Raw genomic sequence first — 108,811 nt, forward strand, 5'->3', positions numbered from 1 at the left:
TAGCCGGCCGAACCGCTGTGGGGCGCCTGGAAGCGTTCGGCGTGCTCGGCCGCCCACTGGGCGAACGTGCGCGCCGGGCGGCCGGTCACCTTCTGGACGGTGTCGACGACGGTCGTGGAGTCGTCGCTGGGCGTGGAGTACCAGCCGATGACATATTCGGCGTCCGCCCGGGGCACACCGGTGGCCATCAGCCTGTCGAGGGCCTGTTCGTGCGTGATCGGCACGAAGGCGATGTCGCGGCGGACTTCCCGGGACAGGATGGCGATCCGTTCACGCGGGGTCAGCGATTCGGGCCCGGTGAGGTTGTAGGCACGCCCCGCATGGCCGTCGTCGAGCAGTGCGACCGCCGCCACCGCCGCTATGTCGGCCTCGTGGACGAGCGCGCTGGGAAAGTCGTACGGCTCGCGGACGATCCCCTCGTCCCGAATCGATTCGACCCAGTTCAACGTGTTGCACATGAACTCTTGTGGTTCGAGGCGCGTCCATTCCACGCCCGACTCCGCCACGGCCTGCTCGACCGGGCCCACACCACCACCCCACACCACAGTGATGCGCCGTACACCCGCACCGACCGCCCGCCGCACCAACTCGGGCCCGACCTCGGCGAGCCCCGCCGTCACAGTGATGTGCAAACGGCTGATGCCGTCGAGAGCAGCGTCCAGCTTCTCCGGGGCGGTGTGCGTGCCGACCACCAGCTCCACCCCGGCCGGAAGCCTTTCCGCGGCGCCGGCCGGGTTCCGCGTCAGCGCTCGAACGCGCTCTCCTCTGCGGACCAATTCCGCCACTACATGCCGACCCGTGTTCCCGGTGGCACCCGTAACCAATGTCGTCACAGCCGAGTTCCTTTCGTCGCTGACGACCCTAGAAGCTCAACCGCACTTGAGATCAAGAAACCCGCCCGGGCCACCGGTGTGCCCGCAGGCCCGTCGACCGGCTGCTGTTGTACGCCAGGGGGAACCGTCTTCACCGAGAAGTCCTTGTTGCACTGCGCCCCTTCAGGCAGCCACGGTCTCCCGCCCACCGTTTCGCTTCACCCGCCTCACGAACAACCGCTTCAGTCTGCTTCGCACCGAGGAGTCCCTGGTCACGGAGTTCCTCCTGGTATCCCCCATCTCACCGTTTATCGTTTGTTGAATCTCCTTTCACCGGTGCAGGACATGCTCGTGGGAGACGTTGCACCTCAATCCCTCGTCTCCGTCCCGCAGAAAGGACCGTCATGACATCCACGAGCACCAAGCGTCCTTCGGTAGCCCACCGTCTCACCGCTCTCGCGGCATCCGCGGTCGTCGCCACGGCCGGCCTGCTGTTCGCCGGCGGCACGGCGCACGCAGACATCAACCCCGAGCACACGGAAATCTGGAACGACGAACCCCTCTACGCGGACTGGCACCTGGACAACGGCCCCGCCAGGCTCATCATGCAGAAGGACGGCAACCTCGTCGTCTACGTCAACGGCAGCGCTCGCTGGGCCAGCAACACGGTCGGCTGCGGCCAGAAGGCCGTGATGCAGACGGACGGGAACCTCGTGGTCTACGCGCAGGACGGGCGCGCCTGCTGGGCCAGTGGGACCCAGCGGGGCGATCGCCCCTACCCGGTGAAGCTCTTCCTGGACTCCACCGGCACCCTGCTCATCTACGGTGACAACGGCAGACGGTGCCACAGCACGGCCCCGTACAGCATGCCCCTGCCCTGTGACGTCCTCTGGAAGTCCTGACGTCCTCCCTCCCGGCCCGACCCCCCGTCACCTATCCCCCGTCACCCGTCACCCGGTCGATCATGCTCGCCAGCGACCAGTGCGGCCGGGCGGCGAGCCGTGCCGCCGTCGTGCGCAGCAGCGCCGGGTGGTGCCGGCAGGCCTCGGCCAGGGCCCGTGCGGCGTCCGGTTCGTCCTCGACGCGTGAGGGGCCGAGGACGCGGGCGAGCAGGCCGAGCGCGTCGTCCGGGGAGAGGGCGCCCAGGGCCAGCAGCCGGGCGCCGGGCAGGAGCCCGGTGAGTGCCCGGCCGGTGACCAGGGCCCCGCACCCTTGGTGCCGGGGAACCAGCGGGCGGATGCCGTCGAGGTCCTGCACGTCGTCCAGTACGACCATGACCCGGCGACCGTCGAGCGCCGCCTGGTAGGCCGCAGCCATGGCCGTCTCCGCCTCGGGCAAATTGTCCTCGGGAATGTTGTCCTCGGGCACGTCCCCGCCGAGCGCCCGGATGAAGGCGGCGAGGACCCGGCCGGGACTCACCGGCGACGCGTGCGAACCGGTCAGGGCGGCGTAGAGCTGACCGTCGGGGTAGGCGTCGCGCAAACGGTGCGCGACGTGGACGGCGAGGGCGGACTTCCCGGTCCCGGCCGCTCCGTGGACGACCACCGGCCGCCCGGTGGCCCGGCCGCCGGGCGCCAGCGTTTCCAGGAGCAGGCCGGCTTCGGTGGTCCGCCCGGTGAAGTCACCGGTGTCGGGCGGCAGGTGGCACGGGCGGACGAGGCCGCGGGGCGGCCCGGACCGGGCAGGTCCGGCGGGGCGGCCGAGGATCTCCTGGTGCGCCCGCTCCAGTTCGGGCGCGGGATCGAGGCCGAGTTCCCCGGCCCGGTCCCGGGCCCGGTCGAGGACGGCGCAGGCCTCGTCACGCCGGCCGCTGCGGAAGAGAGCGAGGACGAGCAAGGACAGCACCTGCCCGGAGGGGTCCGGGGCGTCCGCCAGAGCGGCTATCTCCGGCAGCACCTCCGCGTGCCGGCCGCGGGCCACGTCGATGGAAAGCCGTGCCTCCAGGGCTGCCGTGCGGCTGACCGCCAGTCGCTGCCGGATCCGTCCGGCGAGCGGGCCGGGCACCCCCTCCAGAGCAGTCCCGTACCACAGGTCCAACCCTTGGGTCAGGAGTGTATGGGCACCGTCCGGATCGCCGTTCCTGCGGGCCGCCGCGGCCGCCCGCACCGCGTCGTCGAAGCGGTGCATGTCGACGGCCGCGTCCTCGACCGACAGCCGGTACCCCTCACCGGCCTGGAGCAGGACCGCACCGCCACCGGCACCGGCAGCGCCACCGGCACTGGCCGGCGAGAAGGCCGGCATCTGACGGATGCGGTAGACGTGCGTGGCCAGGATCCGCTTCGGGCGGGCCGGCCAGTGCTCGTCGTCCTCTCCCCATACGGCGTGCAGGAGCTGGGTGGCCGTCAGTGGCCTGCCTCTGGCCGCCAGCAGCGCCGCGAGGACGGCCTGCTGCTGGGGCCGCCCGGCAGGGGCCTCGGTGCCGTCCCGTCGTACGCGCAGCGGTCCCAGTGTCTGAAATCGAACCGTCACTTTTCGCCCCAAGCCGACCGTGTCACCACGGCAATCCGGACAACCGACATCCCATCACACATACGCGCTTACGCACTGACACACCTGCGTACCTACGCACTCCCTATGGAACTTAGCCCGTGAGAGAGGAAGCAAGCCATGGAGACGCACGGGAATTCCCCTGCGGGGCGTCGGCCCTCCGATGCAGTGGCACCGGCATTCCGCTTCTCTCTGCTGGGCCCGGTCCGGGCCTGGCGTGACGACGTGGAGATCCGCCTGGGCAGACCCCAGCAGTGCGAGGTGCTCGCCATCCTGCTCGGCGCCGCGCGGCGGACGGTGTCGCTGCCTCTGATCGCGGAGGGCGTCTGGGACGAGGCGGACCGGCCGTCCAGACCGGACCAGTCCGTCCGCACCCATGTGTACCGGTTGCGCGGGGTGCTGGGGCACTCCCCCGAGATGCCGCTGCTCATGACCGTCGGCGACGGCTACGCGTTGCGCGTGCCGGCCGGCGCCGTGGACACCTGGGCGTTCGAGCAGGCGGAGGCGGAGGCCAAGCGCATCCGGGCCTCGGGAGGCACGGCCGAGCAGGCGCGGGACACCCTGACGAAGGCGCTCGAACTGTGGTCGGCCGAGCCGCTGGCCGGCCTCCACGGCCCGCACGCCCGGGCGGAGCGGGACCGTCTCGACACCGTCCGGCAGTCGCTGCTGGAGGCCCGCCTGGAGCTCGATGCGCAGATCGGGGACCGGCCGGACCTGCACGCCGAGGCGGGCGACCTGGTCATCGAGTACCCGGCCAGCCAGCGGCTGCGCGGCGTCCAGATGCTCGCGCTCTACCAGGCGGGCCGGCAGGCCGAGGCGCTGAGCGCCTACGAGGACACCCGGAGGTTCCTGGACGACCGGCTGGCCCACCTCCCGCCGTCCGAGCGCAGACCGTGCGCGGAACTGCGGGAGCTGCACCAGCGCATCCTGCGCGCGGAACCCATGCCCGGGGCCGGCGCACCGGCCCACCCGGCCCTCACCGCGGACGGCGTCCCCGACGCCCACCGGCTGCCTGCCGGAATCGACGACTTCACCGGGCGGGGCGAGGCCGTCGGCACCCTCACCGGCATGCTCACGGACCCCGGCACACGAGCCATCGTGGTCTCCGCCGTCAACGGCGTCCCGGGCGTGGGCAAGACCGCCCTCGCCGTCCACGCGGCGCGACAGGTCACGGAACGCTTCCCGGACGGATGCCTGTACGCGGATCTGCGCGCCGCCGACCACGAGCCCCTGACTGCGCAAGCGGTCCTGGCGTCGTTCCTGCGCATCCTCGGCACGGCCGACGGCGCGATCCCCGCCGACGGCGACGAGCGCCTCGCCCTCTACCGCTCGCTGATGGCGGAACGCCGGTTCCTGGTGCTGCTCGACAACGCCGCCTCCGACGACCAGGTACAACCGCTGGTGCCCGGGTCGGGGGCCAGCGCCGTCCTGGTGACCAGCCGCGCCCGGCTGACCGGACTGACCGGGGCGCAGCACCTGCGGCTCGACGTGATGCCTCCCGGGGAAGCGCTGGAGCTGCTGGGCCGCATCGTGGGTGAGCGCCGCTGCGCGGCCGAGCCCGAGGCGGCCGCGGCCGTGGTGACGGCGTGCGGCCGGCTTCCGCTGGCCATCCGGGTCGTCGCCTCACGCCTGGCCGCGGAGCCGGGTACGCCCCTCTCGGGCATGGTGCGCCGACTGGCCGACGAACACCGCAGGCTGAGCGAGCTGTCCACCGGCGAACTCGCCGTCGAAGCCACCTTCGAGCTCTCGTACTCCAAGCTGTCGCCCGAACAGGGCCGTGCCTTCCGGCTGTTGTCGGCCGTGGAGGCGCCGGACCTCGGCCTGCACTGCGCCGCGGCGCTCCTCGGCCGGGACCCGCAGACCACCGAGGACCTCCTCGAGTCCCTGGTCGACCTCAATCTCGTGGAGTCCCGGCGGATGGGCCGGTACCACTTCCACGACCTGGTGCGGGTCTTCGCACGGGCCAGGAACGCCCGTGACGGTTCCCCCGCCGAGACGTCCGGGGCCTTCGCCCGGCTGCTGGACTTCTGCCTGGCCACCGCACGTGCCGCGGACGCGACCTCGCACTCCGTCGACCCCACGGAGCGCCGGCTCATCGACGTGCCGGTGACCGCGACCGGCCTCCGCTTCCGCGACGCGCAGGCGGCGACCGACTGGATGCACGAGGAGATACCCGTCCAGCAGGCGCTGATCGACCGCGCCTGTGCGGACGAGTCCCTGCCGCTGGCCCAGGCAACCGACCTCGTGGACAAGCTGAACAACGTGCTGCCCGGCACCGCCCACCAGACCGGTGTGATCGCCCAGGCCGGGCGCGTCGCCGCGGTGGCAGCGGCGCGCGGCGACCGGACGTCCGAAGCCCTCGCCCGCTACGTGTGCGGCAACGCCCTGTGGCACACGAACGCCTTCGCCGAAGCCGAATCCGAGCTACGCCGCTCGATCGCGCTGTGCGACGACACGAGCGAGACGGGGGACGCGGGCGACACAGGCGAAACAGGTGATACAGGCGATACGAGCGATACGGGCAACGCGCGGTTGCGCGGCTGGGCCCACCTCACGCTGTGCGCCGGCGCGCGTGTCCGCGGCCGGACCGACGAGGCGGTCGAGCACGGCGAGGCCGCCGTACGGCTCTTCCGTTCCTCGCGCGCCGGGACAGCCGAGGGCACCGCACTGGGCGAGCTGGCCTTCAACTACGCCCGGCAGGAGCGGCTCGCCGAGGCACGCACCGCAGCCGAGCAGGGCGCGCGCCTGGTGGGCCGGGAGCCGTCGGTGTCCAAGGCGATCGGCCTGTACTACCTGGCCCGCGTGCTGCGACTGTGCGACGACGTGGACGAGGCGCTCCACCGCGCCCAAGAGGCGCTGGAGCTGTTCCGTTCCCTCAACGTGCCGGCTTTCCAAGCAGCCACCGGCGCCCTGATCGCCGACCTCCACGTCCAGGCCGGCCGGCACCGTCTGGCGGCGGAAGTCGCCGATACCTTCCTGCCCGTGGCCCGAACGACGAGCGGCATACTCGAGGCGAGCCTGCTGCGGGCCCTCGCCCGCGGCCTGGACCACCTCGGCCAGCGCGCCAGGGCCCGCACCTGCCTCGAAGCCGCGCTCGGGCTGTTCGAACAGCATCAGGCGCACGCGGACGCCGGCCAGACGCGCGCGCTCCTCACGGATCTCCGGTGAGGACGGGCACGCCCGGGGCTCGGCACATCACAAAACGGGATGCGGCGGTCAGCCGACGAAGTCCTGTGCCCACCAGTAGGTGCCGTTCCCGTCGATCGTCACGCCGACGCCGGTGTACTTGTGCTGGTCGTTCAGGATGTTCTGCTCGTGCAGCGGCTCCTTGATCCAGGCGTCGACCACCGACCGGGCGTCCTTCCAGAACCCGCGGGCGCCCGCAGCGTTCTCGGCGACCTCGCTGAACGGGCGCGAGTAGCCGTACTTGCGGAGCGAGCCCATCAGGTCGAGGTAGTGGCCCTGCTGCTGCCGCCGGGCCTGCTCGTCGGCCTCGTCCTGGGCGGCGCGCTCGACGACCGGGTCGTACTGGAGCCGCGCCTTGCCGTGCTGCGCGCGGTAGTCGTTGACGAGGTCGAAGACCTGGCGCTGCAGCGACTTGGAGTCCGGGTTCGGGTTCGGGTTCCCGCCGCCGCTGCCGGAGAACTTCCAGACCTGGGACGCGGTGTAGTTGCAGGTGTAGATCTGGACCGGGGTGCCGTCGTCGGTGTTGCCGCCGCGCACGTCCAGGCACTTGTTGGACTGCGGGTTGATCAGGACGTCACCCTGGTAGCGCACCCACTTCTGGGCACCCGAGCCGTTGCAGTCCCACAGCTGGACGGGGGTCCCGTCGGCGGTGCCGCTGGACGCGACGTCCAGGCACTTGCCGAACGCGGTCATCGTGGCACCGATCTCACCGGGCTGCTCGACGTACATCCACTGCTGGGACTCCGTGCCGTTGCAGCCGTAGAGCTGGACCGGGGTGCCGCTGTCACGGACACCACCGCGGACGTCCAGACACTTGCCGGCAAGCCCGACGACCGGACCGGCCTGCGCGGCCGCCTGCGCCGGTGCCGGCAGGGCGGTGAGGCCGACCGCGGCCAGGGCAAGGGCACCCCATATGTGGGACGTCTTGAGCAACTTGATGGGCGACTTCTTGGTCGACGTCTGCATGGGTACCGTTTCCTCATTCCTCAAGTGACCCCGGGACGCGGTGCGCCCGGGGTGTTTACTGGGGTGTTTACTTCGGGGAGGCTAGGAACCGGCGATCAACAAACGGTCGACGCCCTGAAGCGGGCGACGTCGCCGGCTGTGGTGACGGTGGAGCGGCTCACTGGCATGGGAGTCATTCCGCAGGCTGACGTGCGTTCCCCCCTGCAGGGGAAAGGGGAGCCCTGCCGCAGGCCGACGACCGTTCACCGCAGATCGTCAAGACTGACGGGCATGACGACGACCAGGCCCGAGCCCTGCGTGACATCTCCGCAAGGCACAGAGCGTCCCGTCCCGAGATGGGCGGACATCACCGCGCACGCGATCCCGCTTCTGCTGCTGCCACAGTGCCTGTGGCGCCTGCCCTACGCCTTCGACTTCAACATGGGGATGATCGATCCGAACGCACCGGAGTGGGTGTGGTGGGCCGTCCCGTACGTGTTCGGACTCAGCATCGTCTCGGAGGCATTGGGGCTGCTCTCCTTCGGCCTGGTGCGAGGATGGGGCGAGGCGGTGCCCCGCCGGCTGCCGGTCATCGGAGGGAAGCGCATTCCGCCCTTCGCAGCCATCGTCCCCGCCGCGCTCGGCGGCCTGGGCGCGACTGCCTTCTGGGCACCCACGCTGCTGCACTGGCTCCACGTCCCCGGCTTCGACGGACTGGGGTTCTCCAACATCTGGTGGGAGATCCTGGCGAAGGTCTGCATCACCCCAGGCGTGTTGTGGGGCCCTCTCCTGCTGGCACTGACCTACGCCTACTACGTACGCCGCTGTCGCCCCTCGCGCTGACCGAACGTCGGAGCTTCCACATTCCACTGGTGTTCGCAAAAGGGTGGCATCGCGAGCCGGCCCGTCAGCCGCATTCCCCAAGGCTCAGCAGTAGAGGTTGTCGCCCGGAGCCACACCCAGTATCTGGGCGAACCGCTGGTAGCTGTTCACCCGGCTCTGCACCTGGGCGGGGTTGCGGCCGTCACACTCCACGGCGCCGTTGATGCTGCGGATGGTCTGCCCGAATCCACGGCTGTTGACCATCGCGTCGTGCGGCGTCATGGTGCCGGGGCCGCGCTGGGTGTTCCAGTACCACAGGGCGGTCTTCCAGGAGACGGCCGCGTCGGTCTGGACGAGCGACGGATTGTTCAGCAGGTTGATTCCGAGGGCGTCGCCCGCCGCCTTGTAGTTGAAGTTCCAGCTGAGCTGGAGCGGACCGCGGCCGTAATAGGCGGCCTGACCGGCCGGGCAGCCGTAGGGCTGATTCCGGTCGCAGTAGTGGGGGTAGTTGGCGGTGTTCTGCTCCACGATGTGGACCAGACCCCCGGTCTCGTGGTCGACGTTGGCCAGGAAGGCCGCGGCCTCCTGCCGCTTGACCTGGTCACTGCCGGTGCCGGCGAATCCCGGGTACGCGGCCAGCGCCGAGATCAGCCCGTTGTACGTGTAGAAGGAGTTCCGGCCCGGGAACATCTGCTGGAACTGTGTCTCCGTCACGGGGAACTTTCCGTTCCCCGGGTTCCCGCCGCCCTGACAGGTGTACGGGTCCCAGTACCACGTGCTGATGAGCGGGTCGTAGCCGGGATTGTCGTGCTCGGCGATGTAGTACTTCCCGTCCGTGTACCGGACGACCGTGTTCGCCGGATACCAGGTACCCGCCGTCCAGTTGGGCGCGTTGTCGCACGGACCGGCGGCACTCGCCGTGCCGGACGGCACGACGAGGATCGCACCGACCAGAGCCAGTACGGACAGCAGCAAGGTGACGAAGCGGTTTGTTCTCACGGCGGCTCCCACAGGGTCGGATCGCGGAGGTGACACTCGCTTGCTCAAAGCGCGACGGGCCGGCGGTAGGCGCTGCGGCCGTCGCCCTTGCGCAGTGAATAACTCTTCAACTTCGTTGTCAACGGCATGCATCATGGGCGGCCAAACCAGGTGCATTTGGCACCCGGTTCCGGACAACTGCCGCTGCAGGGACTTGCGTCGGCGTCGTCCTGCATGGCATTCATGGACCGAAAGCCGGACACGCGCCGAAGAAATGCCGCTGTCCTTGGACTTCCCTTGGACTTCCCTTGCACTTCCCTGGGACTTCTCTGGGACTTCTCTGGGACTTCCTGACCGGCGAGTCGTGACGGCTCTGTCATGCCGGTTTCCGGGGTGCACGCTCCACGCGTCCGTGGAGTACATCCGCCCACCATTACCCCTGAACGAGGAGAGAACCATGCGTGGAAGCAGAGCTGCGCGCTCCGCCGCCGTCGTTCTGGCCGCCGCGGCCACTGGAATTGCCGTCGCCGCGGGACCGGCGGCCGCCGACGTTCCGATCGGCCAGTCGATGAACGGCAAGATGACCTACTACACCGACCAGGGATTCGGCGCCTGCGGGACGGCCATCGACGCGAACTCCCAGGACCTGGTCGCAGTCTCGCCCGCGTGGTGGACCTCCGCCAACCCCAACAACGACCCTCTCTGTAAGGGCATATCGATCGAGGTCAGCTACAACGGCAAGACCATCAGGGTTCCGGTCAGGGACAAGTGCCTCTCCTGCGACCGCACCCACATCGACCTCGGCCGGCCGGCCTTCCAGAAGCTGGCGCCGCTCGACCGGGGCGTGGTCAACGGCATCACCTGGAAGTTCGTGCGCTGAACCCGGGCCTGTTGCCCTCCTTGCTGAGCCCCATGCCCGTTGAGCGCCGTGCCTGTTGAGCCCCGTGCCCCGCTGAGCTCCGTGCCCTGCTGAACCCGTGTCCCGCGGATCCGACCGTCACGGGGCACGGCCACGGAGGACGCGAGTCAGAGCCAGCCGCGCCGAGCCGCCTGGACGCCTGCCTGGAAGCGGGTCGTGGCGCCCAGCCGGGTCAGCAGTGCCGAGACCCGGCGCACGACGGTGCGGCGGCCCAGGCCCAGGCGCCTGGCGATCGCGTCGTCCGTGGCACCGCTGGCCATGAGTGTGAGGATCTGCCGGTCGCGGGTGTCGAGCTGCGGGCCGATGCCCGCCGCCGACACCGGAACGGCCAGCTTCCACAGGGACTCGAACACCTTGGACAGCGTCTGGAACAGGCCGGAAGGGCGGACGAGGAGGGAGACGAGACCCGGGTGGTCGTCGGCGACGACGGTGACCACCGCGAGGTCGGCGTCACGGATGGCGAGTTTGATGGGCGGGTCGTCCAGGGCCCGCGCCTGCTCGCCGGCGTCGATCATGCGCGCCATGTTGGGCCCCGCGACCGGGTCGGCGAACGCGGTGCCGTGGTAGATGGTGCGGTAGACGACTCCGGCGGCCATGCGCTCGCGCTGGATCGCCTCCTGCTCCAGGTAGTGGTCGGGCGTCCCGGAGTACGGCGGGACGTCGATGACCCGCAGCTCCTGGCGTGCTGCCAGCTGCAGCTGCCGGCTGATCATGAGCAGGCGCACGGGGTCCTCGACGACCTCCAGAGCACCGTAGTGACCGGCTTCCCGCCGGGCGAAGCGGTAGAGCTGCTCCAGCTCCGTACCCGCCCGGCGCAGGGTCGCCCGCAGCGCCGCGTCGCGCTGCAGCAGCACCTCGACGACCTGCGTGGGCGGCAACGCCTCCCAGAGAGCCTCCCCGGCAGCGGAGCCCGTCGCCATGACGATGTTCTCGGTGGCGAGTTCCTCCAGCACCGCGGTGACGGCCGACTCGCTCAGACCGGACCGGGCCGCCAGCCGCCCCAGGGGCTCGCCCGGATGACCGACCAGGGACCGGTAGACCCGTCCGCGGTCGGAGGCCGGGTCCAACACGTCGTGCACGACTCTCCCCTCGCCGTACTCGAACGCCGGGCATCCCGACCACCGAACCTTACAGCGGGAGTGGCACACCTGCGCCAGTGGCCCAAGTAGGCCGCCTTCTCGTATGGCGCGGGGCCGGTCGCTGCGATGAGATTCCCGATGTCCGGCCGAACCACTGTTCCCCGACACCCGGCCCACCGCGAGGACTCCGATGAGATCAGTCCTGCCCTCTTCCTTCCTGCCTTCCCGGCTCCTGCCGTCCCGGCCTTCCCGGCTCCTGCCTTCCCGGCTCCTGCCGTCCCGGCCTTCCTTCCTCCGCCTTCCGCTGCCGCGCGTGCGGAGAGCGGCGGATGCCATGGCCGCCGCCGTCGCCGCAGTTGCCGTCGCGGTTCTCGTTCTGGTGGGCCTGCCGCTGCCCGCCGCCCACGCCGCCGAGGCCCCGGCCCCGCCCCCGATGCACGACGGCTTCGGCCTCACCCTGACGGGCCCGGTCACCGGCACGGCCACCAACTTCGTCGTCACGGTGACCACACCCCAGGTCGCCGGGGAGCACCGCATCCGCATCCTGCTGCCGCGCGACTACACGACCGAGACCACCCGCCGTTACCCGGTCCTGTACTTCCTGCACGGCGCCTCCGACGACCCCGGCAACCCGAACCTGGCCTACCCCGCCCTCACCGCCGCCCAGTCGATGATCACCGTCATCCCCGACGGCGGCCGCCGCGGCTGGTACGCCGACTGGCGCGACCAGGACACCGCCGCCGGCGCCCAGAACTGGGAGACCTTCCACATCAGCCAGGTCATCCCCTTCATCGACGCCAACCTCCGCACTCTCACCGGCAAGCAGCACCGCGCCGTCGCCGGCCTGTCCATGGGCGGCTTCGGCGCCCTCCACTACGCCCAGCGCCACCCGGGCCTCTTCAGCCAGGTCGCCTCGCTCTCCGGCGCCACCGACCTCTCCGCCAACCACCTCGTCATGCGCGGAGCCGTCGTCGCCACCCTCACCAACGTCGGTACCGCGCTGTGCGGTTCCAGCGGCCCCAATTGCTCCCTCGACTTCGGGCCCACGGTCTCCAGCGACGCGATCTTCGGTTCCCCGTACCCGATCCTCAACGCCGACCGGCTCTGGAACGAGGCCGACCCGTCCTCCCACATGGACCGTCTGGAGGGCATGGGCGTCGCGCTCTACACCGGTGACGGCAAGGGCAACCCCGCCGAACCGGAGTTCTGGGTCAGGTCGGCGGCGCAGCACGCCAAGGACGGTCTGGACCGGCTCGGCCACCCGTACCACTACGTCGACTACGGCAACGGCTCCGGCTGGGGCGAAGCATGCGACGGCGGCCACAACTACGGCTGCTGGGCGCAGGACCTCGTCGACTACGTACCGCGCCTGGAAGCGGCCTTCGCCTCGGCCGCCTGACCCGCCCGCACGGCCACCCCGGATCCTCGGATCCCCGGAATCCCGGAATCCTCCGGACTCCCTGGAACCCTTCGAAGGGAAAGACGATGTCCCTCGGGAAATGGTCACCACGTACGAGATGGTCACGACGTACGAGATGGTCACGACGTACGAGAACGAGCGTGCTCGGCGCGCTCGGGCTGATGGCCGCGCTGCTCGCGACGGCACCGCCCGCCAGTGCCGACGTGCCGGCGTTCGAGCTGCGTCCGCTGGTCCCGGCCGGCGCGGACTACGAGCAGCGTCTCAGGGCCGAGGTCGAGTACTGGACCCTGGACAAGATGGCCGCCGCCGGCCTCAACCACGAGGACCGGGACGCGTCCCCGCCGCCGGGAGGCTGGGACGACCTCAGCAAACCGTGGCCGCGGAAGGCCGGGCTGATCTCCCGCACCGCCGGCAAGATCTTCATGGAGACCAAGGACCTGGACAACGGTGCCGTCGCCCGGACCTCGTGCTCCGGCAACGTGGTGACCAGTGCCAACGAAAGCACCGTACTCACCGCTGCGCACTGTGTGCGCATCCACACCCCCTTCGGTCTGGGATGGGGGAACACGGTCGTCACCAACATGGTCTTCGTACCGGGGTTCAACGGAGCGAACCTGCCGCGCGGCACCACCAGCACCGCACTTCCCGGCAAGGACATCGCGCCGTACGGGGTCTGGGGCGTGACGCGCGAGTTCTTCACCAAGACCTGGAGTGAGAGCGCCGACTGGCTGCTCGGGCACGACATGGCCGCGATCCTGGTGGACAACCCCGACGAACCGCGGCCGATCGCCCAGGTCACCGGCGCACAGCAGATCGCCTTCGACCAGCCTCAGCGCCAACAGCACCATGTGTTCGGCTACCCCACCATCAACGAGCGCAACTACTACCGTCCCGGCAACGTCTCCTCCGGCCTCCAGCGCACCTTCGACGGCCGCTCCCTGATGGTGGCGCAGGGCACCTCGTGGGCCGACCCGGTCTACTACAGCGACGTGATGCGCGGCGCGCTGTCGCCGGGGACCAGCGGCGGCCCCCTGCTGGCCGGCTTCGACCCCGCCACCGGCGAGGGCGTCCAGGTCGGAGTGTTCTCCCGCTACGACGATCCGGGGCAGATCATCGGCATCGTCGGCTGGCTGCAGGGGCCCAACATGAGCTCCACCCACCTGGGTGCCGAGGAGCGGGCCGTCTACGACTTCGCCCAGTCCGCCGACCCGGCGGGCGGCCCGTCGGCGGCCGGCGCGCGCACGGCCTCCGCGGGCAGCTCCTCCACGGGCACGTCCTCCGCGCACAAGACCGCGCCCGCAGGCGCCGCGCCCCGCGGCACGAAGGGGTGACGGTGGGCGAGAGGAACCGCCGGGACCGCCGGAGCCCGGGTCGTGAGGACGCCGTGCACCGGAACTACGCCGATGCAATCCGCCGGCAGGCCGCCGACCGCTCCACCCGTACCCGCGCGGCGGTGACGTTCGTACACGACTTCGACACCGCCGACGGCCGCACGTCCCTCACGTACGGGCAACTGGACCTCCGAGCGCGGTCGATCGCGGCCGCGCTCCTCCAGAGGTGCACTCCGGGCGATCGCGCGCTGCTGCTCCACCCCGAGGGTCCGGAGTGCGTCGTGGCCTTCCTCGGATGCCTGTACGCGGGTGTCATCGCGGTTCCCTCGCCTCTGCCCGGCCGGTTCCGGCCGCAGCAGCGGCGTGTCACCGCCATCGCCGCCGATGCGGGGACCGCCATCGTGCTCACCAGCACCGCGAGCCTGCCGGAGGTCACCGCGTGGGCGGAGAGCCTGGACGGGGAGGGCCCGGAGAGCCCAGGTGGCTGCGGCATCCTCCTCACCGACGGCCTCGGCGCTGTGCCCCCCGACGCGGCCGGAGCGCTGGTGGACACGGAGCCGACCCCAGCCCCAGCCCCAGCCGCGGCCCCGGCTCCGGCTCTCGACCACGACACCGTCGCCCTGCTGCAGTACACCTCGGGATCCACCGGCGACCCCAAGGGTGTCGTCGTCACCCATGGCAACCTCCTGCACAACGCCGACAGCATCCGGCGCGCGTTCGGCGTCGACCGCACCACGGTCTTCGGCTCGTGGATCCCGCACTACCACGACATGGGGCTCCTGGGCATGATCCTGCCCGCGCTCGCCCTGGGCGCGTCCTCCGTGACGATGGGCCCCACCGGATTCCTCAAGCGGCCCCACCGGTGGCTGCGCATGATGGACGAGTTCGGCGCCACCGTCTCCGCGGCCCCGGACTTCGCCTACGAGTTGTGCACCCGCAGGGTCACCGACGAGCAACTGGCCGGACTCGACCTGTCCCGCTGGCGCATCGCCTGCAACGGATCCGAGCCGGTACGGCCCGCCACCCTCACCGACTTCGCCAAGCGCTTCGCCCCGGCCGGGCTGCGGGCCGACGTCTTCAAGCCCAGTTACGGCCTGGCCGAGGCCACGGTCTTCGTCAGCACCCCCGTCGGCCGGGATCCGGTCGTGCGCCGCTTCGACGAGGCACGCCTGGCCGACGGCGCCCTCGTCCCCGCCGCCGGCACCGGCGCAGGGCAGGCGCGTGAGACGCCCGGCGCCGGGGCCTCCACCACCGAGCTCGTCTCCTGCGGCTACCCCGCCGACTTCGAGGTCACCATCGTCGACCCCGCCACCCGGCGGCCGGTGCCCGACGGGACGGTCGGTGAGATCTGGCTGCGCGGCGACAGCGTCGCCCGCGGCTACTGGAACGCCCCGGAGGCCACCGACCGGGTCTTCCGCGCGACGCTCGCGGAACCTGTGGCCGGTGCCGGTGGACCCGCCGCCGACTCCGCCCCCTCCCCCGGCCCCGGGCACCGCTCGGAGAGGACGGACCAGGCGAACGGACCGGACCGGGCGGACCGCCATCTGCGCACCGGGGACCTCGGCGCCGTACTCGACGGCGAACTCTTCGTCACCGGCCGCATCAAGGAGATGATCATCCTGCGCGGCCGCAACCTCTACCCGCAGGACATCGAGTACGAGGTCCGCGACCGGCACGCCCCGCTCCAGGGTCTCTGCGGCGCAGCCTTCACCGTGCCCGTCGGCGATGCCGGGAGCCCGGGCGGTCGCCGCGAGGACGAGGCCCTCGTCCTCGTGCACGAGATCCGGGGCCGTCACGAGCGCGCGGACCTCGAACGGCTGGCCGCCTCGGTCAGGAACACCGTCTTCCAGGGCTTCGGGGCGTACCTGGGCGGCCTGGTGCTCGTCCGCCGGGGCACCGTCCCGCGCACCACCAGCGGGAAGATCCAGCGGCTGCGCACCCGCGAACTGCTGTGCTCCGGGGAGCTCCGGCCCGTGCACACCGCCCTCGGCCCGGCCCTGGCACGCGCCGTGCCGCTGAGCGCGGAGGACCCGACCGACCGGGTCGGCAGCAGGGCCGGCACGCTGCCGGCGGAGGTACGCCGTGCCCCATGACGACTCAGCCTCCTACGGCGTCGCAACCGCCTACGGCCTCGCGACCACCTACGACTCCGTGATCGCCCTCGACGCCTTCCTGGACCGGCCCTGGGCCGGCGAGACCCCGTTCGCCCGGGCCGCGCTCTCCGCCCTCGACCGCCGGGAGGAATTCCCCGCCACCGCCTGCGCCGCCCTCGACTCCTTCGGCCTGTGCTCCTTCTACGTGGACGTCCGCCACAGCGGTCGCATGCGCGACATGGCCGAGCTGGTCCAGCTGCAGCGCACCGTGGCGCGCCGCGACCTGACCGTCGCCGTCGCCCACGGCAAGACGTTCCTGGGCGCCGCACCCGTATGGGTCGCGGGGGCACAGGAGCAGGCGGCCCGGCTCGCCCGGGCCGTCCGCAGCGGCGCCGTCGTCTCCTGGGCCCTCACCGAACGCGACCACGGCAGCGACCTGCTCGCCGGGGAGGTGACGGCCCGCCCCTGCGAGGGCGGGTGGCGGATCGACGGCGAGAAGTGGCTCATCAACAACGCGACCCGCGGCCGGTACCTGTGCGTCCTCGCCCGCACGGCCGACGCGGGCGGCCCCCGTGGCTTCAGCCTGTTCCTGGTCGACAAGACCCGGCTGGCGCCCGGCTCGTACCGCACCCTGCCGAAGGTGCGCACCCACGGCATCCGGGGCGCGGACATCAGCGGCATCGCCTTCGACGGGGCGGTCGTCCCCGGCGCCGCGCTCGTCGGCGAGCCCGGTGCCGGTGTCGAGACGGTCCTCACGTCCCTTCAGCTCACCCGCACCCTGTGCACCTCCCTGTCGCTCGGCGCCCTCGACCACGGCCTGGACATCGCCGTCCGCTACGCCCGCGGCCGCGTCCTGTACGGGCGTACGCTCGCCGAGCTGCCGCGCGTCCGCCGCATCCTGGGGCGGGCCGCCGCCGGCCTGGCCGTCGCGGAGTCGGTGGTGGACGTCGCGGCCCGCAGCATCCACACGCTCCCGTCGGAGCTGAGCGTCGTCTCCGCCGTCACCAAGGCCCTCGTCCCGGGTCTCGTGCAGGACAGCCTGGACTCGCTCGCCGAACTTCTGGGTGTGCGCGGTTTCCTGAGCGAGTCATACGCGGACGGAGCGTTCGCCAAGCTGGAGCGGGACCACCGCATCGTGGCGGTCTTCGACGGCAGCACCGCCGTCAACCGCAATCTGCTCGTCGACCACTTCCCCGCCCTGTCCCGGGCCTGGCGCAAGGGGACGGCCGACCGGGACGCCGTGGCCCGGACGGTGCCGGGTGCCCCCGTCCTTCCCTTCGACCCGGCGCGGCTGAGGATGCTGTCGACCCGCGGCTGCAGCCTCGTCCAGCTGCTCCCCGAGGCCGCCGGGCGACTGAGGCACGCCGCCGGGGAGGGCCTGGTGCCGTGGGAGGCGTCCCGCGCGGCCGACGAGCTCGTTGCCTTCGCCGACGCCCTCCACACCCGCCTCGGCGAGCAGAAGCGCGCTCCCCGTAACGTTCCGCAGGCCGCCTTCGACCTCGCCGAGCAGTACGAACTGTGCTTCGCCGGAGCGGCCCTGATCCACCTGTACCTGGCCGGTGCCGGCACGCCGCAGGACGTCCTGCGGCTGTCCGCGGGGCTGGCTCTCGTCCTCAACCGCCTCGGCCATTCCCTCGGTGAGGACCGCGCCGATGCCTTCGACCGCCTGGCCGAGCGGCTGCTGTGCGAGCGGCAGCAGCAGCCGCTGCAGGCCGACGGCGCCCCCCGGTCGGCAGCCCTCCAGTCGGGAGCCACGTGGCCGGAGGGTACCCGGCCGGAATCCACCGGCACGCCACCGGCTGCCGGTGGCACTCCACCGGCCCCGCCGCGCCGCGGGCCCGTACGAAGGGGCGTCTCGTGACCTCGACTCCCGCGGCGGCCGCCCGGACGGACCGGGCGCACGCGCTCGACCGGGTCCTCGGCGACCCCGCCGACCCCGGCAACCCCCTCGGCTTCGCCGCCGTGCTCGCGGCCGACGAACGCGGCGAGATGCTCGCGGAGGGCGAGGAGGCCCTGGAGGCGTTCGGTCTCAACGAGGAGTTCGTGCCCGCAGCGTTCGGCGGCCGCCTCACCCGCCTCGACCGGCTCGTCGACGTCATGCGCACCGTCTACCGGCGCGACCCGTGCCTGGGTCTCGGCTACGGCGCCAGCTCCTTCATCGCCGGCGTCAACATCTGGACCGCGGGCGGCGACGACCAGTGCCGGGCGGCCGCGGCCCTGCTGCGGGACGGCGGGCGCATCGCCGTCGCCTATCACGAGCTGGCCCACGGCAACGACATGGCAGGCACCGAGTTCAGCGCCCTGCCGCGCGGCGACGGAACGACGCTCCTCCTCAACGGGCGCAAGGAGGTCGTCACCAACCTCCGGCGCGCCGAAGCGGTGGTGGTCTTCGCCCGTACCTCGACCGCGCGCGGCAGCCGCAGCCACTCCCAGGTCTACGTCGACAAGTCCCGGCTGCCCGCCCGGCGCGTCACCTACCTGCCGCGCTACCGCACCACCGGCATGCGGGGCGTCCAGCTCGGCGGCATCGAGTTCCGCGACTGCCCGGTGCCCGCGCACGCCGTCCTCGGCGGTGAGGGGCTGGGCCTGGAGACGGCCCTGCGCTCGTTCCAGGTGACGCGCACCACCCTCGCGGCCATGTCCACGGCGGTCGTCGAGACGGCGCTGGACGTCACCCTGCGACACGTCCGCAACCGCCGTCTCTACGGCAGGACCGCCGCCGACCTGCCCCACGTGCGCTCCGTCCTCACCGGGGCCTTCGCCGACCTGCTCACCGCGGACTGCTTCGCCACCGTCACCACCCGGGCGCTGCAGCTGCTGCCCGCCGAGACCGCCGTCCACGCCCAAGCGGTGAAGTACTTCGTGTCCAAAGCGCTCATGGACGCCGTGAACAGGCTCTCCTCCGTCCTCGGCGCCCATTTCTACCTCCGCGAGGGCCCCGGAGCGATCTTCCAGAAGCTGCTGCGCGACCTGCAGCCGGTCGGGTTCGGGCATGCGGCGCGCGCCGCATGCCAGGTGTCGCTCCTGCCTCAGCTCCCCCTGCTGGCCCGCCGCTCCTGGCTCCGCGACGACGCCGCGGCCGCTCCCGCCGGGCTGTTCCGGCCGGGGGCGGAGCTGCCGCCCATGGACTTCCGCGCCCTGTCCCTCACCGCCGGCGGACGGGAGAGCCTGAGCACCTCGCTGGCCAGGGGGCTCGCCGCCATGCCCGACGGCGACGGCCCCGCCCACCGCGCGCTCGCGGAGCACGGAGAGCACTTCACCGCCGAGCTCGCCGCACTCGCCGGGGAGTGCGCGGAGCTCCGGCCCGGCGAACTGTCCGTCATGGCACGGTCGTCCAGCTACGACCTCACGACGCGCTACGTGAACGTGCTCGTCGCCGCGGCCTGCTTCGAGACGTGGCGCGAGGCGCGGCTCGGCCGCGCGGCGGGTGACGCGGGCGTCATCGACTCCGCTCTCGCGGAGGACTGTCGCCAGGCCCCCGCACCTGCGGGCTCCGGTCTCGCGGACCCCGTCTGGGCAGCCGCGGCGCTGCACCGGCTCCGCGCCCCTCTCGGCGCCGCGGCCCCCACGCTGCCGCCGTACCTGGAGGACGCCTTGTGGGAACGGCTGCTGCACCGGCACGAGCACGCGCTCGGCTACGGGCTGCTCCCGCGGACCCCGCGCACGGCCACCGCCTGACACCTGACACGGGCGGCCGGCCCGCACGGCACCCCGGTGTCCCGCACGGCACCCCCGCCCCTCGCTGAAACCCGTGGAAAAGGAGAGAACATGGCTGATCCGACGGCCGAGCACGACAGGGACGACAGAGGCGACAGAGACGCCCTCCGGGACTGGCTCCTCGGCCTGGTCGCCGAGCACGTGCAGCTGCCCCGCGAGGACATCGCGTCGCACGTCCCGCTCAGCGACTACGGCCTGGACTCCGTCTACGCCCTGTCCGTCGCGGCGGAGATAGAGGACCGCTTCGGCATCGACGTCGACCCCACCATGATGTGGGACAACCCGACGATCGACGCGCTCGTCGAGGCCGTCTCCAAGGAACTCGCCCAGGGCACGTGACCGGAACCCCGCCCGTGACACCACCGAGTGGAGGGGACACGTGTCCGACCACCGTCATCGTCAACGCCATCGCCATCGCCCAGGTCACCTCGGCCCCACCGTCGCCCAGACCGGCATCTGGGCCGCACAGCAAAAGGCGCCGGACGACCCGCTCTACAACTGCGCCGTCGCCATCGCCCTCGACGGGACGCTCGACCACGACGCCCTGCGCCGCTCCGTGGCGCGGGCGGTCGCCGAGGCCGACACCCTGCGGACGCGCTTCCACGCCACAGGTGACGGCGTCGGACTCACCGTGGAACCCGCAGGTGAGACCGGCGAAGCGGCAGAGGAAGCTGGGAGGAGCGGCCTGCTCGGCGTCATCGACCTCTCCGGCCACGCGCAACCGGAGGCCGCGGCCGAGCAACTGATGGACGAGGACCTCCGCACCGCGACCGACCTGGCGACCGAAGCTCCCTGCACGCACGTCCTGTTCGTCCTCGGTCCCCGGCGCAGCCTCCTCTACTTCCGGTACCACCACATCGCCCTGGACGGCTTCGGCCAGTACCTCCACTGCCGGCGCCTCGCCGAGCTGTACACCGCCTACGAGAGCGGGCGCGATCCGGCGCCGTCCACCGCCGCCCCGCTGGCAAGGCTGCTCGACGAGACGGCCGCCTACCTCTCCTCGCCGGACCGCGCCGCGGACGCCGCGTTCTGGCGGGACGAGTTCGCCGCACCGCCCGAGGGCACCCCACTGACCGGGCGCGCCGCGTCCTCCGGCCGCACCGTGGGCAGCACCGCACTGCTCGCTCCCGAACAGCTCAGCACGCTGCTCGGCACGGTCGGTGCGGGCGTCGGCCGCTGGTCCGCCACGATCGTCGCCGCCACCGCGGCGTACACGCACCGCCTCACCGGCCACCCCGGGGTCATCACCAGCCTGCCCATGGCGGCGCGACACTCGCGGGCCGCCCTCGCCACGCCCGCGATGCTGGCCAACGTGCTGCCGCTCCGGCTGCCCGTAGGCCCCGCGACGACCTTCGCCCGGCTCGTGGAGGAGGCCGGTACGAAGATCCGGCACATCATCCGGCACCAGCGCTACCCGACCGCGTACCTCCGCGCCGACCTCGGCCTGCCCGCCGGCTCGGCAGCCCTCGTCGGTCCCGAGGTCAACGTCATGGCCTTCGGTCGGGAGTTCCGCTTCGGGTCGTGCACGACCACTCCCCGGCAACTGCCCGCCGGCCTCATCCCCGACCTGGCCCTGAAGGTCTACCGCGCCCCGGCCGACCGGGGCGGGCCCATGGGCGCCGGTCCGCAGCCGGACAGCATGAAGATCGAATTTCTCGGCAACGCCACGCTCTATACCGAGGACGACATCGCCGGCCACCAGGAGCGGTTCCTTGCCTTCCTGGAAGGCGCGGCCGCCTGTCCGGACCGGCCCCTCTCCCGCGTTCCGATGCCGGGGAGCAGCCGGTGACCGCAGAGGGGAACGCCATGGGCAGTCCTGGTCGTGCTCGTCGGGGTCGAGACGGATCTTGCTGATCTCCTTGGCTGCGAGCCGACCGCCGTCGAAACAGAACCCGACCTTCGCTACCGCCCACTCTCCGAGCCCCTGCCAGAACACTGCCAGATGCCCCGGGCGGCCGGCACCGAGCAGCGCAGCTGCAGCGGACGGTTGTCTGCGTCGGTGAATCCGGTCGGTGGCCCGCCAGCGTAGTGCCGTCGGGGAGGCTGGTGGCGTCGATTCAGCCTGTCGGGTGAAGGGAGCGGCCACTACTCGGCCACCGGGTGCCGACCGCCCGGTCTGCGTGCGTCAGAAGACGGGCGGCCTGCCCGCGAGGATCAGCCGTGCGTCCCTGAAATGGCGACGATCGCGTCACCGCTCCGGGGTGCAGTGGTCAAGCGGTCGGCGCGTCGGCCCGGGCCCGGCTACCGCTTGCACAGCTTCATCGGCCATACTGCCCGCCGTGGAGCACCGTATAGGCCAGAACACCCCGCCCGTGCACGCCGCCGGAACCGACCCGGCGTTCGTCCCCGGCCTGACCCCGCCGCGCCCTGCCGAGGCAAAGGAGGGTACGGCGGTACCAGCGGACGCAGTAGTGGATGCAGCAGCAGACGCTGCAGCGGATGTCGGCGCTGCTTCAGAACCGGAAACGGAAACGGAGACGGAGGTGGAAACGGAGACGGCTGCCGCCGATCAGGAACCGCGACCGGTGGTCGACGGCCCGGTCTTCGAGGTGTCCGACCGACGCAGTTCGATCACCGTCGACGGCACCGGCGTCATATTCCGGCTGGACGACGAGACGGCCGAGTTCGACTGGCCGGAGATCGGCGCGGTGGAGACGAACACCCCCCGGTTCGGCCGCCGGCTCTCCGTCAGCGTGTACACCACCAGCCGCCGCAGCTACGACGTTCACATCGAGGCACCGAGCCGGAGCCTCCTCAAGCAGTGGGTGACGGACCTGGACACAGCACTCGACTCCTACTTCGAAGACACCAAGACCACCGACTGAGCAACAGCCACCGGCCCTCACCGGTCTGCGGCGGCACGCGCGCGCGACACCGCAGACCGGAATCGACGGCGTCGGCAATCGACCTGGCGGCCGCAGCCGGAGGCCGCGACTGGCTGCACTGATGTCCCCTCGGGCGACCTTGTGATCCAGAATGATGGGATGGTCACGCTTGAGACTCCCCGTTTGATCCTGCGTCGCTGGCACGAGGACGACGTGGCGCCCATGGCTGCCGTCAACGCCGACCCCGAGGTCATGCGGTGGATCCGTGACGGCAGCGTCCGTGACGAACGGCAGACTCGCGGCGGGATCCGGGCATGGGAGAGCGAGTGGGAGTCACAGGGCTTCGGCCTGTTCGCCGTGGAGATCCGGTCCACTGGCGAGCTGGCCGGGTTCACCGGCCTGTCGGTGCCCCACTTCTTGCCGGAGGTACTGCCGGCGGTTGAGGTCGGCTGGCGGCTGGGACGTTCCCACTGGGGGCAGGGTTTGGCCACCGAGGCCGCTGTGGCCGCCGTACGGTTCGGGTTCGAAGAGCGAGGGCTGGAGCGGATCGTCAGCATCGCTCAAGTGGGCAACGACGCCTCCGAACGGATCATGACCAAACTGGGGATGCGTCCGGTCCGTGAGACGGTCAATCCCACCTGCGGGCGGCGAGTGCGGGTGTTCGAGTTGTCGTCGGACCAGTACCTTCGACGCACGCCCTAGAACTCCCATGTCGCGTGGCTGAGCATCACGCTGCAAGGGCCGTACGCCCGTCTACGAAGCAGCGGTCACACTCGGCGGTCCCTAGAACCCGAAGCGCCATCGCTGGTCGTAGTTGCCGTGGCAGTCCCAGATGACGAGCCGGGTGCCGTTCGCCGTGCTGCCGTTGTTCGCCAGCCCCACGCACTTGTTGGCGCCGGCCTGGCTCCGCACGCTGTTGTCGCTGTAGACGGCCCATCGCTGGTCAGGGTTTCCGTGGCAGTCCCAGACGACCAGCCGGGTGCCGTTCGCCGTGCTGCCGTTGTTCGCCAGCCCCACGCACTTGCTGGCGGCGGCCAGGCTCTGGATCAGCCCTGCCGGGGCGCTGGGAGCCCACTGCTGGTCGGGGTGGCCGTGACAGTCCCAGACGACGAGCTCGGTGCCGTTCGCGGTGCTCCCGTTGTTGGCGAGCCCGACGCACTTCTCGAAGCCGGCGAGGCTGCGCCACAGAGGGACCGCGGCCGACGTGTCGTGGCCATGTGCCGTACCGGTCGCCAGGCCCATGGCGGCGAATACTGCCGCGGCGATCAGGGCGGGGATACGGACGGGTCTCATCTCGACCTCCTGGTGTCGTGACGGGCCAGGGCCATGGCCAGGGCTCAGGCCCTGGGCCCGCACCATTCCCCACCCGGTCCGGCCCGGCCGTCAAGACACCGGTACGACTTGGGCAGATTCGGTCCCTCGGCCCCGGCCGGCTCCCGTCACCCCAGCCGGCAGGCGTCGAGTTCGTGCTGCCATGCGGGGGTGACGAACACCTGGGGGTACGACCGGGCGCAGGTGGCCGGCTCGTCCGCGTAGCAGTGCCCGCAGCTGAGGTCGCAGGCCCGCATCAGATGGGCTCCCGTGGGAGCTGTGGAAGACCCTGGTCTCGGCGGCGAGGCCGGGCGGAGCGCTGCCCGGGCCCGGGCCCCGGCTCCGGGCCCCGGCTCCGGGTCCCGCTCCGGATCCGCTTCCGGCGCCGGTTCCGGCGCCGGTTCCGGAGGGCGGCGGCCGATCTGCAGGAGGACGCTCACGATCCCTCCTCCACTTCGGCCCGCACGGAGCGGGCCCATGCCAGGAGCAGGTCGTACTGGCGGCGCGTCACGTGCCCTTCGATGTCACCTCTTCGGTGTCACCTCCTGGGATTCGGCCAGCAGCCTCAGGGCCTGTTGCTTGAGTTCGGGGTCGGCCTTCGCGGCGTTGCCGGCGTCGAAGGGCGGGTGCGGGTCGTACTCGACGGCCAGTTGTATCGCCTTCGCCGTGCTGTCCCCGGCGATCAGGGACGCCAGGTAGAGCGCCATGTCCAGTCCCGCCGATACTCCGGCAGCCGTGATGATCTTTCCGGAGCGGACATAGCGTTCGGGCAGGTAGGTGACGTCGTAATGGGTCCGGAGATAGTCGGCGGAGGCCCAGTAGGTTGTCGCCTGCCGGCCGTCGAGCAGCCCTGCTGCCGCGAGGACGAGCGAGCCGGTGCACACAGAGGTCGTCCACTGACTGTGCCGGTCGATCCTGCGAATCCAGCGCAGCAGTTCCTGGTTCTCCATCGCCGCGACCGTCCCGCGGTTGCCCGCTCCGGGAACGAGCAGAACGTCGAGGTGGTCGATGTCGGCGATACACCGGTCGGCCATGACGGCTACGTCTCGGGTGTCGGTGAGGACCGGCCCTCGCCGCTGGGCGATCATCGTGACGGTGGCGCCCGGCAACCGGGAAAGGATCTCTGCGGGGCCGGTCGGATCCAGCAAGCTGTAGCCGTCGTACAACAGGATGCCGATATCCAGGGCCGTGCTTGCTGTGCCGGCTGTGCCGACTGTCGGCGTGAGCGGCGCGGCCTGGGCCGCCTGCGCGGTTCCGGTTCCGGTTCCGGTGCCTGCCGCACCCACCGTGGCGAGCGCGGCTGTGCCCACGGCCCCGCGCAGCAGGTGCCTGCGTGTCGTCATATGGCTCATGGCAGGGAAGCCTTGTGCCCCGAGGCGACGCGCGCTTGCGGCATGTCCGGCATCTTGCGAATCATGTCCCCGCCCAGCCCATAGTGGTCCAAGAAGGCCTGGCGCAGCGTCTGCGGCGACTTGAACCCGCAGCGCCGGGCTATGGCGGCCAGGGGCAGGCGGCTCGATCGCACCAGATGCGCGGCCGCCTCCGTGCGGGCCTCGCGTACCGCCCGGGCCGGTGTCGTACCGAGGTGCTCGGTGAACAGCCGCGTCAGGTGCCGGGTGCTCACACCTGCCCGGGCTGCCAGCGCGCCCGGGGTCAGGTCCTCGGCCAGATGCGCGGCGATATAGCCGGCGAGGTCCCGCACCAACCGGTCGCCGGGCGGCGGTGCAGCCAGGAACATGCTGATCTGAGCCTGGTCAGCGGGCCGGTGGAGATACGAGACGAGCTCCCGGGCCACCGCACGGGCCAGCGTCGGCCCGTGATCGTCCTCGATCAGCGAGAGCGTGAGATCGAGCGCGCTCGTGACCCCGGCCGCGGTGTAGACGTTCCCGTCACGGATGTAGAGGGGCCCCACGTCCACGGCCACGTCAGGCTGCCGGGCGGCGAGCTGCTCACCGTACCCCCAGTGCGTCGTGACCCGCCGGTGGTCCACCAGCCCCGCCGCGGCCAGCACGTACGTTCCGGTGCATACGGAGGCGACGCGACGGCTGCGCTCGGCGAGCCGCCGGACCTGTGCCAGCAACCGCTCGTCCGCCGACGCCTCCTCGAAGCCCACGCCACCGACGACGATCAGCGTGTCCAGCCGCCCCGTCACCGTCTCCAGGCCACGCCCGGCCCCCAGTACGATGCCCGCCGAACTGCGGGCCGCGCGACGCCCCAGTGTGCCCAGCTCTATGGCATACGGCGGGCTTGCTCCATACCGGTTGGCGATGTCCAATGCGCCGCTGGGGCAGGCGATGTCGAGAATCTGCGCGTCGTCGTAGGCAACGATGAGGATGCGCCGCTGATCGTCCATGGCGCCCATCCCACCACGCACCTGGAACGGTCCCGGTCTCGCGCTCAGCCACCGCGGAAGCTGGAGGCGGCGTCCTGAGCCGCCTTGAAACCGCCGGCCCGCCCCCGCAGTCAGGTGCGGCCGGGGGCCGCGCGGTACAAGGAGGCCGGTGTACGGCCGATCAGGGTGCGGGAGGTGCGCGTCAGATGGGCCTGGTCCGCGAAGCCCGCGGCGGCTGCTGCCGCGGCTGCCGACGTGCCGGGCATAACGCCGACCGCGGCCCGTAGGCGTCCCCATTGCCGTAGCCGGGCCAAGGGGATGCCCACGGACTCACGGACCAGGGCGTGCAGCCGTGACGGTGACAGCCCGACAGCGGCAGCCAGTTCGGTCAGGGAACTGCCGGGGCCGGGACGCATGGCCACGCGCAGGGCCTGGTCCACTCTGGGGTCGAGGCGGGGTGCAGCCCCGGTCACGGCAAAGAGTTCGGCGCAGGCCGCGCCCAGGTCGGGGGCCGTTGCGAGTCCGTCGGTCCCGGCCACTCCGAGTGCAGCAAGCAGACGGCGTACCGTTCCGGCGTCGAGCCGCAGGATCCCCGTGTCCGCGCGGATGAGCCATGGATCGACGAACAGGGCGGCGTACGCGGACGTCACCGCGCAGGTGTGGGCGAGCTGGGGCGGTACGACCAGACCGGCCGCTGCGAGCGGTGGGCGGCAGTCCCGCTCGACCCGGGGCGTAGCCGCCGATCGGCAGCACCACTTTCCACGCCGGGTGGTCATGACGGCCGACACCGAAGGCACCCGACTCGGCGAACAACGCCGCTTCAGGGCCGGTTGCGAAGACGAAGCGGCGATCGTTTTGTTCAAGCGTCCATGCGCGAGGTGAAGCGATCATCGCGCCATGCACGTTGCCGCTGCCGTCGCCCTGGCGGTGTTCCTCATGACCGGGGGTCTCCTGCACTGGGTGTTTCCCGGGTACTTCCGTTCCCTGGACTCCTCGGCTGCATAGTCTGGGCGGTCACGGTGGCGCTCGCGCCGGCCTGACACGAGCCCCACTGCTTCGCACCCGGCCCCGTTGCTCAACCCGCTCGTTCTCAGAACCAGTGCAGGCAGTGCGGAAAGCGCTCAGCACAGAAGAGGGCGTCAGCGAGGGCGGCCGCGCCCGGGCGGTGGGCCCGGATGTGTCCGGCGCGCACGAGCGTGCTCGGGGCGGTGCCGCCGAGGTAGACCGAGCCCAGGTCGCTCGCGTCCAGGGACAGGTCGGGCTCCCGGTCCGTCGGGACGCAGTCGGCCTTGCCGTCCCGGACGGTCAGCAGGTAGCGGCCGTGCTCGCCGAGGAAGGGGTCCTCGACGTCGAGGACGAGATCGCCGTCCGTGAACCAGCCGCGCGCGGTCAGTGCACGCGGGACGTCCAGCAGCCGCACCCAGAGCCAGTCGGTGTCGCCGCTCACCTCTCCGGCGCGGAAGTCCGCGAGCTGCCAGCGCAACGGGTGCCCGGGCGGGACGTGCTTGAACACGACCTGAGAGACCAGGTCGTGTCCGAGGACGAACCGGGCCAGGGCCGTGAAGACGGCGTCGTCGGTGGTGATGGTCTCGTCGACGGTCAAGGTCCCGGGGTCGCCGATCGAGTAGCTGGCGTACCCGTCCGGGACGCCGTCGGCGTCACGGTGCACGGCGATGTAGCGCGGCGCCGGCGAGATCGGGGGCTGCCCGGCACGCAAGGCCCACCAGCGGTGCGGCCGGGACAGCGCGCCCGGCTGCACGCGGCGGTACCGGTCGTAGACCTCTTCCAGGATCTCTCCGCACTCGGCACGCCGCAGCACCTCGACCGAGCCGTTGTCCGGGCCGGTCGCCGAGGCGCCGGCCGCTCCGCGTGCCCGGGGAACGGCGAGGGCGGCCTGGCGGCGCGGCACCGTCAGCTGCGCCGTGTAGGTCGCCGGTCCGTAGCCGAACCTGCCGTAGATCGTGGCTTCAGAGGCCAGCAGCACGGAGAGGAACTCCCCGCGTGCCCGCAATTCGGCGAGCTGATGCCGCATCATCGCGCTGAGCACGCCTTGGCGCCGGTGCGAGGGCAGGACGCCGACGGCGGTCACCCCGGCCGCCGGGACGAGGACCTCTCCGGGCAGGGTGAGCTCGAAGGAGTGCGCGGCGGCGGTGCCGACGGGCCGCCCGTCCGCCGTCGAGGCGAGCAGGCAGCGGTCCGTTTCGAGCGCTGACCACCAGGCCCCGCCGCCGTCCTCGGCCGGGGTTTCCGGGAAGCGTCCGAACGCGGCATGGAGCGTGTCGACGAAGACGTCGAAGTCCTCATCGGTCGTGGAACGAATCTGCATTGCCGCCGCTGCCTCTCGCAAGGACGGCACCACGACTTGTGGTGCCTGGCCACAGTGCAGCGTTGCTCCACGGCCGGCGCAAGCGGATTACGACCCGGCGGAGGACGGCTGGTCGCAGCACGGATTCGCTACTGATACCGCGCCGGCACCGTAGCTCGCACATGGCGGCTTGCGCGTGACGGATCGCAGGTGGCAGCTCGCAGGTAGCGGCTCGCACGTGGCGGTGCGGGATCAGATCGGTAGCCCGATCAGCCCCCACCTGCGGCGGTCGGCCTCTGCGACGACTTCGGCCCAGCCGTGGAGCAGGGTGATGAATTCCTCGAACCTGCCGACCCATTTCCCGGGGGCGGCTGCGTGGATGTTGAACGGTTCGCGCAGCACTTCGAGCCCGGGGGCGGCTGCGTGGATGTTGAACGGTTCGCGCAGCGCTTCGAGCCCGGGGCCGGCCGCGCTCCACGCCTGTGCAAGGGCCGGCACGTCCGGGGGCGGGCAGTGGACCAACATGGCGCCGTGCCAGGGCTCGGCGCCGCCATCGCCCGGGTCGTCGCCCGGGTCGTCGCCCGGGTCGTCGCCCGGGTCGTCGTCCGCGCCGGGCGGGACCCAGAACAGCCCGGCGAGGAAGGTGTCAAGTGCGCTGCGCAGGTCCTCCGGGACGTGCTCGCGCATGGCTTCCCACCGCTCGCCCGCCCAGAAGTGCGGCTTGAAGGACCCGAGGGCGCCGGCGAATTCGTACCGTGCGCACCAGGACGGGAACGGTCCGGCGGCGGGAGGCAGCCAGGCCCAGCCCTCCTCGAGCGCCCCGTCATAGTCGTCCGGGTCCGCGGCCTCGATGAGCGCGTTCTCGCGCTCGAGGACGGGGATGTTCTCCAGTTCGGCCCAGTCCACTATGACGGCAGTGATGTCCAATCCCATGATCGCGAGCCTACGGCCCGGCGCGCCCAGCGACGGGCGGATCCGGGGAGGGCGAGGGGACGAAAGGGCGTGGGGCGGCCAATGCAAATTGCGAGGCATGACCTACTACACTCTATGTACTCTTCAGTGTGGATTTCATGATGCAACCCCTCAGAACAGCAGATATCCCCGCACTGACCGAGCTTCGCAAAAGAGTCGAGCACACGGACGGCACCGGGGTGCACGCCGATGAAGCCGATGTCCACGAGGAACTCGCCGACCCGAAAATCGACAAGGAACTCAACACCACCGGGGTCTGGCGGGACGGGCGGCTGGTGGCGTACGCGATGGTCTACACCCCGGACCGCGTCCGGGACGTGGTGCGCTTCGAGACCGGCGCCGCCGTCGATCCCGACTGGCGGCGCCAAGGTCTGGGGGCGGAACTGGTCCGCTGGATGCGCACGCGAGCACGGGCCATCCATGCGGAGCGTAACGACGCTATGCCCGGCGAGCTGCTGCTGTCCGGAGTCGCGACGAACTCCGGTCTGGCGGCACTGGCGACGGACACGGGGTTCGCTCCCTGCCGTCACTGGTTCGGAATGACGCACGACTTGCACACCGGTGCGGTGCGGAACAGCGCCCTTCCCGCAAATCTGCGGCTCGTCCCTTTCGACATGGCACACGACGAGGCGACCCGCCTTGCGCATAACGAGGCCTTCCAGGACCACTGGGACTTCACCGAGGCCGATGAGACCGAGTGGCGGATCTGGAGAACGGGAAACCGCTCCTTCAGAAAAGAGCTCTCCGCGCTTATCCTCGACACCGACGACCAGGTTGCGGCCTATCTCTTGGCGGACGAGTACACCGCCGATACTGCTGCCACCGGACAACGCTCATGCACCGTGGCCTTCCTGGGCATACGCCGAGCCCATCGCGGACACGGCGCAGCCCGCGCACTGCTGGCGCACACCCTCGATGAAGCACGACGCCACGGATACGACCAGGCAGAACTCGTCGTGGACACGGCCGGCACGACCGGCGCCCTGAGCCTCTACCAGGACGCGGGCTTCACCGTGAACCGGCGATACATCACCTACGCCGGCCCGCTCAACTGACCCTCGCGTCCGGGCACCCGACCGCCCGATGGCGCCACCACCACGGCCGGAATCCACCTCTTTTCCCACCGGCCCCCTGGCGACATGCTGATAAGCGTGCAGGGGGTGCCCGGGGAGGAACTCCGGTGCCGTTTTTTGCTCGCACCACACGGTACGAGGGGCGAATGGAGATGCAGGTGCGTCAGCCGGTCCGCACCACCGTGGTGGGTGGCAGTATTGCCGGCTGCGCCTGTGCAGTGGCACTCAGACGCTGCGGGCACGCAGTGGACGTATACGAGCGCACTCGTAGCAACCTGGCCGAGCGAGGGCAAGGCATCGCCTTACCGCCGTCCCTGATGGGCGAACTCATCGCCCGCGGCTACATCGGGGAGGACTTCCCGGCCCAGGAGAACCGGGAGCGAATATGGCTCGTTCCCGACGCGCGGCGTGCGACCGGCCGGGAACTGTGGCGTCAGCCCAGCTCCGTACTGACCTGCAACTGGGGGCTGCTGTGGCGCCAGTTGCGCGCACGGATTCCCGATTCCTGCTATCACGCGGGGCAGGAGGTGGCAGAGGCCTGGGATATCCCGGACGGTGCAGCCGGGAGCAGCACCGGTGAAGGCCTTTTGCGCCGCCCGGACCTGGTCGTGGGGGCGGACGGGTACCGCTCTCGCCTCCGTCAGCATGTGGTGCCGGGTGCGGCGCCCCGCTACGCGGGATACGCCCTGTGGCGCGGCGGTGTTCCGGTGCGCCTCCTGGGCGGCTTGGAGCAGGCCTTGGACTTGATCGGGCAGGCCTACTGCACGGCGGTCTTCCCCGGTGGGCAGGCCCTCTTCTACCTGATCGCGGCGATTGCTCCTGACGGAGGCCTGGAACCCGCGGTGAGCTGGGTCCTGTACGCCCGGCCGCCGCAGGAGGCGGCGTTCGATCCGTCTCTGTCCTATCCGCCGGGTCGCGTCACCCACACGCTGATCGGGCATGTGCGTGCCCGGGCGCGGGATGTCCTCCCCCCTGCTTGGGGCGAAGTGGTCTCGCGGACTGCCGATGAGGACGTCACCGTGCAGCCCGTCGTCGACCTGGAGTTGCCCCGTATCCGTCGGGGGTCGGTCCTGCTTGCAGGAGATGCCTCCTCTCTGGTGCGCCCTCACACGGCTGCCGGCGCGGCCAAGGCCCTTCTGGACGCACTGTGCCTGGAGGAGGAGATGAGCCGGGCGCAGTCGTTGGCCGAGGCGATGGCTTCCTACGAAGCCCGAAGACGCGAACACGGAAACCAGCTGGTGGAGCTGGGCCGGCGGATGGGTCGCGACCAGGTGGAGAAGGCCCCCGTGTGGAGCGAGATGACCCCGCAGCGCATGGATGCCTGGGCACAGGCCACGCTTGCAGGCCGGTCTCACTATTTGTACGGGAATACGCCTGGCTCCCGCCCGGGCGGAGTGCCCGCGGGTTGAGGCTGGAGTCCTCGATGTGCCCGGTCGTGGACCCTTGGCTCTACGGTCGGAGACAGCAGACGGGCAGGGACGTGCTTTGCGGGAGGGGCGCTCTTGGCGTCAGCGCCTCGAAATGATGAACCTTGAGGAAAATGGTTGATCGATCCCCGCCCGAATGAGCCATGAACTTCGTGGCCGATACGTCACTTTCGCCACGAGCCGGGCGCCGCTTCCTCCGCCCGGCCGGATACCGGCGCCCGCGCACAAGGTTCCGGTAACTGCCGCCTGTGACATCCTCGGTGAGGTGACGAGCGAACCTGTCAAGGACGAGGAGTCCGGCGTCGCACCCGACGTCGTCGCGCTGGCCAAGGTCGTGGCCGCGTTACGCGCCGAAAACGAGCGCCTGCACCACCAGGCGTCCACCGCCGCCGTGCTGGAGCGCGCCAAAGGCCTGCTGATGGCACGGTCGGGGTGCTCGGCCGCAGAAGCACACGAGGAGCTGACGCGGCGGGCGCGAGCCGGCGGCCGCACGCTGACCGAGGAGTGCTGGATCGCCCTCGGGGACATCCCGCAGGCGGCCCGCCCGCCCTTCGGCGCCGCCGTCGAGGGCGCTACGGGCGTCCCCGCTGCCTCGGACCCGGGTTCCCCTGGGCCGTCCCGATCGATGCGCCACGGCCCGGCCCCCGCCACCGGCCAGGCCGGGCAGGCACCGGAATCCGGCACAGAGCCGCGCCCGCCCTCCCCCACCGCGCTCCTCGGCAATCTCAGCGCGGCGCTCACCGGCGCCGCCTGCCCGCAGGATGTCGCGGAACGGCTGCTGGACCACCTGACCGGGCCCCCGGTCAGGGCCGACGCCGTCCTCCTCTTCTCCCGTACCGTGCACGACGCCCTGGAGCTCGCCGGGCACGCCGGCACCGGGGCCGCGGTCGCCGACCAGTGGCGGTCCGTGCCGCCCGTCGGCGCCTTCGCCGCCCTGGACACCGTCCGCCGCGGCGAAGCCGTATGGCTGGAGGACCCGGTACAGGACGCGCAGCGCTACCACCTGATCGGGCAACCGCCGCAGAAGTGGCGCACCCGCGCCTGGCTCCCGGTCACCACCGGCGGCAGGGTCACCGCGGCCCTTGGCATCCTGCGCACGGTGGACGCCCCCTTCGGCGAGGACGTTCGCGAGCTGCTGCAGTCCGTCGCCCGGCTCTGCGCCGGGAGCCTCCGCGCGGGGGATGCGCACCCGGAGCCGCTCCGGCTGAACGGACGACCCGGGCCGTCCGGAAGGCCCGGGGTCCCGCAAGCATCCGGATGGTGCGCGCCGACCGGACAGCCCGCGCAGCCCGGCTGCCCGGGAGGGCCCGAAACCGGCACGGCCGCACTCGTCCAGGCCGTCTTCGACGTCCTCCCGGGCCCGGCCGTCCTCCTCACCCCCCTGCGGTCACCGGCGGGTGACGTCGAGGACTTCCGCATCGACGCCGCCGCGCCGGAATCCGTCGACATCGCCGGGCGACGCGGCCGCCGGCTGGTCGGGCTGCGGGTCCTGGAGTGCTACCCGACCGTGGCCGGCGCCGACGTCTGGCGGGGCTACCTGCGGACACTCACCACGGGGACGCCGTACGAGGGCGATCCCTTCACCTACGAGGAGGTCGTCGCCGGCGTGCGGCAGCGCTCCGTCTATTCCGTCCGCGCAGTGAAACTCGGTGACGCGCTCGTGGTCACCTGGGCAGGTCACGACGACGTCTCCCGGCAGCAGGCCCTTTTGGCCGACCTGCAACGGCTCGGCAACCTCGGCTGGACGGACTGGAACCTCGTCACGGGCGCCATCACCTGGTCACCCCAGGTCCACACCATCCTCGACCACGACCCGGAATCGGGCCCGCTTCCCCTCGACGCCTTCCCCGGCGACGTCCTGCCCGAGGACGCCCCGGACTTCACTCGCGCGCTACGGAATCTCCTCGGCGCGGGCACACCCGTCGACCACCCGGTCCGGATCACGACGCGGGGCGGTGTCCGGCACCTGCGGGTCGTCGCCGAGGCGGTGCCGGACGCCCACGGCACCCCGGTCGAAGTACACGGTTTCGTTCAGGACCTCACAGCGCAGCGCACCGCCGAACTGGCCCTGACGGAGACCCGGCAGGCCGTCCTGGCCCAGCGCAACGTCCTCCAGGCGGAACGGACGGTCGCCGCCCGCCTGCAGCACGCCCTCCTGCCGCTGCCCGGACAGTCGCTGAACCTGGGCGGTCTGCGCGTCGACGTCGCCTACCTCCCCTCCCACGACGACCTCAACGTGGGCGGCGACTGGTACAGCGCCCTCGAAATGCCCGGCGACGGCGTGCTCTTCGCAGTCGGCGACGTGGCCGGACACGGCATCGACGCGGTGGCCACGATGGCCCAGCTGCGCTTCACGGCCAAGGGCATGGTCGTCACCGGCTCGTCGCTCACCGGTGCGCTGCACCGGCTCAACGCCCTGCTCCTGCACACCCGTGACCACCACGCCACCGCCACCCTCGTGCTCGGCCGCTACGATCCCGCCGACCGCTGCCTGACCTGGGTCCAGGCGGGCCATCCACCGCCCCTGCTCGTGCGCCACGGGAAGGCGCAGTTCCTCTCCCCGCCCGAGGGCATACTGCTCGGCGCCACACTGCGACCCTCCTTCGGCGAGGCCGTGTGCCGGATCGCACCCGGCGACCACCTGCTGCTGTACACCGACGGCCTGGTCGAACGCCCCGGGGAACACTTGGACGAGGGACTCGACCGCCTCGCCCGCGCCGCCGAGACCGAACTGTCCGTGGACGGCCCCGGCTCGCTCGACACCCTGCTGTCCCGCCTCCTCCCGGACGAACAGCGCGACGACGTGTGCCTCCTGGACATCCACCTGCCCGCATGAACGCCATCCTCTACGTTCACTATCGGCGCCTTGTCGGGTTATTCCTGGGTTGGTTCACTCGATCCGGTCGGGAGGCGGGTTGCTGAGCATGCGGGTTCCGTCCGATGACCATGCTCCGGGTGACTTCTGCTGATGCAGGTGAATACCGGGGCACGGGTGGTTCGTGACCGGCCCGGAGGGGTGGTTCGATGGCAAGGTCAGATCTGCAAGACGGGCAGAGCGGACCCGGCAGGCTCGTTGCACGACGGGGGGTGCTGGCAGCCGCCGCTGCCGCTCTCGCTCCCGTCGTCGCTGCGGCTCCTTCTTCCGTCGCAGCCTCTCCGGAGCCCGGCCACCACCACGTTCTTCACCCCGTGCGGACCACCATCGGCGACTGGAGGGACGTCGGCAAGGAGTTGCTGACGGAAGGCATCATGTGGGGAGAAACCTTCCGCGCCGGCTTCCCGCGCCGTGACCTGCGGGTGGCCTCCCGGGATGTCGAGGTGGCCACCAACCTGGCGTTGCGCAGCTATGTCGCCTTCACCCGCTATGGCGACGGGCGCACCATGGTCATGGGTGACCTGGCGGTCACCGAGGAGGAGCTGGGGCGCGTGACCGATGTGATCCAGGCGGCCGGGCTGGAGCTGACGTCGGTCCACAAGCACTTGCTCGCCCACTCTCCGGCTCTGCTGTGGTGCCATGTCCACACCCTTACCGAAGCCCCGGAAGTCGCCGCCCGCCACATTCGTGCCGCGTTGGAGACGACGGGCACTCCCCTGCCTCCGCGGCTTGCGACCCCGACGACCGCGGATCTGGACACCGGCCGTCTCGATGCGGTGTTGCGCGGCCGGGGTACGGATTACGCGGGGACCTACAAGTTCACGTTCGCCAGGCGCGAGATGGTCGTCGACCACCACCGGGTCATCCCCTGGGGAATGGGCGCGGTCACCGGCGTCAACTTCCAGCCGCTGGGCGGAGAAAGGGCCGCAGTCAACGGCGCCCTGGCCCTGACCGCCGCCGAGGTGCAGCCCGCGATCAGGGCCTTGCGCCATGGCGGTGTCGACATCGTCGAGCTGCACAACCACACGCTCACCGAGGAACCGCGCCTCTTCTTCGCCCACTACTGGGCCGTCGGCGACGCAGCCGGCCTGGCCCACTGCCTGAGCGAGGCCGTGGCAACGACAAACGTGACCTGGCAGGCCACCCCCGGCGTCGACCGCACACGTTCCTGAAGGCCGCCGCCTCAAACTCTGGGCAGTCACGTCAGCACGCCGGAGATTCCGGTCGGCTGCCGCGGCATCCCATCACACCGTTCACCCATGTGGGTGATTCGATAGTGTAAATATCTCGATATCCTTAGAACAGCTTTTTGCGTATCTTGCGCGAGATGGGGGAGCTATGGGGGAAATCGTCGCAGACGTTACGGCAGTGGTAGATACAGACGACCCGTTCGACATCGATCTTCGGGTGCTGCATCCCGATGACGGGCTCGATGTGTGGTTGTCCCGCTGGCCGTCGCAGGGGTGCCCCACCAGGCCGTTGTGCGGGCCGACCGAGTCGCCCACGTGGGCGTCGACGTGCGGTGGGGGTCCGCAGTCCGGGAATCCCTGCAAGTGCTTCTGAGCTCCGGCTCACCTGGCGTGGTAGTAGGGGGGGAAGACCAATGAGGAAGCCAATGAGGAAGGTGCTCGGGGTGCTCGCCGTACTGGGGGCGGTCGGCTGGGCATGGCTGTGCGGACCCGGTGACGTTGTGCCGGCCACGGTGTGCGTCGGCAACGTGAACTGCCAGGAGATCAACTGATCGGGGCGGGGCCGCCTTTGTACGTGCCCGGCGCAGTGGCCATGGTGCGGCTGCCCCTCCTGCCCGCCGCCCACCTGTCCAAGACCTGGTCGGGGGCCTCGTCGGCAGGACCCGGCCGCGTGGGGGACGGACAAGAGCAGCCGGAAGAGCAGCCGGAGGAGTGGCCTGAAGACTGGCCCCGTGTCCTGGCCGGGCGGCTATGGAATGACGTGCGTCTGCGTGAGGCCGTGCGGATCTCCAGCCCGGCTCTGGCCACCTCCGCCGACCGGCTGCTGTCCGGCCGGATCACCGGGGCTGCTCGCCGTCGGCGCGTGGCACTGGCACTGACCCGCTACGCGGTACGGGCCGCCGGACGGCCCACGCCGTTCGGGCTCCTGGCCGGCGTGTGTGCCGCACGCTTCGGTGACACAGCGGACGTACGGGTCGGGGAAAACCACCGCCGGGCCGTCCAGCCGGACGGCGCGTGGCTGGCTGCACTCCTCAGCAGCCTGGAACAGGACCCCGACATCCTGTGCCACTTGCGGCTGGTGGTCAACGACCAGTGCCGCGTACGGGGAAACCGGCTGGTCCTGCCCACCGGGCGCCGGACTCCGGCCGACGCCGACGCCGATGCCGGCTCCGAAGCCGGGCCGCTGCCCGGAGGGCCGTCGGGCTTCCGTGAAAAGTCGGTCCGCCTGACCAAGGCTGTGGAGGAGGTGCTTCGGACCGCCGTCACACCGGTTACCGGCGGAGCGCTGCTGGATGCGCTGGTGCGCTCCTTCGGGGAGCAGCACCGTGGCGCGGCCTCGACCGTGATCTGTTCGCTGACGGCCCAGGAGTTCCTCGTGTCCGGGCTGCGCCCGGCCCTTCTGGCACCTGATCCGCTGTCCCGCCTGGAGGAGATGCTCTCGGCCACGGGCGATGCCGCCGCCCGGCAGCGCGAGGACCTGGAGCGCGTACGGGAGCGCCTGACTTCCTACCGGCTCGGCATACCGGGCAGCGGCGGGGAGGGAAGGCTGGCGGCGCTGCTCACGACGCTGCAGGCGGTGCAGGAAGCTCCGGCGCGCGGCCGTCCCCCCGTCCAGGTGGACATGTTCCTCGATGCCGACATCACGCTGCCCGCAGAGGTCGGCCACGAGGCGGCCCAGGCACTGGAGGTGCTGTGGCACGTAGCCGCTCGCCATCCCCAAGCGGTCGGCGCGACGTACCACGCCGCTTTCGTCGAACGGTACGGCACGCAACGCCTCGTACCCCTGGAAGAACTACTCGACCCCGAGCGCGGGCTGGGGCCTCCGGAGCACTTCGCACCAGCAGGCCACCGTCCGGGCTCCGCCCGGACACCTGCTGAGGGGCCGGAGGACAGAGCCGGGCGGGAGATGCTGCTGGGCGAGCTCGTGCAGAGCGCCGGCGTGGATCCGCACCAGGAAGTGGTCCTGACCGATGCCCAGGTCGAGCGGCTGGCATCGTTCGGACAAGGCCGTCCGGTGCCCCCGGCGGCACCGACGGCCGAGATGTGCGCCCGCCTGCTCGCGGCCTCTGTGCCCGACCTGACGGCAGGCCGCTTCCTCCTCGTGCTGTCGGGCACGGGAGGCAGCGCGCAAGCCGGGGCCCACTTCGGGCGCTTCGCCGGTCAGGTGCCGGAGTTCGCCGCGGAACTGGGCCGCATGCTGCCGGCCGGCCGGGAAGACCGTGGCGCAGTGCCCGCGCAGCTGATGTACGTGCCGTCCGACGCACGGCTCACCAACGTCTGCCGCGTTCCCCAGGTGCTGGCCCACACCGTGGTCACCGGGAGCCACACCGATCCTGCCGACCCCGGCGTGATCCGCCCCGACGACCTGTTGATCGGCGCCGACGAGCACAGGATGTACGCGGTCTCCCGTCGCCTCGAACGTGAAGTGACGGTCCTGGTCCCCCACATGCTCAACCCGCACGGCACCGCGCCGCACCAGGCGCGGTTCCTCCAGGAGCTGGCCTTCCAAGGGCGCCGCGTGCACTGGGCCTGGTCATGGGGAGGGCTCGAGGTCCTGCCGTTCCTGCCGCGTGTACGACGCCACCGCACTGTCCTCGCCCCCGCCCGCTGGCGGCCGAACGCGGCGCTGTGCGATGCCTCCGGCCCCCATCGCCGCTGGGCAGCGACCCTCGACGAATGGCGGGCGACGTGGCACGTCCCCGATCACGTCGTACTGGTGCGAGGTGACCACCGGCTGGCTGTGCACCTGGGGGACGCCTGGCACCGCAGCCTCATCCGCGACGAGCTGCGCAAGCACCCCGACACGGTGATCGAGGAAGTCCCGGTGGTCGACGGTGACCTCGGCAGCGGCTGGTCGGCCGGCTTCGCCGCAGAGGTCGTCATCCCCCTGCTCCCGTCACCATCACCATCACCATCGCCACCCACCGCGTCACCGTCACCGCGCGCCGCCCGGTACCGGCCCCGCACGCCCGTACGGCCCGTACGGCCCGTGCGGCCTGCCACGGCACCGCGCCACCTCCCCGGCGGGGAGTGGCTGTCGGCCAAGCTCTACGCCTCCGCGAACCGGCACGACGACATCCTCGTCGATCAGCTGCGGTCCTTCGTCCGTATGCTGCCCGAGGCAGTGGACCGGTGGTTCTTCCTGCGCTACGCGGACCCGGCGCCGCACCTGCGTCTCCGCTTCCACGCACCACCCGCGGTGCTCGGCACCACCATGCTGCCTGCACTGCACGACTGGGCGAGAAGGCTCCGGGAGACCGGCCTGCTTCAGGACCTGACCCTGTGCGCCTACGAGCCGGAGCTTGAGCGCTACGGCGGCACCGAGGCGATGGCGTCGGCCGAGCAGGTGTTCCACGCCGACAGCCTCGCCGTCCTGGAGACCCTGCACGCAAGGGCGGCCGACCGGTGGCAGGTGTCCGGGCCGGAGCTCGCCGCGGCCGGCATCATGGACCTGGCGCGGCAGTTCGCCGGCGTCCTGGGAGACGGCTATGCCCTCGCCCTTGCCGCGGGGCAGGGCTACCAGCACACGAGTGCGCGCCAGCGGACCCGAGCACGCTCCTTCCTCAACCCTGCAGGCGGCCAGGGAGATCCGGACGGGCGTGGGCCGGACGGGCCTACAGGGCGTACATCAAGCGACTCCCTACGCCTCCTGCTCGCCCCGCGGCGCCCGGCCGTCAGCGCGTACGGGCGACTCCTGAGGTGCGCGGGACCGCAACAGGGCTCGTCAGCGACCATCCTGCGCAGCCTCGGGCACATGACAGCCAACCGGCTGGGTCTCACGCCCGACGAAGAACTGGCCGCCCACGAGCTGATCCGTGCCACGCTGCTGGCCGACCGCGCCCGTCACCGCGACCACCGTGGCCGGCGCGCGAGAGGGTCGGCGTGACCGCCCGGAACGGCATGTGCCGCCGGGCCGCCTCCGCGACGCGCGAGCGCGCGGCCGAGGTGGTGGCACACGTGGCTGCCCGGCTCGCCGACCCGGCGGAGGTGGCGGCCAGCTGTTCAGGAGCGGAAGAGCAGCTGTGGCAGCCGCTTTCCTTGTCCGACGGCCACCCGGGCGTGGCCCTGCTCTTCGCCGAGCTGGCGGCCCACGACCCGGCGTTCCTCCGCACGGCTCACGGGCACCTGGCGGCAGCGGCGCGTGGCGCACTGCCTGACGGCGGTCTGTTCAACGGCGTGACGGCCCTGGCCTTCGCGGCGACGGCCTCAGCCGCCGCCCACGCGGGCCGCCCTGCCTACCGGACGCTGCTGCAGCAGCTCGACGAGCGCACCGCCAGGTACTGTGCGCTGTTGTCGGACAACGAACGCGAACGGCGCGCCGGGGGCCCTGCCGCCGGGCCGACAGCCTGGAACGTGTACGACGTGATCACCGGATTGTCGGGGGTCGGGCGGTACTTGCTGCTGCGCGGCGACGCGGCTGCTGCGGGCCGGGCGACTCGTACCCTGGTCTCGGTGTGCGCACCGGTCCAGGGCGACCGGGGGCCGGTGCCGGGGTGGTGGGCGAGCCACGGGCCCGGCTCGGACGCCGACACCTACCCCGAGGGTCACCTCAATCTGGGCCTGGCCCACGGAGCACCGGGGATTCTCGCCTTCCTCGCCCTGGCGTGGCGGCAGGGCTGCCGCGTGGACGGGCAGCGGCGGGTGATGGGCGCCATCGTGGACTGGCTGCTGGAGCGGGCCGGGACCGACAGCGCCGGCCCTTACTGGGCGTACGCCGTGCCGCCGTGCAACGGTGTACCGCCAGGCAACGGCGTATCGACGAGCGACGCTGTACCGTCGGGCGACGCTGTACCGTCGGGCGACGCCGTACCGGGCGGTGCGAGCGGTACGGCCGGCCTCCCGGCACGGACCGCCTGGTGCTACGGCAGCCCTGGGATCGCCCGCGCCCTGTGGCTCGCCGGCCACGCCCTGGAGGAACCCTCCTGGCAGCAACAGGGCCTTGCAGCGCTGCTCGCAGCACTAGAACGTCCGGGCGCCGATTGGGGCGTCCACGACGCGTCCTTGTGCCACGGATGGGCGGGGCTGCTGCAGATCGTCACCCGCATGGCACACAGCTGCCCGGATGCGGGGCTCGAACCAGCGGTCGACCACCTGGCCGCACAAGCCCTGAACGCTTTCGACACGGCCGCGCCCTTCGGCTTCCGTCAGCACCTTCCCAGTGGTGGGCCCGTCAGTCGCCCCGGCTTCCTGGAAGGGGCTTCGGGCACCGCTCTCGCGCTGCACGGGTACGCGCGGGCTGCGCTTCCCCGCACGCCGTGGGATGCAGCACTCCTGCTGAACTGAGGGGTTCTCAGGCAGCTTCGCACGCCACCCCTCGCTGGTGGGGCGGTCACAGCAGTCGCTCCGCGAGGTAGCGCTGGAACTGCCACAACGGGCGCTCCAGATGGGAGAACCGTCCGTTGGACGGAGCCGGATGGGAGGCCAGGCCACGCTGGACTCCCCGGATGGCCACCAGATCCTCTTCCTGGATCCGGGCGATCTGAGCACGTATCCCGACCAGTTGCTCTGCGAAGCCGGGTGTCTCCGGCACTCCGGGCGGGACCATGGCCGTGATCCGGGTGTCGTGGGTGGCGGGACCGGTGGGCAGCCACCGGATACTGACCGCGCTGTCGGGCAGGACCGCCAGGACGAACTGCGGGAAGATCCCGGCGATGAGCATCCCTGGCCGCGATCCTTGATCGGATCCCGCATGGCTCCCCAGGCCGGTGCCGCCCTGCTCGGGGTCCGACAGCGGCGTGAACATGGTGAACCAGCGACCGTCGCACTCGTGAACTTCTGTGTCCCGGCCCGGCAGCACCGGATCCAGGGTTGCCGCATGCGTACCCATGTGGTGGTAGTTCTCCGAACCGTTCTCCACCGCCACTTTCCAGTTCGCGGGCACGCCCTCCCAGGTCCGGGTGTGGACACTCACCCAGTCGGCGATGCCGTAGCTGCTCAGCTGCAGGTCGAGCTCGTGCAGTCCGGGCGCCGCCGGTGCCGCACCGGGGTCGAGGTTGAGCATGACGAAGCCGTTCCAGACCTCGACGCGGTGCGCCGGGAGCCGGCAGCCGGCCCGGTCGAAGTCCACCCGCTGCATCAAGGGAGCACCGGCGAGCTGCCCCGCGTACTGACCGTTCAGCCGGTAGGTCCAGGTGTGATACGGGCAGGTCAGCCGTTTCAGGCAGCCGCGCTCGGGGGCGGTCTCCGGCGGCAGGAGGTCCATGAACCGGTGACGGCACACCCGGGACAGGGCGTGCAGCTCGCCCTCCTCGTCCCGGGTGATCACCAGCGGCGTGCCGAGCACGTCCAGCCGCAGATAGCTCCCCGGCTGCGGAATCTCCTCGGCCCGCGCCACACACAGCCACTCCCGCCGGAAGATCCGTTCGACCTCCCATTCGTACAGCTCAGGAGAGGTGTAGGCCTGGGGTGGCAGCGTCTGGCCTCGTTCGAGCGGGAGCGCGGCCAGACGCTGCAGCTCCGCGAGCATCTCGCGCAGCGCCTCGGGGGCGGAGGACGCGAGGGCGGAGGACTCGGGGGCGGAGGACTCGGGGGCGGAGGACTCGGGGGCGGAGGATTCTGGGGCCGCGGACCCCTTGGCCTTGGCCTTGGCCTGGGTCTGGGCCTGGGTCTGGGCCTTGGCCTGAGCCTTGGCCTTGGCCTGGTCGAGAGTCATGGTGATCAGCCTTCCCTTGTGGTGATCAGGGGTGCCGAACCGAAGAGGGACAGTGCGTGCCGCCGCCCGTAGCGGCGGCTGTAAGAGACGGTGATGAGGGCGACAGCGCACAGCAGCGCCAGCCCCTTCGCGCGGTTGAGCGCCGGAACCGCCTCCACCGGAAGCAGCAGGGCGACGAGCACTCCGGCACCGCAGTCCAGCAGCTGGGCGCAGCCCCACAGGACCGTCAGCCGGGTCAGTCCGCTGCGCAGCGCCGGCGAGACGCCCCAGGCCGCTTCGCGGGTGCGCGCCGCGGTGGGCAATTGCCAGTACTGGCCGACCTGGAACGCGAAGGGTTTGGCCGCGAACAGCGAGCCCAGGATCCAGAGCCCGGCAGCCGCTGCGAGTCCGGCGTCCTTGACGAGGATGGCCCGTGGGCTGCCGGTGAGAAGCGATGTCACGATGCGCACCGCAAGCATGCCGATCATGAACGCCTCGAAGCTGTGCACACGACGCCGTGTGACCACCTCGACAGCCATACGCACCGCCGGGACCGCCCCGCTGAGCGTCAGTGCCAGCCATTGGCTGATCCCCTGCGACCGCAGAACATAGAACACGGCGAGCGGAAGAACCACGGCGAACAGGATCGGAGTGGCCGCTGTCCGCCACGCCGGCATGTCTGGTGTTCCGGTCCGACCGTTCGGTGATGCCATACCAAAACCGTAGGCACCGGTGAAGATCACCTGATCGACGTGAGGGACGACCCGGTTGGTACATCCTTTGATGTACCGGTTCATCCCGATTGCCGATGGTGGGCGGCGGACCGAGGTCCGGGTGTCACGCCGGTCCGCCGTGCGGCGGAGTCGGGTGGTCCGCGCGGGGGATGTGTCCCGGCCCGTCTGTCGCAGAGCCTTTTGTCTGAAAGCGCAGCGGACATACGGAGGTTGTGGTGGCTCTTTCCACCAACTCGCAGACACGCGTCGGTGCCGGGCTACCGCCCGATGCCGGGGCAGCGACGACGTGGTGGCGGCGATGGCCTGAGTGGGCGCCCCGCGCCGCTCCTGTGTGGGGCGTGGTGTACGCCGGCCTCCAGACCGTCTGGGCTGCAATGGGGACCAGCGTGCCAGTAAAGCCGCACGAGACCTACACCCCGGCGGTCCAGCTCGCGCTCGCCGCCCTCGCCGTCCTGGGGAGCGCCGCGGCCTGGGCCACCACCCGGCCGCTCGGCAAGCCCGGCCATGCGGTGGTGTCGGCGGCACTCGCCGTCGCCATCCTCGTCTTCGGACTGGGCGCGCTCGGCGTGACGGTGATCATCGTGGCACTCGTGACGCTCTTGGGGATCGAGAGCGCCACCGGGGCGGTCCACACCTTGCTGAACGCAGCCGGCGCCGCTCTCCTGCTGATGGCCGCGGTGGCGTATCGCCGCAGGCGGCGGGACGGCTGTCCGCGGTGTGGGCACAGGCATGCCGGGGTCGACGGCGCCGCGCTGGTGCACCCAGCCACTTCCACAGCCTCGAAACAAACCCAGGTGGCGGCGTACATCCTCATGTGCGGCCTGCTGCCCTGGGCGGGCCTCAAGACCATCTGGACGCTGGGCGGCGACGCGTTGGGCGTGACAGCGGAGGGCTGGCGGAAACTGAACGAGGACGCGGGGGCCGCCAAGGCACTCGCGTCGGTCGGGCTCGACGTGTCAGTGATGGCCGCACTGCTCGGTGTCTTCCTCCTGACAGGGCTGATGTACCGGTGGGGCATGGTCTTCCCCCGCTGGACCCTGTTCCTGTCCGGGCGCCGGGTCCCGCGCCTGCTGCCGCTGGTCCCGGCCTGGCTGACCGGCGGCGCTCTGTCGCTGTACGGGGTGGTCCTCAACGTCATGGTCCTGCTCAGCGTCACCGGGGTGACATCGCCTGTCGAGCCGAGGCCGCCCTTCCACACCAGCGCGTCCCTGACCTGGATGGTGTGGTTCGGCGGCCTGGCCTTCGGAGGCTTGGGGTTCGCCCTCATCGTGGCGGCCCGCTCCTACGCGGCTCGCACCCGTTACGTCTGCGCGGGAGCGGAGGCGGCGCCCTGAGGGCCGCGCGAACCGGTCCCGGGTCGGCCGGCCTGCCGTAGCCGGCTCGGCCCTGCCCAAGTCCACCGCCTCCGGCAGGCTCCGCTGATCCGGCCCGGGGCTCAAGCGCACGGCCGAAGTGCCCGCCCCGTGAGAGGCGGGGCACTGTCGTACGCCGTGGCGGCGTCAGGGCCTGCGGGACTCGCCCTTCGCGGACACGGCCTCGAAGTTGCACTCATCGCTGATCGTCTTGGAGCTGCGGGCACCCAGCGACTCCCACGCCGTGGTGTGCCGCACGACCCTCCCGAAGACCCGGCATTCATAGACCATGCGGATCTGGCTGGCGGATCCCTTGCCCTTGCAGTTGACCCATACGGCGGTGTTGGCCCGGTGACCCTGGCAGCTCGGCGGGGTCCATGCCTTCTCCGAACCACTCGTTCCGGCTTGTGCGGCGGGGGCGAGGGCGAACCCGGCCGCGCCGAGGGAGAGGGCGGCGACGGCGGTGGCTACGCGTTTGAACACGATGGCTCCTTGTGCCTCAAATGGAAGGTGAGCTTCGGCCCCGGTGGTCCTCGGGGTGGCCCGGGACGAGCTTGTGAGCATCGGCGAAACCGGGTCAATGCCGTGGCCCGTCCCGGACGCGGAAACCCTGTCCGGCCTGGTGTCCGGGCCTTGTCCGGGCTGTGTCCGGGCCTCGTCCGGACAGGTTGGCCGGTTCGCGGATTGCAGCCCCGGGCGACGCCCGGAACCATTCCGGCATGAGGGGGACGGGCATACAGCTGCGCAGAGCACGCGACGCGGGTGAATTCACGGACCGCATGCGGCGGCTCAAGGAGCGATCGGGCCTGACCTACCGGGAGCTGGAACAGCGGGCGCAGGACCGCGGCGAGGCCCTGCCCCGCAGCACCCTCTCGGACGTGCTGCAACGCCAGTCCCTCCCCCGGCCGGAGCTGCTCGTCGCGTTCCTCCACGTATGCGGGGTGGAGGACGAGCGCGAGATCGAGGCCTGGCTGGAGACGCGGAGCCGTATAGAGGGCGCATCGGGCAGCAGGCGACGTCTCCGGTCCAAGTCAATGGCCGGCGCCGTAGCCGTGATCGCAGTCCTCCTGCTGGCGGCGGGCGTGTGGGCGCTGCTGCCCGACGACGACGAAGGGGAGGCGCGCACTCCGGCCGCCTCGGCGGTACGGGGCTGGGTGGAGATCCGCCCGGCCCGGGCCCCGCAGCTGTGCCTGACGGAGGGGCGCGACCGCAGTGGGACGTACACCAGCCCGATCGCCGCCCAACGCCCTTGCAAGGAGGCCGAGCCGCCGCGCACCTACCTCAAGGCGGTGCACGACGGCCCCGATGCCCCGCACTACATCGAGTGGCACCACCCGCAACACGGCAGGGGTTGTCTGACGATCCGGCGCATCGCCCCGGCGAAGGGCATGCTCGAACCGTGGGAGGCGTGCACCCGCTCCAACAAGAACCAGCTGTTCCGCGTGGAGCCTGCCGGCACCGAGGCGCGCTACCGCCTGCGCGTGGAAGCCACGTCCCAGTGCATCGGCATCAACGCCGACGACACCCGCCCGGAGGCAGAAGCCGTCGAGGAACGGTGCACCGACGGACCGGAACAGCAATTCCTGATCAAGAACGTGGCCTGACCGGCAGCTCGGGGACTACACGAAACGGCCGCTGCTGCCGACGTTGTCCTTCGCAGCGGCCACGCACCGGCCACGCATCGGCCGAGTGATGGCGCCGCAATCGCTCCCAGAGCCTGGATGGTCAGCCGAGAACGGCTTGGGCCCGGTAGTACGGCTCCAGCGCCGCCCGCGCGCCGTCGCCCATGGCCACCGCGATCCTTTGCATCCGGGCCCCCTTCAGGTCACCGGCGACCAGAACCCGCGGGTGCTGCGCGTCCGGCGGGCAGTATCCGTCCGCCCCGACGACCAGTCCCGGCACGACGGCCGGCTTCGAGCCCATGTTGCTCAGCACGGCGTCGGCGACGAGAGTGCGCGCGCCGCCGCCCCGGCGCCAAGCGGTGACCCTGAAGCCCTCCGGGACCGGGGCGACGGTGACGCGTTCGACGAGGTCCAGGCCGAGGCGCGCGTCGTCGGCGACCTCGGCGGTCTTGTACCGGTCGGCTTCAGGGAACAGCACGTCGAAGTGCACCTTCGCCTGCGGATGCGCGCGCAGCCAGGTGCCCAGCGGCCTGTCCCCTCCCAGCACCACCACCCGGCGACCCTCCAGGTCACCGGCCGCCGCCCGCCACAGCGGCGGCAGCCACCTGACCTCCCGCGCCTCGACCCAGGGGGCGTCCTCGGGTTCGAGCGCCGTCACCCCGGTCGCCACCACCGCAGCCGACGCCGCCAGGACGCGGCCGTCCTCGAGAGCGGCCTCAGCACGGTCGTCATGGCCGGCCACCCGTACGACGCGGCCGGACATCACGCTGACACGCCCCGACTCCTGGTGCCGGGCCAGGTCGCCCACGAGCGCCTTGGCGAGCGCCGCACCGGTCGCCCAGCCACCCGGCACGTTCTCCAGCGCCCCGATCGCCCGCAGCTTCGCCCCCACCTCCTCGGCCTCAACGACCACGCACGTCATCCGCAGGCTCGCAGCCATCACCGCAGCGGCCACACCGGCCGGTCCGGCGCCGACCACCAGCAGGTCCGCGTCCCTGGTCGGGCTCATGCGCAGGCTCCTTCCGAAACGGGAGAGCACCTGTTCGCTCCCACTCAGAGAGCATCTGATCAATATTCGCGCCGATACGACTGGAGTTTTCGCTTTGAGCGCCCGATTTCGCCCCGCCGAGCAAGGGCTCCCCGGCAGGGCGAAACCCTGTGAAGTGGCGGATCGAGGCTCATTGGCTTGATCAGGGCGGGTATCGGCGACGCGCTACGGGTTCAGCTCACAAATTCTTCGTCGCCGTAGCGCACCTCGGCCCTGTTCCAGTCGACACCGAGGGCCTTCGTGAACTTCCGGGCCAGTCGTAGATCGGCGAGCGGGGCGACCAGGATGAGGCGTCCGTCGAGGGTGACCGAGCCGCCGCCGAGCTTCTCGCGGGCCTCGGGGTTCGCGATCAGTGCGTCGTGGACCTTGGTCGCCGAGACGCCGGGGGCCTGGATCTCGACGGCGTCGGTCTCCGGCGAAGTGCGCGGCAGGCAGCGGAAGGTCAGCACCGACTCCTGGTGGTACTGCTTGGCGATGACGCCGGCGATGTGGTGCAGCCCGTCCCGGCCGACCTTGTTGACGTCGAACTCGCGCGTGCGCTCGTAGGTGGCCTGCTTGAGGTCGCCGGACCAGAAGACGCCGTCGAGCAGCTTCGAGTCGCCGGGCCTCGCGCCGTTCGCGCGGATGATCTTGCGCACCTCGTGGTCGAAGCGCGTCAGGCGGGTTTTGAGCCGGGAGTCGGCCGGATCCGTGATGATCGCGGTGTTGTTGGTAGCGAAGATTTCCCCCGCCGGGCAACCCTGTCGTGCCGTGCTCGCCTGGACGCTTCCCGCGCCCGCAACCCCCAGCGTCAAGACTGAGACCATGACCAGAATACGCAGCTGCCGCCGCGCGATGGCATTCTCCATACCGTGGTCAACGAGCCCTGGCGGAGTTCGTTGCGTCTGCCACAGGGTCAGTTGAACGCCCGCGCCCGAACCGGGCCCCTGGCAGCACTTTCGCCCATCCGCACACTGACGGGGTGAAGCAATCAGGCCCGAATTGACCGGCATAATCGAGATGTTGAGCCACGGGTCACAGCCACCAGTGGCGCCCAGCAGCCGTTACCTGTCCGGTTGCTGCACCGCCTCGACCCGGCCGGCCTCGGGTTTCCGCTGATCGGCGACTTGGTTGGACAACAGGCGGAGCGCGTCGGCCGAAGCGGTGTCGTTGGGTGTGTAGACCTCCAGCCGGTGGTCGGGGCTCTCGGGCTGGAGCCACACTTGGTAGTCGACGTCGATGTCGCCGACGGTCGGGTGCTGCAGGTGCATGGTGCCCACGGTGCAGTCTGCGACGTCGCCCTTGGCCCACAGCCTGGCGAAGTCTCGGCTGCGCATGGCCAGTTCGCCGATCAGCTCGGCCAGCCGGGCGTCGGTGGGATAGCGGCCCGCAGTAAGCCTCAGATAGGCGACGTGAATCAGGGCTAGTTCGTCCCAGTTCCGGTGAAGGTCTTGGGTGAGGGGGTCGAGGAAGAACATCCGGGGGATGGACGGCCGTCGCGCGGGATCTTGGGGCGCCTGGAAGTCGACGTGTTCCGCGACCAGGGCATGCCCGGTGCGGTTCCAGGCGAGCACGTCGCCGCGGCGGCCGAGCACGACGGCCGGCGTGCTGTCTCCCAGGGACGCCAGGAGTGAGAGCACCCGTTGATGCGGCCGTTCCGGGCGGGGACGGACCAGGTGTGAGGTGGTGGGCTGGCGGGAGAGGTTGTGCAGGTGGGCCGTCTCCGACGGATCGAGTCGGAGCGCGTTGGCGAGCGCGTCGAGGACCTGCCGGGAGGCAGTACCGGCTTGGCCCTGCTCCAGCCGCGTGTAGTAGCCGACGCTCACACCGGCGAGCTGGGCGAGCTCCTCGCGGCGCAGACCCGGTACCCGGCGAGCGGTGCCGTAGGTGCGCAGTCCGACGTCGGCGGGCGTGACCCGGTCGCGGCGGGTCTTGAGATATGCCCCGAGGCTCTCCAGTTCCATGACTCCGAGCGTAAGTGCCGTGGTCCGTGTCCGGGTGACCCTGTGAGGTGTACCCATGGCGCGGGGATGGTTGCCGGGCGGACGGCATCGCATCGTCGGACGCATGAATACACAGTCTGTTTCTCACTCACCCGGTCTGCGGGCGTGGCTCGGCCTGCTGGTGGTGCTCGGCCCGGTACTGCTCGTCGCGATGGACGGCTCGGTCCTGTTCCTGGCGATGCCCAAGATCTCCGAGGCGCTGTCGCCGACCGCCGATCAGGCGTTGTGGATCCTGGATGTCTACGGATTCGCCGTCGGGTCCTTGCTCGTCGCGTTCGGGAACATCGGCGACCGGTACGGGCGGCTCAAGCTTCTGATGACCGGCACGGCACTGTTCGGCGTGGCCTCGACGGGAGCGGCCTTCGCTCCTGGGCCGGAACTACTGATCGCCTTCAGGGCGCTCATGGGTGTGGCCGGTGCCACGCTGCTGCCGTCGGCGCTGGCGGTACTCAGCGAACTGTTCACAGACCCTCGTCGGCGGGCGAGGGCGATCGGGGTCTTCGCAGCCGCCTTTGCCGCCGGCTTCGCGATCGGCCCGGTCGTCGGCGGGCAGTTGCTGAGCCGCTTCTGGTGGGGGTCGGTCTTCCTGATCAATCTCCCGGTCGTCGTGCTCTTCCTGGTCCTGGCCCCGGTCCTGCTCCGCGAGGTACGTGCCACACGTACCGGCCGCATCGACGTCCTGAGCGTCCTGCTGTCCGCCGCAGGCATCTTGCTGACCGTCTACGCGATCAAGCGCGCCGCCGCGGAGGGGCTGACCACGACCCCGGTGGCCACGGGGATCGCCGGCATCGTCACCCTGGTGTGGTTCGCCCGGCGGCAGCTCCGCCTCGAGCACCCGCTGATCGACTTCAGCCTCTTCCGTGACCGGGTGTTCACGATCGCGGCCATCACCGGGCTGCTGCCACTGGCCGCGTGGTCGGCAACGGCCTACCTCGGCGGCATCTACCTCCAGTCCGTCCTGGGACTGACGGTCCTGGACTCGGCTCTCGTCGCGCTCCCGGGCGCGGTGGTGCTCACCGTCACCTGCATCGTCACACCGGTACTGGTCGCGCGCACCGGCACACGGGCAGCACTCGTCGCCTGCCATTTCCTCATCGCCGCAGGTCTGCTCCTGCTGCCGGCCACGAGCGTCTCCAGCGGTATCGGCTGGTACGTGGCGTCCACCGTCATCGCCGGCCTCGGCTACGGCATCTCCTTCAGCGTGGTCGCCGATACCGCCGTGGCCGCGGTGCCCGCGGAACGTGCCGGCTCCGCGGCAGCAATCGCCGAGACCAGCAACGAGATCGGCAACGCCCTCGGCATCGCGCTCCTCGGCTCGCTGGCCGCCCTGATCTTCCGGCTCCAGGGACCCGGCGTCGCCGGTACGCTCAACGAAACATTGGACGTCCCCGGACTCACGGCCGCGGTCATCGACGATGCGAAGTCGGCCTTCGTCACCGGTCTGCACATCGCCGCCGTCATCGCCGGCATCCTCCACGCAGCACTCGGCGTCTTCGCCCTGCGGCCGACTCCTGCCGCCCGGCCCCTACGGCCAGGTCGAGAGGATGTCGAGTATCCCGTCCGCAGCTGAGCCGCCGCTGCCGCTGCCTCCCGATCGCTTGCCTCCCGTGCCGAGACCCACTGCCAACGCGTAGCCGAGAGCCGCCTCGGTCGGCAGAACCTTGGAGGAGCCGCGCCATATGGCCGGGGTGACGTGGCCGCCTCCGGGAGAGACACGGAGCTTGCCCCTCACCATCGAGGGTGCCCATGAGTACTCCTACGCGTGCGGTGCGGCTGCCCCGAAGGGCCGGTCGCTCTCAAATGATCATGGGCATTCTCTCGGATGGAACATTCCCTGCGGACAGGGCAGCACACGCCTCCCCGCCTGACCTGCCCGCCCCCGCTTTCACAGCCACAGCTACAGCTACAGCTACAAGGGCGGACTTACCTGATCAGGCCCACGCGCTGCACTTCACCACCTTGTGGCTGCTGTTCACGGTGCAGGCCCGTACCTTCAAGCCCTTGACATTCACTCCGGCCCTGGAGTGCGCGCTGCTGGACTTGGAGTCCCCATTGCCGCCCTCGGCCTTGCCGAGGATGCGGGTGGTCCACTCCCAGGAAGCACCGTTCTGCCAGTTGTAGCCGACCTCCATACGTACGGTGTAGCCATCAGCGGCACGGTCCCAGACCGTACCTGACAGGCTCACCTTGTAGCCCTCCCATTCCACGCCGACCGCAGCGACGGCGCCAAGTGTGGTGTCCGTCTGGGCCAAACGGCTGTTGGTGTACGGGACGTATCCGTTGTCCCAGTGATTCGGGCGCTCCTCCGCCGAGGCCGGGGAGGTGGCCAGCGCGAGGGAGAGTGCCGCGCCGAGGGCGGTGCCGGTGATCGTCTTGGCTAAACGGAGTGTCATGGGGCATTCCTTTCGCAAGGGACCGTCATTTCGCAGGGGACCGTGATGAGGAGTCCGCATCGGCAGCTCTCAGATGTCGAGGAGGCGGGCCTTGTAGATCCACTTGTCCTTCGTCTCCCCGGACACCCTCTCGGCCGTGACGGGGTCCGTCATGGAGGACCACAGGAACCTGACCTTGTCATCGCCGTACGCGTTCCCCTTCGTGTCCGAGGTCCAGATGGCGCTGCCCGAGCGGTCACGGGAGAAGGACTTCGCCGACCTCGCAGGGATCGACCACTGGATCCGCGGGTATCCTCCGGCTTTGTTGATCTGGATGATCTCTTTGGAGCTCGTCGCCCACAAGTACTGTGGTTCCAGCGGGTCGGGCTGAAGGTCGTGGCCGTTTTCGAAAAGGCTGCTGACGAGCTCGATGTCCTTGCCTTCCTTGTCCTTGGCCCTTTTGAGACGCGTATGCTCCCGCTTCCCGGTCACCGTGTACGCACGGATCTTGTTTCCGCCGAAGATCCACAAGAACTGTTTGGTTTCGTCCCAGACCACACCGTGCGCCTGCCTGAAGGCTCGATCCTCGTCCTGGACAGGGATCTTTTGGAGCGGGCCGGCACTCCCCCTGGTGGGAGCCAGGTACAGCTCGTAGCACCCGCCCGACCTGCCGGCCTCCGGGGGCTTCGGGTCCAGTGAGTCCAGCCCCTGTGTGCCCACCACTATGATCACGTCCGGCGTCGAGAGGTATTCCAGGGAGTGCGGGAAGTTCGTCAGCCCGCTCACCCAGCCGAGCGGTGTGCCGTCGCTGTTGCGGTGGATCGTCATGTGCCCCTCGGTGCGGTCTCCACCGCAGATGAGGAAGGCGCTCTCCCCGCTCTGGAGTTTGCGGAACTTGAGTTCCAGAGGATCCCAGGCCTTAGATCCCTGGCCTGTGCGGAACGTCGCCCAAGGTTTTCCGAATTTTCCGTTCCGGATATCCCTGGTGTGGTGATTCGTAATGATCTGATTGTTCGCGTCCAGCAGGGCCAGACTGAAGCCCGTCCGCGGAGCCTGCGCCTGTGGTTCCCGTACGATGCCGTGCGCCGGGGCGGCCAGTGCCCCGAAGGGCACGGCTGCGGCACCGATCGCAAGCGACCCGCGAAGTAACTGCCTTCGGTCCAAGCTCATGATGTGCCTCCTCAACGAAATGTTGTGCCTGGTGGGAGTCTCGTGTTCCAGGAACATTCCGCTTGTCTCAGCCTGTCGGTGAGTGGGCCCCGGCTGACCGGGCATAGCGCAGAGGCATCGATGACGAGGAAGCCCCTGCGCGGTGCCCGAGGCGGTAACCAAGGCCGGGCCCGCAAGGAAGCGCTCCCTCATCGGCCCTCCAGAACCTGGTCGCCGCCCGTCACAGCCGAGTACTGCGGAGCACCGTAACGAGAGAACCTTGGCGGAGCATCAGGGCAGACCCTGACAGCTACAGGCAGGCTGAAAATCATCCACCGCGCCAAGCGGGTCACGTGATGCTCGGACAGCCTCTGGTGCGCGCACTGGGAGCGCCGCGGACTCATCACGCCCCGCCGATGCTCCGGCCCTCGCTACCACGACGCAGACCGGATCTACAGCGCAGCAGCACGCACCCATCAACTACCGCCGACGCGCTTCGACAACGCGGACGACAGCGATTATGATCCACGGCGACATCGCGTGTCGGTCACCGGCTGGGTGAGGCATGGAGGTGTCAGGAGATGCCCTCGGAGGCATTCCTTGACAGTTGAGTTGAACCACACGATCGTCCACGCCCGGGACAACCGGGAATCCGCAGAGTTCTTCACGGACCTGCTGGGCCTTGAGATCACCGACGAGTGGGGCCCGTTCATCGCGGTCGGCCTGAGCAACGGCGTCACGCTGGACTTCGCCACGATTCCCGCGGACAAGATCACTCCCCAGCACTACGCCTTCTTGGTTTCTGAAGAGGAGTTCGACGCGGCGTACGCGCAGATCAGGCAGCGCGGCATCGAGCACTACGCCGATCCGCGCCGGCAGGAGCCCGGCACGATCAATCACAACGACGGCGGCCGCGGCGTGTACTTCATGGACCCGGCGGGTCACGCCATGGAACTCATCACCGTTCCGTACGGCGGCTGGACCTCGAAAGCGCATGCACATGCACATGCGCTGAGGGCCGCACCCCGCGCGGGGTGCGGCCCTCAACCGCTGCCCGCGCCCGACCAGCACCAGCACCAGCACCAGCACCAGCACCAGCACCAGCACCAGCACCAGCACCAGCGGAAACGGTGTTTTAGGGTACGGCGATGGATATCTTCCATCTGCGCTACTTCGTGGCGGTCGCCGAGAACCTCAGCTTCTCCCGGGCCGCGCGGCAACTGCACATGGCCACCTCGCCGTTGAGTCAGCGAATACGGGACCTGGAACGCGAGCTCGGCCAGCGGCTGTTCGACCGGGATTCGCACCACGTGGCGCTGACCAGCGCCGGCACGGCGCTGCTGCCCGTCGCGAAGGACGTTCTCGGCCGGTTCGACGACATCCCCTGGCAGCTGCGCCGGGCCCTGGGGCCCGAGCGGCAGACGGTGTACGTGGGGGTGGTGCCGGCCCTGCACCCGCGGCTGCGGGAGCAACTGGAGCGGGTCGAGGAGCGCTGCGCCGAGAAGTTCGACGTGAAGCGCTGGCCCGGCAACAGCGCCAACCTCGTGAGCGCGGTGCAGCGCGGCGACCTGGCCATGGCGCTGGTGCACCTGCCGGTGCACGCCGAGGGGATCGAGGTGCTGGAGCTGCTGCGCGAGCCGCTGGGCGCGCTGCTCCCGGCCGCCGAGTTCGGCTCACGGAGCTCGGTGTCGCTGAGCGAGCTCACCGAGCACACTTACGTGACGTCGGCTCCCGGGACGCTCCCGACGTATTTCGATCAGCTCCGGGTACGCCTGAAAGCCGCGGGCATCCGCAAGGAAATCACTCTCAATATCGGGGATTATGCGAGTGTCCGCGAGATCGTGGCGAACGGCTCGGTATTCGGAATCACCCTGCTGAGCGCGAAGAGCGGCGACAACGAAAGGGGAACGAGCATCGTTCTGCCTTTTCAGGACTTCTCCCCCGCCCTCGCGACGGGGCTGATCTGGCGCCGGGACCGGGCCGAACCGGACGGCGACCTGCACGGACTGGTGGCGGAGGCCGGGGCCGTGTTCACCGAACCCTCCTGAAAGTCCCACCCCGGGAAACGGCGTGACCGCTGTGGTCACGCCGTTTTTCGCGCTTTGGTGTCACTGATCGCTTGGGTTTCGACACGTCACCGGACTAGCGTTTTCTCAGGACGCGGGAACACCCCGCAGAGGGGGGACGAATCTCCAAATCCCCCTTCCCCGTCCCGTTTTCCGTAGTGGAGTGGTGATGGAATCCGCAGAATCCATAGAATTCGCAGAACCCAAGCCCGAGCCCAAGCCCGAGCCCGAGCCCGAGCCCGAGCCCGCAACAGGAACAGGAACAGATGCGACTGCCGGCCCCCTCGCCGGAGTCCGCGTCATCGACATGGCCACCGTGGTGATGGGGCCCTACGCCGCGCAGATCCTCGGCGACCTCGGCGCCGACGTCATCAAGATCGAATCACCGAACGACACCGTCCGCGTCGGCGCGCTGCATCGCACGCCCGGCATGACGCCGCTGAACCTCAACGTCAACCGCAACAAGCGCAGCGTCAAGCTCAACCTCAAGGACAAGGGCGAACGCGCCAGGGCGCTGGAGCTGATCGGCACCGCCGACATCCTGATCAGCAACATGCGCATCGACGCCCTGCGCCGCCTCGGCATGGATTACGACAGCCTCGCCGCGGCCAATCCCCGCCTCGTCCACGTCCACGCCCAGGGGTTCCGCCCGGACTCCGACCGGGCCCGGCTGGCCGCGTACGACGAGACGGTGCAGGCCGCCTCCGGGCTGCTGGACCTGGCGCAGCGCGCGGGCGACGTGGGGGCGCCGGTGGTGCTGCCGAGCATCATCGCCGACAAGGTCGCCGCGCTGACGATCGTCTACGCGGCGCTGGCCGCCCTCGTCCACCAGCGGGCGAGCGGCCGGGGGCAGCGGGTGGAGGTGCCCATGGTGGACACTCTGCTGGCGTTCAATCTGGTCGAGCACCTGCAGGGGCGGACCTTCGAGCCGCCGATGGGCCCGACCGGTTTCCCGCTGTCCATGAACAAAGGGCACCGGGCGCGCCCGACCAAGGACGGCCTGGCCATGATCATCCCGTACGGCCCGCAGAACTTCCGCGACCTGTTCGCCGCCGCGGGCCGTCCCGATCTGGCCGACGATCCGCGTGTGAACGGCGAGTTCATCGACGCGCAGCGGGACGGGGAGGCCCTTGCCGAACTACTGGAGACGGTGACGCCGCTGCTGACCACGGAGGAGTGGACGGAGGTGTGCACCAAGCACAGCATCCCCGTCGGCCCCGTGCTGCGGCTCGACGAGGCCGCCGAGGACCCCTACGTCCGCGAGGGGCATCTGCTGGACGTCGCGGAGCACCCCAACGAGGGCGCGTACCGGGTGGTCGGCATACCGCTGGCGTTCTCCGCCACGCCGGCCTCGGTACGTCGGCACGCGCCGCTGCCCGGCCAGCACACAGAGGAAGTGCTCGCCGAGCTCGACCGCGGTGAGGTGCGGCGATGAGCGACATCCGCACCGAGACCGTCGGCGGCACCCTCGTCGTCACCATCGACCGGCCGCGGGCCCGTAACGCGGTGAACGCCGAGGTGGCCCTGGGCATCGCCGCCGCCGTCGACCGGCTGGAGTCCGACTCCGGGCTGCGGGTGGGCGTCCTCACCGGCGCGGACGGTACGTTCTGCGCGGGCATGGACCTCAAGGCCGCCGCCCGCGGCGAACAGGTGACCGTCCCCGGCAAGGGCTTCGCCGGACTCGTCGAGGCTCCGACGACCAAGCCGCTGATCGCGGCCGTCGAGGGCCACGCCCTGGGTGGCGGCTTCGAACTGGCCCTGGCCTGCGACCTGGTGGTCGCCGCCGAGGGCGCCCGATTCGCCCTCCCCGAGGTCAGGCGCGGGCTGATCGCCGGTGGCGGCGGAGTCGTACGGCTCCCCCGGCGCGTCCCCCACCACCTGGCGATGGAGCTGCTGCTGACCGGCCGTACGGTCACCGCCGGCCGCGCCCGCGAGCTGGGCGTCGTCAACCACGTCACCCCGGACGGCGGGGCGCTGCCGGCCGCGCTGGAGCTCGCCGAGGAGATCGCGGCCAACGCGCCGCTGGCCCTGGCCGCGGTGAAGAGGACCGTCCGGCTGGCCGACGGCGCACCGGAGCCGGAGGTGTTCGCCGCGCAGGCCGCCGAGGTGGGAGCGCTGCTGCGCTCGGCCGACTTCGCCGAGGGGGTGCGTGCCTTCACCGAGAAGCGCGCCCCGCAGTGGAGCGGACGATGAACCGCGCGCGCATCCTGGGGACCCTCAACACCCCCGTCACGGCGCCCGCGTACGCCCCCGTAGCGGCCCGTTTCACCGATCGCGAGTACCTCAGCATCGTCTACCGAACCGACCCCGAGGCGCTGCGGGCCGTGGTGCCCGAGCCGCTGCGGGTCGAGGAGCCGCTGGTGCGGTTCGAGGTGATGAAGATGACGGACGTCACGGCCTACGGCCCGTACGTCGAGGCGGGGCAGGCGATCCCGGTGCGGTTCGGGGACGAGCGCGGCGAGTACCTGCACGCCATGTACCTGGACAGCTTCGCCGCCACCGCCGCGGGCCGCGAGGTGAGCGCCTATCCGAAGGCGATGGGCACGCCGGCCCTGTTCGCCGACCACTCCGCGCTGGTCGGGACGCTGGACTACGGCAGCGTGCGGGTGGCGACCGCGACGATGGGCTACAAGCACCGGCCGCTCGCCCCGGAGCTCGCGCGCGAGCAGATCGCCGTGCCCACGTACATGCTCAAGGTCGTCCCCGGCTACGACGGCACCCCGCGCGTCTGCGAGCTGGTCCGCACGCGGATCACCGATCTCGTGGTCAAGGAGGCCTACACCGGCCCGGCACGGCTGCAGCTCTTCGAGCACGTGCTGGCGCCGCTGGCGGACCTGCCGGTGCGCGAGATCGTCTCGGCCAGCCACATCGTCACGGATCTCACGCTGGACAAGGCCATTCCCGTCCACGACTACCTGACCGAGGAGGACGCGTCATGACCCCCGAGTGGAAGACCGTCACCGTCGTCGGCGCCGGCACCATCGGCCTCGCGTGGGCCGCGCTGTTCGCCTCGCACGGAATCGAAGTGACCGTCACCGATCCGCGCGAGGACCTGGACGAGGCCATCGACGACGCACTGCCGATGCTCGCCGCCGGACTGCCCGGCAGCGACGCGGCCGGACTGCGCGGCCGAATCCGCGCCACCCACGACCTGGCCGAGGCCGTGGCCGGAGCGCGACTCGTCCAGGAGAACGGCCCGGAGAACCTGCCGTTCAAGCAGCAGCTGTTCGCCGACATCGCCCGGCACGCCCCGGCCGCCGCGGTGCTGGCCACCTCCAGCTCCGGGATCGTCGCCTCCCGGATCGCCGACGGACTGCCGGACGGAGTCGCCGCGCGGCTGCTGGTCGCGCACCCCTTCAATCCGCCGCACCTCGTGCCACTGGTGGAGATCGTGCCGGGCGAGCGCACTGCGGAGGACGTCGTCGAGGCGGCCGTCGCCTTCTACCGCGCCCTGGGCAAGACCCCCGTGCGGCTGCGCAAGGAGGTCCCCGGATTCGCGGCGAACCGGCTGCAGAGCGCGGTGCTCCAGGAGGCGATCCACCTCGTTGTCAGCGGGGTGGTGGACGCCGCGGAGCTCGACACCGTGATGAAGGCGTCGCTGGGCGGTCGCTACGCGGCCGTCGGCCCCTTCGAGAGCTTCCACCTCGGCGGCGGCCCCGGCGGCATCCGCCACATGATGCGGCACCTGGGCCCCGGCCTCGCCGAGGGCTGGCGGCGCCTGGGCCGCCCGGAGCTGGACGACGACGCCGTCGCCACGGTCGTCCACCAGACCGAGGCCGCGTACGGACACGGCCCCGAGGCGTACCGGGAACGCGCCCTGCTCCGCGACCGCAAACAGCTCGCCCTGACCGACGCGCTGCGCCACGCCGACCACGGCTGAACCTCTGACGAAGACGAAGGAGCCATCGATGCCCAAGCCCGCCAACGCCAGCCCCGATTTCTTCGGCTTCGCCGGCCTGCTCAGCGATGCCGAGCAGGCCGAGCTGGCCGCCATTCGCGACTACTTGGAAAGCGAGATCAAGCCGCTGACCCAGGACGCCTGGGACCGGGCGGAATTCCCCTTCGCGGCGGTCGGGAAGATCGCCAAGCTTCGACTGGCCGGATACACCTACCCCGAGCTCGGCGACGGCCGCCCGCGCAGCGAGCTCTTCTCCGGCTTCCTCACCATGGAACTCAACCGCGTCGACCCGTCGATGGCGGTCTTCTCCGGGGTCCACACCGGTCTGGCGATGGGCAGCATCCGCGGTGGCGGAAGCCCTGAGCAGCGCGAGCGCTGGCTGCCGGACATGGCCGCGATGAACAAGATCGGCGCCTTCGCCCTGACCGAGCCCGAGGGCGGCTCCGACGTCGCGGGCGGCATGCGCACCACCGCCCGGCGCGAGGGAGACACCTGGGTCCTCGACGGCGCCAAGCGGTGGATCGGCAACGGCACCTTCGCCGATCTCGTCGTGGTCTGGGCGCGCGACGTCGCCGACGGCAACGTCAAGGGCTTCGTGGTGGAGAAGGGCACCCCCGGCTTCACCGCCACGAAGATCGAGGGCAAGATCGCGCTGCGGACCGTACAGAACGCCGACATCGTCCTCGACGGGGTACGGGTCCCCGAGGCCGACCGCCTGCAGCGCATCGACAGCTTCCGCGACACGGCCGCCGTCCTGGCGCACACCCGGGGCGGCGTGGCCTGGCAGGCGCTGGGGATCGCGGTGCGCGCCTACGAACTGGCCCGCGAGTACGCCGTCACGCGCGTGCAGTTCGGCAGGCCTATCGGATCCTTCCAGCTGATCCAGGACCTCCTGGTGAAGATGCTCGGCAACATCACCGCGATGTTCGGCATAGTCGTCCGCCTGAACCAGCTGGTCGCCGCCGGCCGGAGCAGCGCCGAGCAGGCCGCGCTCGCCAAGGCGTTCACCACCACCCGCATGCGCGAATGCGTCGCCTGGGCCCGTGAACTCTTCGGCGGGAACGGCATCGTCCTCGACTACGAGATCGCCAAGTTCTTCGCGGACGCCGAGGCCGTCTACTCGTTCGAGGGCTCCCGCGAGATGAACACCCTCATCGTCGGCAAGGCCGTTACCGGGCACAGTGCCTTCGTGTGACGCGCGGGCGCGGGTGAGTGGGTGAGTGGGTGAGTGTGAGGCTGGGCCGGGCCGTTCCGGAAGGGACCGACCCGACCCGGCTCGGTGTGCATACCGGCGCACCTCACGGACATCCCGGGTAACCGAGGGCCGCGTTCCGCAAGATGACTGGTATTACTGGTGCATGCAGGAAGAGACCGCGCAGAGTGCGATCGATACGTTCATCTCCGCATTCAACGCCTCGGACGACACCTATGTGACGACTCTGCTGGCCCAGGCCCTCACCTCGGACGTGATCCTCTGGGGACCGCTGGGGCGCAGCGAGGGGATCGAGGCAGTCGAGCGCTTCGTACGGGACATCCGGCGCCATCCGGCAGGAACCGGCACGATGACCCGTTGCTCAGGAGTGGACATGCCGGACGAGTGGGCCCGGTATCAGTGGGTTTTCACTACACCTGACGAGGGCCCCCGCCTGACGGGAACGGACGTCGTCCACCTGCGGCGAAACCTCATCGATCAGATCATCGTCTTCGCAGGGGACACCCGGCCTCTCCCCTGAGCACGCCACGCGGCTCCTTCTTCGTTGCCATCGGCCCGGGCCGGAAGCCCGTCGCCGTACCAATGGCCGGTTTCTTCGTGGTGGGACGGTTCGGACTCGGGTGGGATGTGAGCCGTACCGGGGTTCGACATGGGCCCCTGTCATGTGCGCTGACCGTTCAGTCACCGTCGAAGCGACTATCGAGGAGTGCCCGTGGGCCGCTCGTCCGTGCTACGTCTGCGTTCCACCGCCGTGGCCCTAGCCGCCTCGGCGTGTCTCGTCGGAGGTGTCGCGTCCGCCCAGGCGGCCCAGGCCGGCGCCGAAGCCGTGCCCCTGGAGTCCGTCTCGCCTGAGGTGCGGACGTTCACCGGCAACGGGACCGGCACCTCACCGTCCCAGGCAGTGAACGGCGCGGTCCGCATTGCTTACACGATCGCCCAGTCGGCCGGATGGCAGGCGAACCAGTGTCACGTCCGCGCCACCGACGTCAAGGCGGTCGGTGGCGGCGTGTACGCCGCGGTCGCCAGCCTGTTCTGCCAGCGCTGAATCACAACGTTTTCCACCAAGAGGGGGATACCGACATGACCTCGATGCTCATCCGGGGTGGGGTTGCCATAGCTCTCGCGGGCCTCGCCGTGCTCACGCCGACCGTCGCGCACGCCGACGCCGCCGGCACGCAGGAGACGCAGGTCTTCACGGGCTCCGCATACGAGAACAGCCCCAAGGAAGCGAAGCGGGAAGCCGAGAAGACGGCTCGCCGGAGCGCTCTGATCAGTGGCTTCCGCAATGAGCAGTGCGTGCTGCTCTACGCCGACTCCTACCGGCTCGCACCCGGCTACTACGGGGCCAACGCCGCGATCAACTGCACCCGCTGATCCGCCGTTCAGCTTGGACAGCTGGACAGCTGGACAGCTGGACAGCTGAACGCCGCGATCAGCTGAACATCTTGCTGGGGGCGAACCGGTTCGCCCCCAGCGGGGCCACCGTCCTGCGCGCATCGGGCCCGAAGGCCACCGAGCGCTTCAGCCGGCCACTGAGTACAGGAGTTGGCCAGTTCGGCAACACGCTGGCCGGACGTACGACCCTGGCTTCGCATCAGACGCCCGCATAGTGGTCATGTGTCACTTTTCAGATGTGTCTTTCAGATGCGTCTCCTGGCGAAAGGTGTGTCATGAAGTTCGCGGTCATCGGCGGTACCGGGCTGATCGGGTCGCAGGTCGTCAAGAATCTGAACGCGGCCGGGCACGAGGCGGTACCCCACTCTCAGTCCACTGGAACCGACGTCATCAGCGGCCTGGGGCTGGACGAGGCGGTGGCTGGGGCCGACGTCCTCGTCAACCTGACGAACTCCCCGACCTTCGACGAAGCCTCCGCGGCCTTTTTCCAGACCTCCATGGACAATCTTCTGGCCGCGGGCCGGAAGGGTGGTATCCGGCACTTCGTCATTCTCTCGATCGTCGGCGTGGACCAGGTACCCGAGCTGGACTACTACCGGGCCAAGGCGCTCCAGGAGGACATCCTCACCGCCGGGCCCATCCCCTACTCGATCGTCCGCGCGACGCAGTTCATGGAATTCATCGACGCGATCCTGGCCTGGACCGCCGACAGCGACACCGTCCGGCTACCCGCCACACCGATCCAGCCGATCGCCGCCAAAGACGTGGCCGACGCCGTGGCGGAAGTCGCCGCAGGCGCCCCGCTCGGAGGCATTCGCAACATCGCCGGACCCGAAATCTTCGCCCTGGACGAGCTGGGCCGGTTCACCCTGTCCCACAAGTCCGACACCCGCACCGTCGTCACCGACCCCACCGCCGGCATGTTCGCCGCCGTCAAGGGCGACGTCCTCACCGACAAGAACGCCCACCTCGCCCCCACCCACTACGCCGACTGGCTCTCCTGACACCGCATCCTTCTGCCCTGACTTCGCATAGACAGACACGACAGGCTGGACAACTTCACTTCAGGCCACTGTCCAGAGGCACGTCGATCACTGTCCGGCGCAGCTGCCGACGACCGGCTACATCTCGGCGACGAGGAACTGCTCGGCCCTGGGCAGGCGCAGGCCGTCGTGACGGTCGGCGAAGTACCGGGCGGCCAGATCGTCGGGCGATACGTGCACGGCCTTCGTGAACCCCGCTTCCAAGGCTGCTGTCTGCATCTCCTCGGGTGAGTAGAGGCTGATGAACGGGGTGCCCGAGGCGGCGGCGTTGCGCATCGAGAACTCCTGGACCCGGCGCTGGTCCGGGTCGAGCATGTCGAGCGGCAGCAGGAACGTCGTGGCGAGTACGGAGCCGGGTGCGAGGGCGGCGGCCTGGCGCAGCGTCGCGGTGTTGGCTTCGTGTGTGAGGTACATGCTGACGCCGGTCGACGCGACGATCGTCGGCTTCTGCGGATCGAACCCGGCGGCGGTCAGCCGCTCCCACCACGAGTCGCCGGCCTCGAAGTCGACGGGCACGAAGGTCAGCCAGGGCGGGATGTCGTAGCCGAGTTCGTCGAGGCGCTGCCGCTTCCACGCCTGTGTGCCCGGCTGGTCGACCTCGAAAACGCCGAGGCGGGAGCCGAGTTCGGGGCGCCGCTGGGCGAAGGTGTCCAGGCCTGCGCCGAGGATGACGTACTGGGTCGCGCCGGCGTCGGCGCGCTCGGCGACGAGGTCCTCGACGAAGCGGGCGCGGGCGACCATGGACGCGCGGACGCCGCTGACGCCCGGCATGGTCATGTCGCCCCGCTCCCGCCAGTGCTGCCCGGGGTCGGCGAGCTTCAGCCCGATCTCGTCCTCCAGCACGTGGGGCGGGGTGTCGGCCTGGACGTGAAGGGCGCGCCACAGGGCGACGCGCACGGCGGTGTGGTCGGGTTCGTGCAGGTGGGGGCGGCGTGGTTCGTCAGCCATGGTGATGCCCTTCCGTACCGTCGTTGCCGTCGTTTCCGTCGTTGCCGTCGTTTGTTCCGTTGCTCCTATTGCTGTCGCTGCCGTCACGGAGCGGGGATTCGAGTGCGACGATCCGTCCGTCGGGGTCCCGGACCAGTGCCTGTTCGACGCCCCAGTGCGTCGGCGTGAACTGCTGGGCGAACTCCGGTGCGCGGGCGGGCGCGAAGGCCTCGGCATCGGCGACCTTGAGCACCGGGTGGGTGGCGAGCTCGCGTTCGTGCTGCTCGACGATGAACACGTAGGGCCCGCCGGCCGGGTGAGACCAGTGCCCGGAGCCATGATCGGTCTCCAGGACGCTCTCGAAGCCGAGCGACTTCCAGAACGCGGCGGTTGCACCATAGTTACGGGTCTCGACGAGGAACCCCTCGATGCCGTCAGTCGTCATGCGTGCTCTCCTTCCCGGCGCTTGCGACGCGCTGGAGGTACTCGGTCAGGGCTGCCTCGACGATCGAGGAGAGGGATCGCTCGGTGTCGACAGCGTGATGTTTGACCTCGCGGATGAGGTCGACGGGCAGGTAGACGTTGAACTGCTTTACCTGTCTCTCGGCGGCCATGTTTAGGATGCTAGCAATCTAGAAATGGTGGCGCGGTGACTGGCGTCACATGGCCGGGCCCGGCCCGGCCCGGCCCGGCCCGGCCCGGCCCGGCAACATGGTGTAGTGTGGTCGGTTTTCGGACCGTCTCAGATGGCGCGCAAGCCCGCGATGCCGAGCGTGATCAGTGCCGCGACCTTCAGCAACTCAAGGCCGAGGTAGAGGTGGTGGGCCCGTGAGCGTGGAGGGTTCTGTCCTGCGAGCACGCGTGCACTGCGCCGGTTCAGTACCGGCCGGACGGCCGCGAGCTGTACGACCAGTAGAGCTACGACCGCTGCAGCGGACACGGCAACGAACACGGTGGGAGACCCGACCGCGACCACCACTACGATCACTGCGGCCAACGCGACCTCGGCGATGTTGAGCGCCCGGAACACCACCCGCCCGATACTCACGCCCAGGCGGGTGACATCTGCCGGGGCTTCGCCGGCCGCACGAAGGGCGCGGAACTTCAGGGGAGCCTCAAGGCAGGAAACACCCAGCACCATGCCCAACCAGGTGAAGGAAGCCGCGATGGTCAGGGCAGCTGCTATGTGGCTCATCACGTGTTCTCCGTGGGGACCGGCCGACGTCTACGGGACTTACCACGCCCATCCTCTGCTCCGCCCACCTGAACGTAGGCCACATTAGGAGCTGGGCATAGGCCGCATCTGGATTCCGTGCCGCTTGCCGATCTCGATGAGGCGATCAACGTCCGGCGGCGTCTCCGACCGGGGCGGCAGCTCACGTCGTTGGGCCGGTTCGCCTGCCTCGGCGAAGAATTGGTCGATGTCGCCCGGAGTGTAGACGACCAGGAGCCGTACCGTGCTGGTGGGCTCGAACCGTTCCAACGTGCCCTCGGGGATGTGAAAGAAGGACCCGGGGCCGCCTTCGACCGTTTCGTCACCGATGTGGTAGCGGAGCGTCCCCTCGATGACATAGACGCTCTCGGTTCCGGGGTGGGTGTGGGGCGGTGGGCCCATTCCTTCCGGGATGGTCATCTCCATGACGGTCATCACACCGTTGGTCTCGTCACTGGATGCCTTGACCTCGTAGAGGCCGTTCAGCATCCAGATTGCCTTCCCGTCACCGCTGTGGCGCACATGGGCGTTCTTCGCCATGGGCCCGCTCCCTTCTGTCGCTGACCTCCTCAGGTGTTCCCAGCGGCGGGGAGACGGAAGGCGACCATCCGGGTGTCTCCCGGAGGTCGCGACTGCACCATGAAGGGCCGGACAGGGCCCAGCCCGCCACCAGCTGCTACTTGGAGACGGACCTCGACGTGATCAAAAACCGTGGAATAGTCGTAGAGGGCGGCCTGGCCTGACAGGAACCCTGCTCGGCCCGCCAAGTGTGCACCCCTACCTTGAGCGATTCACGCCGGAGAAAACATGGAAGGGAGTACAGAAGTGAGCGAAGGACCGCCGGCCTTCTATATCTTCCTGGCGCCGGGGGACAACACGCGCGCCCGGATGCGCGTCGCCCTGGCGGAGGTCTTCGACTTGCCGGCCCATGACGTCGAGCTGTACGACGGCGACGACGTGACCGGCACGTACGACTGCCGGTGGGACGCCCCCGTGCTCTGCGGTTTTCAGCGGCGCAGGGGGGATCTGGACTGGGCCTTCGACGTCGGTCTCGCGGCGGAGCGGTCCTACCGTCCGGCGGAGCGGGATCTGGCCGTGCTCCTCGCCCGCGCCATGAGTACTTCCCTCCTCTTCCCCGGCGACGTGCACCTGCCCTGGATCTGGGAGGTCGCGACACCGAAGGGCGAGGTGGGCTACGTACGTCTCGACGAGCCCGAGGAGGAGGGCGGCGAGCTGACGGTTCCCGCGGTGGAGATCGCGGTTCCGGAATTCCCGAACGCCGACATCCTTGCCTTCCCGGAACTCGACGGCAGGCGACCAGCCGGAGAAGGTTCCGCATCAGTCCGCTGACGTGGTCCGTGGCCACCCGTCTGCCTCGTAGCGCTCGGCACTGCCCGTCCCAGGGATGCAAAATCACCTCAGGTAGATCAGATAGATCAGGTAGATCAGGTAGGTAGACCAGAAGGCGTCACGTTCGGAAAGAAGCAACGATGCACGAGGCCGGGCAGTACGAACGCTACGCCGGTGGGTCCCCCGAGGCTGAGCGAGTTCTCGTCGAGCGGCTCGTCCGCGACCTGATGCGGGTGCAGATCAAGGTCAACAAGCGCAGCGGAGCCGTCGACATCGCGCGAGCCTTCCATGCCAAGGCGGCCCTCGGTGTCGAGAACGCCCGGCTGACGATCCGCGACGACCTCCCCGCGGACCTCCGGACCGGATTCGTACGGCCCGGAGCCGAGTACCCCGTCACCGTCCGCCTGTCCAACGCGAGCGCCGCCCGGCAGCCCGATCACGCCCCTGACCTGCGAGGGGTCGCGCTGCGGATCCGGACCGGCCCGGACGAGGCCCACGACCTCCTCATGACGAGTTTCCCGGTCTCCCACGCCCGCAACGCACACGAGTTCGTCGCGTTCGCGAAGGCCATGGCCGGTGCCGATTCGACGCCCCGCAAGGCGTTGGCGCTGTTCGTCAAACTTCCCCTGGCCGTGGGGCGGCCCACGGCCAGGCGCATGCGCCGCAACGTCCGTGCCGGGAGCCGGCAGACCGTGCGCAGTCTCGCGCTCGCGACGTACTGGAGCCGTGGCGCCGTCCTCTGGGGCGACGCGGGGCCCGTGCGCTATCAGCTCCGCCCCGCCCCGGACGCGCCCTCGGCCCCTCCCCCGTCCCGCACCGACCCCGACCACCTGCGCCACGAGCTCGCCCAGCGCCTGCGCACGGCGGACGTCGTCTTCGAGCTGTGCGTGCAGCGCTACGTGGACAGCGGGCGCACGCCCATCGAGGACGGCGCAGCCGAGTGGAAGGTGGCGGACACGCCGGTGATCCCCGTGGCGACTCTGGTCGTCCCGCGCCAGGACCTGGACGCCGCCCCGGCGCGTGCCACCGCCTCCCGGGTCGAGCGGCTCGCCTTCAACCCGTGGAACACGACGGAGGACTTCCGCCCCCTGGGCAACCTCAACCGAGCCCGCAAAGCCGCCTACGAGGCCAGCAGCGCCCTGCGCCTGGGGCATCGCTTCGTCACCGAGGAGCCCCGCCGCAACGCCGTGCTCGGCGTCCCGCTGCGTGCGGGGTTCGGCGCCCTCAACCGGTTCGTCCCCTGGCACCGGCTGCCGACACGGCTGGGCCTGCTCAACCTCGTGGCCCTGCGCCAGACGCTGCGCCGCGAGAACCTGATCGACACGGAGATCCACGAGGCGCCTCCGAAGGCGCAGCCGGTGCCTCCGCCCGTCGAGGAACAGCTACGGGTGGAGCGCAGCTACGACGGTTCGTACAACGACCTGTCCGCTCCGAAGATGGGCGCCGTCGGCGCCACGTTCGGCCGCAACCTCGCGCCGGTCTACCGACCCGACCTGTTCGACAGCCCCAACCCGGTCACCGTGAGCAGGCAACTGCTCCACCGTGACGCCTTCCTTCCCGCCCGTTCGCTGAACATCCTCGCCGCCGCGTGGATCCAGTTCCAGGTGCACGACTGGGTCAACCACCAGCGCTACCCGACCGGCACGCGGAGCGTGGAAGTCCCGCTCCCGCCCGGCATGACCTGGCGCAACTCCCCCGGCGGGCCGCCCGAGAACGTCATGCGCTTCGCCGAGAACAAGGGCGTACAGCCGCCCGGCGGCGTCGCGCCGCCCGCCCTCTTCGGCAATATCGCCTCCCACTGGTGGGACGGTTCGGAGGTCTACGGCGGCGACCAGCAGACCGCGATGTCGCTGCGCGAGCCGGACGGCGGCGCGGCACTGCGCCTGGAGGACGGGCACCTGCCGATCGGCCCCGACGGCATCCCGCTGACCGGGTTCAGGGAGAGCTGGTGGCTCGGCCTCAGCGCGATGCACACCGTCTTCGCGCGCGAACACAACGTCATCTGTGAAGCACTGCGGCGGGAATACCCCCACCTGGATCAGAACCGCGTGTACCACACGGCGCGCCTCATCGTCTCCGCTCTCATCGCCAAGATCCACACCGTCGAGTGGACCCCCGCGATCCTGGCGACGGAGACGATCGACATCTCCTTGAAGACCAACTGGCAGGGACCCCCGAAGAACTGGCTCACAGAGCTGGGCCTCTGGCTGTTCGAGGCGCACTCGCTCACCGGCATCCCCAAGACCCTGCCGGACCACCATGCCGCGCCGTACTCCCTCACCGAGGACTTCGTCACCGTCTACCGGATGCACCCGCTGATCCCGGACGACTTCGAGATCGTCGACCACAGGTTCGGCCACCGGATCGACACCTTGGGCTTCAACGCCGTGCAGGGCGCCGCCGCGGAGCCCCTCATGCGCAAGACCGGGCTGGCGAACGCCCTGTACTCACTCGGAATCGCCCACCCCGGGGCGATCACCCTGCACAACTTCCCCCGCGCCCTGCAGGCCTTCGAACGGGACGGCGAGGTGATCGACCTGTCCGTGGTCGACCTGGTCCGCGCCCGGCGCCGTGGTGTTCCCCGCTACAACGACTTCCGGGCGGGCCTGCACAAGCCGCGCATCAAGCGGTTCGAGGAGCTGACCACCGAGCCGGAGACCCTCTCCCGGCTGAAGGACGTGTACCGCACCGTCGACGACATCGACACGATGGTCGGCCTCTTCGCCGAGAATCCGCCCGAAGGCTTCGGTTTCAGCGACACGGCCTTCCGCATCTTCATCGTGATGGCCAGCAGGCGGTTGCAGAGCGACCGCTTCCTCACCGTCGACTTCCGTCCCGAGGTGTACACGCCGCTCGGCATGGACTGGATCGAACGCAACGGCATGACGAGCCTTCTGCTGCGGCACTGTCCCGAGCTTGCGAGCTTCCTGCCCCGCTCGGCCAACGCGTTCGCGCCCTGGCGCCCGGTCGAACCGGCACGGAACAATTCCGGGCCCGGCAGCCTCTGAGGAAGGCCCGGCCACGGTCACGGCCACTGGCGTCCGCGGTCCCGGCTACGTGACTTCACCCGGTCATCGGTCCTCCAGTCACTCGGCCGTGTGCCACCGCTCATCGTGCAGCTGGTGGGCCTCCGTCAGCCCGTTGCGGAAGAAGCGCTCGTAGTAGTCGTTCTCTACGTGGTGCGCCTGCAGCCAGACCCCTGGTGCGTGAATGGTGTCGCAGTGTGCGGGAAACCGCCCGTGGGTCTCGTGGATGTAGGTGCAGATGTCGCGTGTGCACGCGATGACGTCGGCGGAGTAGTTGCTGGCCTGGCGCAGGTACTGGGCGCCGAACTCACCCTGGTAGATCCGGGCGAACAGGCCCTCGTCGGAGTAGATGCCCTTCGGCCCGAACTTGTCCGCCACGACCTCGTCGACCGCATCGGCCATCGACGCGTAGTTCGGCGGGCACATCGCTTTGATCAGGTGTTCCCCGTCGTGGCGCAACCCGACGGTGGTCGCTCGCAGGTCCGCGAAGCGGGGCAGCGGCACCTGCCAGCGCAGCAGGTCCGCGGGCTTCCAGCGAGGGGTGGCCCAGTCGAAGCCGAGCATCGCGCCGTAGGTCTTACGGAACTTCGGGTCGCCGAGCATGATCGGTGGAGCGAGCGAGGCGTGGATCCATGCCCCCAGTCCCATGGCGTCGGCGGTGAGCATGAGGTTCTGCAGCAGCAGATCCGCCTCGATCTGTGTGCGCATCGCCCAGATGGCGCCGAGGGGGAGCTTGATGTCCTTGTTCAGGAATCCCGACTTCACCCACTTCTTCACACCCGCGGGGCGGTAGAAGTTACGGTCGTCGACGATGGTCGGCCGCGCCCCCTCGGGCTGGGTCAGCAGGTACATCATCCCGTTGATGTACTGCCGGGAGAGATCCACCACCGGGAACAGGATGGTGGTGCCCGGCAGGTTCGACAAGAACCGGTTGGAGTCGAGGTAGGCCGGGAAGTCGCGGTTCCCGTTCGGTACGTCGATGCGGTGGTCGAGCAGCCGCACCTTCGCCTCGGCCGCCCGCGCGCACAGGGTCTCGGCGTCGAACGCCGCCGGCGATCCGTCGGCTGGAGGTGGGAGCCTGCGCAGGAAGTAGGTGCCGGTGTCGTTGATCAGGAAGAAGTACGTGCCCTGGGCGTTGTCGGGACTGCCCGCGGTCCGCCCGGTCATGTTGAGGTTCGGCTTGGCCATGATCGGCTTGCCGTCGCGGGGGTCGGCGAACGGGCGGTCCGGCATGGTGAGGCCGGTACATCCCGTCATGGCGATCAGGACGGCCTCTTCAAGTTCTGTCAGGGGTGCCCGCGGCTGGGTGGACGTCCAGCTCATGGAGCCGGCCTCGACGGAGCTGCCGCGGCTGACCCGGTGGGTGCGGCGATGCCAGACCGATGTGAGCAGCGGGCGGGCCATGAGGGCGTCGAGGCCGACATGGTCGTGTGTGTGCATGGGGCCGGGTCTCCCTGGTACGGACGGCGCATTGCGAGGCGCGGGACTGGGGGGTCGGACGTCGATGACGGGCGGGCGGGGACCGGGAGACGTCAGCCGGGCAGGAACCGGGAGACGTCGACCCGCTACCGGTCGCGGAAGCGTGCTTCGACGGTCTCGACGAGACCGTCGATCACACCGTCGGGTGAGGGGCTGTAGTGCGGGACCGCCCATCGCGTGATCCTGGCGTCGATGAGGGTGGGCCGGCCTGTGGACAATGCGGCGCGGAATGCCTCCTCGAACTCCTCGAGCGTCTCCACCCGGTAGCCGTCGGCACCGCATGCCCGCGCGTAGGCGGCGAAGTCCGGGTTCCGGAACTCGACCAGCGCCGTCTCCGCATACGTCACGAGCTGGAAGAGCTTGATCAGCTTGAATTCCTGGTCGTCGAAGATGACCCAGATGACCGGGATCTCGTGCTCGACGGCGGTCATCAGCTCGAAACCGGACAGCGAATAGCATCCGTCGCCGCAGCCGACGACGACCGTCCGCTCCGGGTGCGCCATTTTCAGACCGATGGCGCCGTTGACGTGGCCGGCCATCGGACCGAACGAACCGGCTTTACGGAAGTTCTGTCCCTCTTCGAGCTCCACGTAGTACCCGAGCCATGCGAGGTGAGCACCCGCGTCGGCGAGCAGAACGCCGTTCGGCGGCAGCAATCGTCCGATGGTCTGCGCGAGCTGCCCGGGATGGATCTGCCCGGTCAGGTGGGTGATCTGCCGGGCCTCGTAGTCCCGGCCGTCGACCTCGGCCGGCGGTACGTCGCCGGCTTTCTGCTCCAGCGCTTCCACCAGGGCCGCCACGGCCGGGCGCGCGTCGGACAGGAGGGCGTAGTCGGGCTGGTAAGCCTTGCGGAACTCCGTCTCGGAAATGTTCACGTGGATGAGCAGTTTGTTCTTGAACAGGTCCTCGCGATAATTGAACGTGGCGTGCTGATTGAGGGAGTTCCCCACGCACAGCACGATCTCGGCTTCGCGGAACGCCTTCCAGGCGCTCGCGTGGCCGCTGTCTGCGAAGACCCCCACCGCCAGCGGATGCCCCTCGGACACGATGCCCTTGCCGTCCAGCGTGGTGAGCAGCGGGATCTGGAACCGCTCGATCAAGCGCTTGATCTCCGGCCCGGCGCCGCTCCGCACGGCGCCGAAACCGACGAGCGCCACGACCTTCTGCCGCCTCGCCAGGGCATCCGCCAGGACCGCCGCGATCTCCTCCACCTGTGCCGGGTCGGGCAGGACGGGCGCGACGTCGAGCCGGATGTCCCGGAAGTTCGTGACCTCGACGCCTCGGTGCGTCAGGTCTTCGGGAACGTGGATGTGAACGGGTCCGGGCCTGCCCTCGAAGGCGATGTTGACCGCTTCCTCCAGCACGTCGCACGTGTCGGCGGCATTCTCGAGCAGGAAGGACTTCTTCGTCGTGGCGGCGAACATGGCCCGGGAGTCGGGCGTACGGTTCAGGCCCGAAGTCTCGTTGAGCGATCCCCATCCTTGCCACTGTCTCGACGCGTACCCCGAAACGGCGAGGACCGGGTAGGAGTCGGACATCGCGACGGCCAGCCCGGAGAACAAATTGAAGGCACCGGGCCCTGCCGTGGCGAAACAGAAACCGAGCCGGTTGGTGTACATGGCGTAGCCACAGGCCATGAAGGACGCGGCCTGCTCGTGCCGTGTGATGACCGGCCGGATCCGCTCCGAGTGTTTGAGCGCCATCATCAGGCCGGCGGCGTTCTCTCCGGCACCACCGAATGCGGCATCTACGCCGATGCCTTCCAGCCCCCTGACGATGGCCTCGTAAACCCTCATCGGCGCTCCTTGCGCATGTTCTGGAGGCCCTGCCGGTCGCGCATCGAGCCTTGCCTTAACCCATTGGGGCGATTTCGACCACATGGGCCGCTTTTGCGCGGAACTCTATGCGATACGCAGGATGATGTCGCCGGAACACGTCGGCCCGGACTGCATCCGACGCAACGCAATCAAGCGTCTTCCCTGTCGGCCGACGACCTGAGTTCCGGTACGGACGGTTGAATTCCCCTTGGTGCTGTTGATCCACTTCGTGGTTGTCTCTCCCTCAGGCCCTTTAGGAGAGAAGGAACGACCATGAGACGGTTTGTCCGCACCCTTGCCCTGACCGGAGCGACCGCTGCTGCCGGCGCCCTGACTCTGCTGACCGCTCCCGCCGCCCAGGCCGCGCCGGCCGATGGATCGGCGTGCGTCACGGCCGCCGGGACGAAGTCCTTCGGGCGCGGCGAGATATCGATGTGTCCGCAGAGCGACGGCACCACACGCGTCACCGGCTGGGTCGAGGACCTCCTGCCGGGCAAGGGCTGGGGAGGCGCGCCGGACGGGCGCTGCGCGGGCTGGTGGATCGAGATGGGCGCGAAGGGCGGAATGGTCGGCCCGCTGGTGTGCCCGCACTTCACGAGCTCCCACGAGACGACGTACAAGTTCGACTACACGTTCAAGCCGCAGGCTCCGGTGACCGGTGCGAAGCTGAACGCTTTCACGGCCTGACGCGCACGACGAGGTACTGAACGGCGCAAGCCCTCGTCGAGTCACAGTGGTAAGTGGTGCCGCGGGGCCGTTCCCGCCGCCGCACCACTTACCACTGGTGTCACCGAGTCAGTGATCCGTCCGTGTCGTGAGCCGCGCAACGGCCGCGTTGTACCGTGCCTGGAGTCCCGCGTGCGCCGAGACCCGCAGCGGCACGACGAGCGCCCGTACCGCCCCGTCGTCGTAGCCCGTGTCCTCCGCCTCCTGCGCTGCCATGTCGAGCCGCCGGACGCCCTCGGGCTCGTACCCGAGCCCCAGCAGCGCCTCTCCCGTCGTCGTGAGCAGCAGCACCCGGGACGCGACCACGGTGCCGAGGATGTCCTCGAGGGCGAGGGCCACGGTCGCCGTGTCGAGAGCCGCCCACGCACGCCCGCGCCTCGTCGCTGCGCCCTTCCTCGGTCAGCACCCGGCCGAGCAGGGCCCGCATCCGCGACTCGGCGGCCGGGTCGGCCTCGGCCCGTGCCGCTTCCAGCGCGGTCTCCAGGAGCGGGGTCCAGCCGTCCAGTACCCACCGCGCCATGAGCGGCCCCAGCAGCATGACGAACCGCCAGGTCCTGCCGTACAGCCCGGCCGCGTGCGCGGCGGTCGCCGTCGGCACGAGGTCGTCCCGCTCTGCCGTGTACCAGGCCATGGCGTCGCCCTGGTCCGTGAACGTCCTCACGGCCCCGGGCGCGAGGAAGTCCGGGGGCAGCGGGACGCATGCCTCGTTGCCGTCCTCGATCATTACCTCGCCGCCGCTGGGGCGGTGGCGAGGTAATGATCGAGGACGCGCGTGAGGGCATCGGGGGGCCGGGCGTCGAGAGTCCGCGCGTAGAGCCGTACGACATCGTGCAGTATCCAGCGTCCCGGCGCGGTTTCCGTGACGAGGTGCGAAGCGACAAGGCGCTCCATCACATATCGTTCAACGTCCAGCCCGGCCGGTCCACCGGCCTGGCGGCCGCCACCCGCAGTGCGAGCGGCAGCCCGCCGCACAGCTCGGCCGGCCGCCGCGCGGCCGCCGGCTCCGCGAGCACCCGCTCGTGGCCGAGCATCCCGGCGAGGAGCGCCGTGCCGTCCTCCGGCGTGAGGACGTCCACGGGGACGGACCGGGTAGCGTCGGTGACGATCAGTCCCGACAGCCGGTGCCGGCTGGTCACGACGGTGACGCAGCGGGGACCGCCCGGCAGGAGCGACCTGACCTGTTCGGAGTCGCGCGCGTTATCCAGGACGACCAGGAGCTCCCGGTCGGCGGCCAGCAATCGGAACGGCGCGGCCGCGCCGTTCACCGACTCCGGCATCCGGTGCGGCGCGCCCCCCAGGGCCAGCAGGAACTCGCGCAGCACTTCGGCGGGGGTCGGCTCGCCTGTATCGCCGAAGCCACGCAGGTCGGCGTAGAGCCGGCCGCCGGGAAAGCCGGCGCGATTGCGGCGGGCCCACTGCACCACGAGCGCGGTCCTGCCGACTCCCGCGGTACCGGTGACCAGGCAGACGGGCGCCTCGCCCTCGGCTGTCCTGGACAGGGCAGCAAGTTCCTGTGCCCGTCCGTGAAAGCCGCGCGGCGCCCCTGGATGACGCCGCGGGCGCGCAGTGGGGTTCCCGTTCCCACAGAGCAGCCGTCAGCTGGTCGACCAGCACCGAGGAATTGGGGCGCGACAGCAGGGCGGCCAGCAGGCTACGCCGTTGGGGGCCGCTGGCGCCGCCCCCTCGTCAAGGCGTGCGGCACTGGCCCTGCGGTGGTGGCGAGTTGACCGAAAGTGTCATGGAAGCGCATCAATCAATTCGCACAATGGTGAGGTTGATGCGCATCGGTACGTAGGGGCCTTGTGTGTTGCAACCTGAGGGGAGATCCCGTGCCGAGAGGGGACGAGGCAAAGCGGGGCAAGCCTCGGCTAGGACGGCCGGAGCGGCCGGTGGATCCTGAGGCGGGACCGGTGGAGCGGCTGGCATGGGAGTTGCGGCAGCTGCGGGATCGGGCGGGAATAACGAGCTACCGGGCTCTCGCGAAGGCAGCCAACTACTCCCCCAGCACCTTGTCAGAGGCGGCGAAGGGCGAACGACTGCCGCAGCTGGGGGTCGTGCTCGCATACGCGCAAGCGTGCGGCGGTGACCGCGGCGAGTGGGAAGCGCGCTGGCGGGCGGCATCCAAGGCCTGCGAAACGCCGGAGGAGGCCGCGCCGTGTCCGTACCCCGGACTGGCCGCCTTTGACGAGACGGAAGCCGGATGGTTCTTCGGGCGCGGCGACCTGGTCAAAACGCTGTCGCGGTGCGTGGAATGCGAGCCGTTAACCTTTGTGGTCGGGGCATCGGGAAGCGGCAAGTCCTCGCTGCTGCGGGCCGGACTCCTGCCCAGGCTCGGGCAGCGGTGGCGGGCGGTGCTGCTGACACCGGGCACCAGGCCCCTGTCGGAGCTGGCTGCCGCCGTGTCCGTTCTGGGCGACACCGGTACCGGCGCCGAGAGCCTGCGGCAGCAGCTGGCCGGTGACCCGGCGGCGTTGGACCTTGCCCTGAGCACCTGGCTGGCCGGGCAACACGAGGACACCCGGGTGCTGCTCGTAATCGACCAGTTCGAGGAGGTCTTCACCCTGTGTTCGGATGCTGCCGAACGCTCTGCGTTTCTCGATGCGGTGGCCGAGACGGCGGCAGGCCGACCGGGCGTAGGGGTGGCAATCGGTGTCCGAGCCGATTTCACCGCGCGGTGCTTCGCCCACAGCGGGCTGGTCGCTGCCATTCGAGCTGGCGTGCAAGTCCCGGTAGGGCCGCCGACCAGAGATGAGTTACGGGAGATCATTGCCGAGCCTGCGGCCCGCGTGGGGGTAGCCGTGGACGCGGGTCTCATCGAGGCGGTGCTGGGCGAGGCGGCCGATCAGCCCGGTGCACTGCCGCTGGTCGCCCATGCCATGAGAGAGACCTGGAACCAGCGCCCGGGGGCCGTCCTGAGGCTGGAGGACTATCGCGCCACCGGCGGTATGCGGAGCGCTGTCGCGCAGACCGCCGAGCGCGTGTACGGCGCGGCAGACCGCGCCCAACAGGACGTCATCCGAGCGGTGTTCCTGCGACTGACCGCGCTCGGCGAAGGCACCGAAGACACTCGCCGCCGCCTCGCCCGTGCGGAACTGGACGGGCTCGCGGAAACACAAGCCGTCGACGTAGTGCTACGGCGACTCACTGCGGCCCGTCTGGTCGTGCTCTCGCACGGCACTGTCGAGGTGGCTCACGAGGCCGTGATCCAGGCATGGCCACGCCTGCAGCGCTGGCTCCACGACGACCGCGATGCGCTGCGCACCCACCACCGGCTCACCACTGCTGCCTGCACATGGCACGAGCTGGGACGTGATGCGGGTGCACTGTACCGCGGCGTGCAGCTGGCAGCGGCCCGGGAATGGGCTGAAAGCCACCCGAAGGCACTCAACAACCACGAGGCGGAGTTCCTCCGCACCAGCACCACGGCTACGCATCGGAGCATTCGGCGCACACATCAGCTCGTGACAGCCCTCAGCGTCCTGCTGATCCTGGCCCTGGCAGCGACAGCCGTAGCTGTTCGGAAGACCGCCGCTGCCGACACTCAGCGCCGCCTGGCCGTGTCCCGCGAACTCGCCGCCCGCGCCGACCAGCTGAGCGAACAGCGCCCTGAGGCGGCCATGATTCTCGCTCTTGAGGCATACCAGCACGCCGCCACTGCCGAAGCGCGTGGCAGCCTTCTGAGCGCTCACGCTCGTTTTTACGCCAACCAGTTCACCGGACACGCCAAGCCGGTGACCGACGCAGCCTTTGCACCGGACGGCCGCACCCTGGCCACGGCAAGCTTCGATCACAGCGTCAAGCTCTGGGACACGCACTCCCATCGCCTCCTGGCGACACTGACCGGCCACACCGATGTCGTCAACACGGTCGCGTACTCCCCCGACGGCCACACCCTGGCCACCGCCGGCAACGACCGCAGCATCAAACTGTGGGACGCCCCTTCCCACCGCCTCCTCGCTACCCTCACCGGCCACACGAACATGGCCGAAAGCGTCGCATTCTCACCCGACGGCCGCACCCTGGCCAGCGCCGGCAGCGATCGCACCGTGCGCCTGTGGGATGTCCGCACGCACCGGGAACTCGCCACCCTGACCGGCCACACCGATGCGGTGGTGCGCCTGTCGTTCTCGCCGGACGGCCGCATGCTGGCCAGCGCGGACAACGGACGCACGACCCGCCTGTGGGACGTCTCCACTCACAAGACCCTCGCCGTCCTGGCCGGCAGCGCCGGTGCCGTCAAAACGGTGGCGTTCTCCCCCGACGGCGGCACCCTGGCCACCGCAGGTGGCGACAGGAGCGTGAAGCTGTGGGACGTAAGTTCCCGCCGCCTGCTCACGACACTGACCGGCCACACCCGCGACGTGCGGGATGTGGCGTTCTCGCCCGACGGCCGCACCCTGGCCAGCGCGAGCATCGACGGCACTGTTCGTCTGTGGAGCCCGCAGGAGCGCGAGGCTCTGGCCACACTGACCGTGAAGGAGCCCGTCTACGCAGTCGCGTTCTCACCCGACGGCCGCACCCTCGCCTCCACGGGCAAAGACTCCACCGCCGTCCTGTGGGATGTGGCCTCACACCGCCCGGAAGCCACACTGACCGGACGCAGCGGCGCCGTCACGCCACAGGCGTCCTTCGCAGACCCGCACGCCTTCTTCACGGTCGACTACGACAACCTGGTGGCCCGCTGGTCCACGACGACTCAGCGTTCGCGCCCGGCACCCATCGATCCCCCGAAACCCGTCACCGCATCGGTGGCCAGCGATGATGGCCGGATACTGGCCACGACCGGTCACGACGACGCCATACGCGTATGGAACCTTGGGACAGGCAAACCTGCCGCTGTCCTTCGGGGAACCACCGGCACCGCGCGGCAGCTGGCGATCACTCCTGACGGGAGCACCGTGGCTGTCGGCAGCAACGACGGCACCATCCGTCTGTGGGACGTCGCCACCGGCGATACCACCGCCGTCCTGCGCGAAACGCACACGGTGACCGGACTGGCCCTGAGTCCCGACGGCCGCGCTCTGGCCTCCGCCGGCACCGACGGCCGCGTCCGGCTGTGGACCATCGGTCCGGGGCGGACGGGCACGCCCCTGCCCGGCCCCGAAGACGCCAACATGGCCCTGGCCTTCAGTCCCGACGGCCGCACCCTGGCCGTCGGCAACACCGGCAACAGCCTCCGTCTGTGGGACATCGCCACCCGCCGCACCACCGCAACGCTCACCGCCAACTCCGGTTTCGTCCGCGCGATCGCCTTCAGCCCCGACGGCCGCGTTCTGGCCTCCGCCGGCACCGACGGCAGCGTCAGGCTGTGGAGCACCAGCACCTCTCGCCTGCTCGCCACACTCACCGGCCCCGCCATAGAGGGCATACCCACCCTCCGCTTCTCCCCTGACGGCAATGCCCTGGCAGCCTTCGGCCCCCGCAACGCCCCCCGTGTCTGGAGCACCGACGCCAACTACGCCGGCACCTGGAGCAGCGGCGCCGACTATGCGGCCCGCGTCTGGAGCGCCGATGCCGGCCACACCGCAACGCATGTCTGCCGGCTCAGCACGGACCATCGATGGGCGCAGCTCCTCCCGGATCAGCCGGTGAAGGAACTGTGTCCGTGAGGAGCGGCCGCCGGGCCTGACGATTGCCGGCCCTCTGCTCTGGCGAGGCCGCGAAGAGGCCCCTCTTCGCAGGGTCCGGGCCCTGCGCCCCAGCTCCGCCACTGGTTCTGCCTCCGCGGATTGCGCCCAGGTACAGCGCCAAGCCGCACACCGTTGTCCGAATTGATTGACGTGCTCAAGCTGCGCTTTCGGTCAACTCGCCTCCGTCGCAGAGTCGTTTGCGCCCGGCCTACGGGGGAGCCGGGCTCCAGCCGAACGACGACAAGGACGGATCACATGAAGCGCAAGCTCGCCCTCACCGTTGGGACCGCGGCAATCGCGGGTGGCAGCCTCCTCGGCTTCACGCCCGCCGCCGGTGCCACCACCACCGCCGCCGCCCAGTCACCGAGCGGCACCGCCGTCGTCACCTCCGCATCCGCGGAGGCGCCTCTGGCCGCCTGCAAGGCCCAGGCCAAGGAACAGGTCCTCATACGCGCGAAGGCCACGACAGATTCGGGCATTAACGGCACGATCCCCCAGGGCAAGACGGTCTCGTGCGGGGAGACGAAGAAGGGGGGAAGTTACGACGCGTGCCACAAGAAGGACAACCACTGGCTCTACGTCACGTACAACGGGCACAAGGGCTGGTCCCCCAAGGCATGCATGGTGAAGCGGTGACCGCATAGTCGACGTGTACACCACGCCACTGGCCACAGCCCTTCCGGAGTCGTGGCCAGTGGCGTGACTCCCGGACGTCCCGGTCGGTCAGGCCGCCGAGCGAATCGGCGATCGGCCGGCCTGCGTGGTCTTCGTCGACTCGGGGGGACAGGACGAACCCATGGTCGAGAATCGGTGGTCAGCCGGTAGCAGCCTTCGCCATGCGGTCCATGACCGGTGCCGACGGGACCGTGCCGCCGGGGCCGGAGCCGTCCGCCCGTACCGCCGCTCCCAGCAGGCCGCCGTTCGCCGTGCGCAGGAGGGCCACGGACCACGACTCCTTGTCCGAGTCCGTACGGGTCGCCAGTTGACCGGACGCCAGCGCCGAGCGCAGCTGAGCCGCCGTCTCCTGCTTGATCACCTGCCGGCCTGCCGCCGCGTAGGCCTTCGGCTTCTGGACGCTGCCGTCACCGTGCGCTATCCGGTCCACCAGCCGCGGGCCGATCTGCTTGCCGCCGTTTCCGATGACCGCCATCACCCTCGCCATCTGCAGCGGTGTCGCCTCCGCCTCCTCGTCGCCGAAGGTGCTTTCCACGGCCCGTACCGGCACGTCCAACTCCTTCTCGTTGAAGCCGAACGCCTCCGCCGTCGAACGCACGGCTTCCCGGCCGACCTCCGCCGCCATGGCGGTGAAGACGTCGTCGCACCCGTCCCGCAGCGCATGGCTGATCGAGGCGTTCTCGCAGCCGCCGGTGCCGCCCGGTGCGCGTGTCGGCGTGTCCATCGAGGCGTACAACCCCTTCTCCAGCGCGGCTGCTGCCACCACCACGTGGAACGTCCTGCCTGCCGGAACCGCTTGTCTCAGGGCGCGGTTGAGCAGAGGATGGTCCTCCTTTGCGTTCAGTTCCTTCCACGCACCGGCGTCCGCGCGCGTGTTCCCGCTGAACGTCGAGGGGTCGTACGACGGTGCGCTCACGAGCGCCCGGATGCGGCCCGTCTCCGCGTCCAGGGCCACCGCCGCTCCCGTGTGACCGCGCAGGCCCTCCGCCGCCGCGCGCTGCAGGGCCGGGTCGATGGTGGTCTCCACCGTGCCTCGAACGTCCCGGTAGATGCTCTCGAGCCCCGACGCCCCGTACACCAGTGACCGGTATCCCGTCACCGCCGAGTACAGCTCGCCGTCCGTATACGTGCGCTGGTAGGGGGCTCTGTCGATCCCGGACGGTTTCGTGCCGGTGACCGATCGCCCCGCCACCAGGATGCCGACCAGGCCTTCCTCCGCCTTCCGCTGCGGGGACGCCTGTGCCTTCGGCGCCTCCTCCGACGCCCCTCCACCGGACGCACAACCTGCCGTACCCGCACCGAACAGCGTCATCAAGGCCGCCGCGGCCACGGCGGCCCGGCGTCGGTTTGTCGTAGACATGATCAACATCGTACGGGGGTTGCCACTCTCCGACTGCAGCCCCGACGGGAACGCACAGAGCGGCCCCTCCCCCACCGGCCCGGCATGCCGCCCTTGACCCTCCGCCCCTCACGCGCACCCAAGCATTTGACCGGCAGGCAAGACAGGCAAGGCCGGATTTGATCGTTTATTACATGATCCGTACGGGGCAGGCTCCCCTCGCAAGATCCGAATCCTCTGTCGAATGTCGAATAGGGAAGGCTCTTCCATGAAGCTCCTCGTTCGGACCGGGCTCGCCGCGGCAGTTGCGGCCGGAGCCATCGCCACCGCCGTTGCCCCCGCTTCCGCCGCCGTCGGCGTCGGCGACGCTCATGTCGTGGCCGGCGCACATGCAGTGGTACCGAACCCGAAGACGGTCAAGGCTGCCGCGTACAACCAGGCGCGCAGCATCCTGGCCAACGCCGGCAGCCAGACGGCGGCCAAGTCGCACCCCATCCACGGAAAGGACGACGTGCCCGTCAGCTACGGCACCAGCCTGCTGGCCGCGGCCCGCGACGAATTCCGGCAGACCGACCGCAAGCTGCCGCCGAAGGACAAGAAGTCCGACATGTCGATCCCGCATTACAACGCCATTCACAGTGCGGCGAAGACCATGGGCATCGACAAGTGGTGAGGCAGTAAAACAACGCCCCGGGCCGGCCTTTGACCGGCTCGGGGCGTCGTCACGGGCCGATAGGCACTTATTGTTGCCGTTGCAGCACAGATCAGCCGCTGCCTCCGCCTCGGGCCTTCAGGGCCATGGTGACGAGCGGTCGGCCTTCCCGCCGAATGCCTTGCCCGCCAAGGACCTTGGCGCGTTCGCGTCGCCTGCACGGCATTAGAGTGAGACGGTGACTTCTCTGCCGGAAGACCCGCCACCACGGTTCAGCGAAGACGACCGCGACACGGCCGTACAGCGCGTGCAGCAGGCGTACGCCGAAGGGCACATCTCGCACGAGGAGATGGACGAGCGCCTCCATCAGGCGCTCACCGCGAAGACGCACAGCGAGCTTGTGCCCGCTCTGGCCTCGCTCCCGGAGGAGCGTACAGGCACATCGTCCACGATTGCCGCCGCCGGCGGACGGATCAAGCGGCGCGGCGCATGGCGAGTACCTCGGGCTCTGAAGGTCGCGTCCGCGTTCGGAAAGGTGCACCTCGACCTCTCGCAGGCGGTCATCGAGCATCCGGTAGTCGACATCGAGTTGCAACTCGGCACCGGCAGGGCCAGGATCACAGTGCCTCGGGACGCGATCGTCGACCTCGACGATCTGCACACCGGATGGAAGGACACGCTCTACAAGCCCCGGCAGCCCTCCCTGCCCGGCGGGCCGAAGATCCGCATTTCCGGGAGCATGGGGTTCGGACGGTTAAGAATCCGCCACGCGCGGCGTTGAGGCTCCGGCCGGCATCAGGGCCGGCTGCCTTCCGCCGAAGAACGAGCTAGCCCAATTCGGGGTAGTAGCCCCGCTGGTACGGCGACAGCTCAGAGATCGCGAGCTGCGCCGCTCCCCGGCAGATCAGGCAGACGCGGTCACGGTGGCATGCGGAGCAGTTCTTCCGCCCGCGGGCCTCGTCGCGCACCCAGCCGCGTCCCTCGCATCCGGGGCACCACCCCAGACCGTCGCACTCGTAGCACAGCACATATCCGGGCGTGACGGTCGCGGCCGTGCGCGCCGGCTCCGGCCATGGAAACTCCTCCGTCTCGTACAAGGCCATCGCCGGTGTCCGGCCGCCGAAGTACACGAGGGATCCGTGGTCGCCCACGCGGATCTCGATGCTGCAGCCGTCACGGCGGCCGGTGACCACCGACCGGTTCCTGCCACCGGCGTCCTCCTGCGATGTCGCGGCCTCCCAGCCCGCAGAGCCGAGCAGGGCTGCCGCGCGCGATGCGATGTCGGCGGCACTGGCGTGCGCGGGACGCTCGCCGCTGAAGGAGCTGGTCCAGTACTGGTAGCGGAGCGGTTCATGCCAGTCGACGACCCCGGGCTCGTCGAGAAACAGCAGGCGCAGGTCGCTGCCGGGGGTCAGGTCGTCGATCAGCTCGACCAGTTTCGTGCGCAGGGCCCGTCCCAGCCGGTCCAGCTCCTCGCGTGCACCCGGTATGCCGCCCATGCCGCCGCCCCCTTCTCGCCGGGCCCGTTCACCACCCGGTCAATAGCACCCTAGGTGCCGTTCACGCCGAGTCGGGCGGTCCAGCGGGCGCCGCGCGCCCGCTTCGTTGTGGCACAGCCTGTCAGGCTCTTCCGGATACGAGGCACCCCCGGCCCGGAACAGCGCACTGTGACCTCCACGGCTCAAAGGCGTACGCCGGGGGCGCACACTGCCCCCGCTACGCCAATTACCTTCCCTAGGCCATTACTTGACCCGCCCATTGCCTGCAGCCATCAGGTAATCTCTTGGTAAAGGGGTGGCCGAAAACGTCTGAGACAGCCCAGCTGTTGGCGCGTCCGCCCTGAGGCGGCGCTACGCACACGGCAGGAGGGGCCACTCGCCGCCACCGTGCTTCCTGTGTCGGCCCTCTCACGGGCCGCCCCGGCCCCCGCTTTCCGTCGCGCGAGGAGCCTCATCATGCTGCCTGTTCTCCAAGACCCCGTAGGCCTGAGGCGTGACGTCCTGGCCTCGCTCGTCGTGTTCCTGGTGGCCCTGCCCTTGTGCGTGGGCGTAGCCGTCGCCTCGGGCGTGCCGGCCGAACTCGGGCTGATCACGGGCATCGTCGGAGGCCTTGTCGTCGGCGCCATGCCCGGCAGCAGCCTCCAAGTCAGCGGCCCCGCCGCCGGGCTGACCGTCCTGGTCTTCGAAGCCGTCCAGGAATTCGGCCTCGGCGTCCTCGGAGCGATCGTCCTGGCCACCGGCCTGGCCCAGATAGCCCTGGGCGCCGTGCGCTTCGGCCGCTGGTTCCGGGCGATCTCCGTGGCCGTCGTGCAGGGCATGCTCGCCGGCATCGGACTCGTCCTCATCTTCGGCCAGCTCTACACCATGGCGGGCATCAAGCAACCCCGCTCCGGCGTGGACAAGATCGTCGGTATCCCGGGTCTGATCGCAGACATCGCCACGGACCGCACCGCCCTGACCGCCTTCGCGGTCGGCGCGGGCACCATGGTCGTCCTGGTTCTGTGGAAGAAGGCCCCGGCGAAGGCCCGGGTGCTCCCCGGCCCGCTGGTGGCCGTGGCCCTGGCCACGGCGGTCACCGCCCTGGGCGGCCTCGACATCGCCAACGTGGAGGTAAACGGCCTGATCGACGCCATCCAGCCACCGGCCCTGAACGACCTCAGCGCTCTCGGCGGCATCAGCGTCCTCGGCACGGTCCTGGCCTTCACCCTCATCGCCTCGGCGGAATCCCTCTTCAGCGCCGCCGCGGTCGACCGCATGCACGACGGCCCGCGCACCCACTACGACAAAGAGCTCATGGCGCAGGGCGTCGGCAACACCATCTGCGGCATCCTGGGCGCCTTGCCCATGACCGCCGTCATCGTCCGCAGTTCCGCCAACGTCCAGGCCGGCGCGAAGACCAAGCGCTCCCGCATCCTGCACGGTGCGTGGCTGCTGCTGTTCGCCGTGCTGCTGCCTGCGGCGATCGGGATCATCCCGCTGGCGGCGCTGGCGGGCGTTCTGGTCCACGCCGGCTGCAAGCTCGTACCGTTCAAGGAGCTCGCCCCGCTGTGGCGCGAGCACCGCGGCGAGGCGATCGTTCTGGGCATCACGGCCGTCGCCATCGTCACCACCAGCATGTTCGAAGGCGTGGTGCTGGGCTTGTTCCTCGCCGTCGCCAAGTCGGCCTGGGACACCTCCGCCCTCCATCTCGACATCCGGGAGTCCGCCAATGGAGGCATCGTCGTCGCCGTCGCGGGCCACGCCACCTTCCTGCGTCTGCCGCGCCTCCTGGAAACCCTGGAAGCCCTGCCCCAGGACCGCCCGATCGAACTCGACCTGTCGCAGGTCCGTCACCTCGACCATGCCTGCCGCGCCGCCCTGGAAACCTGGGCGGCGCGCCACAACGAACAGGGAACGGAAGCGGTGCGGGTCAGGCACCCGGAGGCGGTCACCGCAGCGTGAGCAGAAGAGCCCGCAATGTGTTCGCCCGCATGCCGATGAGGCCAAGATCCGCATTCCCGGGTCGCCCGGTGGCGCAAAATACCGCAGACTCCTTATGAGGTCCGCGCGCGAGTGCGGGCCACCAGGGAAGTGACCAGCGTGCTTGAGGTTCCGTTCTGGCTCTGGGGGGCGTTCGCCGCGACGGTGGTCGTGTCGCTGGCGGTGGACCTCCTGGCCCACCGTTCGGCGCACGTCATCGGCTTCAAGGAGGCCGCGGCCTGGAGCGGCCTGTGGGTGGGCCTCGCCCTGGCCTTCGGCGCCGTCGTCTTCCTCGTCCTCGGCACGACGGCCGGGACGGAGTACACCACCGCGTGGCTGCTGGAGAAGAGCCTGTCGGTGGACAACCTGTTCGTCTTCGCCGTGATCTTCGCCTATTTCAAGGTGCCCCGCGCCTACCAGCACCGCGTGCTGTTCTTCGGCGTCATCGGCGCCCTGGTCTTCCGCGCGGTCTTCCTGGCTCTCGGCGTCGCCGTGGTCACCCGCTTCACCGCGGTGTTGTACGTCTTCGCCGCCATCCTCTTCTACAGCACCTACAAACTCCTCAAGGACGAGGAGGAGAGCTTCGACCCGGGCAAGAGCTTCGCCGTGCGGCTGCTCCGCAAAATCATGCCGGTCAAGGACGAGTACGCCGGCATGAAGTTCTTCGTCAAGGAAGCCGGCAAGCGCGTGGCCACCCCGCTGCTCGCGGTGGTCGCCGCGATCGAGGCCGCCGACCTGATCTTCGCCGTCGACAGCGTCCCCGCCGTCCTCGCCGTCAGCGACGACGCCTTCATCGTCTACACCAGCAACGCCTTCGCCATCCTCGGCCTGCGAGCCCTGTACTTCATGCTCGCCGGCCTCCTGGACCGCTTCCACTACCTGAGCAAGGGCCTGGCAATCATCCTGGCCTTCATCGGCGTCAAGCTCATCCTCCAGGCGTCCCACAAGATGATCAGCCCGAGCATCCCGGAAATCCCCTCACCCGTCAGCCTCGCGGTCATCGTCGTCGTCCTGGCCGGATCCGTCGTCCTCAGTCTGCGCCGCCCCGCCACACCTAAAGTCACTGCGGCGCCGAACGAGGAGGCGGCCTCCCCGCCCGATGCGGCTCCCCCCGACGCACCCCGGGCCGAGAACAGCGCGCGCGTACGGCAGGACCAGGGTCCGGGCGATCCGCCCCGCCCGGCGCCCTGACGCGACGCCTGCCGCTCCCCCGGCCTGCCCCGCCCTGCCCGACCTGCCCTGCTCCGATCACAGGATCCATGGTTGAAGAATGAGTAAAGTCCAGCATGAGACCGGCCCTCAGGGAGAAATCCTCTGCCCGGTCTGCAAACAGCCCCTGACCATGAGGATCAAAAGGCGGCACAAGACCTTCGGCATCTTCGTACCTGTGTGGACTCCCCGCCGCTGCCACAACCCCGACTGCCGCGAATCCCTGGAGGCCCCGGAACCGAAGGACCCGGAAGACGACCAGCCCCGGTCCCGGGACCGCTGACACCACCCCGCCCCGGGACGGGCTCCTCCACGACGAAACGCGAGCCCGCCCGGTACCGACTCTCCGGATGGGGCGGTCCAAGCGGGCCGAGCGGGGTGGGGGGACGAGCGGCCTGCGATACGACGTCACCGACCGGGCCGGGGCCCGTGAGGCGCCGCCGATCCCGTCTCAGCGGACGGACACGCGGTACGTGACGGTGCGCGGCAGAGTGGCCGAGTAGCAGCCGCGAGCCGGGTCCGTCCCGCAACGGTTGGCCAGCACGATCGTGGTGGTCCCGGGGCCGGCCGCTTCGAAGGTGAAGTACTTGGTGTATCCGGCACCGGCGGCTTCCTTCTCCCTGGCCGTCTGATGAGTGCTCGTCCCCTGGGGACGCACGACAGCCTCGTCCGGGCCCGAACCGGAGACGTTCCAGGTCTGCCGGGCCGAGATGTTCTCACGCATCGCTATCGAGAAGCGCCCGCCGCGCAGGACTTCGAGGGGGCCCTCGACGCGGTCCAGCGGCTTCGGGCGCCCGCGTTCGTAGGCCGGAGGGCGGTCCTGGTAAACGGTGCCCAGCGGCGACCTGTCCGTCCCACCGCCACAGCCGGCGGCAAGGGGCACGAGGACAGCCAGCCCGGCAATGCGGGCCAGGGCAAGGCTGGTTTTCTTCTTGACTCGGATCACGAGGCCATATTCTGCGGTGCCGCACTCCGGGGGTCGGACTCGGCCCCGGCCGCGAGCCCCGACCCGCCTACGCGGTAATCCGTTCGGGTGGCAATAGCTCCCGACCCTTCAAGGAATGGTCGGAATATACGACTCTTGTCGTGATCGGGGGGATCTATGCCCGCAGGCAACCATGGGGGAACTGTCATGCAGTCCATGCAGTCCATGCAGTCCATGCAGTCCATGCAGTCACTGAGGAACGTCGTACGGGCGGCCGTGACCATCGGCGCCGCTCTCGCACTGTTCACCGGGTTGTCCACCAGCGCCCAGGCCGCCGCCGGGGACTTCACCTACGTCAATGTGAACGGGGACGACTTCACTCTGCACAACCCAAAGAACGGCGAATGCTTCCTGCTGGTCAGCGGAGCCAAGAGCGCCACCAACCGCACGACCGCCAAAGCGACCGTGTTCGCCGAACACGGCTGTGAGGGATCGCGCCAGACGATGCAGCCGAACACTTCGGTGACCTTCAGCGGCACCAACCCGCACAGCGTGATGTTCGGCTGAGCGACCGGCCGGCCCGTCGGCGCGTACGGCACGAGGAGGGCGTGCGGGTGCCCGGCGGTGCACCTTCGCCACCCCGGAAGAGAGCCCCGGGGGCCGCGGGGTAGGGCCCCCGCGACCCCCGGGCTGCTGTTTACCAGCTCCAGTAACCGTGCGAGATCCAGCCGGACACGCCGGTGTTCACGTCGTAGACCTTGTCCCACTGACCGTCGCCCGAGACGTCACGGTGCGCCAGGCGGTGGTCGCTGTAGCAGAGGCCGACGACCGAGCTGGATGTGCTCGCGGCGGCGCGGATGCGCACGCCCTCGCCCTTGCAGTGACCGTAGACGTCGTCGGCATAAGCCGGCGCCGCCAGAGCCCCGCCGCCGAGCGTGGCCGCGACCAGCAGGCCTGCCACGGCCGCGGCACGCTTGCCCGCGCTCTTCCCCCGAATTGCAGAATTCACTTTTTGCTCCTCAAAAATGGTCGAGCCGAGTGCCGATGATCTTGGACTCGGCAAGACGGGAACCTATCAGCAGATGATCTTGAAAACGGGGCCCTGAAACGGTCCCACGACATGCCCATGACCAAGCAGTGACACTGTCACTGCGGGAGGCTCAAAGGCCCGGCCGACCCGACCAACTCGACCATCTCGACCCGCTCGACCCACTCGGCCCACTCGGCCGGCTCAGCTTTTCCGGGATGGTGATCCCGGTACTGCCGCGTCCTGTCTCCACCCGCAGGGTGTGATCACCGGCCGTGTTCACACTGAGCCTGTACTGGCCGATGCGGGGACGCCCGAGCGTCTCCCAGCGGGTGTATCCGGCGGTGATCTCGTCCCAGAGCAGCCTCGGGCCCGCCTGGATCACAGCGAACCGGTCGGCGCAGCGGCCGTCGTAGTCCACAGCCGCCCAGGACGGGCCTTCGTCGTCGGCGATGTGCAGGCGGGTAGGGGCGTGCTCGCCGGTGATGTCCCAGGCGAAGGACGCGCCGGGGACGGCCAGGCCGAGGTGGAACTCGGCGTCGAGATCCCCGCCCGCGACCAGCCAGGGGGACAGGCTCGTCACCCCCTTGTGCTGGGCGGGCGCTGCTGCAGGGCCCGCGGTGTCCTGGCAGGGGCGCCTCATGGGCATGAAGGAGGCGAAGGCGTGGAACCGGCCGTGCGCGGTGCCGTCCCGGCCGGCCGTCAGCGCAAGGGTCCCGTAGCGGCACCAAGCCGAGGTCCACGGCGTGACGATGCGTCCGCCGGGCACGGTCTGCTCCACCCAGGCCGACGGAACCCGGTCGACGGAGAACGTCGCGACCACCCGTTCGTACGGCGCTCCGGAGGGCCACCCGGCGGCCGCGTCACCGCAGGAGAGCGCCGGTGCGAAGCCCGCGGCTTCCAGGTTCCCCTCTCCCCGTGCGGCGAGCACCGGGTCCAGTTCGACCGTGCTGACCGCGTCGTCGCCCAGGATGGTGCACAGGAGGGCGGCGTTGAAACCGGTTCCGGTGCCCAGTTCCAGCACCCTTGGCGGCCGGGCTTCACGTCCGGCGTCGCCGATTCCGGCCAGCAGCAGGGTGCGCAGCACCATGGAGGGCATGGATGCCGACGACGAGGGGAGTCCGTCGGTGAACTGGGTGACCAGCGGGGTGTCAGTGTAGGCCGCGGTGAGCCACCCGTCGGGGTCCGCCGACCGGTCGCAGGCCCGGTAGCCCCCTTCGCCGTCGCGCAGCCACAGCCGATCGGGCAGGAACAGGTGCCGTGGAACCGTACGCAGCGCGCGCTCGTACTCGGGCGGCAGCGGCCGTCCCAGGAGCTGGATGACGTCGGCCAGCAGCCGGTCGACGTGAGCAGCAGGTGCGGCCGGGGAGGTCTTCACGACGGTGGCTACTTCTTCTCCGGGGCCGGCGCGGGCGGCGGGGGCGGAGGCGGAGGGACGGGCCGGTTGGGCTGATGCCCGTCATCTCCGATGGGCGATCGGTGCTTGGCCTGCACGACGTCCACGTCTGCCTCCTGGGTCTCCCGCCCACCGTAGAGGAGTACGGCGAGCCCTTGCAGAGATTCCGGCCCACCGCAGAGTCCGGGTTCCGGCCAGGTCGCCATCACCCAGGGGCCGTCCGCTACGCGACGTGTGTCGCGTAGCGGACGGCCCCTGGCCCTTCTCCTCAGGAATCATCCGGAAGAGGCCGGAATCAGCCGGACTCGGCCGAGGAGGCCCTGCTCAGTCATGAAAGCCGGGGTTGGTCCACCGGGTCGGATTGGCCTGGATGTCGTTCCACATCTCGTTCCACCACTGGCGGCCGCCCTTACCCGTGATCGTGGTCAGCACGCGGTCGCCATCGGCGCCGAAGCCCTGCTGCCGCACCTCGTTGTTGATCCTCTGGATGACGTTCTCGCCCGCCGGGTGCTTGTGAGCGATGTAGTTCAGCAGGAAGGCGGTGGAGTCGTAGCCGCGGTTGTAGTCCGTGCCGCGGATCCGGTCGACGCCCGGCTTCTCCTTCACGTTGTAGACGTACTTGCGGTAGTAGTCCGCCTGGCCCTCGTTCAGCCACCCCCCGTTGGCCGCGTCCTGCACCTGGTGGGTGAGTTCATGGATGAGCGACCCGATGTCGCCCGGGTTGTTCATCACGTAGTCGGGGCGAAGGACGATCGACTTCTCGTTGTTGTACTTGGGCTTCGGGTTCGGATCGAAGACGGCCGCCACGCCGGGGTTCCTGAAGCTCTCGTGCCCGGCGTCGAAGACGACGTTGATGCCGGGCTTCACCTCGTACGCGCCGCCGGTCATGAATTGCTTGATCTTCCCGTACTGGTCCTGGAGGAGACCTCTGCTCCTGTCGAACCAGGAGCGCAGGGCGTTCGGGTCGTAGCCGCCGGAGTCGACCATCTGCAGCGTGACAGGGACTGCAGGCGTGGGCGGTTGGGCGGTGACCTTGTCGAGGTTCCACTGCTGGGCCTTGTCGCCGGCGTTGCAGGGGCGGGCCGCGGTGCCCAGGTCGGGGAGGCGGGTCAGGCAGGTGTCGCCGCCGGTGCGGTCACTGCTGTGCAGGAGCCAGGCACGGCTGTCGGGGAGGTTCTGCAGCCACCACCGCTGGTTGGGCCTGCCGATGTCGTTCCAGGCGGCGACGGAGTTGTTGCCCAGGTCGCGGTCGACGGCGTAGTTGGTGCGGGGGATTCTGACGCTCCAGTTCCCGGTGCCGTCGTCGGTGACGGTCCAGTTCTGTTCGGTCAGGTTCTCGTTCCAGTCTTTGACGCGCACGCCCGCGCCATTGCGGGGGCCGTCCCACTGCAGGGCTCCGCCCGCATGGCTGGATATCCGGTAGGTGCCGCCGGATTCCGGCAGCGGTTCGGCGGCGGCATGGGCCGCCGTGGCGGTGAGGCCACCGGTGAGACCGGCGACGGCGGCCAGCACGGCGGCCGGGATCGTGAGGTTGCGCATGCGCATGAACGAGCCTTTCGGCGAGAGTGGCGAGGATGAGGAGAGAACGCCTACGCGGGCGAAGGGCGTTGGCGGAGGCGGGTCGAGTCGCGTCGGGTCAGGTCAGGTCAGGTCAGGTCGCTACCGGACCCGCACGTGTGCGGCCAAGGGCGTAACACTCCGCTACTGGAGCTTTCACTGCTGGGAGTCGAGGCCGTCCGCGGTGGCGCAGGAGGCGACCGTCAGCGGCCCTCACCGGCGGGGGCGCCCAGGCACTGGTCGCCCTGCTTGCTGCGGATCGTGTATCAGCCGGGGCGGCCGGTGGTGGGCGCGGAAGCGCCAGAGGTGGTTATCGGAGCCGCCGATGCCGTTCACCTGGTGGGACCAGGCGGTGCCGTTGGAGGGGCGTAGAGGTCGGCCAGGTTGTTGTTCGCGTTCGTCAAGGTCGTGACCTTGACGTGGCCCGGCCGGCCGCCGTCCGTACCCTGTACGAAGCGGAAGACGGCGAGAGCCGCCTCGCGCCAGACCGCGGAGGCCGTGTCGCCCAGTGGACGCTGCCGGAGAAGTTGACGGCTCGGCCTCCGGCTTCCAGCCCGTCAGCTTCCCCGCGAACCGGCGTAAGGAGCCGTTCTTCTCGTGCTCGGTCCAGAAGGCGCGCTGCTGGACATCGGTGGCCGCGGCCCGGGCGTGGACGCCGCCGTCCGCCGTGCCCGGCGCGGAAGCGGCGGGGCTGCCGGCCGGGGTGGCGGCGGACACCTGGGCCATGGGGAGAGCAGCGGCCAGGCCGGCGGTGGCGAGCGCCGGCGTGACGACATGTCTGCGCAACGGATTCTCCGTCCATCTACGCGTGCGGGTGGTGATGCCCGGACCGTAGGTGGATCGGTTCAACACTTGATGGACAGCCCGCCGGCGGCCGACCCGCGGCCGCGCGCTGCTCGCGCGCGCCCGACGAAGTGGGCCTCGATCGCCCCCGGCACCCCCCTACCCCACGAGGCGCTTGCGCCAGTCCAAGGGCGTGACGGTGATGGCCTGGCCCGGGTCACCGTCCCACGCCACCGGGAGTCCGGCAGCCGTCAGCGCAGCGGAGACCTCGCGGCCGATCGCCGCCGTGGTCTCCGCGGAGTCGTCGAATCCGCCGTACAGAAGCGTCAGTCCGTAGCCGGCGGCCGCCGCATCCGTGCACTGGGTGTGAAAGTAGACGAAGCCACGGGCGTCCGGCGGGCCCTCCGCGCCGATCTCCGTGTTCCCGCAGGTGCGGCAGCAGGTGAAGTGCTCGCGGGCCGTGATGCCCGCGGCCGACAGCGCCGTGAAGGCCCGCTGGAGACGCTCCGGGTCAGTTTCGCCCTGCCAGGAGGACTGCTCTTCCACTCGCTCGACCCACATGCGGTCGGCGAGCTGCCGGGCCTGCGCGGGTGAGACGGGCCGGTCGTCTCCGTCGATCAGGTAGTCCTCGGCGGTCTCGGTCAGCTCGGCCCGGGTGGTGTAGCCGCCGATCAGGATTTCGCGGAGCCGCCCCTCCAGCAGGGCGCGGTCCTCGTCGCCGAGTTCCAGCGGGGGAACGGGCGGCTGTGCGTCGAAGGCCAGGGAAACCCACTCCAGGCCGGCGCCCCAGCCGTCCTCTCGGCGAGCCCAGCCGGTCATGGCAGCGATCACGGGCTCCGGAGCGTCGAGCGTCGCCCGGAAGTGCCGGTCGGGTGCGCCGTCACGGTGTTCCAGGGTGTAGATGTCACCAGCCTCGTGCCACACCTGGATGAACACGTCGGGCAGGTCGGGAACCCGCTGGACGACGAGGAACCTGTCGCCGTCCCCGCCGATGCGGCGTACGAGCCCGTCGAGTTCCCGGTCGGTCGCCCTGAGGTGCCGCTGCCCGGTTTCCGTATCCACTGCGATCTCAAGCATGACGGCACCTTCGCACGGCCCACTGACAAGGCTGGAGGCCGGAAGTGTCAGTGCCCCCTGCGAAGGTCGTCCTGCGCGGCACATGCCGTTCGATCGCATGGGAGGGAAACACCATGGCAGTTCAGGTGCACAATGAGGAGACCGAGGGGCAGGGGCAGGGGCAGGGGCAGGGGCAGGAACGGCGATACGAGGAGACCTGCCCGTGCCGGGACAAGGAGAGGGAAGCCGTCGGCGACAGCGGGCCCCGGCCCGCGACGACGGTGTCCGCCTCACCGCCGCTCGGCGACGCGGCAATGCCCGTATTCCTGGTGGAGGAGTACGAGCCGGAGGACGGCATGCCGCCCTTGTGGGAGGTCCTCATGGATGATCAGCCCGAGTTCGTCGAAGAGCTCGTAGCTGCGGGTGAGGACCCTTGGGAGCCGGTGCTCGGGGGATGGTCGCCAGGGCGGCTCAGCCTGGCCGGACCCACGCCCGGCCTGTTCGTGGTGCCGGAGAGTGAGCCCGGGCTGAGCCCTGCTGAACGCGCGCTCGTACTCGAGGCCGAGCGACTCCGCGCCGCCCTGGCAGACTGCCGCCACCCCATCGGCCTGGGCCTGGCCTGTGTGGCCGGCATCGACGCCGAGGAAGCCATACGCCGCCTGGACGCCACTCCCCTGCAGGGCAGCAGACTGCACGCGCTGCAAGAGAACCACCTGGCTGGATGCACCATTGATCGCGACATGCGGATCGTCGGCGTCACCACCGTACCCGGCGGCTGCATCGTTACTCAGCCCTGGGGCTTCACACCGGACAGCACCGAGCTGCAGAAACAGCTATCCGCCGGCACGGCCTTCTACGGCCTGTACGCCAACGCCAAGAGCGGCAACCAGGGCAGCGTCGTCCGCGACGGCGTCGTCGAAGGAGGGGACCTCCACCCGGGCGGCGGCCCGGACCCCTACGACACCCTCACGTCCGAAGAGGTCCTGCTCGCCTACCTCTACCGCGGCCACCCCATCGCTCACGCCTGTGCATGGGTGGGGCTCCGCCCCACCGACGCACGCGCCGTCACCGGACAGCCGGACGTCTGGGTGGAATTGCCGGGGCGCGGCTACTGAACGACCCACGCGCGCCTCTCCGGCCGGCCACGGCCTCCCGATCTGCCGGGCCGCGAGCAAGCAGCGGCAGGCTCGGCCGCAACGCCGCTCGGCCACTCGGCCAGAGAATCGTCAGTCGCCGTCTGTGGTGTGCTGCCGGGTGGTGGTCAGTCCGCGGGCCGCGGTGGCCGTGAGGGCTGTCACAAGCAGTCCGACGAGTACCGACTGCGTCATCACGGCGTGCGCCACGTCGGCCGGCGCCGCCTCCCTCACCTGCGGCAGTGTGCCCAGGCGCAAGGTCAGGACGACAGCGCCCAGCAACACGAGGGCCGCGGCGGCCGTCGCCTCTCCTCGCCCGCGGGTGGCGGCCAGCCACGCTGCGGTCCCTGCGCCGAAGGCCGTGGCCACGGCCCAGACGGAATCGGCTGCTCCAGGGAACGCTACGAGGGAGGCTCCGGTCAGTACGCAGCAAGTGGCGAAAACGAGTCCTGGTGGGTCGGCAGGACGGCAGCAGGCGCAGCTGGGCGCGGTAGCGCTGTTCGAGGAGGGTGGTCACGTGACGCCTCCCGCCGGGCGGGCCGTGCCAGGCCGCAGCCGTCGCGGCCCGCGGCGATCCGATGCACCGCGGCCTGCGTACCGACGGCCATGCGCTGCGCCTCGGCGGTCAGGGCCTGCTCCCCGGCGCTGGTGAGGCGGTAGTAAGGCCGCAGGCGGCCCCCCTGCTGTACTTCCTCCCGGTCAAGCTCGATGAGCTCGTCCTTCGCCAGCCGGTCCAGCACGCCGTAGAGGGTGCCCACGCGAAGCTGGACGCTTCCTTCGGACAGCTGGGGGTGGCCGGCGGTGTCACCGCCGGCCACCCCATGGTCCCGCGTTACTCGCCTTGTTCTGCGGGGATCGGCCCCAGGTACTCCAAGGTCCAGGTCTCCTGGAACTCGGGCTTGGGCGGTACGAGTTGGATCTGAGCACCACGGTGCCCGGCACGCAGGGCGAGCCCCTTGTCCGACAGGATCTTGATTCCGCCGATGACCCGCTCGAAGGTGAACTTCTCCCACTCGGCCCGCGGAACGCTGTTGACGTAGAGCTTGTCCTCGGGAACGACGAGGCCCGCGGCGGGGTGGTACGCGAGGTGGATCACGTACGGCGACCCCACGATCTCGTGATCGGCGGCGTCGATGATCCACTCCTGCTCGATCGGGAGCGGGTTCAAGCGGTCGGTGATGACGGGGGCACCGTACTTGACGGCGTACTCGGTGGCCGTCAGCAAGCTGGTGGGACCGATGATGTGGGCGTGGATCTTGTACTTACCGGGCTTGACCGGAACGGGAGCCATGTACGGGACTTCCTCTCTCACGGAACGCGTCGAGGCAGGACCGGATGCCAACCAGCACAGGCCTCCCACCATCGCGGCGGAACCGCCCACCGCACAGGGCCGGATGTAGCCAAGCCCATTACGGCGCGGACCATTCGGTCACAGTTGCGAACACAGGGACACGGAGCCGGTGGGTGCCCGTACGCAGGGGCCTCGCTTACGCCGTCGGCTCCGCCGTCTTCGCGCGGGCAAGCCCGCGAGTGGTCGCGGCAGCCGCCGTCACTGCCAGTTGCACGCGGCTGTGGCGCGGCGTCTCCATCTCGTCCAGCACGGCGATCGCGAGATCTGCGTGCGAGATCCGGCCCGGACCGTCCAGGACCGTTCCGACCGCCGTCCGGTAGCCGCCGGTGGATTCGGCATCCGCGTTCAGGTCCAGCGGCGGCACGACCATCAGCCAGTCCAGGTCCGGGCCGGCCGTGGAGAGGAGTTCGTATTCCGCCACATGTCCCTGTGCAAAAGCCCGCCATACTTCGGGGAATTCCGGCCCGTCCATGACCCGTACGCCCGGGGCCGTCTCCAGTGTGGTCGCGATGCCCATGGTCAGCAGCCTCCGCACCCCTGCCTCCGCCAACCCCGCGATCAGTGCGTTCGCCGCCGCGGTGAAGTACTCCTCCGAACCGATGTCGAGGCGCACCGATGCGTTGAGCACCGCGCCGTGGCCTGCGGCCAGGGCCGCCACCGACCGCGGGTCGGTCACGTCGCCCTGTACGACGGCGACGCCGTCGCCGCCCAGGTCCTGGTGCTTCGCGGGGTCACGCACCACCGCTGTCACCCGGTGGCCGCGGGCCACCGCCTCCGCCACGGCCGCTCGGCCGACCCGTCCGCCTGCTCCGAAAATGATGATGTCGTTGCTCATGACGGTGACGGTAGGACGGGGGTGCCTGGTTACTGCAAAGGTACTGGGCTAGCGTCGGGCCGGTGAGCACACCATTGACCGCAGAGATGTTCGACGATCCCGATTGCTCGGACCGGGCGCAGCCGTTCCGTGTCGGCGAGAAGTGGACGGGGGTGGTGTTGCGCTGCCTTGAGGGCGGCCCGCGCCGGTTCTCCGAGCTGCGTGTCCCGCTGCACTGGATCACCCCCAAGGTGCTCACCGAGACCCTCCGCTCGATGGAGCGCAACGGCTTCCTGACCCGGACCGTCCACGACGAGAACCCGCCGCGCGTGGAGTACGAACTGACCGCGCTCGGCCGCTCGCTGCTGGGTCCGCTGGATGCCGCGTGCGACTGGGCCCGCGTGCACCTGCCCGAGGTCGTCGAGGCCAGGACCGCATACGAGACGGGCTGAGGGTAGGCAGCCGCTACCGGCGTTCTCTTCCGGGCGAGGAGCCGGCGGACCCAGCCATGCTTTCGCGCTTGGCGGTCAGGAAGACTGGACCTCGTCGAAGAGGGCGAGGGCTTCGGAGGGGTCCGGGCTCACGAGGCGTTCCAGACCAGCCGCCGTGAAGTGCGCCCACCTGCCGGCCCGTGCCCACATCTGTTCCTCGAAGGCGCGGACGGCCTCGTCCAGATCTCCCGGGCCGGGGCCGGGGCCGGGGCCGGGAACGGCGGCGATGGACTCGGCGAGTTCGGCGCCTTCCAGCATCGCGAGGTTCGCGCCGACCCCCAACGGGGGCATCAGGTGGGCGGCGTCGCCCAGTAGCGTCACCCCGGGGACGTGGGCCCAGGTGTGGGACACGGGAAGGACGTAGAGGGGGCGGTGGACGAAAGCCGTGCCGTGGCGGATGAGGTCGAGGACGGGAGCGGCCCAGCCGTCGAACATGGCCAGCAGGCACGATCGCACGGCCTCGGCGTCGGCCAGGTCCAGGCCCGCGCGCCGGTCCGGGCCCGCATACCGGTCCGGGTTCGTGTGCCGGTCCAGGTTTGTGTGCCGGTCCAGGTTCGTGTGCCGGTCCGGGTTCGTGTGCCAGTCCAGCGGCACGCGGAACTGGGCGTATATCTTGACGTGGCCGCCGCTGTTGCGCTGGGCGACGAGCGCGCGGTTCACGCCGTACGCGGCCAAGGAACCGTCGCCGATCAGCCGGGCGAGGTCGGGGTGACGGGTGTCGACGTCGTCCAGGGAGGTCTCGACCATGGTGACGCCGGTGTACTGCGGCATCGCGGACGAGACCGCCGGGCGGACCCGCGACCAGGCGCCGTCCGCGCCGATCACGAGGTCGAACGTCTCCTGCCGCCCGTCCGCGAATCGGACCAGCACGCCATCCGGGCTCTTCGGCACCACCTCCGTCACGGCCCGCCCCCACTGAACGTCCAGAGGCCCGAGCAGCAGGTCACGGAGTTGCCCGCGGTCGATCTCGGGGTTGGCCTGGTCGTCCGGGCGAGGTTGCCAGTCGCGGAGGACGGTCCCGTCCGTGTCCAGGATGCGCATGGCCTGCCCCTCGGGGCGGGACAGGGCCTGGAACTCCGCCATCACCCCCGCCTTCTCCAGTGCCAGTTGGCCCAGCCCCTCGTGCAGGTCCAGCGTGCCGCCCGCGGGGCGGGCGTCGCGGGCGGGATCGCGTTCGAGGACGGTGACGGGGTGACCATGGCGGTGCAGGACGCGGGCGAAGGTCAGGCCGGCGGGGCCGCTGCCGATAACGGCGATACGAGGTCTCATATCGATACAACGTACGACCCCTCACCGAGCCCGCCCCACCCTGTCACCGAACTGAAACGACGGCATGAGCCGGCGAAGGATCCGGGCGCCGCCCCGACCGGCCGATACCGCGCGAGCCCGCTCATCCGCGGCGGAACGGGCCGGTCGGCGGGCCCGGGGCCGTCGACGTCACGCGGGCTTCCCTACCGGTGAGATGTGCGACCGGTGTCGTCGCGAAGGAGGAGCACTGTTCCACCGTGCGGCGGAGGGGAAGCCGTCCGGGAGATGACGCGCTTGAGGTGCGAGAGGCGGCAGCCTGGAGGTGAGCGGCCGGGAGGCCTCGCCGGACGCGGGCCCCACGGACCCGGCCGCTCGCCCTTACCCATCAGGAGGATCAATGCCCCGGATACGCCGTCGCTCCCTCGCCACCGTTGCCGTCTCCCTGGGAGTGTGCGCTGCCGTCGTAGCCGGTGTCGCGACGACCAGCGGGACGGCCGCAGCGCAGACCAAGGACGAGCCCTCCGTCGTCGGCTCGGCCAAGCTGCAGCGGAAGCCCGGTGACGACGTCCACTTCGCCATCGACGCGCACGGCTTCGCGGACAAGGCCCGGGGCACCTTCGACGTCAGCCACCGGTTCGGCAAGGAATTCGACGTGCGGTTCAAGGGGCGCATCGATTGCCTGCTGACGGGCGGACCGGTCGCCGTGGCGACCGGAGTCGTCACCGAAGCCCAGGTCAAGGTCGCGCCGGGCATACCGATGCCCTCTGCTGCAGAGTTGAAGGGCAAGCGATTCGGCTTCACCGTCCTCGACGGCGGCAAGGGCGGGAAGAAGGACCGGCTCGGCTACAGCTGGGCCATGGACGGCCTCCCGGTCAACAGCGTCGGCAAGTGCGTGAGCAGCGCACCCTTCGAAACCCTGGAGAAGGGCGACTTCACCGCCCACCACTGGATGCCGCCCCGCACCGGCGCATAGGAGCCCGATGGGGGCAGGGTGCCGCACGGGGGTCGGCGCCTTCCCACCCCGGTTACCTGAGGACAGCCCTCTGAGCGGCGACGCCGAGGGGGCGGCAGCGTCGGGTTCACGGGCACGCGTCGTGAGCTGCGGCCCGGGCGCCCGGAAGGGCCCCGGGCCGCACGAAGCCCGCCCGTGTTACTTGCCGATGGCGAAATTACTTGCTGATGGCGAAGCGCATCAGGGCGTGCTCGTCGCCCTGCTTGATCTTCCCCGTCACGTTGATCACCTCAAGCTTCCAGCTGCCGCCGACGCGCACCGCCTTGGCCACGGCGCAGCCGTTGTCGCTGCTGAGCAGGCTCGGCCAGATGTCGGCGACCTGCTGGGAGCTGCCGCCGCTCGCGTCGTACACCTTGAAGCTGATGTTGCGCGCCTTCTGGAAGGAGCTGCCCTTCTTGTACGCGGCGGCGACGAAAACGATCGACGTGATGTTCTCCGGGACGCGGGCGAACTCGACCGTCACCGTCTCGTCGTCACCGTCACCGCGCCCGGTCTGGTTGTCGCCGCTGTGCACCACGGAGCCGTTACCCATCGGATCGAGGGAGTCCAGGCCCGCGAGGCGCACCGGGTCCGCGCCCTGCATCGCGATGGCTATCAGGTCGAGGTCGGTGCCGGTCTTGCGGCGGAGCACGCCCATCACGCCCCCGCTGCTTCCGCCGGTGGGGTCCCAGGACACCCCGATGGACAGGTGCGTCACGCCGTCCAGGTCGGCCGGGCCGTCTTCCTTCTTGAGCGTAATCATGGGTGGAACATCCTCTTGGTGTACGACACTGCAACACCAAGAGTGTGCCTGGCGCCTTCGACGCCCCTCACACCCGGTCCGCTAAAGTCCCTTTCGCCCCATATTGCTTTACGCGGGGGAGGCGACCGACGGCCCGCGCTTCCGTCAGTCCAGCGGCTTCATGAAGTGGAAGGCGGCGATGGCCATCCGCTCCCGCAGGTAGAAGCGGTGGGCGTCGGTGCGGTGCGTGGCCGAGTCCAGCACGAAGTGGTGGCAACCGGCTTCGCGAGCGCGCTCCTGCAGGTGAGCGAGGAGTTCGCGGCCGACGCCGGTCGAACGTGCGGTGGCGGCGGTCACCAGGTCGTCGACGTACAGCGAGCGCAGCGTGCTCGTATTGACCACGATGCGCCAGCCGGCCGCGCCGACGCACCTGCCCTCGTCGCTGTACGCGGCCGAGAAGCGCAGACCCTGGCCGTGCCCCTCCTCGTACACCTCCCGGAAGCTTTCCTCAGTGAGGTGGGGACGCAGTTCCTGGAGGACGGGGAGCAGATCGGATATGAGCCGCGGGTCGCCCGGCTCCAGCTCGATGATCTTCATACGTGGCACTCTAGGCCAGCGCCGACCGGAGAAAGGTGTGACGTTCGCCGACGTAGGCGCTGTCGACGCAACCTCGAGCACGGTATCCCTCGCTGCATGTGCCCGTAGGGTGCACGGCCACTGCCACTGCCACTGCGCCGGATCGCACGCAAACAGCCGTCATCTGGCATGCCCTGGCCACGCTCGGCGAACTGGTCCTGCTTCCGCTCGGGCTGAAGGCGCCCCTCGCCGCACTCGGCACCGAACAGGCCGCGAACGGCTCTGTGTATCTCGGCGACCTGCCCTGAACCTGACGTTCGGCCGGTTCGACAAGGACGCGGAAGGCAGGGCGGGCCGTGCGGCTTCGGCCGCACGGCGCCTGTGGTTGCGCGGGCGGTCAGCTCTGCCAGTTGGTCCAGCTGCCGCTGCTCAGGCGGTGGCGGTACCAGCGGTTGCCGTCGTCGCCGACGGCCGAGATGGTCGGAGTCCAGGTCTTGTTCCCGTCGACCCGGACGGCGCTGCGCAGCTTGCCGCCGAAGGAGGTCCACTCGCTCCAGCTGCCGCCCGCGTACTGCCAGCGGGTCCAGACCGCGAAGTCGGTGCCGATGACGAACACCTGCCGATTGCCTGCCGGATAGGTCAGCCAGGCCTCGCCGTACTCGCAAATGTAGTCGCCGCCGAGGCCCGACACGTGACAGGCGCTCGCCGCCGCCTTGGGCATCGCGGCATGTGCGGGGGCGGCCGAGGCCACGCCGCTGAAAGCGGCACCGGCCAGGACGAGGGTCGTGGCCGCGAGGGCCGATCTGCGGAGGAGCGAGATGGTCATGGGGACTCCTGATTCCGACTCGATGTCAGGGCGTGCGTCTGCCGGACATTGGCCTGCCGCTTTGCCCGTCCTGCGAAGTGGGGACGGACACTGCCGCGCACACCGCTTGGCACGGAAGAGACTCGCAGCGACCGCAAACGGCGCCCTAACGCACGGCTAACGGCGCTCCGACCGCCGGGAGCCGAATGGCCGGGAGCGTACTCATGATCCGAAATAGATCGACATATGCTCGACCGGAGGGACGTACTCCGGAGCGAAGAGCCGGAGTTGAAGAGCCAGAGCGAAAAGCCGAGTGCAGGGGGGAGCGCCCGCATGGACTTCCGCGTGCTGGGGACGGTCGCCGTGGTGACCGAGCACGGGAGGCACCTCCAGCTCGGCCCCGCCAAGCGCCGCAGCATGCTGGCCGTGCTGTTGCTGCGCCCCAATGCGGCCGCCACCATCGAGCGGCTGACCGAGGCGTTGTGGAACGACGATCCGCCCCGCCACTCCCGCACGGTGTTACAGGGCCACGTGTCCCGGCTGCGAGCGCTGCTCGCCGATCACGGGGCACCGGACCACGGCGTCGAACTCGTCACGCAAGGGCAGGCGTATGCGCTGCGGCTCCCCGAGACGCTGGTGGACGCGCACCGTTTCGAGGAACTGCTCCGGCTCTCCCGCGAACAGCGCGAACCGGCCGCGGCCGTGTCCCTGCTCCGTGAGGCACTCGCGCTGTGGGAGGGGCCCGCGCTCACCGGGACCGTACGCAGTCCGCTGCTGGAAGCGGCCGCGCACGCGCTGGACGAACTGCGCCTGGCCGCCGTGGAGGAACTGGCCTCCGCCCACGGACGCCTCGGTGAGCACGGAACGGCGGCGGCCGTCCTGCGTGCCGAAGCCGCCACGAACCCACTGAGGGAGCCGCTCATAGCGGCACTGATACTGGCTCTGGGCAAGGCCGGCCTGCAGTCGGACGCACTGGGCTGGTTTCACCGCACCCGACAGCTGCTCGCCGATCAGCTCGGCGTCGATCCCGGAGCGGTGCTCGCCGATGCGTACGCCACCATCCTGAGGTCCGGCGCTCGCCGACCTGCACCGGTTCCGGTGGCCGCCGGCTCGGCAACGGCCCCGATCACACCTGCCAGATGCGAGGGACCGAAGGACGGGATCGCGCCCTCCACGCCCCACCCGTCCGCTCCACACCTCACCATCCCTCAGACCGCCACCTCTCAGACCACCAACCCTCCGACCACCAACCCTCCGACCGCCATCCCTCACCCAGGCGCAGTCGAGCCGCAGCTCCTGCCCCGGCAAGCCCCGGGGCTTTACAGGGCGCGACGACGAACTGAAGGCCCTCGACCGGGCCGTGCACGGCGCCCCCGACGCCATCGTCGTGATCACGGGCAGCGCCGGAGTCGGCAAGACGGCGCTCGCCGTGCACTGGGCGCACCTGCAGCGCACCGAGTTCCCCGACGGCCGACTGTTCGTCGACCTCCACGGATACAGCCCCACGCCGGCCCCCGACACCACGGCTGTGCTCCGGGAGTTCCTGCTCGCCCTCGGTGTCCGAACCGATCGGATGCCGGGATCGCCCGAGGCACTGGGCGCCTGCTACCGCGAGCTGACGTCCGGACGCAGACTGCTGATCGTGCTGGACAACGCCCGCGACTCCCAGCAGGCCCGCCCCCTGCTGCCGGGCGGGGAGAACTGCGTCACCCTCGTCACCAGCCGCGACCGGCTCGACGGCCTCGTGGCATCGGACGCCGCTCGTCCCGTTGCGATCGGCGCACTCCCCGCCGCGCAGTCCGCCGAGCTGCTCGCCGCCGTCCTGAGCCCGGACCCGGTCGCGGCCGAGCCGGAGGCGGCTGTACGGCTCGCCGATCTGTGCGACGGTCTGCCCCTGGCCTTACGCGTCGCGGCCGCCCGTCTCGCCACCCGCCCCCACCGCGGCCTGGCCGCCTTCGCCGACGAACTCGCCGACGAGCAGAACAGACTGGACCTCCTGAACGCCGGGGACACCGGCGTCGCCGCCGCCCTGGGACTGAGTGTGCAGCACCTGCCCGAAGCGGCCCGGCAGATGTTCCACGGCCTCGGGCCGCACACCGGAGCCACCCTCGACGTCTGCACGGCCGCCGCACTGGCCGGCTGCCTGCCCAGCCGGGCGGCCGCCGCCCTGGACCAGCTGGCCGCCGCCCAACTGGTCATCGAGGCGAGCCCGCGCTCCTACGTGCTGCACGACCTGGTGCGGCTCTACGCCCGCAGCCTGTCCCCGGGCCACGACCCCGAGGCGCTGCTGCGGCTGCTCGACCACTGGCTGCACACGCTCCACGCGGCGTGCGCCGCCGCGGAACCCGGCAACGAACCGTGCTGCGCCCTGCCCGCCGGAGCCCGGCGACCGGTCGCGATCCGTACGTTCGCCGACCGCGAGGACGCGCTCGCCTGGTACTCCGCCGAGCGCGAGACGATGCGCGGCGCCGTCGAGGCCGCCGTCTCGGCGCGGATGCACGACCGCGCCTGGCGTCTGGTCCTCCTGCAGTGGCCCCTGATCCTGTGGCAGGTCCGCGACGGCTGGGTACCGCTGCTCGAACAGGGTCTGGCCTCCGCCGAACTCGACGACGACCCCGGCGCCCAGTCGCGGACCCGGGCACTGCTGGGCTGGGTGCTGGCCGAAGAGAACAGACCCGAAGAAGCCCTCGTACAGCTGGAGCGCGCCCCCGAACTCGCCTCTCTCGCCGGGGACACGGCCGGAGAGGCGATCGCCCGGATCAATCTCGCCGTCGCACTCATGCGCCACGGCGACAGGGAACGGCCCCGGGGCCTTCTCGTCCAAGCACTCGCCCTGGCCGAACAGGCCGGTCGCACGGACACGGCCGCCCTCGCCCATCAGCACCTCACCCAGCACCTCCTCGCCCTCGGCATCCCCGACGCGGCCGTCGACCACGCCGCCCGGGGCCTGGCCCTCGCCGCACCGCCCCTCGCGGCCCCGCGGCGCGTACTGCTGCGCACGCTGTACGGGGAGGCCCTCGCGGCGAAGGGCCGCACCCGCGAGGCCGTGCGCCAGCTCGGCGACGCCCTTCACGAGGCGCGGGCCCACGCGTACGAGGAGGGCGAGGCCGCGGCGCGCGCCGTGCTGGCGGCGCTGACGGAGTGCTAGAGGGCTGGGTGAGCGGATGGATGCCGAGCACCCCTTCGCATACGGAGGCGGCGAGGGGCACCTCCGTCGCGGTCACGCGTCGCGGTGCGAGACCAGGCGAGCGAGCCTAGGCTGACCAAGGACTTGTCCTCGTCCGCCAGGAGGCCTGACATGAGGTGCCTGCACACGCGGTGGCGCAGAACGTGCGCGGGTCTGACCGCCGCCGGGCTGCTGGCGGTACTCGGCCTTCCGGCGACCGCGCCCGACGCGATCGCCGCGGATTCCGCCTTGCCGCCTGTCTCCGCCGCCTCCTCCGCTTCCCTCGCTTCCCTCGCTTCACCATCGGACACCCACAACCGGTTCCCGAAGCTCAGCCCCGCCGTCGCCGCACGTCTGGACACGGCGATCCGGCAGGTGATGCACGAGACCTCCGTGCCCGGGGCCATCGTGGGCCTTTCGGCTCCCGGCAAGGGGAATTACGTACGGGCCTTCGGCATCGCCGACAAGGCGAACGGAACCCCCATGAGCCCCGGCCTCCACATGCGGATCGGCAGCGAGACCAAGACCTTCACCGTGACCGCCCTGCTCGAACTGGTCGACGACGGCAAGGTGAAGCTGGATGACCCGATCGGCCGGTACATCAAGGGCGTCCCCAACGGCCACCGCATCACCCTGCGCGACCTCGCCGACATGCGCAGCGGCCTGTTCAACTACTCGGAGGACCCGGGCTTCTTCGAGGCCCTCACCTCCGACCCGTACCGGCCCTTCTCTCCTCAGGAGTTGCTCGGCTACTCCTTCAAGCATCCGGTCCGGTTCCAGCCCGGTGAGAAGTTCGAGTACTCCAACACCAATCTGATCCTGCTGGGTCTCGTCGTGGAGAAGGCCGGCGGCCGTCCGCTCGACAAATTCATCCATGAGAGGGTCCTGAAGCCCGCCGGCCTGCGCAACACCCTGTTCCCGAAGGGCGCCGAGTTCCCCAGGCCCCACGCCCGCGGATACACCGACCAGACGGCCTCGGGCGCGGTCGAGGACGCCACGGACTGGAATCCGTCCTGGGCCTGGGCCGCCGGGGCGATGAGCTCCAACCTGAGGGACCTGCGGACCTGGGCGCGTGTCGTCGCCACCGGCTCCCTGCTGCGTCCCAAGACGCAGGCGGAGCGCTTGAAGACCCTTCCGACGCCCATTTCCGGCGTCGGGTACGGACTGGGAATCTTCAACGTCCAGGGCTGGATCGGTCACAACGGCTCGCTTCCCGGATACGAGTCGCTGACGATCTACCTGCCCGAGGAGAGGGCAACTCTGGTCGTCCTCCTCAATACGGACATCCTGCACGGCCGGACGGAGCCCAGCACCCTCTTCGGCCAGGCGATCACCAAGATCGTCACCCCGGACCATGTGTTCAACCTGCCCGTCCCCCAGGGGGTCCGGCCGACGTCCGGCGGCAGCCCCACGGGCTGACCGGTCGGCCCCGGCAGCAGGTGACCGACTCGGGCCGGGACCGCGCGGCCGGAGACGGGATACGGGGATCACGACCCGAACCTGCTGTTGCGCGAAGAGTCCGATTCGGTCAGCTCGCTCATACCAGTGTCTAACCGATCACCCGTATTAGATACTGCCGCTATCGAATCGACGGAGATGCTTCTCTAAGGGGGACTCGTGAGGCGAGCCGTCTTGCACATACCCAGATACGTCAGCGCCGTCTGTACCGCCGCCGCGGCGACGGTCTTGGCCACCTCCACCTCCGCGGCAGCGGAGACCGGCCCCGAGCAGGGCAATTTCCTTCCCGCCATGGTCCATTCCATCCTCCACCTCGACATCGATCCGCCGGGTGCCAACGACTGGAACTGCCGTCCCGGCGCCGCCCACCCGCGTCCGGTCGTCCTGGTCCACGGCACCTATGAGAACCGATACAACAACTGGGCCCGGACGTCCCCCGAGTTGAAGGCCCAGGGCTACTGCGTCTACGCCCTCGACTACGGCGACACCGACGACGCCGCAGTGGCTCTCGCTCCCACCGTCAAGGGCTACGGAGACATCAAGGAGTCCTCCAAGGAGCTGGCCGCCTTCGTGGACAAGGTGCTCGCTGCCAGCGGCTCCGCGCAGGTCGACCTGGTCGGCCATTCCCAGGGCGGAACCCTGGCCCGCTGGTATCTCAAGGCCGACGGCGGCGCGAACCCGGCCGACCCCTCGAAGAACAAGGTCAAGAAGGTCATCCAGCTCGGCGCGACCAACCACGGCACCACCATGAGTGGCATCTCGACTCTCGCCGACAAGCTCCGGATTCTGGAACCCGGGCAGATATCCGTGGGAAAGGCGGGCGTCCAGCAGTACGAGAAGTCCGACTTCATCAAGGAGCTCAACGCCGACGGCGACACCGTCCCCGGGGTCGACTACACCGTGATCGCCACAAAGTACGACGAGATCACCACCCCCTGGCGGAGCACGTTCATGACGGCGGGCCCCGGAGCAACGGTGCAGAACATCACCTTGCAGGAGGGCTGCCCGGTCGACCTCTCCGCCCATCTGAGCATGTCGTACAGTCCGCGCGCGATCGGTCTGGTCAAACGGGCCCTGGATCCCTCAGCCCCGGCAGCTCCCTGCACGCTGAGGGCGCCGGCCTTCTGATTCCGGCCCCAACGCCCCTCGGCGAAGCCTTCTCCCCCGACTGCGTCACCCTGCCCCTTCATGCTCGGCGCCGGCGAGGACCAGTACGTGCATGTCCACCCGCCGGCGCCCCCGCCACTGACCGGACAGCGCAACACAGCGGTGGACCCCGACGATGCGATCACCGGGGTCCTCCGCTGTAACCCAGCCCCTGAACACGCCGACCTGCTTGTCTAACGGCCGCTTCATAAGTGCAGCCGATATGAAGCGAAGTGTGAGATTGCGCAGCGAAATCTGGGACCTTACAGCAGTCGGCTGTCCGAAACCCCTAGGACGCGACCCAGGTGCCGGTGACGGCCACCGTGGTGACCCCGGGGCCGAAGGCGATGACCAGCCCCGCTCCCCCGTTGCGCGGCGGGGCGTCGAAGGTCTGCTCCAGGACGTCGAAGACGACGGCGCTCGCGGTGTTGCCGCGCAGGGCCAGGGAGTTCTCGCTGAGCCTGAACATGGCCGGCGGTATGCCCAGCCCCTTGCTGACCTCGTACATGATGCGCGGCCCGCCCGTGTGGCTGATGAGGAAGTCCGGCTGCGGCGCGAGCACGGGCGTCTCCTCCTCGAGCCAGCGTCTGAGTCCGGGCATCGCGTCCGCGACCACGCGGGATATCCGGGGGTTGGTGTCGAAGTGGAAGCCGAGCTCGTCGACGTCGTAGGAGATGTGCCCGAGGGTGTCCGGTGCGAGATCCTCGTACGCGGCGTCGAGGCGCAGACCGGGCCGGTCGTCCCGGACGACGCAGGCGGCGGCCGCGTCGCCGAAGAGTGCGGTCGAGACGAACGAGGCGATCCTGTCGTCGCCGGGCTGGTACGACAGTGAGCACAGTTCGACCGCGACGATCAGGGTGACGGACCCGGGGCGGACGGCGGACAGCTCGCGGGCACGGGCCAGCGCGTAGGCCCCGCCGGCGCAGCCCACCTGGCCGAATGACAGCCTGCGGACGTCCCGGCGCAGGCCCAGGCGGCCCGCGATGTGCGCGTCGAGCCCCGGCAGGAGGTACCCGGTGCACGAGACCAGCACGAGGTGGTCCACCTCCCCCACGGTGGTGTCGGCGGCCGCCAGGGCGTCCTCCGCGGCGCGGGCGCCTAATGCGGTACCGGCTTCGGCGTAGCGGCGCATGCGCTCGCCGAAGGTCCGGAACCGCGTGACCTCGGCGAAGGGGTCGACGAGCGATCTGGTGCCCACCGAGGTGTTGCGCATCAGGCGCAGGGCCGTGCCGATCCTCGGATGGCTTGCGTGCAGGTCCCCCATGTGGGAGACGGCTTCGTCGAGGGTCACGGTGTGATCAGGCAGGCAGAGCACGGGACGGCATGCTGTGGACACGGCGCTCCTTGAGGAAAGCATGACAGAACGGCGAGATGATCTTCAGACATCTCTGCGGCTCATGTCGAGGCCCGGGGCCCGGGGCCACGGGGCGCTCACCCCCGGGCCCCGACGCCGGCGCCCGGGGCGCATAGCCCGCCGGCGGTGGTACAGAGCGACGAAGGGCGGTGGCGCCCCGGTGCGGGGTGCCACCGCCCTTCGCGGTGTTAACGGTGCTGAATGCGACGGTCGTCAGCCGATCAGTAGGCGGAGTTGACGTTGTCCATCGAGCCGTACTTGTCGGCGGCGTAGTTGCAGGCGGCGGTGATGTTGGCGACCGGGTCGTAGATGTCCCAGGACGTGCCCTCGACGTGGTACGCCTTGAACGTCGGGTCGATCATCTGCAGCAGACCCTTCGAGGGGACGCCGTTCACAGCGTTGATGTCCCAGTCGTTGATCGCACGCGGGTTACCGGTCGACTCACGCAGCACATTGCGCTTGATGCCGTCATACGAAGCCGGAATGCCCTTCGCCCGCAGAATCTCCAGGGACTCACCGATCCAGCCCTCAAGATTGTCGGCATACGCCTTCTTCGCCGGGGCGGCCGGGGCGGCGGGCTTGGCCGGGGCAGCAGGCTTGGCAGCCGGCTTCGCGGCGGGCTTCGCCGGAGCGGCCGGCTTCGCGGCAATGGCCTTGCGCTCCATAGAACGATTAGCGGCCTGCTCA

Annotated in this window: 95 protein-coding genes and 3 pseudogenes; 52 read left to right on the plus strand and 46 right to left on the minus strand. The window is 70.1% G+C overall.

What is annotated here, in order from left to right; genetic code table 11:
* The coding region (locus NQU55_RS28040; protein ID WP_256791397.1) for an NmrA family NAD(P)-binding protein at window positions 1-833 on the minus strand (833 nt) is incomplete at its 3' end.
* Between the two features lie 383 nt (window positions 834-1,216).
* On the opposite strand from NQU55_RS28040, the gene NQU55_RS28045 reads away from it, so the two are divergent.
* Window positions 1,217-1,714, plus strand: coding sequence for a hypothetical protein (locus NQU55_RS28045; protein WP_256791398.1), 498 nt, complete (start codon window positions 1,217-1,219; stop codon window positions 1,712-1,714).
* Between the two features lie 31 nt (window positions 1,715-1,745).
* Here the strand turns inward: NQU55_RS28045 and NQU55_RS28050 are convergent, their stop codons facing one another.
* Entirely contained in the window at window positions 1,746-3,281 is a 1,536-nt protein-coding gene (locus tag NQU55_RS28050) for an AfsR/SARP family transcriptional regulator (protein WP_168094888.1), read from the minus strand.
* A gap of 186 nt (window positions 3,282-3,467) precedes the next feature.
* Between NQU55_RS28050 and NQU55_RS28055 the strand changes: the two genes are divergently transcribed.
* On the plus strand, window positions 3,468-6,467 hold the full coding sequence (locus NQU55_RS28055) for an AfsR/SARP family transcriptional regulator (RefSeq protein ID WP_168094887.1): 3,000 nt from the start codon (window positions 3,468-3,470) through the stop codon (window positions 6,465-6,467).
* Window positions 6,468-6,515: 48 nt separating this feature from the next.
* Here the strand turns inward: NQU55_RS28055 and NQU55_RS28060 are convergent, their stop codons facing one another.
* Window positions 6,516-7,451 (minus strand): CAP domain-containing protein, encoded by a 936-nt coding sequence (locus tag NQU55_RS28060; protein WP_168094886.1) that lies wholly within the window; start codon window positions 7,449-7,451, stop codon window positions 6,516-6,518.
* Between the two features lie 270 nt (window positions 7,452-7,721).
* Here NQU55_RS28060 and NQU55_RS28065 point away from each other — a divergent pair, with 270 nt between their 5' ends.
* Window positions 7,722-8,273 carry a hypothetical protein gene (locus NQU55_RS28065; RefSeq protein ID WP_168094885.1) on the plus strand — a complete coding sequence of 184 codons (552 nt, stop codon included), beginning with the start codon at window positions 7,722-7,724 and terminating at the stop codon, window positions 8,271-8,273.
* An 84-nt stretch (window positions 8,274-8,357) separates the two neighbouring features.
* Here the strand turns inward: NQU55_RS28065 and NQU55_RS28070 are convergent, their stop codons facing one another.
* Window positions 8,358-9,251, minus strand: a complete 894-nt coding sequence (locus NQU55_RS28070; protein ID WP_256791399.1) for a glycoside hydrolase family 19 protein — start codon at window positions 9,249-9,251, stop codon at window positions 8,358-8,360.
* Between the two features lie 436 nt (window positions 9,252-9,687).
* Between NQU55_RS28070 and NQU55_RS28075 the strand changes: the two genes are divergently transcribed.
* The gene (locus tag NQU55_RS28075) at window positions 9,688-10,110 is read left to right on the plus strand and encodes a cysteine/serine endopeptidase inhibitor (RefSeq protein WP_168096914.1); all 423 of its coding nucleotides are present in this window, start codon (window positions 9,688-9,690) and stop codon (window positions 10,108-10,110) included.
* Between the two features lie 146 nt (window positions 10,111-10,256).
* Here NQU55_RS28075 and NQU55_RS36925 read toward each other — a convergent pair whose 3' ends face one another.
* Window positions 10,257-11,228, minus strand: coding sequence for a helix-turn-helix transcriptional regulator (locus tag NQU55_RS36925; protein ID WP_256791400.1), 972 nt, complete (start codon window positions 11,226-11,228; stop codon window positions 10,257-10,259).
* Between the two features lie 313 nt (window positions 11,229-11,541).
* Here NQU55_RS36925 and NQU55_RS28085 point away from each other — a divergent pair, with 313 nt between their 5' ends.
* From NQU55_RS28085 to NQU55_RS28125, 9 genes are all read left to right on the plus strand, one after another.
* Window positions 11,542-12,627, plus strand: coding sequence for an alpha/beta hydrolase (locus tag NQU55_RS28085; protein WP_372504828.1), 1,086 nt, complete (start codon window positions 11,542-11,544; stop codon window positions 12,625-12,627).
* 161 nt (window positions 12,628-12,788) lie between these two features.
* On the plus strand, window positions 12,789-13,979 hold the full coding sequence (locus NQU55_RS36930) for a trypsin-like serine peptidase (protein WP_168095579.1): 1,191 nt from the start codon (window positions 12,789-12,791) through the stop codon (window positions 13,977-13,979).
* Window positions 13,980-13,981: 2 nt separating this feature from the next.
* Window positions 13,982-16,072, plus strand: coding sequence for a fatty acyl-AMP ligase (locus NQU55_RS28095; RefSeq protein WP_256791401.1), 2,091 nt, complete (start codon window positions 13,982-13,984; stop codon window positions 16,070-16,072).
* The gene (locus NQU55_RS28100; protein ID WP_168095578.1) at window positions 16,062-17,933 is read left to right on the plus strand and encodes an acyl-CoA dehydrogenase family protein; all 1,872 of its coding nucleotides are present in this window, start codon (window positions 16,062-16,064) and stop codon (window positions 17,931-17,933) included. Before NQU55_RS28095 ends, NQU55_RS28100 begins: the two co-directional genes overlap by 11 nt.
* The gene (locus NQU55_RS28105; protein ID WP_256791402.1) at window positions 17,930-19,750 is read left to right on the plus strand and encodes an acyl-CoA dehydrogenase family protein; all 1,821 of its coding nucleotides are present in this window, start codon (window positions 17,930-17,932) and stop codon (window positions 19,748-19,750) included. The genes NQU55_RS28100 and NQU55_RS28105 overlap by 4 nt, the downstream gene beginning before the upstream one ends.
* Window positions 19,751-19,840: 90 nt before the next feature.
* Window positions 19,841-20,128: an acyl carrier protein gene (locus tag NQU55_RS28110; RefSeq protein WP_168096318.1), complete on the plus strand. Its 288-nt coding sequence runs from the start codon at window positions 19,841-19,843 to the stop codon at window positions 20,126-20,128.
* Between the two features lie 40 nt (window positions 20,129-20,168).
* Window positions 20,169-21,578, plus strand: coding sequence for a condensation domain-containing protein (locus tag NQU55_RS28115; RefSeq protein ID WP_168096317.1), 1,410 nt, complete (start codon window positions 20,169-20,171; stop codon window positions 21,576-21,578).
* 694 nt (window positions 21,579-22,272) lie between these two features.
* Entirely contained in the window at window positions 22,273-22,614 is a 342-nt protein-coding gene (locus NQU55_RS28120) for a hypothetical protein (protein ID WP_240976984.1), read from the plus strand.
* A gap of 159 nt (window positions 22,615-22,773) precedes the next feature.
* Entirely contained in the window at window positions 22,774-23,316 is a 543-nt protein-coding gene (locus NQU55_RS28125) for a GNAT family N-acetyltransferase (protein WP_256791404.1), read from the plus strand.
* Between the two features lie 81 nt (window positions 23,317-23,397).
* Here the strand turns inward: NQU55_RS28125 and NQU55_RS28130 are convergent, their stop codons facing one another.
* From NQU55_RS28130 to NQU55_RS28160, 7 genes are all read right to left on the minus strand, one after another.
* Window positions 23,398-23,907 carry a ricin-type beta-trefoil lectin domain protein gene (locus NQU55_RS28130; protein WP_256791406.1) on the minus strand — a complete coding sequence of 170 codons (510 nt, stop codon included), beginning with the start codon at window positions 23,905-23,907 and terminating at the stop codon, window positions 23,398-23,400.
* Between the two features lie 146 nt (window positions 23,908-24,053).
* Window positions 24,054-24,182 (minus strand): hypothetical protein, encoded by a 129-nt coding sequence (locus NQU55_RS28135; RefSeq protein ID WP_256791407.1) that lies wholly within the window; start codon window positions 24,180-24,182, stop codon window positions 24,054-24,056.
* A gap of 267 nt (window positions 24,183-24,449) precedes the next feature.
* Complete coding sequence (locus tag NQU55_RS28140) at window positions 24,450-25,268, minus strand: DJ-1/PfpI family protein (protein WP_256791408.1); 819 nt, start codon at window positions 25,266-25,268, stop codon at window positions 24,450-24,452.
* Between the two features lie 5 nt (window positions 25,269-25,273).
* Complete coding sequence (locus tag NQU55_RS28145) at window positions 25,274-26,260, minus strand: GlxA family transcriptional regulator (protein ID WP_443744707.1); 987 nt, start codon at window positions 26,258-26,260, stop codon at window positions 25,274-25,276.
* Window positions 26,261-26,388: 128 nt separating this feature from the next.
* The gene (locus NQU55_RS36935) at window positions 26,389-26,907 is read right to left on the minus strand and encodes a helix-turn-helix domain-containing protein (RefSeq protein WP_256791409.1); all 519 of its coding nucleotides are present in this window, start codon (window positions 26,905-26,907) and stop codon (window positions 26,389-26,391) included.
* Between the two features lie 440 nt (window positions 26,908-27,347).
* Window positions 27,348-28,583: a GNAT family N-acetyltransferase gene (locus tag NQU55_RS28155; protein WP_168095460.1), complete on the minus strand. Its 1,236-nt coding sequence runs from the start codon at window positions 28,581-28,583 to the stop codon at window positions 27,348-27,350.
* 231 nt (window positions 28,584-28,814) lie between these two features.
* On the minus strand, window positions 28,815-29,495 hold the full coding sequence (locus tag NQU55_RS28160) for a hypothetical protein (protein WP_168095459.1): 681 nt from the start codon (window positions 29,493-29,495) through the stop codon (window positions 28,815-28,817).
* Between the two features lie 137 nt (window positions 29,496-29,632).
* Here NQU55_RS28160 and NQU55_RS28165 point away from each other — a divergent pair, with 137 nt between their 5' ends.
* The 7 genes from NQU55_RS28165 (at window position 29,633) to NQU55_RS28195 (ending at window position 41,382) form a co-directional block, all read left to right on the plus strand.
* Window positions 29,633-30,589: a GNAT family N-acetyltransferase gene (locus NQU55_RS28165; protein WP_240976845.1), complete on the plus strand. Its 957-nt coding sequence runs from the start codon at window positions 29,633-29,635 to the stop codon at window positions 30,587-30,589.
* A 164-nt stretch (window positions 30,590-30,753) separates the two neighbouring features.
* Window positions 30,754-32,016 (plus strand): NAD(P)-binding protein, encoded by a 1,263-nt coding sequence (locus tag NQU55_RS28170; RefSeq protein WP_256791410.1) that lies wholly within the window; start codon window positions 30,754-30,756, stop codon window positions 32,014-32,016.
* A gap of 283 nt (window positions 32,017-32,299) precedes the next feature.
* Window positions 32,300-34,870, plus strand: coding sequence for a SpoIIE family protein phosphatase (locus NQU55_RS28175; protein ID WP_256791412.1), 2,571 nt, complete (start codon window positions 32,300-32,302; stop codon window positions 34,868-34,870).
* Window positions 34,871-35,223: 353 nt separating this feature from the next.
* Window positions 35,224-36,081 carry an LppY/LpqO family protein gene (locus tag NQU55_RS28180; RefSeq protein ID WP_256791413.1) on the plus strand — a complete coding sequence of 286 codons (858 nt, stop codon included), beginning with the start codon at window positions 35,224-35,226 and terminating at the stop codon, window positions 36,079-36,081.
* Window positions 36,082-36,524: 443 nt separating this feature from the next.
* Window positions 36,525-36,650, plus strand: coding sequence for a hypothetical protein (locus NQU55_RS28185; protein WP_256791414.1), 126 nt, complete (start codon window positions 36,525-36,527; stop codon window positions 36,648-36,650).
* Between the two features lie 209 nt (window positions 36,651-36,859).
* Entirely contained in the window at window positions 36,860-39,985 is a 3,126-nt protein-coding gene (locus tag NQU55_RS28190) for a lantibiotic dehydratase (protein WP_256791415.1), read from the plus strand.
* A complete protein-coding gene (locus tag NQU55_RS28195) occupies window positions 39,982-41,382 on the plus strand; it encodes a lanthionine synthetase C family protein (protein WP_168096210.1) in 1,401 nt (466 codons plus the stop codon). The genes NQU55_RS28190 and NQU55_RS28195 overlap by 4 nt, the downstream gene beginning before the upstream one ends.
* A 46-nt stretch (window positions 41,383-41,428) precedes the next feature.
* On the opposite strand, the gene NQU55_RS28200 is transcribed toward NQU55_RS28195, so the two are convergent.
* Together NQU55_RS28200 and NQU55_RS28205 are read right to left on the minus strand one after the other, a co-directional pair.
* Window positions 41,429-42,751, minus strand: a complete 1,323-nt coding sequence (locus tag NQU55_RS28200) for an aromatic ring-hydroxylating oxygenase subunit alpha (protein ID WP_256791417.1) — start codon at window positions 42,749-42,751, stop codon at window positions 41,429-41,431.
* 5 nt (window positions 42,752-42,756) lie between these two features.
* A complete protein-coding gene (locus NQU55_RS28205) occupies window positions 42,757-43,527 on the minus strand; it encodes a VC0807 family protein (RefSeq protein WP_240977051.1) in 771 nt (256 codons plus the stop codon).
* Between the two features lie 323 nt (window positions 43,528-43,850).
* Between NQU55_RS28205 and NQU55_RS28210 the strand changes: the two genes are divergently transcribed.
* The gene (locus tag NQU55_RS28210) at window positions 43,851-44,798 is read left to right on the plus strand and encodes a hypothetical protein (protein WP_256791418.1); all 948 of its coding nucleotides are present in this window, start codon (window positions 43,851-43,853) and stop codon (window positions 44,796-44,798) included.
* A 165-nt stretch (window positions 44,799-44,963) separates the two neighbouring features.
* Here the strand turns inward: NQU55_RS28210 and NQU55_RS28215 are convergent, their stop codons facing one another.
* A complete protein-coding gene (locus NQU55_RS28215; RefSeq protein ID WP_256791419.1) occupies window positions 44,964-45,299 on the minus strand; it encodes a hypothetical protein in 336 nt (111 codons plus the stop codon).
* Window positions 45,300-45,535: 236 nt separating this feature from the next.
* On the opposite strand from NQU55_RS28215, the gene NQU55_RS28220 reads away from it, so the two are divergent.
* Window positions 45,536-46,420: an XRE family transcriptional regulator gene (locus NQU55_RS28220; RefSeq protein WP_168096440.1), complete on the plus strand. Its 885-nt coding sequence runs from the start codon at window positions 45,536-45,538 to the stop codon at window positions 46,418-46,420.
* Window positions 46,421-46,541: 121 nt separating this feature from the next.
* Here NQU55_RS28220 and NQU55_RS28225 read toward each other — a convergent pair whose 3' ends face one another.
* The 3 genes from NQU55_RS28225 to NQU55_RS28235 form a co-directional block, all read right to left on the minus strand.
* Entirely contained in the window at window positions 46,542-47,447 is a 906-nt protein-coding gene (locus NQU55_RS28225; protein WP_168096439.1) for an NAD(P)/FAD-dependent oxidoreductase, read from the minus strand.
* A 212-nt stretch (window positions 47,448-47,659) separates the two neighbouring features.
* Window positions 47,660-48,334 (minus strand): hypothetical protein, encoded by a 675-nt coding sequence (locus NQU55_RS28230; protein ID WP_206330128.1) that lies wholly within the window; start codon window positions 48,332-48,334, stop codon window positions 47,660-47,662.
* A 195-nt stretch (window positions 48,335-48,529) separates the two neighbouring features.
* Window positions 48,530-49,429 (minus strand): helix-turn-helix transcriptional regulator, encoded by a 900-nt coding sequence (locus tag NQU55_RS28235; protein ID WP_256791423.1) that lies wholly within the window; start codon window positions 49,427-49,429, stop codon window positions 48,530-48,532.
* A gap of 103 nt (window positions 49,430-49,532) precedes the next feature.
* Here NQU55_RS28235 and NQU55_RS28240 point away from each other — a divergent pair, with 103 nt between their 5' ends.
* Complete coding sequence (locus NQU55_RS28240) at window positions 49,533-51,038, plus strand: MFS transporter (RefSeq protein WP_168096559.1); 1,506 nt, start codon at window positions 49,533-49,535, stop codon at window positions 51,036-51,038.
* A 361-nt stretch (window positions 51,039-51,399) separates the two neighbouring features.
* Here NQU55_RS28240 and NQU55_RS28245 read toward each other — a convergent pair whose 3' ends face one another.
* Both NQU55_RS28245 and NQU55_RS28250 read right to left on the minus strand, forming a co-directional pair.
* Entirely contained in the window at window positions 51,400-51,861 is a 462-nt protein-coding gene (locus tag NQU55_RS28245; RefSeq protein WP_256791424.1) for a hypothetical protein, read from the minus strand.
* A gap of 69 nt (window positions 51,862-51,930) precedes the next feature.
* The gene (locus tag NQU55_RS28250; RefSeq protein WP_256791426.1) at window positions 51,931-53,067 is read right to left on the minus strand and encodes a hypothetical protein; all 1,137 of its coding nucleotides are present in this window, start codon (window positions 53,065-53,067) and stop codon (window positions 51,931-51,933) included.
* 522 nt (window positions 53,068-53,589) lie between these two features.
* On the opposite strand from NQU55_RS28250, the pseudogene NQU55_RS28255 reads away from it, so the two are divergent.
* The 11 genes and pseudogenes from NQU55_RS28255 to NQU55_RS28305 form a co-directional block, all read left to right on the plus strand.
* Window positions 53,590-53,970 (plus strand): annotated as a pseudogene (locus NQU55_RS28255) (VOC family protein); the annotation flags it as partial.
* A gap of 167 nt (window positions 53,971-54,137) precedes the next feature.
* Window positions 54,138-55,037 (plus strand): LysR family transcriptional regulator, encoded by a 900-nt coding sequence (locus NQU55_RS28260; RefSeq protein ID WP_168094990.1) that lies wholly within the window; start codon window positions 54,138-54,140, stop codon window positions 55,035-55,037.
* Between the two features lie 187 nt (window positions 55,038-55,224).
* The gene (locus NQU55_RS28265) at window positions 55,225-56,490 is read left to right on the plus strand and encodes a CaiB/BaiF CoA transferase family protein (protein WP_168094991.1); all 1,266 of its coding nucleotides are present in this window, start codon (window positions 55,225-55,227) and stop codon (window positions 56,488-56,490) included.
* The gene (locus NQU55_RS28270) at window positions 56,487-57,248 is read left to right on the plus strand and encodes a crotonase/enoyl-CoA hydratase family protein (protein ID WP_168094992.1); all 762 of its coding nucleotides are present in this window, start codon (window positions 56,487-56,489) and stop codon (window positions 57,246-57,248) included. The genes NQU55_RS28265 and NQU55_RS28270 overlap by 4 nt, the downstream gene beginning before the upstream one ends.
* Window positions 57,245-57,994: an acetoacetate decarboxylase gene (locus NQU55_RS28275; RefSeq protein ID WP_168094993.1), complete on the plus strand. Its 750-nt coding sequence runs from the start codon at window positions 57,245-57,247 to the stop codon at window positions 57,992-57,994. The genes NQU55_RS28270 and NQU55_RS28275 overlap by 4 nt, the downstream gene beginning before the upstream one ends.
* A complete protein-coding gene (locus tag NQU55_RS28280; protein ID WP_168094994.1) occupies window positions 57,991-58,935 on the plus strand; it encodes a 3-hydroxyacyl-CoA dehydrogenase NAD-binding domain-containing protein in 945 nt (314 codons plus the stop codon). The genes NQU55_RS28275 and NQU55_RS28280 overlap by 4 nt, the downstream gene beginning before the upstream one ends.
* Window positions 58,936-58,963: 28 nt before the next feature.
* Entirely contained in the window at window positions 58,964-60,148 is a 1,185-nt protein-coding gene (locus NQU55_RS28285; RefSeq protein ID WP_168094995.1) for an acyl-CoA dehydrogenase family protein, read from the plus strand.
* 163 nt (window positions 60,149-60,311) lie between these two features.
* Entirely contained in the window at window positions 60,312-60,686 is a 375-nt protein-coding gene (locus NQU55_RS28290; RefSeq protein ID WP_256791427.1) for a nuclear transport factor 2 family protein, read from the plus strand.
* A 192-nt stretch (window positions 60,687-60,878) separates the two neighbouring features.
* A complete protein-coding gene (locus tag NQU55_RS28295; RefSeq protein WP_168097122.1) occupies window positions 60,879-61,211 on the plus strand; it encodes a hypothetical protein in 333 nt (110 codons plus the stop codon).
* A gap of 35 nt (window positions 61,212-61,246) precedes the next feature.
* Window positions 61,247-61,540, plus strand: coding sequence for a hypothetical protein (locus tag NQU55_RS28300; RefSeq protein ID WP_168097121.1), 294 nt, complete (start codon window positions 61,247-61,249; stop codon window positions 61,538-61,540).
* Between the two features lie 296 nt (window positions 61,541-61,836).
* Complete coding sequence (locus NQU55_RS28305) at window positions 61,837-62,565, plus strand: SDR family oxidoreductase (protein ID WP_168095506.1); 729 nt, start codon at window positions 61,837-61,839, stop codon at window positions 62,563-62,565.
* A 117-nt stretch (window positions 62,566-62,682) separates the two neighbouring features.
* Here NQU55_RS28305 and NQU55_RS28310 read toward each other — a convergent pair whose 3' ends face one another.
* The 5 genes from NQU55_RS28310 to NQU55_RS28330 form a co-directional block, all read right to left on the minus strand.
* Entirely contained in the window at window positions 62,683-63,552 is an 870-nt protein-coding gene (locus NQU55_RS28310; RefSeq protein WP_168095507.1) for a class I SAM-dependent methyltransferase, read from the minus strand.
* Window positions 63,545-63,976 (minus strand): VOC family protein, encoded by a 432-nt coding sequence (locus NQU55_RS28315; protein ID WP_206329927.1) that lies wholly within the window; start codon window positions 63,974-63,976, stop codon window positions 63,545-63,547. Before NQU55_RS28315 ends, NQU55_RS28310 begins: the two co-directional genes overlap by 8 nt.
* Complete coding sequence (locus NQU55_RS28320; RefSeq protein WP_168095508.1) at window positions 63,966-64,145, minus strand: ribbon-helix-helix protein, CopG family; 180 nt, start codon at window positions 64,143-64,145, stop codon at window positions 63,966-63,968. Before NQU55_RS28320 ends, NQU55_RS28315 begins: the two co-directional genes overlap by 11 nt.
* Window positions 64,146-64,273: 128 nt before the next feature.
* A complete protein-coding gene (locus NQU55_RS28325; protein ID WP_168095509.1) occupies window positions 64,274-64,726 on the minus strand; it encodes a hypothetical protein in 453 nt (150 codons plus the stop codon).
* Window positions 64,727-64,810: 84 nt separating this feature from the next.
* Window positions 64,811-65,284 carry a cupin domain-containing protein gene (locus tag NQU55_RS28330; protein WP_168095510.1) on the minus strand — a complete coding sequence of 158 codons (474 nt, stop codon included), beginning with the start codon at window positions 65,282-65,284 and terminating at the stop codon, window positions 64,811-64,813.
* Window positions 65,285-65,569: 285 nt separating this feature from the next.
* Between NQU55_RS28330 and NQU55_RS28335 the strand changes: the two genes are divergently transcribed.
* Entirely contained in the window at window positions 65,570-66,094 is a 525-nt protein-coding gene (locus NQU55_RS28335) for a hypothetical protein (RefSeq protein ID WP_168095511.1), read from the plus strand.
* A gap of 140 nt (window positions 66,095-66,234) precedes the next feature.
* Window positions 66,235-69,102, plus strand: coding sequence for a peroxidase family protein (locus tag NQU55_RS28340; protein ID WP_256791429.1), 2,868 nt, complete (start codon window positions 66,235-66,237; stop codon window positions 69,100-69,102).
* Window positions 69,103-69,180: 78 nt separating this feature from the next.
* Here the strand turns inward: NQU55_RS28340 and NQU55_RS28345 are convergent, their stop codons facing one another.
* Together NQU55_RS28345 and NQU55_RS28350 are read right to left on the minus strand one after the other, a co-directional pair.
* Window positions 69,181-70,560 carry a hypothetical protein gene (locus NQU55_RS28345; RefSeq protein ID WP_256791430.1) on the minus strand — a complete coding sequence of 460 codons (1,380 nt, stop codon included), beginning with the start codon at window positions 70,558-70,560 and terminating at the stop codon, window positions 69,181-69,183.
* 125 nt (window positions 70,561-70,685) lie between these two features.
* Entirely contained in the window at window positions 70,686-72,479 is a 1,794-nt protein-coding gene (locus tag NQU55_RS28350; protein ID WP_256791431.1) for a thiamine pyrophosphate-binding protein, read from the minus strand.
* Window positions 72,480-72,689: 210 nt separating this feature from the next.
* On the opposite strand from NQU55_RS28350, the gene NQU55_RS28355 reads away from it, so the two are divergent.
* The gene (locus NQU55_RS28355) at window positions 72,690-73,103 is read left to right on the plus strand and encodes a hypothetical protein (protein WP_256791432.1); all 414 of its coding nucleotides are present in this window, start codon (window positions 72,690-72,692) and stop codon (window positions 73,101-73,103) included.
* A gap of 108 nt (window positions 73,104-73,211) precedes the next feature.
* Here the strand turns inward: NQU55_RS28355 and NQU55_RS28360 are convergent, their stop codons facing one another.
* Window positions 73,212-73,481 (minus strand): hypothetical protein, encoded by a 270-nt coding sequence (locus NQU55_RS28360; protein WP_168096564.1) that lies wholly within the window; start codon window positions 73,479-73,481, stop codon window positions 73,212-73,214.
* A gap of 103 nt (window positions 73,482-73,584) precedes the next feature.
* Window positions 73,585-74,689 (minus strand): annotated as a pseudogene (locus tag NQU55_RS37295) (AfsR/SARP family transcriptional regulator); the annotation flags it as partial.
* Window positions 74,690-75,052: 363 nt separating this feature from the next.
* On the opposite strand from NQU55_RS37295, the gene NQU55_RS28370 reads away from it, so the two are divergent.
* Window positions 75,053-78,751 carry an nSTAND1 domain-containing NTPase gene (locus NQU55_RS28370; RefSeq protein ID WP_256791435.1) on the plus strand — a complete coding sequence of 1,233 codons (3,699 nt, stop codon included), beginning with the start codon at window positions 75,053-75,055 and terminating at the stop codon, window positions 78,749-78,751.
* A 276-nt stretch (window positions 78,752-79,027) separates the two neighbouring features.
* Window positions 79,028-79,408 (plus strand): SH3 domain-containing protein, encoded by a 381-nt coding sequence (locus NQU55_RS28375; protein WP_168094373.1) that lies wholly within the window; start codon window positions 79,028-79,030, stop codon window positions 79,406-79,408.
* A 178-nt stretch (window positions 79,409-79,586) separates the two neighbouring features.
* On the opposite strand, the gene NQU55_RS28380 is transcribed toward NQU55_RS28375, so the two are convergent.
* Window positions 79,587-80,807 (minus strand): penicillin-binding transpeptidase domain-containing protein, encoded by a 1,221-nt coding sequence (locus NQU55_RS28380; RefSeq protein ID WP_168094372.1) that lies wholly within the window; start codon window positions 80,805-80,807, stop codon window positions 79,587-79,589.
* Window positions 80,808-81,054: 247 nt separating this feature from the next.
* On the opposite strand from NQU55_RS28380, the gene NQU55_RS28385 reads away from it, so the two are divergent.
* Entirely contained in the window at window positions 81,055-81,459 is a 405-nt protein-coding gene (locus tag NQU55_RS28385) for a hypothetical protein (RefSeq protein WP_206329665.1), read from the plus strand.
* A 217-nt stretch (window positions 81,460-81,676) separates the two neighbouring features.
* Window positions 81,677-82,219 carry a DUF1707 SHOCT-like domain-containing protein gene (locus NQU55_RS28390; protein WP_168094371.1) on the plus strand — a complete coding sequence of 181 codons (543 nt, stop codon included), beginning with the start codon at window positions 81,677-81,679 and terminating at the stop codon, window positions 82,217-82,219.
* A 46-nt stretch (window positions 82,220-82,265) separates the two neighbouring features.
* Here the strand turns inward: NQU55_RS28390 and NQU55_RS28395 are convergent, their stop codons facing one another.
* Window positions 82,266-82,937, minus strand: a complete 672-nt coding sequence (locus NQU55_RS28395) for a hypothetical protein (protein ID WP_168094370.1) — start codon at window positions 82,935-82,937, stop codon at window positions 82,266-82,268.
* A 456-nt stretch (window positions 82,938-83,393) separates the two neighbouring features.
* Between NQU55_RS28395 and NQU55_RS28400 the strand changes: the two genes are divergently transcribed.
* Both NQU55_RS28400 and NQU55_RS28405 read left to right on the plus strand, forming a co-directional pair.
* A complete protein-coding gene (locus tag NQU55_RS28400) occupies window positions 83,394-84,878 on the plus strand; it encodes a SulP family inorganic anion transporter (RefSeq protein WP_256791437.1) in 1,485 nt (494 codons plus the stop codon).
* A 138-nt stretch (window positions 84,879-85,016) separates the two neighbouring features.
* Window positions 85,017-86,087 (plus strand): TerC family protein, encoded by a 1,071-nt coding sequence (locus tag NQU55_RS28405; RefSeq protein WP_168096233.1) that lies wholly within the window; start codon window positions 85,017-85,019, stop codon window positions 86,085-86,087.
* 469 nt (window positions 86,088-86,556) lie between these two features.
* Here the strand turns inward: NQU55_RS28405 and NQU55_RS36940 are convergent, their stop codons facing one another.
* Window positions 86,557-87,051: a protease inhibitor I42 family protein gene (locus tag NQU55_RS36940; RefSeq protein ID WP_168096232.1), complete on the minus strand. Its 495-nt coding sequence runs from the start codon at window positions 87,049-87,051 to the stop codon at window positions 86,557-86,559.
* A gap of 186 nt (window positions 87,052-87,237) precedes the next feature.
* Between NQU55_RS36940 and NQU55_RS28415 the strand changes: the two genes are divergently transcribed.
* Window positions 87,238-87,597, plus strand: coding sequence for a hypothetical protein (locus NQU55_RS28415; protein ID WP_168096231.1), 360 nt, complete (start codon window positions 87,238-87,240; stop codon window positions 87,595-87,597).
* A gap of 130 nt (window positions 87,598-87,727) precedes the next feature.
* On the opposite strand, the gene NQU55_RS28420 is transcribed toward NQU55_RS28415, so the two are convergent.
* The 3 genes from NQU55_RS28420 to NQU55_RS28430 all read right to left on the minus strand — a co-directional run bounded on the left by NQU55_RS28420 (window position 87,728) and on the right by NQU55_RS28430 (window position 90,998).
* The gene (locus NQU55_RS28420; protein ID WP_168096230.1) at window positions 87,728-88,039 is read right to left on the minus strand and encodes an SH3 domain-containing protein; all 312 of its coding nucleotides are present in this window, start codon (window positions 88,037-88,039) and stop codon (window positions 87,728-87,730) included.
* A gap of 151 nt (window positions 88,040-88,190) precedes the next feature.
* Window positions 88,191-89,435: a methyltransferase domain-containing protein gene (locus NQU55_RS28425; RefSeq protein WP_256791438.1), complete on the minus strand. Its 1,245-nt coding sequence runs from the start codon at window positions 89,433-89,435 to the stop codon at window positions 88,191-88,193.
* 342 nt (window positions 89,436-89,777) lie between these two features.
* The gene (locus NQU55_RS28430) at window positions 89,778-90,998 is read right to left on the minus strand and encodes a basic secretory protein-like protein (protein ID WP_168095361.1); all 1,221 of its coding nucleotides are present in this window, start codon (window positions 90,996-90,998) and stop codon (window positions 89,778-89,780) included.
* A gap of 520 nt (window positions 90,999-91,518) precedes the next feature.
* Between NQU55_RS28430 and NQU55_RS28435 the strand changes: the two genes are divergently transcribed.
* On the plus strand, window positions 91,519-91,845 hold the full coding sequence (locus NQU55_RS28435; protein WP_168095360.1) for a hypothetical protein: 327 nt from the start codon (window positions 91,519-91,521) through the stop codon (window positions 91,843-91,845).
* 107 nt (window positions 91,846-91,952) lie between these two features.
* Here NQU55_RS28435 and NQU55_RS28440 read toward each other — a convergent pair whose 3' ends face one another.
* Window positions 91,953-92,870, minus strand: coding sequence for a DUF6891 domain-containing protein (locus NQU55_RS28440; RefSeq protein WP_256791439.1), 918 nt, complete (start codon window positions 92,868-92,870; stop codon window positions 91,953-91,955).
* A 113-nt stretch (window positions 92,871-92,983) separates the two neighbouring features.
* Here NQU55_RS28440 and NQU55_RS28445 point away from each other — a divergent pair, with 113 nt between their 5' ends.
* Window positions 92,984-93,964, plus strand: coding sequence for an ankyrin repeat domain-containing protein (locus tag NQU55_RS28445; protein WP_240976824.1), 981 nt, complete (start codon window positions 92,984-92,986; stop codon window positions 93,962-93,964).
* Window positions 93,965-94,075: 111 nt separating this feature from the next.
* Here NQU55_RS28445 and NQU55_RS28450 read toward each other — a convergent pair whose 3' ends face one another.
* The 4 genes from NQU55_RS28450 to NQU55_RS28465 all read right to left on the minus strand — a co-directional run bounded on the left by NQU55_RS28450 (window position 94,076) and on the right by NQU55_RS28465 (window position 96,168).
* Window positions 94,076-94,351, minus strand: coding sequence for a hypothetical protein (locus NQU55_RS28450; protein ID WP_168095358.1), 276 nt, complete (start codon window positions 94,349-94,351; stop codon window positions 94,076-94,078).
* A gap of 50 nt (window positions 94,352-94,401) precedes the next feature.
* Window positions 94,402-94,800, minus strand: a complete 399-nt coding sequence (locus tag NQU55_RS28455) for a PadR family transcriptional regulator (protein ID WP_168095357.1) — start codon at window positions 94,798-94,800, stop codon at window positions 94,402-94,404.
* A 14-nt stretch (window positions 94,801-94,814) separates the two neighbouring features.
* A complete protein-coding gene (locus tag NQU55_RS28460) occupies window positions 94,815-95,273 on the minus strand; it encodes a hypothetical protein (RefSeq protein ID WP_256791440.1) in 459 nt (152 codons plus the stop codon).
* A gap of 196 nt (window positions 95,274-95,469) precedes the next feature.
* On the minus strand, window positions 95,470-96,168 hold the full coding sequence (locus tag NQU55_RS28465) for an NAD(P)-dependent oxidoreductase (protein WP_206330218.1): 699 nt from the start codon (window positions 96,166-96,168) through the stop codon (window positions 95,470-95,472).
* A 62-nt stretch (window positions 96,169-96,230) separates the two neighbouring features.
* Here NQU55_RS28465 and NQU55_RS28470 point away from each other — a divergent pair, with 62 nt between their 5' ends.
* On the plus strand, window positions 96,231-96,599 hold the full coding sequence (locus NQU55_RS28470) for a winged helix-turn-helix transcriptional regulator (RefSeq protein ID WP_256791441.1): 369 nt from the start codon (window positions 96,231-96,233) through the stop codon (window positions 96,597-96,599).
* Between the two features lie 75 nt (window positions 96,600-96,674).
* Here the strand turns inward: NQU55_RS28470 and NQU55_RS28475 are convergent, their stop codons facing one another.
* Window positions 96,675-97,907 (minus strand): FAD-dependent oxidoreductase, encoded by a 1,233-nt coding sequence (locus tag NQU55_RS28475; protein WP_256791442.1) that lies wholly within the window; start codon window positions 97,905-97,907, stop codon window positions 96,675-96,677.
* Window positions 97,908-98,283: 376 nt separating this feature from the next.
* On the opposite strand from NQU55_RS28475, the gene NQU55_RS28480 reads away from it, so the two are divergent.
* The gene (locus NQU55_RS28480; protein ID WP_168096956.1) at window positions 98,284-98,859 is read left to right on the plus strand and encodes a hypothetical protein; all 576 of its coding nucleotides are present in this window, start codon (window positions 98,284-98,286) and stop codon (window positions 98,857-98,859) included.
* A 196-nt stretch (window positions 98,860-99,055) separates the two neighbouring features.
* Here the strand turns inward: NQU55_RS28480 and NQU55_RS28485 are convergent, their stop codons facing one another.
* The 3 genes from NQU55_RS28485 to NQU55_RS28495 form a co-directional block, all read right to left on the minus strand.
* The gene (locus NQU55_RS28485) at window positions 99,056-99,640 is read right to left on the minus strand and encodes a TerD family protein (RefSeq protein ID WP_087924617.1); all 585 of its coding nucleotides are present in this window, start codon (window positions 99,638-99,640) and stop codon (window positions 99,056-99,058) included.
* Between the two features lie 144 nt (window positions 99,641-99,784).
* Window positions 99,785-100,216 carry a GNAT family N-acetyltransferase gene (locus tag NQU55_RS28490; protein ID WP_256791446.1) on the minus strand — a complete coding sequence of 144 codons (432 nt, stop codon included), beginning with the start codon at window positions 100,214-100,216 and terminating at the stop codon, window positions 99,785-99,787.
* Window positions 100,217-100,592: 376 nt separating this feature from the next.
* A complete protein-coding gene (locus NQU55_RS28495; protein WP_256791447.1) occupies window positions 100,593-101,021 on the minus strand; it encodes a DUF8189 domain-containing protein in 429 nt (142 codons plus the stop codon).
* A 396-nt stretch (window positions 101,022-101,417) separates the two neighbouring features.
* Here NQU55_RS28495 and NQU55_RS36945 point away from each other — a divergent pair.
* From NQU55_RS36945 to NQU55_RS28510, 4 genes and pseudogenes are all read left to right on the plus strand, one after another.
* Window positions 101,418-102,005, plus strand: a pseudogene (locus NQU55_RS36945) (AfsR/SARP family transcriptional regulator); the annotation flags it as partial.
* Window positions 102,006-102,360: 355 nt separating this feature from the next.
* Window positions 102,361-104,148 carry an AAA family ATPase gene (locus NQU55_RS36950; protein ID WP_308402279.1) on the plus strand — a complete coding sequence of 596 codons (1,788 nt, stop codon included), beginning with the start codon at window positions 102,361-102,363 and terminating at the stop codon, window positions 104,146-104,148.
* 150 nt (window positions 104,149-104,298) lie between these two features.
* Window positions 104,299-105,585: a serine hydrolase domain-containing protein gene (locus NQU55_RS28505; RefSeq protein WP_168095381.1), complete on the plus strand. Its 1,287-nt coding sequence runs from the start codon at window positions 104,299-104,301 to the stop codon at window positions 105,583-105,585.
* Between the two features lie 213 nt (window positions 105,586-105,798).
* Window positions 105,799-106,752, plus strand: coding sequence for an esterase/lipase family protein (locus NQU55_RS28510; protein WP_206329892.1), 954 nt, complete (start codon window positions 105,799-105,801; stop codon window positions 106,750-106,752).
* Between the two features lie 307 nt (window positions 106,753-107,059).
* Here NQU55_RS28510 and NQU55_RS28515 read toward each other — a convergent pair whose 3' ends face one another.
* Both NQU55_RS28515 and NQU55_RS28520 read right to left on the minus strand, forming a co-directional pair.
* Window positions 107,060-108,061: a type III polyketide synthase gene (locus NQU55_RS28515; RefSeq protein WP_168095379.1), complete on the minus strand. Its 1,002-nt coding sequence runs from the start codon at window positions 108,059-108,061 to the stop codon at window positions 107,060-107,062.
* A gap of 284 nt (window positions 108,062-108,345) precedes the next feature.
* Window positions 108,346-108,811 (minus strand): transglycosylase SLT domain-containing protein (locus NQU55_RS28520; protein ID WP_256791448.1); only part of this gene is annotated, 466 nt, incomplete at its 5' end.

The sequence above is a fragment of the Streptomyces telluris genome (genome assembly GCF_024519335.1).
Taxonomy (GTDB): domain Bacteria; phylum Actinomycetota; class Actinomycetes; order Streptomycetales; family Streptomycetaceae; genus Streptomyces; species Streptomyces telluris.

Coding starts and splice junctions, on each gene's coding strand:
- NQU55_RS28045 (WP_256791398.1), top strand. CDS start 1,217: ATGACATCCACGAGCACCAAGCGTCCTTCGGTAGCCCACCGTCTCACC.
- NQU55_RS28060 (WP_168094886.1), bottom strand. CDS start 7,451: ATGCAGACGTCGACCAAGAAGTCGCCCATCAAGTTGCTCAAGACGTCC.
- NQU55_RS28065 (WP_168094885.1), top strand. CDS start 7,722: ATGACGACGACCAGGCCCGAGCCCTGCGTGACATCTCCGCAAGGCACA.
- NQU55_RS28075 (WP_168096914.1), top strand. CDS start 9,688: ATGCGTGGAAGCAGAGCTGCGCGCTCCGCCGCCGTCGTTCTGGCCGCC.
- NQU55_RS28110 (WP_168096318.1), top strand. CDS start 19,841: ATGGCTGATCCGACGGCCGAGCACGACAGGGACGACAGAGGCGACAGA.
- NQU55_RS28125 (WP_256791404.1), top strand. CDS start 22,774: ATGGTCACGCTTGAGACTCCCCGTTTGATCCTGCGTCGCTGGCACGAG.
- NQU55_RS28130 (WP_256791406.1), bottom strand. CDS start 23,907: ATGAGACCCGTCCGTATCCCCGCCCTGATCGCCGCGGCAGTATTCGCC.
- NQU55_RS28135 (WP_256791407.1), bottom strand. CDS start 24,182: ATGCGGGCCTGCGACCTCAGCTGCGGGCACTGCTACGCGGACGAGCCG.
- NQU55_RS28140 (WP_256791408.1), bottom strand. CDS start 25,268: ATGACGACACGCAGGCACCTGCTGCGCGGGGCCGTGGGCACAGCCGCG.
- NQU55_RS28155 (WP_168095460.1), bottom strand. CDS start 28,583: ATGCAGATTCGTTCCACGACCGATGAGGACTTCGACGTCTTCGTCGAC.
- NQU55_RS28160 (WP_168095459.1), bottom strand. CDS start 29,495: ATGGGATTGGACATCACTGCCGTCATAGTGGACTGGGCCGAACTGGAG.
- NQU55_RS28165 (WP_240976845.1), top strand. CDS start 29,633: ATGATGCAACCCCTCAGAACAGCAGATATCCCCGCACTGACCGAGCTT.
- NQU55_RS28170 (WP_256791410.1), top strand. CDS start 30,754: ATGGAGATGCAGGTGCGTCAGCCGGTCCGCACCACCGTGGTGGGTGGC.
- NQU55_RS28185 (WP_256791414.1), top strand. CDS start 36,525: ATGAGGAAGGTGCTCGGGGTGCTCGCCGTACTGGGGGCGGTCGGCTGG.
- NQU55_RS28200 (WP_256791417.1), bottom strand. CDS start 42,751: ATGACTCTCGACCAGGCCAAGGCCAAGGCTCAGGCCAAGGCCCAGACC.
- NQU55_RS28205 (WP_240977051.1), bottom strand. CDS start 43,527: ATGAACCGGTACATCAAAGGATGTACCAACCGGGTCGTCCCTCACGTC.
- NQU55_RS28220 (WP_168096440.1), top strand. CDS start 45,536: ATGAGGGGGACGGGCATACAGCTGCGCAGAGCACGCGACGCGGGTGAA.
- NQU55_RS28225 (WP_168096439.1), bottom strand. CDS start 47,447: ATGAGCCCGACCAGGGACGCGGACCTGCTGGTGGTCGGCGCCGGACCG.
- NQU55_RS28230 (WP_206330128.1), bottom strand. CDS start 48,334: ATGGAGAATGCCATCGCGCGGCGGCAGCTGCGTATTCTGGTCATGGTC.
- NQU55_RS28235 (WP_256791423.1), bottom strand. CDS start 49,429: ATGGAACTGGAGAGCCTCGGGGCATATCTCAAGACCCGCCGCGACCGG.
- NQU55_RS28240 (WP_168096559.1), top strand. CDS start 49,533: ATGAATACACAGTCTGTTTCTCACTCACCCGGTCTGCGGGCGTGGCTC.
- NQU55_RS28245 (WP_256791424.1), bottom strand. CDS start 51,861: ATGACACTCCGTTTAGCCAAGACGATCACCGGCACCGCCCTCGGCGCG.
- NQU55_RS28250 (WP_256791426.1), bottom strand. CDS start 53,067: ATGTTCCTGGAACACGAGACTCCCACCAGGCACAACATTTCGTTGAGG.
- NQU55_RS28260 (WP_168094990.1), top strand. CDS start 54,138: ATGGATATCTTCCATCTGCGCTACTTCGTGGCGGTCGCCGAGAACCTC.
- NQU55_RS28265 (WP_168094991.1), top strand. CDS start 55,225: ATGGAATCCGCAGAATCCATAGAATTCGCAGAACCCAAGCCCGAGCCC.
- NQU55_RS28270 (WP_168094992.1), top strand. CDS start 56,487: ATGAGCGACATCCGCACCGAGACCGTCGGCGGCACCCTCGTCGTCACC.
- NQU55_RS28275 (WP_168094993.1), top strand. CDS start 57,245: ATGAACCGCGCGCGCATCCTGGGGACCCTCAACACCCCCGTCACGGCG.
- NQU55_RS28280 (WP_168094994.1), top strand. CDS start 57,991: ATGACCCCCGAGTGGAAGACCGTCACCGTCGTCGGCGCCGGCACCATC.
- NQU55_RS28285 (WP_168094995.1), top strand. CDS start 58,964: ATGCCCAAGCCCGCCAACGCCAGCCCCGATTTCTTCGGCTTCGCCGGC.
- NQU55_RS28290 (WP_256791427.1), top strand. CDS start 60,312: ATGCAGGAAGAGACCGCGCAGAGTGCGATCGATACGTTCATCTCCGCA.
- NQU55_RS28300 (WP_168097121.1), top strand. CDS start 61,247: ATGACCTCGATGCTCATCCGGGGTGGGGTTGCCATAGCTCTCGCGGGC.
- NQU55_RS28305 (WP_168095506.1), top strand. CDS start 61,837: ATGAAGTTCGCGGTCATCGGCGGTACCGGGCTGATCGGGTCGCAGGTC.
- NQU55_RS28310 (WP_168095507.1), bottom strand. CDS start 63,552: ATGGCTGACGAACCACGCCGCCCCCACCTGCACGAACCCGACCACACC.
- NQU55_RS28315 (WP_206329927.1), bottom strand. CDS start 63,976: ATGACGACTGACGGCATCGAGGGGTTCCTCGTCGAGACCCGTAACTAT.
- NQU55_RS28320 (WP_168095508.1), bottom strand. CDS start 64,145: ATGGCCGCCGAGAGACAGGTAAAGCAGTTCAACGTCTACCTGCCCGTC.
- NQU55_RS28325 (WP_168095509.1), bottom strand. CDS start 64,726: ATGAGCCACATAGCAGCTGCCCTGACCATCGCGGCTTCCTTCACCTGG.
- NQU55_RS28330 (WP_168095510.1), bottom strand. CDS start 65,284: ATGGCGAAGAACGCCCATGTGCGCCACAGCGGTGACGGGAAGGCAATC.
- NQU55_RS28340 (WP_256791429.1), top strand. CDS start 66,235: ATGCACGAGGCCGGGCAGTACGAACGCTACGCCGGTGGGTCCCCCGAG.
- NQU55_RS28345 (WP_256791430.1), bottom strand. CDS start 70,560: ATGCACACACACGACCATGTCGGCCTCGACGCCCTCATGGCCCGCCCG.
- NQU55_RS28350 (WP_256791431.1), bottom strand. CDS start 72,479: ATGTGGTCGAAATCGCCCCAATGGGTTAAGGCAAGGCTCGATGCGCGA.
- NQU55_RS28355 (WP_256791432.1), top strand. CDS start 72,690: ATGAGACGGTTTGTCCGCACCCTTGCCCTGACCGGAGCGACCGCTGCT.
- NQU55_RS28375 (WP_168094373.1), top strand. CDS start 79,028: ATGAAGCGCAAGCTCGCCCTCACCGTTGGGACCGCGGCAATCGCGGGT.
- NQU55_RS28380 (WP_168094372.1), bottom strand. CDS start 80,807: ATGTCTACGACAAACCGACGCCGGGCCGCCGTGGCCGCGGCGGCCTTG.
- NQU55_RS28385 (WP_206329665.1), top strand. CDS start 81,055: ATGAAGCTCCTCGTTCGGACCGGGCTCGCCGCGGCAGTTGCGGCCGGA.
- NQU55_RS28395 (WP_168094370.1), bottom strand. CDS start 82,937: ATGGGCGGCATACCGGGTGCACGCGAGGAGCTGGACCGGCTGGGACGG.
- NQU55_RS28400 (WP_256791437.1), top strand. CDS start 83,394: ATGCTGCCTGTTCTCCAAGACCCCGTAGGCCTGAGGCGTGACGTCCTG.
- NQU55_RS28415 (WP_168096231.1), top strand. CDS start 87,238: ATGCAGTCCATGCAGTCCATGCAGTCCATGCAGTCCATGCAGTCACTG.
- NQU55_RS28430 (WP_168095361.1), bottom strand. CDS start 90,998: ATGCGCATGCGCAACCTCACGATCCCGGCCGCCGTGCTGGCCGCCGTC.
- NQU55_RS28440 (WP_256791439.1), bottom strand. CDS start 92,870: ATGCTTGAGATCGCAGTGGATACGGAAACCGGGCAGCGGCACCTCAGG.
- NQU55_RS28445 (WP_240976824.1), top strand. CDS start 92,984: ATGGCAGTTCAGGTGCACAATGAGGAGACCGAGGGGCAGGGGCAGGGG.
- NQU55_RS28460 (WP_256791440.1), bottom strand. CDS start 95,273: ATGGCTCCCGTTCCGGTCAAGCCCGGTAAGTACAAGATCCACGCCCAC.
- NQU55_RS28465 (WP_206330218.1), bottom strand. CDS start 96,168: ATGAGCAACGACATCATCATTTTCGGAGCAGGCGGACGGGTCGGCCGA.
- NQU55_RS28475 (WP_256791442.1), bottom strand. CDS start 97,907: ATGAGACCTCGTATCGCCGTTATCGGCAGCGGCCCCGCCGGCCTGACC.
- NQU55_RS28480 (WP_168096956.1), top strand. CDS start 98,284: ATGCCCCGGATACGCCGTCGCTCCCTCGCCACCGTTGCCGTCTCCCTG.
- NQU55_RS28485 (WP_087924617.1), bottom strand. CDS start 99,640: ATGATTACGCTCAAGAAGGAAGACGGCCCGGCCGACCTGGACGGCGTG.
- NQU55_RS28490 (WP_256791446.1), bottom strand. CDS start 100,216: ATGAAGATCATCGAGCTGGAGCCGGGCGACCCGCGGCTCATATCCGAT.
- NQU55_RS28495 (WP_256791447.1), bottom strand. CDS start 101,021: ATGACCATCTCGCTCCTCCGCAGATCGGCCCTCGCGGCCACGACCCTC.
- NQU55_RS28505 (WP_168095381.1), top strand. CDS start 104,299: ATGAGGTGCCTGCACACGCGGTGGCGCAGAACGTGCGCGGGTCTGACC.